The 115,343-nt window shown below is 44.6% G+C and carries 78 protein-coding genes, 1 pseudogene and 3 riboswitches (1 of these 82 running past the window's edge); of the genes and pseudogenes, 11 read left to right on the top strand and 68 right to left on the bottom strand.

The window, feature by feature from the left end:
- From ACSYSH_RS01460 to ACSYSH_RS01425, 8 genes are all read right to left on the bottom strand, one after another.
- Nucleotides 1-906, bottom strand: partial view of a DNA topoisomerase gene (locus ACSYSH_RS01460; protein WP_489816520.1) — the 5' end (the start) only. It extends 1,179 nt beyond the left edge of the window; only the first 906 of its 2,085 coding nucleotides appear in the window; its start codon is at nt 904-906; its stop codon lies beyond the left edge, outside the window.
- A 265-nt stretch (nt 907-1,171) separates the two neighbouring features.
- The gene (locus ACSYSH_RS01455; protein ID WP_491702551.1) at nt 1,172-1,672 is read right to left on the bottom strand and encodes an NUDIX hydrolase; all 501 of its coding nucleotides are present in this window, start codon (nt 1,670-1,672) and stop codon (nt 1,172-1,174) included.
- A gap of 345 nt (nt 1,673-2,017) precedes the next feature.
- A complete protein-coding gene (locus ACSYSH_RS01450) occupies nt 2,018-2,839 on the bottom strand; it encodes an oxidoreductase (protein ID WP_491702552.1) in 822 nt (273 codons plus the stop codon).
- A gap of 4 nt (nt 2,840-2,843) precedes the next feature.
- The gene (locus ACSYSH_RS01445) at nt 2,844-3,752 is read right to left on the bottom strand and encodes an alpha/beta hydrolase (RefSeq protein WP_491702553.1); all 909 of its coding nucleotides are present in this window, start codon (nt 3,750-3,752) and stop codon (nt 2,844-2,846) included.
- Between the two features lie 175 nt (nt 3,753-3,927).
- Nucleotides 3,928-4,743 (bottom strand): MetQ/NlpA family ABC transporter substrate-binding protein, encoded by an 816-nt coding sequence (locus tag ACSYSH_RS01440; protein WP_491702554.1) that lies wholly within the window; start codon nt 4,741-4,743, stop codon nt 3,928-3,930.
- Nucleotides 4,740-5,906, bottom strand: coding sequence for an amidohydrolase (locus tag ACSYSH_RS01435; protein ID WP_491702555.1), 1,167 nt, complete (start codon nt 5,904-5,906; stop codon nt 4,740-4,742). Before ACSYSH_RS01435 ends, ACSYSH_RS01440 begins: the two co-directional genes overlap by 4 nt.
- Nucleotides 5,907-6,495: 589 nt before the next feature.
- Nucleotides 6,496-7,008, bottom strand: coding sequence for a GNAT family N-acetyltransferase (locus ACSYSH_RS01430; RefSeq protein WP_491702556.1), 513 nt, complete (start codon nt 7,006-7,008; stop codon nt 6,496-6,498).
- A gap of 192 nt (nt 7,009-7,200) precedes the next feature.
- Complete coding sequence (locus ACSYSH_RS01425) at nt 7,201-9,228, bottom strand: glycosyltransferase family protein (protein ID WP_491702557.1); 2,028 nt, start codon at nt 9,226-9,228, stop codon at nt 7,201-7,203.
- Nucleotides 9,229-9,466: 238 nt separating this feature from the next.
- On the opposite strand from ACSYSH_RS01425, the gene ACSYSH_RS01420 reads away from it, so the two are divergent.
- Nucleotides 9,467-10,219 carry a DUF1003 domain-containing protein gene (locus ACSYSH_RS01420; RefSeq protein ID WP_489816512.1) on the top strand — a complete coding sequence of 251 codons (753 nt, stop codon included), beginning with the start codon at nt 9,467-9,469 and terminating at the stop codon, nt 10,217-10,219.
- Between the two features lie 559 nt (nt 10,220-10,778).
- Here ACSYSH_RS01420 and ACSYSH_RS01415 read toward each other — a convergent pair.
- Entirely contained in the window at nt 10,779-10,919 is a 141-nt protein-coding gene (locus ACSYSH_RS01415) for a hypothetical protein (protein ID WP_489816511.1), read from the bottom strand.
- 326 nt (nt 10,920-11,245) lie between these two features.
- Here ACSYSH_RS01415 and ACSYSH_RS01410 point away from each other — a divergent pair, with 326 nt between their 5' ends.
- Nucleotides 11,246-11,623: a hypothetical protein gene (locus tag ACSYSH_RS01410; protein WP_491702558.1), complete on the top strand. Its 378-nt coding sequence runs from the start codon at nt 11,246-11,248 to the stop codon at nt 11,621-11,623.
- A gap of 44 nt (nt 11,624-11,667) precedes the next feature.
- On the opposite strand, the gene ACSYSH_RS01405 is transcribed toward ACSYSH_RS01410, so the two are convergent.
- The 8 genes from ACSYSH_RS01405 to ACSYSH_RS01370 all read right to left on the bottom strand — a co-directional run bounded on the left by ACSYSH_RS01405 (nt 11,668) and on the right by ACSYSH_RS01370 (nt 18,760).
- Complete coding sequence (locus ACSYSH_RS01405) at nt 11,668-11,973, bottom strand: DUF2316 family protein (protein ID WP_491702559.1); 306 nt, start codon at nt 11,971-11,973, stop codon at nt 11,668-11,670.
- Between the two features lie 20 nt (nt 11,974-11,993).
- On the bottom strand, nt 11,994-13,553 hold the full coding sequence (locus ACSYSH_RS01400) for a DHA2 family efflux MFS transporter permease subunit (RefSeq protein WP_491702560.1): 1,560 nt from the start codon (nt 13,551-13,553) through the stop codon (nt 11,994-11,996).
- Complete coding sequence (locus ACSYSH_RS01395) at nt 13,550-14,092, bottom strand: PadR family transcriptional regulator (RefSeq protein WP_491702561.1); 543 nt, start codon at nt 14,090-14,092, stop codon at nt 13,550-13,552. Before ACSYSH_RS01395 ends, ACSYSH_RS01400 begins: the two co-directional genes overlap by 4 nt.
- 211 nt (nt 14,093-14,303) lie before the next feature.
- Entirely contained in the window at nt 14,304-16,250 is a 1,947-nt protein-coding gene (locus ACSYSH_RS01390; RefSeq protein WP_491702562.1) for a copper-translocating P-type ATPase, read from the bottom strand.
- 23 nt (nt 16,251-16,273) lie between these two features.
- On the bottom strand, nt 16,274-16,549 hold the full coding sequence (locus ACSYSH_RS01385) for a cupredoxin domain-containing protein (RefSeq protein WP_489816505.1): 276 nt from the start codon (nt 16,547-16,549) through the stop codon (nt 16,274-16,276).
- A 55-nt stretch (nt 16,550-16,604) separates the two neighbouring features.
- On the bottom strand, nt 16,605-16,976 hold the full coding sequence (locus tag ACSYSH_RS01380) for a cupredoxin domain-containing protein (RefSeq protein WP_489816504.1): 372 nt from the start codon (nt 16,974-16,976) through the stop codon (nt 16,605-16,607).
- Between the two features lie 58 nt (nt 16,977-17,034).
- Nucleotides 17,035-17,460 carry a CopY/TcrY family copper transport repressor gene (locus ACSYSH_RS01375; protein ID WP_489816544.1) on the bottom strand — a complete coding sequence of 142 codons (426 nt, stop codon included), beginning with the start codon at nt 17,458-17,460 and terminating at the stop codon, nt 17,035-17,037.
- Nucleotides 17,461-17,707: 247 nt separating this feature from the next.
- On the bottom strand, nt 17,708-18,760 hold the full coding sequence (locus ACSYSH_RS01370; RefSeq protein ID WP_489816503.1) for a 2,3-butanediol dehydrogenase: 1,053 nt from the start codon (nt 18,758-18,760) through the stop codon (nt 17,708-17,710).
- A 389-nt stretch (nt 18,761-19,149) separates the two neighbouring features.
- Here ACSYSH_RS01370 and ACSYSH_RS01365 point away from each other — a divergent pair, with 389 nt between their 5' ends.
- Nucleotides 19,150-19,617, top strand: coding sequence for a DUF2798 domain-containing protein (locus ACSYSH_RS01365; protein WP_489816502.1), 468 nt, complete (start codon nt 19,150-19,152; stop codon nt 19,615-19,617).
- Nucleotides 19,618-19,731: 114 nt separating this feature from the next.
- On the opposite strand, the gene ACSYSH_RS01360 is transcribed toward ACSYSH_RS01365, so the two are convergent.
- Nucleotides 19,732-21,117 carry an MDR family MFS transporter gene (locus tag ACSYSH_RS01360; RefSeq protein WP_491702563.1) on the bottom strand — a complete coding sequence of 462 codons (1,386 nt, stop codon included), beginning with the start codon at nt 21,115-21,117 and terminating at the stop codon, nt 19,732-19,734.
- 141 nt (nt 21,118-21,258) lie between these two features.
- Here ACSYSH_RS01360 and ACSYSH_RS01355 point away from each other — a divergent pair, with 141 nt between their 5' ends.
- Nucleotides 21,259-21,867, top strand: a complete 609-nt coding sequence (locus ACSYSH_RS01355) for a TetR/AcrR family transcriptional regulator (protein WP_489816500.1) — start codon at nt 21,259-21,261, stop codon at nt 21,865-21,867.
- A gap of 126 nt (nt 21,868-21,993) precedes the next feature.
- Here the strand turns inward: ACSYSH_RS01355 and alsS are convergent, their stop codons facing one another.
- The 7 genes from alsS to purB form a co-directional block, all read right to left on the bottom strand.
- On the bottom strand, nt 21,994-23,673 hold the full coding sequence (alsS, locus tag ACSYSH_RS01350; RefSeq protein WP_489816499.1) for an acetolactate synthase AlsS: 1,680 nt from the start codon (nt 23,671-23,673) through the stop codon (nt 21,994-21,996).
- 236 nt (nt 23,674-23,909) lie between these two features.
- On the bottom strand, nt 23,910-25,709 hold the full coding sequence (gene lepA / locus ACSYSH_RS01345) for a translation elongation factor 4 (RefSeq protein WP_491702564.1): 1,800 nt from the start codon (nt 25,707-25,709) through the stop codon (nt 23,910-23,912).
- A 554-nt stretch (nt 25,710-26,263) separates the two neighbouring features.
- Nucleotides 26,264-30,613, bottom strand: a complete 4,350-nt coding sequence (locus ACSYSH_RS01340) for a S8 family serine peptidase (protein ID WP_491702565.1) — start codon at nt 30,611-30,613, stop codon at nt 26,264-26,266.
- A 348-nt stretch (nt 30,614-30,961) separates the two neighbouring features.
- A complete protein-coding gene (locus tag ACSYSH_RS01335) occupies nt 30,962-36,526 on the bottom strand; it encodes a DUF1542 domain-containing protein (protein ID WP_491702566.1) in 5,565 nt (1,854 codons plus the stop codon).
- A 78-nt stretch (nt 36,527-36,604) separates the two neighbouring features.
- Nucleotides 36,605-45,937, bottom strand: coding sequence for a DUF1542 domain-containing protein (locus tag ACSYSH_RS01330; protein ID WP_491702567.1), 9,333 nt, complete (start codon nt 45,935-45,937; stop codon nt 36,605-36,607).
- Between the two features lie 278 nt (nt 45,938-46,215).
- Complete coding sequence (locus tag ACSYSH_RS01325) at nt 46,216-53,085, bottom strand: DUF1542 domain-containing protein (protein ID WP_491702568.1); 6,870 nt, start codon at nt 53,083-53,085, stop codon at nt 46,216-46,218.
- Between the two features lie 402 nt (nt 53,086-53,487).
- Nucleotides 53,488-54,786 carry an adenylosuccinate lyase gene (purB, locus tag ACSYSH_RS01320; RefSeq protein ID WP_489816494.1) on the bottom strand — a complete coding sequence of 433 codons (1,299 nt, stop codon included), beginning with the start codon at nt 54,784-54,786 and terminating at the stop codon, nt 53,488-53,490.
- A gap of 207 nt (nt 54,787-54,993) precedes the next feature.
- On the opposite strand from purB, the gene ACSYSH_RS01315 reads away from it, so the two are divergent.
- Together ACSYSH_RS01315 and ACSYSH_RS01310 are read left to right on the top strand one after the other, a co-directional pair.
- The gene (locus ACSYSH_RS01315; RefSeq protein ID WP_491702569.1) at nt 54,994-56,283 is read left to right on the top strand and encodes an adenylosuccinate synthase; all 1,290 of its coding nucleotides are present in this window, start codon (nt 54,994-54,996) and stop codon (nt 56,281-56,283) included.
- Between the two features lie 136 nt (nt 56,284-56,419).
- On the top strand, nt 56,420-57,376 hold the full coding sequence (locus tag ACSYSH_RS01310; protein ID WP_489816492.1) for a GMP reductase: 957 nt from the start codon (nt 56,420-56,422) through the stop codon (nt 57,374-57,376).
- A gap of 96 nt (nt 57,377-57,472) precedes the next feature.
- On the opposite strand, the gene ACSYSH_RS01305 is transcribed toward ACSYSH_RS01310, so the two are convergent.
- Complete coding sequence (locus ACSYSH_RS01305) at nt 57,473-58,321, bottom strand: alpha/beta hydrolase (protein WP_491702570.1); 849 nt, start codon at nt 58,319-58,321, stop codon at nt 57,473-57,475.
- A gap of 164 nt (nt 58,322-58,485) precedes the next feature.
- On the opposite strand from ACSYSH_RS01305, the gene ACSYSH_RS01300 reads away from it, so the two are divergent.
- On the top strand, nt 58,486-60,171 hold the full coding sequence (locus tag ACSYSH_RS01300; RefSeq protein WP_491702571.1) for a glycoside hydrolase family 13 protein: 1,686 nt from the start codon (nt 58,486-58,488) through the stop codon (nt 60,169-60,171).
- 139 nt (nt 60,172-60,310) lie between these two features.
- On the opposite strand, the gene ACSYSH_RS01295 is transcribed toward ACSYSH_RS01300, so the two are convergent.
- The 6 genes from ACSYSH_RS01295 to ACSYSH_RS01270 all read right to left on the bottom strand — a co-directional run bounded on the left by ACSYSH_RS01295 (nt 60,311) and on the right by ACSYSH_RS01270 (nt 65,270).
- Nucleotides 60,311-61,492, bottom strand: a complete 1,182-nt coding sequence (locus ACSYSH_RS01295; protein ID WP_491702572.1) for an iron-containing alcohol dehydrogenase — start codon at nt 61,490-61,492, stop codon at nt 60,311-60,313.
- Between the two features lie 247 nt (nt 61,493-61,739).
- Entirely contained in the window at nt 61,740-62,132 is a 393-nt protein-coding gene (locus ACSYSH_RS01290) for a tautomerase family protein (RefSeq protein ID WP_491702573.1), read from the bottom strand.
- Nucleotides 62,133-62,349: 217 nt separating this feature from the next.
- Entirely contained in the window at nt 62,350-63,144 is a 795-nt protein-coding gene (gene thiM, locus ACSYSH_RS01285) for a hydroxyethylthiazole kinase (protein WP_491702574.1), read from the bottom strand.
- Complete coding sequence (gene thiE, locus ACSYSH_RS01280) at nt 63,141-63,788, bottom strand: thiamine phosphate synthase (protein ID WP_489816486.1); 648 nt, start codon at nt 63,786-63,788, stop codon at nt 63,141-63,143. The genes thiM and thiE overlap by 4 nt, the downstream gene beginning before the upstream one ends.
- A complete protein-coding gene (gene thiD / locus ACSYSH_RS01275) occupies nt 63,778-64,617 on the bottom strand; it encodes a bifunctional hydroxymethylpyrimidine kinase/phosphomethylpyrimidine kinase (RefSeq protein ID WP_252774007.1) in 840 nt (279 codons plus the stop codon). Before thiD ends, thiE begins: the two co-directional genes overlap by 11 nt.
- Nucleotides 64,614-65,270, bottom strand: coding sequence for a TenA family protein (locus tag ACSYSH_RS01270; protein ID WP_489816485.1), 657 nt, complete (start codon nt 65,268-65,270; stop codon nt 64,614-64,616). Before ACSYSH_RS01270 ends, thiD begins: the two co-directional genes overlap by 4 nt.
- A gap of 140 nt (nt 65,271-65,410) precedes the next feature.
- A riboswitch (TPP riboswitch) is annotated at nt 65,411-65,499 on the bottom strand.
- Between the two features lie 131 nt (nt 65,500-65,630).
- Between ACSYSH_RS01270 and ACSYSH_RS01265 the strand changes: the two genes are divergently transcribed.
- Nucleotides 65,631-66,089 carry a MarR family winged helix-turn-helix transcriptional regulator gene (locus ACSYSH_RS01265; protein WP_489816484.1) on the top strand — a complete coding sequence of 153 codons (459 nt, stop codon included), beginning with the start codon at nt 65,631-65,633 and terminating at the stop codon, nt 66,087-66,089.
- Between the two features lie 182 nt (nt 66,090-66,271).
- Here ACSYSH_RS01265 and ACSYSH_RS01260 read toward each other — a convergent pair whose 3' ends face one another.
- The 4 genes from ACSYSH_RS01260 to ACSYSH_RS01245 form a co-directional block, all read right to left on the bottom strand.
- Nucleotides 66,272-67,852, bottom strand: coding sequence for a PH domain-containing protein (locus ACSYSH_RS01260; protein WP_491702575.1), 1,581 nt, complete (start codon nt 67,850-67,852; stop codon nt 66,272-66,274).
- Complete coding sequence (locus tag ACSYSH_RS01255) at nt 67,842-68,312, bottom strand: PH domain-containing protein (RefSeq protein ID WP_489816482.1); 471 nt, start codon at nt 68,310-68,312, stop codon at nt 67,842-67,844. Before ACSYSH_RS01255 ends, ACSYSH_RS01260 begins: the two co-directional genes overlap by 11 nt.
- 92 nt (nt 68,313-68,404) lie before the next feature.
- Entirely contained in the window at nt 68,405-69,166 is a 762-nt protein-coding gene (locus ACSYSH_RS01250) for a pyrroline-5-carboxylate reductase family protein (protein ID WP_491702576.1), read from the bottom strand.
- Between the two features lie 148 nt (nt 69,167-69,314).
- Entirely contained in the window at nt 69,315-70,649 is a 1,335-nt protein-coding gene (locus ACSYSH_RS01245) for an amino acid permease (RefSeq protein ID WP_489816480.1), read from the bottom strand.
- A 108-nt stretch (nt 70,650-70,757) separates the two neighbouring features.
- On the opposite strand from ACSYSH_RS01245, the gene ACSYSH_RS01240 reads away from it, so the two are divergent.
- Entirely contained in the window at nt 70,758-71,630 is an 873-nt protein-coding gene (locus ACSYSH_RS01240; RefSeq protein ID WP_252774014.1) for a LysR family transcriptional regulator, read from the top strand.
- 67 nt (nt 71,631-71,697) lie between these two features.
- Here ACSYSH_RS01240 and ACSYSH_RS01235 read toward each other — a convergent pair whose 3' ends face one another.
- The 25 genes from ACSYSH_RS01235 to ACSYSH_RS01115 form a co-directional block, all read right to left on the bottom strand.
- Nucleotides 71,698-72,366 (bottom strand): energy-coupling factor transporter transmembrane component T family protein, encoded by a 669-nt coding sequence (locus ACSYSH_RS01235; RefSeq protein WP_489816479.1) that lies wholly within the window; start codon nt 72,364-72,366, stop codon nt 71,698-71,700.
- Nucleotides 72,363-73,772 (bottom strand): ATP-binding cassette domain-containing protein, encoded by a 1,410-nt coding sequence (locus ACSYSH_RS01230; RefSeq protein ID WP_491702577.1) that lies wholly within the window; start codon nt 73,770-73,772, stop codon nt 72,363-72,365. The genes ACSYSH_RS01235 and ACSYSH_RS01230 overlap by 4 nt, the downstream gene beginning before the upstream one ends.
- Nucleotides 73,773-73,784: 12 nt before the next feature.
- Nucleotides 73,785-74,342: an ECF transporter S component gene (locus ACSYSH_RS01225; RefSeq protein WP_252774017.1), complete on the bottom strand. Its 558-nt coding sequence runs from the start codon at nt 74,340-74,342 to the stop codon at nt 73,785-73,787.
- An 82-nt stretch (nt 74,343-74,424) separates the two neighbouring features.
- Nucleotides 74,425-74,515: riboswitch (TPP riboswitch) on the bottom strand.
- 105 nt (nt 74,516-74,620) lie between these two features.
- Nucleotides 74,621-75,961, bottom strand: a complete 1,341-nt coding sequence (locus tag ACSYSH_RS01220; protein ID WP_489816477.1) for an FAD-dependent oxidoreductase — start codon at nt 75,959-75,961, stop codon at nt 74,621-74,623.
- A gap of 203 nt (nt 75,962-76,164) precedes the next feature.
- Nucleotides 76,165-76,542, bottom strand: coding sequence for a MerR family transcriptional regulator (locus ACSYSH_RS01215; RefSeq protein WP_252774019.1), 378 nt, complete (start codon nt 76,540-76,542; stop codon nt 76,165-76,167).
- Nucleotides 76,532-77,842 (bottom strand): MFS transporter, encoded by a 1,311-nt coding sequence (locus tag ACSYSH_RS01210; protein ID WP_489816476.1) that lies wholly within the window; start codon nt 77,840-77,842, stop codon nt 76,532-76,534. Before ACSYSH_RS01210 ends, ACSYSH_RS01215 begins: the two co-directional genes overlap by 11 nt.
- A 150-nt stretch (nt 77,843-77,992) precedes the next feature.
- Nucleotides 77,993-78,850: an alpha/beta hydrolase gene (locus ACSYSH_RS01205; RefSeq protein WP_489816475.1), complete on the bottom strand. Its 858-nt coding sequence runs from the start codon at nt 78,848-78,850 to the stop codon at nt 77,993-77,995.
- Between the two features lie 52 nt (nt 78,851-78,902).
- The gene (locus tag ACSYSH_RS01200; RefSeq protein ID WP_489816474.1) at nt 78,903-79,934 is read right to left on the bottom strand and encodes an alcohol dehydrogenase catalytic domain-containing protein; all 1,032 of its coding nucleotides are present in this window, start codon (nt 79,932-79,934) and stop codon (nt 78,903-78,905) included.
- Between the two features lie 348 nt (nt 79,935-80,282).
- Complete coding sequence (locus tag ACSYSH_RS01195; RefSeq protein ID WP_047974521.1) at nt 80,283-80,558, bottom strand: HU family DNA-binding protein; 276 nt, start codon at nt 80,556-80,558, stop codon at nt 80,283-80,285.
- 215 nt (nt 80,559-80,773) lie between these two features.
- Nucleotides 80,774-82,084, bottom strand: coding sequence for a ribosome biogenesis GTPase Der (der, locus tag ACSYSH_RS01190; protein ID WP_489816473.1), 1,311 nt, complete (start codon nt 82,082-82,084; stop codon nt 80,774-80,776).
- Between the two features lie 58 nt (nt 82,085-82,142).
- Entirely contained in the window at nt 82,143-83,333 is a 1,191-nt protein-coding gene (rpsA, locus tag ACSYSH_RS01185; RefSeq protein WP_047974523.1) for a 30S ribosomal protein S1, read from the bottom strand.
- A 191-nt stretch (nt 83,334-83,524) separates the two neighbouring features.
- Nucleotides 83,525-84,202 (bottom strand): (d)CMP kinase, encoded by a 678-nt coding sequence (gene cmk, locus ACSYSH_RS01180; protein ID WP_489816472.1) that lies wholly within the window; start codon nt 84,200-84,202, stop codon nt 83,525-83,527.
- 18 nt (nt 84,203-84,220) lie between these two features.
- Complete coding sequence (locus tag ACSYSH_RS01175; RefSeq protein WP_252774024.1) at nt 84,221-84,733, bottom strand: LysM peptidoglycan-binding domain-containing protein; 513 nt, start codon at nt 84,731-84,733, stop codon at nt 84,221-84,223.
- 74 nt (nt 84,734-84,807) lie between these two features.
- On the bottom strand, nt 84,808-85,389 hold the full coding sequence (locus ACSYSH_RS01170) for an ECF transporter S component (RefSeq protein ID WP_252774025.1): 582 nt from the start codon (nt 85,387-85,389) through the stop codon (nt 84,808-84,810).
- Between the two features lie 75 nt (nt 85,390-85,464).
- Nucleotides 85,465-85,601, bottom strand: a riboswitch (FMN riboswitch).
- 157 nt (nt 85,602-85,758) lie between these two features.
- Complete coding sequence (locus ACSYSH_RS01165) at nt 85,759-86,508, bottom strand: pseudouridine synthase (RefSeq protein ID WP_491702578.1); 750 nt, start codon at nt 86,506-86,508, stop codon at nt 85,759-85,761.
- Nucleotides 86,501-87,226, bottom strand: a complete 726-nt coding sequence (gene scpB / locus ACSYSH_RS01160; RefSeq protein WP_491702579.1) for an SMC-Scp complex subunit ScpB — start codon at nt 87,224-87,226, stop codon at nt 86,501-86,503. The genes ACSYSH_RS01165 and scpB overlap by 8 nt, the downstream gene beginning before the upstream one ends.
- Entirely contained in the window at nt 87,210-87,998 is a 789-nt protein-coding gene (locus ACSYSH_RS01155; protein WP_338029135.1) for a segregation and condensation protein A, read from the bottom strand. Before ACSYSH_RS01155 ends, scpB begins: the two co-directional genes overlap by 17 nt.
- The gene (locus ACSYSH_RS01150; protein ID WP_491702580.1) at nt 87,952-88,329 is read right to left on the bottom strand and encodes a riboflavin biosynthesis protein RibT; all 378 of its coding nucleotides are present in this window, start codon (nt 88,327-88,329) and stop codon (nt 87,952-87,954) included. Before ACSYSH_RS01150 ends, ACSYSH_RS01155 begins: the two co-directional genes overlap by 47 nt.
- A gap of 22 nt (nt 88,330-88,351) precedes the next feature.
- Nucleotides 88,352-89,239 carry a site-specific tyrosine recombinase XerD gene (gene xerD, locus ACSYSH_RS01145; RefSeq protein ID WP_489816468.1) on the bottom strand — a complete coding sequence of 296 codons (888 nt, stop codon included), beginning with the start codon at nt 89,237-89,239 and terminating at the stop codon, nt 88,352-88,354.
- A gap of 3 nt (nt 89,240-89,242) precedes the next feature.
- Nucleotides 89,243-90,127 (bottom strand): CvfB family protein, encoded by an 885-nt coding sequence (locus ACSYSH_RS01140; RefSeq protein ID WP_491702581.1) that lies wholly within the window; start codon nt 90,125-90,127, stop codon nt 89,243-89,245.
- Nucleotides 90,128-90,268: 141 nt separating this feature from the next.
- On the bottom strand, nt 90,269-90,715 hold the full coding sequence (locus tag ACSYSH_RS01135) for a GatB/YqeY domain-containing protein (RefSeq protein WP_489816466.1): 447 nt from the start codon (nt 90,713-90,715) through the stop codon (nt 90,269-90,271).
- Nucleotides 90,716-90,808: 93 nt separating this feature from the next.
- On the bottom strand, nt 90,809-90,997 hold the full coding sequence (gene rpsU / locus ACSYSH_RS01130; RefSeq protein ID WP_047974532.1) for a 30S ribosomal protein S21: 189 nt from the start codon (nt 90,995-90,997) through the stop codon (nt 90,809-90,811).
- A gap of 302 nt (nt 90,998-91,299) precedes the next feature.
- On the bottom strand, nt 91,300-92,514 hold the full coding sequence (locus ACSYSH_RS01125; protein ID WP_489816465.1) for an MFS transporter: 1,215 nt from the start codon (nt 92,512-92,514) through the stop codon (nt 91,300-91,302).
- Between the two features lie 164 nt (nt 92,515-92,678).
- Nucleotides 92,679-93,332: a YczE/YyaS/YitT family protein gene (locus ACSYSH_RS01120; protein ID WP_491702582.1), complete on the bottom strand. Its 654-nt coding sequence runs from the start codon at nt 93,330-93,332 to the stop codon at nt 92,679-92,681.
- Nucleotides 93,333-93,396: 64 nt separating this feature from the next.
- The gene (locus ACSYSH_RS01115; RefSeq protein ID WP_489816543.1) at nt 93,397-93,780 is read right to left on the bottom strand and encodes a MarR family winged helix-turn-helix transcriptional regulator; all 384 of its coding nucleotides are present in this window, start codon (nt 93,778-93,780) and stop codon (nt 93,397-93,399) included.
- A gap of 103 nt (nt 93,781-93,883) precedes the next feature.
- Between ACSYSH_RS01115 and ACSYSH_RS01110 the strand changes: the two genes are divergently transcribed.
- Nucleotides 93,884-94,324, top strand: a complete 441-nt coding sequence (locus ACSYSH_RS01110; protein WP_491702583.1) for a GNAT family N-acetyltransferase — start codon at nt 93,884-93,886, stop codon at nt 94,322-94,324.
- A gap of 143 nt (nt 94,325-94,467) precedes the next feature.
- Here ACSYSH_RS01110 and ACSYSH_RS01105 read toward each other — a convergent pair whose 3' ends face one another.
- The 4 genes from ACSYSH_RS01105 to ACSYSH_RS01090 form a co-directional block, all read right to left on the bottom strand.
- Nucleotides 94,468-95,334: a YitT family protein gene (locus ACSYSH_RS01105; protein ID WP_489816462.1), complete on the bottom strand. Its 867-nt coding sequence runs from the start codon at nt 95,332-95,334 to the stop codon at nt 94,468-94,470.
- Between the two features lie 233 nt (nt 95,335-95,567).
- Nucleotides 95,568-97,352: an aspartate--tRNA ligase gene (aspS, locus tag ACSYSH_RS01100; protein ID WP_491702584.1), complete on the bottom strand. Its 1,785-nt coding sequence runs from the start codon at nt 97,350-97,352 to the stop codon at nt 95,568-95,570.
- Between the two features lie 2 nt (nt 97,353-97,354).
- Nucleotides 97,355-98,659, bottom strand: a complete 1,305-nt coding sequence (gene hisS / locus ACSYSH_RS01095) for a histidine--tRNA ligase (protein WP_491702585.1) — start codon at nt 98,657-98,659, stop codon at nt 97,355-97,357.
- Nucleotides 98,660-99,011: 352 nt separating this feature from the next.
- On the bottom strand, nt 99,012-111,761 hold the full coding sequence (locus ACSYSH_RS01090) for a DUF1542 domain-containing protein (RefSeq protein WP_491702586.1): 12,750 nt from the start codon (nt 111,759-111,761) through the stop codon (nt 99,012-99,014).
- A gap of 303 nt (nt 111,762-112,064) precedes the next feature.
- Here ACSYSH_RS01090 and ACSYSH_RS01085 point away from each other — a divergent pair, with 303 nt between their 5' ends.
- On the top strand, nt 112,065-113,168 hold the full coding sequence (locus ACSYSH_RS01085; protein WP_489816459.1) for an SLC13 family permease: 1,104 nt from the start codon (nt 112,065-112,067) through the stop codon (nt 113,166-113,168).
- 132 nt (nt 113,169-113,300) lie between these two features.
- On the opposite strand, the gene ACSYSH_RS01080 is transcribed toward ACSYSH_RS01085, so the two are convergent.
- From ACSYSH_RS01080 to ACSYSH_RS01070, 3 genes and pseudogenes are all read right to left on the bottom strand, one after another.
- A complete protein-coding gene (locus ACSYSH_RS01080) occupies nt 113,301-113,879 on the bottom strand; it encodes a uracil-DNA glycosylase family protein (protein WP_489816458.1) in 579 nt (192 codons plus the stop codon).
- An 18-nt stretch (nt 113,880-113,897) separates the two neighbouring features.
- Nucleotides 113,898-114,866, bottom strand: a complete 969-nt coding sequence (locus tag ACSYSH_RS01075; protein ID WP_491702587.1) for an amidohydrolase family protein — start codon at nt 114,864-114,866, stop codon at nt 113,898-113,900.
- A 343-nt stretch (nt 114,867-115,209) separates the two neighbouring features.
- A pseudogene (locus tag ACSYSH_RS01070) lies at nt 115,210-115,320 on the bottom strand (DapH/DapD/GlmU-related protein); the annotation flags it as partial.
- Nucleotides 115,321-115,343: the final 23 nt, after the last annotated feature.

The raw sequence follows: 115,343 nt of genomic DNA, 5'->3' as shown, positions 1-115,343 counted from the left end.
GGAAAGTGATGATAAGTCTAGCAACTTTGGTGGCTTAGTACTTTTTTTAGTAACTGAATCTTGCTGGACCCGTCCTGATTTTTCAAAAGATTCCGCGGCTTGCAAGGCTTCACGACTTGGGTAGCGGAAGGCAACCACTTCTTGTTTTGGGTCAACCACTCTGGCATAGACATTCCCTTGGTCATCGCGGAAACGGTACTCAAAATATGGTATTTTTTGGTAGTTTTGAATGGCCTGGAGTTGTTGGTAAATTTTCAGTAACATCGCTGATTTTAACCGGCCTTGCCGTGAAACAAGTGAGTAGCCTTGCTTTTTAGTCAATGTTGTTGCTGCCCGGGTTAACTGCATCGAGGCAAAGTCCCATTTATTGCGAGTTAACCCCTTTTGATAGGCCCCGTGCCGGTCCTGACTGGCAATCATAGTTAATTCGTTGAGTGCTTTGATCAAACTTTTGGGACTTTCATCTGCAAAATTAGCTCGAAAAACTTGCCCCTGCCATTTAATCGCTTCAATGGCTTCCCAGGCGAGCAGGTCCCCCTCCCCCGATGGGTCAGTATCGGTCGCGATAATCAGTCCATCAACATTTTTAGCCTTCGTTTTAAGGTCATCAATCAAGCTCTTGGTACTTTCTGATTTCTTACTACGGGGGTTCCAGGAGCGAATGTAAGTCCGTCTCCAAGATAAATCCTGCAAATCCCATGGTAAATCAGCCAGTTTCCATGATTTATATTTGGCCTTTAAGTTAGCCGGGACCTGATCTTCTGGCTCCTTTAAAGTCATGACATGGCCGCGTAGATTTGTTAATTCATAGTCATAGTGAGCAACGTGTCCCTTTGCCCCGCCAAGGGCCTTTTCAAAATTGCGGCGCGCACTCGGCTTCTCGGTAATAATTAAATACTTGGTCAAGCGTCAACCTCCTTTGTATGACGTCTAACATTGTTAATCTTTACTGATGAGAAAAACGATGTAGTGAAGGCTACATCGTTTTTTAGTCAAAAGTCGCTCGATTAGTGACTATCAGCCACTGTTTTCCTAATGACCATTATAACATGAGTACTGTTTCTCAGCGGTTAGCGGTCCTGATTATTTCGTCTGATTGCTGGTTAATCACGACGTGATTAGAAATAATTAATCCTTTATAAAGTGAATGGGTCGAACGGCCAGCAACCGCCTAAAAAACAGGTTTAGTCAAGACTTTCCACTGTGAAAAACGGGAATCCGCAGTATCAAAATGTTTGTTATGCAACAGGTATTCCTTCGCTTTCAATACCAAGGGTGAACTATTTTGTTCTGTTAACAAATCAAGCGAGACAAACAAGGACCCAATGGAATCTTGACCGAAAAATTGTAGTGGACTTTTCGTTAACCCACCACTGACCCTTTCAACCTCATAAAAAACTGCAATATGCTGGTTCATATTGAAATCTAAATACCGCCATGGATAAATGAAACTAGTCGTTCCAATTTGTCTGGCGCTTTCGACCGTCAAATCAGTTTCCTCTTTTACCTCACGGACTAGCACATGGTCAAGTGGTTCACCTGCTTCAAGACTACCGCCTGGTAAATCATAGCGGTTCAGATAAGGACCCACATTCTTCTTAATAACAACTAAACCGCGGTGTTCTTGATACAGAATGCCATAGACGCCAAAGGCACGGTGATAATGTTCCATACTAATTGCTCCCTTTTTGCTTCATAAAAAAACGACAAAATTTTCAACCATGCATCCTCACGAAAGCTGACATGGATTAGAATTCTTGAGGGTTTTTAGCAAATGTCTAATGTATCCTTTTTTAACACCCTTTTTCGACCAACAATAAATACATCAAGCGATTGAACCAACATTTTTCTGACCACTACATACACGGCCAGCATCCCCTGCATGTGCATGAATCAAAATGTCCATATGTTAAACATACCCAATCGCAATGCATACAAGGGCTCGGCGTGTATGTCTACCGGGGCCTTGTAGTATATTGAAACTAATTTATAATTTGTTGATTAAATCAGCACTGATTTAATTCTTCACAATACGGCGCATCAATGCATCAAACCATCGAGCTGGTAAAATCGTGCGCAAGAAGACCAATGGTTTGGCCGCAAAACCAAGCAAATAACGAGCCCGTGGTTTCTTCTGGCTAATAATCTTTACTAAGGTTTTCGCAATCAGGATTGGCTGGGACGGTAATTGCCCCTGATACTGCTTTTTCATGCCGTTGGCTGTTTGGCGAGCTGCTGCTTCGTATGGACCACCGGCAGATGAAGAAGCAAGATGATTGGCGGCAACCAGTCCCCAATCTGTTTTAATCAGGCCAGGTTCAACCAAGACGACGTCGACCCCAAACGGCTTCAGCTCCATTCGCAATGAGTCGCTAAAGCCCTCTAAAGCAAACTTAGTGGCGTGGTACCAGGCACCAAAGTAGCTGGCCATTCGTCCGGCCATCGACGAGACATTAATAATTCGCCCGGATTGTTGTTTGCGCATAGTTGGCAAAACTAATTTGATTAGCTGGGCTAAACCAAATAAGTTAACATCAAACTGACGCCTGGCCTCTGTCAGGGCGACGTCTTCAACGGCACCATAAGAGCCGTACCCCGCATTGTTAACCAGTACGTCAATCCGTCCTTGGTCGGCCAAGATGGTCGCAACCGCTTGTCGACAGGATTCTTCGTTAGTTAAATCTAGTTTGATGGAATGCACCCCAACTTTTTCTAAGTCCGCGAGTTGACTGACTCGACGGCCAGCACCATAAACGATGTGTCCCTGTTCTGCTAATAATTGACTGGTTTGATAACCGATACCGCTAGTGGCACCGGTGACAAGAATGACTTTGGGCATTGATTTATCTTTCTTTGATTAGCTGGACCATTTGCCAAATGGCTTCTTTGCCTTCTGGAATCGGAATTTCGGGAAAGTCATGGTACATTTCTGGGTAAATAGCTGTATGCACATCCCACCCCTCTTCATCAGCCATTTCCTGAAACTTGACGGCATCCGGATGCAAGACATCATAAGTACCCGTAATCACGTTAATGGCTGGCATATTGGAAAAATCAGCATAAAGCGGACTAATCAACGGATCATCTAAAGCAAGGTCACCCTGGTAACCGGCAGCCATGATGTCTAAAACGGCTAGGTCTAACATGGGGTCAAAGCGTTGCACAGCCTTCATTTCATGGTTGGTATCACTAATATCAAACCACGGCGAAATCAAAATTAGCTGTTTTGGCAAGGCAAGTTGCGCATCGCGCAACTGTTGCAAAAGAGACAAAGCCAGACCAGCACCGGCCGAATCGCCCATCAAGACCACCTGCTTGGCATCAATCTGTTCCTTTTCCAACGTCTCAAGAAAGGCTTCTTTGGTCCATTGAATGGTTTCTTTGGCCTGGTGCTGAGGCGCCTTTGGATAAATTGGCATGATAATTTGGTACTGTGTTTTTTGAGCCAATTTTTTCAACAAACGATAATGCATGATTGAAGGCTGGTCCCAATAACCCCCACCGTGAAGGTAAAAAATAAGCTGTTGGTTGTTGACGTCCTTCGGGCTGATTTCCAAAACATCATTGCGACCATTATATTCTGCCGCTCCAAACAGTAACCGGTTCAAAAAAGCTAATCGATATGGTTTCTGGCTGGCAGTAACAGCGCGTCGATAGGTCTTCTCGTTTGTTAAATCAGGTAAGACATGCAGGCCGCGCAAAATGTACTTCATCAGACGTCCGGGGATGCTTACTTGTCTTTTTTTGGCCATTTAAATTTCTCCAGTCATACAAAACATTGTTATTTGATCAAGAACTTCAGCCGTACACTTAATCCTATTATAATGGCTAAACGCAGGAGGACTCAAATAAAAAGAAGTCAAAACTCGGGACGAGTTTGACTTCTATCAGACAGAATCGCTGATTTACGGCAATCACACCTAGTTATTATGGTATGACCCAATAGTTATCATCATTATGTTTCTTCAGATAATTAGTAAATTCTTTTGATTCGTAGGCCCTCTGGACAGCCTTTGCCCACTTAGTATTGGCATTCTTTTTTGTCGTTGTTGCTACCAAATAGTAGTCACTTTGGATCTTTTCGGCGACCAACATCTTCTTTGATGAAACCTTAGCATTGTAGGCCACAGAACCAGGAAGAATCACGTAACTAAAGTCTCCAGCTACTCGTGGAATTGTTGATGAATCAATTTCCTTAAAGTTCAAATGGTACTTATTTTCAACAATATCATTTTTAGTTGCCGTAATTGGATTGACACCGGAACGAAGCTTAATCCAGCCTGCCTTTTCCAGTAATTGGTAAGCTCGTGCCGTATTGGACGGATCATTTGGAACCGCGATCGTATCGCCTTCACTAACGGCCTTTAAGGAGTGCTTTTGTGCGGGGTAGAGTCCCATTGGAACTGTTGGGATCTTGGTTAATGCCGTCAACTGGCCATTCTTTTCTTTATTAAAATTATTCAAATAAGCAGTGTGTTGATCAACATTTAAATCAACTTGCCCCTCACTAAGGGCAATGTCGGCATTTAATAAGTTAGTAAATGACTTATTTTCGACCTGATAACCCTCTTTTTCCAAAATGGGTTTTACGCCCTTTAAAAAGAGCTCGCTGTAAGGACCCGGTGAACTGGCTAAGGTAATGGTTCCCTTTTTACTATTAGACTGCTGCGGATAAAAGGACCAAATTCCAGCAAGCACAACCAAAATAAGAATTAAACCGGTTAACCAATATTTTTTCTTCATATTTCTTCTCCCTTTTCAATAAAGTAGTCTTGTAACCGTAAAACAGACTGATAATACCAGGTGATGGCGGTCTCTAAACCGGCATCATCTAAGATTAAATCAGAATGGTGCAAGCCTGAGTTACCACCACTACCAATCTCTGCAAACACGCTGGCGACTTTACTCGTATAAAAAGCAAAGTCTTCACCGCCAGCTGATGGCGGAAAGTTCACTAAATTAGCATGATACTGAATATTTTCGGCCAAAATGTCTGTCAAAATTGGATCGTTTTCAAGCACTGGCGGACCAGGAATCCACTCAATGTCCGCTGAAACACCGTATGTTGCTGCTTGACCATTGATAATTTGGTAGAACTTCTCTTTGACCCGTTCACGATCATGGTCTCCAAAAGTACGAATTGTTCCTTCAAACCAGGTACTATCCGGAATGACATTCCATGTTTGCCCTCCTTTAATATGGGTAACCGATAAAACGCTTTGTCGGTAAGGGTCAAGAGAACGACTAACAATACTTTGTAAGGCCGTGATGGTACTAGCTAAGGCTAAAATAGGGTCAATATTTTCATGGGGTTTGGCAGCATGACCACCAACACCCGTTAATTTGACTGCGAATTGATCAACAGCCGCATTACGACCGCCATTAGCCACACTGATTTGACCAACGGGTAAATTCGGATGATTGTGGTAACCAACAATCACGTCCACGTCTGCCAAACCACCACTAGCAATCACCTGCTCTGCGCCAAGATGGGTTTCCTCTGCCGGTTGAAAAATTAGTCGAACTTTGACCGTTAATTTACCGGCCTTTTCTTTAATTCTTTCAGCGGCCCCCAGTAAAGAAGTCAGGTGAAAATCATGACCACAGGCATGCATGATATTGGCTTGCTCAGAAGCAAAGTCTAGATTTGTTTGTTCTTGAATCGGTAGGGCATCAATATCGGCCCGTAAAGCGACTGTGTGTGCAGCGCCTTCTGGACCAATTTCTGCAATCACACCGGTCTGTAAGGTCTTTGGCGTAATAATCGTATAACCCAAATCAGCTAGGTAAGCCTTAATTAATGCTGTTGCCTGATATTCTTGACTGGAAAGTTCTGGATGCTGATGAAAGTAGTGCCGAATGGCACTCAAATCAGTCATCGTTTCAGTTGCAGTGGTTAATTTCATTCATCAATGCTCCCTTCTTAAAACAAAGAAAAAAGGACTAGTATCCACCATTTCTGCTAGACACTAGTCCTCACGTAAAGAACTAAAGTTGTTACGATAACAATGCTGTCCAAATCAAATGATGGTTCTCAAATATAGAACATAACGTTCGACAATCAATGAGAACCAAACACAAGATTAAGTACCCATTTATTGTTTTGACATTCGAGAACAGCACATTTGCATCATCATTATCTTCCGCCCTTTTTCTAATATTGATTTAATAATAGCATTGAATTTTAATTTGTCAAATTTTTAGAACCATTTTAGTTTTATCAGTTTGAACAACCTGCTCGTACGATTAACCGTCTAACCAATCAAGCTAAGGAACGCACCGTAACATTTTATTTTTTGAAAATGATGGACTACCAACTGGCTGCTTCTTAGCTGACACAGCTATTTGATCAGCGCCAACTAGCTTTTGAAAATATTGAAGTGATTTCGACAATTAAACAGAAAACTGTATATATTGAAACTCATTTATCAATTTAAAATGATCTTATCCATCTTTTGAAGCATTAAAGCGTTGATTGTCAAAGAAAGATTAAAATTAAATGACTGTGGTTGTCTGTCCTAATATTTTCATCGAACTTAAATAATCAGCGACAAAACAATCCAAATTACTCGTCAACAAGTGAAAGTCTCTTCCCATATTATGAGCAATTTTTTTAGTGTCAATAAAGCCATTTTTCAAATAAAAATGATAGCGAGCTTCACGTTGCTGCTGATTATCAGCATCCTCAAGCGTACTTTCAGATTCAAGGATAACCCCCTGTGGATAGCATTCTTTTAAAGCTGATAGTGTTTTGCCACCAATTCCCTGACCTCGAATTGATTGATCAACAGCTAAATAAAGCACAAAAGCTTTATCCTTTAAATCAACCAAATAAGCGATTCCTACGTTTTGTTTGCCATCAGCAAGGACGATCATTTTGATTTGATCATGATCAACTGATTTTTGCTTGAGTTCTTGAAAAGGAATTTGTTCGCTTACAGGAAATGCCTCACGATAGATTGCTTGCCAGTAATCACGATTGGTCTGATTTAACGGGATAAATTGCATATTGCTTCCTTTACTTCTATTCTTTTGTAAGTTTACTTATAATGATAGAGTTGATTTTAAGACTTATATAAAATTAGAATAGCATGGTTCCCTGCCTGCGTCAAACCAATCAAAAAGCCACTCTCCTTAAAACTAAATTAAGGGAGTAGCTGAATGAAAATCTGCATATCACAGACGAATTGCAAAGCACAATTAACGTAACACTGGTTGATTATTCACATCAAGCAATTCAAATGGCTTTCGATCATAGATATCCATTTCGTATGGCAGATAATATCGTTGACCATCAATGGTCACGCTCGAACCGTGAAAGAGCTGCTTGTACAAGGTTGGTTGCCGATACAAAATCAGTGGCCGCTTAGCTTTGGCGTCATCCCGGTGAATAACAACCTCAACATTCCGGTTGGCCGCAAACCGTTTTTCCAAGGCATAGTGATCCTTTCTGGGTTTCAATTGCTGACCAGTACTAAGCGCAACCCTTTGACCAGGTTCGGGACGGATATTGACTTTTAAAACATTAACTGTTTCTGGCACTGGCAATGAAAAACGTAGTTCTGCTGGTGCCTTGACCGGTTGCAGGATTGCTAAGCGAATTGGATATTCCATGTTCCCGTAAGCAATCCCAGGAATACTTTTTGCTGAAGAAAGTGTCAATTCTAAGAAAAGGATGCTCGCAATAGGCAAAACTAGGAGTTTTATCCAATTAACGTTTACTTGTGACCGAACGATTTGCAATGCGGGCAAGCGCTGAACGCCCCCCACCATGCCAATCAGGGTTATTACGGGGTAGAGCATTGGTAAAAAATATCGTGGTTCAACTTCCCAAATAAAAGTATGAAAGATGGTCAAGCCAATGGCTGCCAGTCCAATTAGGTAAGTAAAAGCTCTTTGATTTGTTGTAATTGGTTGATCCCCATAGGGTTGCCAAACTTTAATTAAGAGCTGGCCCCCTACCAATAAGACGGTGGTCGTAGCAATGATGGCAAAAAAGGTCGTTAGCATCACCTGATGGTGAAGATAATATCCCGGCGCCTGCGCATAACCACTGGCATACCGACCAAAGCCAAAGAGTGGGGTTCCAAGCAAAGTCTGGGACTTATCAAAAGCTAATTTCAACCAACCGCCAAGGCCAAGCATTTGTAGGCGATCTTTGATAGAATCCGTCGTTAAATAGGTTTTCTTTTCGAGTTTGCGCTCAATATCAAGGCTTTCGTCATTGAAATCATAAGCGCCCTTGCCACTCGATCCAAACGGGTTTAATCCCATATTAATCCAATGGGTTGCCGGTAAGGCAATCTTTTTCTGTGCACTTTGACTGTAACCATTAGAGCTGGCAAGTGACTTTGTCGTTATTGTAGCCATGACGATTCCTAAAGCGAGGGAAACGGTAATCAGCACCACCCGCCATTTTTCGGGCATTTTCAAAAAGAAAGTCATGAAAATCAAAGCTAACACCGCTGGCAGTAAAATTATCATATTGGGCTTAATCGCATAGAGTAAGCCATACACGAGAATCAGGGCCAGATTAGCCCCCACTATTACCAAGCGTCGTTGACTCGTGAGGACAACAGCCACTACATAAAAGACGACCGTGGTACAAGAAATAGCCCAAGTATCCGTATAGGTCACCATATTCGGATAAAGATACATAACTGGGTAAAAAAGTAAAATAACCGCCGTCAAGGCAAGCGCCCTGATGTTCTTACTTAAGCGCCAGCTCGTCAGCAAGGTAAATATTGTCACCATTGCTAACAAGAAAAAGTTCATCAGCCGCAATGCCAGTTGAATAGAAAGACCAACCGACTGGGCGAAGGCCATTACTTTACTAATCAAAATAGTAAAGAAAACGAGGTTTGGATAAACATAAAAGTATTCCTGACTTCCGTCAAAATTGCTATGCCAATTCTGATTGCCATGTAAGAGTTCGGTCGCCTTAATTTGAACGTTCAATGGGTCCGAAACATCGTTAATTTGAAAACGAAGTGCAACATAAAGTAATAATAAGAGATTGAGGGCAGTACAAAGTACCGTAACGACCAGCAAAAATGCTGGCTTTTTGACAAAATCAAGATGCATAATCGCCGAATAACCGGCCATTAAGGCCGGCATCAACAATAAAATCGCAATTAGATTTTCAAGGTGCTGGTTCAATGCCTGATTTAACAATAACAATACGATAAAAGCAGAAAAAGCAATTTGAAAGCTGCGCTTAATAAACATCAATTTCCCTCAAATTCTCACCTCTTGAAAAAGCGGTGTTATTAACTAGATTATAGCATTTTTCTGTTAGCCAACTGCTTGTAGTCCGAAATTCTATTTTTTTAAATTTTCTTAAATCAGTTCCTGGTACCAACTGCTCAGCTGTTACTATGTTAAAATAATCTTAATAAGCAAGTATTAAACGGTACTGTTTTGACGCCGTTTAGTGACTTCATACATATTCTAGAGGGGATGAATCATGAAAAAGAATGAAAAAGTACAGGTAAACGATGCGCTTTGGTGCCTGGTCGACCACCGCGAATACGATATGATTGATGGTAACTTTATCCATGAACTGGACCCTTATATCGTGGCACTGATTCAAAAAGACTATCCAAAGGTTGCCAATAATAGCTTTATTTGCAGCGAACACCTCGTGCGCTACCGTCTCCAAAAAATGGATAAAATGATCAGTGACGACTCGCACAAAAATCGGCAAATCAATGAGCGGATGACACGGTTAATGTCCAAGGATAGTTATCGTGTAATTGATGTTGAAAAGCAATTGGAAACCACATTGACGTTTGGTCAAAAAGTCGCCGACGCCGTTGCTCGTTTTGGTGGTTCATGGCCCTTTGTCATTTCCTTTGTCGGTATCATCGTCGTCTGGATCTTGATTAACTCCACCCATCTGTTTGGTCTCCACTTTGATCCATTTCCATTCATTCTCTTGAACCTCTTTTTGAGTATTATCGCTGCCATCCAAGCGCCCCTAATCATGATGAGCCAAAATCGGTCCAGTAACTATGACCGCATGGAATCAAAAAACGATTATCACGTTAACTTGAAATCGGAAGAAGAAATCAGAATTCTTCACTCAAAGATTGACCACCTCATCCAGCAAGACCAACCGAATAATATGCAAATTCAAAAGATGCAGATGGAGATGCTAGCTTCGATTAATAACCAACTAACAGAGGTCCGTAAGCAACAAAAAGACCAAATATTATAAGTTCACTTATAAAAAAAGAGACTCACTTAATAATCATTAAGTGAGTTTCTTTTTAATTAATGAAAAATTGTTAAAGTGCTGAATCGCTTTTATTCAATCTTGTTCTGATTTAATATCAGACAAGCGCAAGTACCCGGTCATCCCAAAGCCCTCGCCAGAAGGTACGGCCACAAATTGCCCCCTCAGTACTGGCATGGCGACTCAGCGCCCGATAAACAATCAACCTCGAATCCTTACTGAATGCGAATTGGGTCCCCATATTTTGCTTTGAAGCGAGCGGATTTCTGCTTTGACTACATGACTCATTGGCGGCCCGGTTTAAGTAGCTCAAAAGACCACTGATCAGCAAAAATCAGGTTCAATTGTGCCGACGACTAATGATCGAATCGAACTTTTAATTCCAACCGCAACCATCCTTGTAACCCCAAAAATACCAAGGCTAGTTGCTTTTTTAAGTACTAAAAAACCCCCGAAAGTGTCGGGCTTTCGGGGCGCAGTCCCTAAGACTGCATGATTTTAACTTGTTGTAGGATAAATGTTTTGTGAATTCGCTTCCATCCTAACCCGGACTGACCGGGTTGGCCTCACGTTTCATCAAGAACGCTGCCTGCAAGGATTTGGCGTTTGCCAAGGAATTGTTTACGATGGCTGAGTTTTTGCTCAACATCATCTTTGTGTTCAGAGAAAACTTGTTCTTCATAGACAGTACCTCCAAGAACTTAATCCTTTTTTGGAAACGGCCGGCCATTTCCTTAATTGAATTATACAACGCTTTGAAAAAATATCAACATTAATTTTTAATTATTTTTTAAAGGTGTAATCATTCCCTCATCGTTTATTCATAAAATCAGCCATTGATTAATCTCTTTTCCTTCACCTATTTAAAATAAAAAAGCGTCAACCTCCACCATTTTGCTCTTATCCAACATTCTTACAATTCTTATTTGTTAACTTTGCATTTTGTTGAGCAATCATGTTAAAATCGTACCTGAATTCAAGAGAAGTAAAAATTAAGGAGAAGACTACTTGTTTAAACATCAACAGAAAAACCTGCTGTCCTTATTGGCATTAATCCCCCTGGCTTTGACGGCCTTATCCAGGCACCTCAATCCAATTGAATATAATTTGGCATTTAGTCTTTTTGTGGCAATCGTGGCCATTATTCTTTTACCACTACACACAAATAATCAAAGCGATAACTTAGTTCGTCCCCGCTATTTCAAACTGATGATCATCATCGGGACTGGGAGTTTTGCCTTTTCGGGTAATTTCCTTTACCAACAAGAAATCAATCGACAAATGGCAATACAAAACAGTGTTAGCATTTACCCAGTTTTCTTGGTATTAATTTTATTACCGGCAGTATTGGTGTACCTACTCGAATGGCACACCCAAAAAAATTAGCATAAAAGGCCAGCACTCACAATTTGAGTGCTGGCCTTTTTTACCTATTTCGTCGTGAGCACACCGCTTTGAATGCGACGTTGCTTTAAAAACCAGTAATCCTTAGGATTACCGACAAGTACCGTGAACGGCACTGGCTCTCGACCCGCTAAGCGAATTTCTTCTTCTAAAAAATGCTTTAAAATCCAAGGTTCTTCAATAGCGGCTGGTTTCAATGCCAAAACAGCTTGTAAATGCGCTGGCGTTGTCTGCAAAGCAGCCGCTACTCGTTCAACTGGCCAATTCAGAATCGCAAAATTTTTCTGCAGCTCTGTCCTGGTTGCTACTTGTTCAGCTACTGTTAATGACATTTAATTCCCTCCTGATTTGCCTAGTTTTCCCTTTTAACTGGATCTTGTAACAAGAAAAAGGCCAAAACACCACCAACAGCGGTAATCAAAAGTGAAGCAACCGTGACACCACGCATGCCAGCGAAGAAAGCATTGTCAGTTACCACCTTCAGGGCTGAATGGAATGGTAAATGCATCATTTTCGTACTGGTCACAAAAGCTTGGCTAGCAAATGGACCAGCATCGATTAATGCATGCTTAATGGCAACAAGCACTTCTGCAGGAACACCGGCAAAGTTCAGATGCTTGTTCAAATAATTGTCATACTGATTCGTTTGTGACAAACCAAGGATAACGACACCAAAGGAAACACCCAATTGACGAAAGACATTGATCAATCCAGAGGTCATCCCAATCTCTTCGGGTTTGGCACCAGCCAAGCCAGCCGTATTCAGTAAAGGATTAATCAAAGCATTTGAAATTCCCAATAAAACCATTGGTACCAATAAATCAGTATAAGCTAACTTGGTGGTCATAGCGTTTAAGAAAACTAAGAAAGACAAGGCAGACAACAGCAATGAGCCAGAAATCAACTTACGCGTTGAAAATTTACTGCTCAAATAACCTGTCACTGGTCCCAGTAAAAGCGCCCACATCGTTAATGGAATTTGACGAATACCCGTACTAAAGGCGGAATAACCCATATAGTTTTGCATCAAAGACGTCAAGAAAACGTTGTTTGAATAAATGGCAGATCCGAGTGCAAAGGCAACCAGTACCGCTCCGACAAAGTTCTTATTCTTAAAGAGCGCCAGATTCATCATTGGCTTGTCAATCTTCAACTCAACAAAGATAAAGATAGCCAACAAAATCACTGCAGCTAGCAGCCACAAGGCAATCCTAGGACTTGTCCAGGCTAGGTGTGGGTTATCTTCCTTTTGAATCAAACCAAAGACGGCTGAAAAGATAGCGACGGCTGAAAGAAGCATACCCGCAAAGTCAATCTTTTGTCCCTGACCATAACTTGGTGTTTCTGCTACCGTCAACCAAACTAAGATTGCTGCAAAAATCCCAATGGGCACGTTGACATAAAAGATGGCTGGCCAACCAAAGGCTTCAGACAAGATACCACCAATTAATGGACCTGAAACAGTTGAAAGCCCCATGACAGAACCCAAAATTCCCATGGCAAAGCCACGTTCCTTGCCCTCAAAAATAGAAGCAACCAATGCCATTGAGATGGTCATCAATCCTCCACCACCCAAGGCCTGCACAGCACGACCGATATCCAAAACTAACAAGTTAGGTGCTAATCCGTTGACTCCGGAAGCGACCACGAAGATGATCATACATGTCAAAAACATCTTCTTGCGACCGTACATATCAGCCAACTTTGACAAAACTAAAATCACGACAGCATATGAAATGGTGTAGGCACTAATAACCCATTGGACATTACTAAAAGTGGTCTGAAAGCTCTTTACCATAGTTGGCAGAGCAACATTGACAATATTCACGTCCAACAAGCCCATGAAGACACCCAAAGATAATGCTAAGAGTGCCAACCAGCGCTTAATCGAGCGCTTATTTGTATTATTCATGTTTCATTCTCCTTTAACTCTTGCAGAGCTTCATCAATCCAGGCCAGTTTGGTTAATGCCAAGTTATCCTTTAAGGTAATTGTTTTCAGCCCCCAGCGGTAAAAATCAGTCCGGTCGGGATGGTCATTCGTCTCTTCTCGGTAGTGGGTCGACAGTTCTTGATAAACATTGCGATCCGTTAAAATCGCATTACGATAATCAGTTAAAATTTTGTTTTGCTTATCTTTTGTCAAATATGAAAAGGACCGACACTTAAAATGATAAAAATTATCACGATTAGCATCCTGGGCAACCGGCTCGTTGATTAATTCGATTAGTCGTTCGTGACCTAAGTCAGTAATATGAAAAATTTTCGAATTACGGACCTTTCCGTCAACACTCTGGATAAAGCCGGCTTTTTCCATTCGACTTAAAACTGGGTATAAAACCCCATTTGATATCTTGCGTCTCGGTACCACCGTTGAGCCCAAAACGATGGCAAGCTTATAACCCGACATGTCTCGTGAGCTTAGCATTGATAAAATCAACAAATCGTACATCAACAGCCTCCTTTTGCTGAATGCTTTTCAACGAGTCGAAATGACAGGTCGTTTCGACTCGTCAACCAAAATTACTATACACTCATTTCAAAAAAAGGCAAGACTTTCAAAGCAACTTAGAAAAAGCAGAGCAAGCAAGAAAAAATAGTCAGAAAAAATAAAGATAAAATCGACAAAAAAGGATGACCATCTTAGTGATGCTCATCCTTTTTTATGCCAAATTTTTCTTAGCAGTTAAGGTTTTTAACCTCGTTTTGTTCAATAACAAAGAGCTGGTGACCACTGATAATGAGCTGAAGGCCATGGCGAACCCAGCTAATTCTGGACTCAGAATAAAGCCAATACCATAAAAGAGACCCGCTGCAACAGGAATACCCAAAACGTTATAGATAAATGCCCAAAATAAGTTCAACTTAATTCGATTAAAGATTTTGGTACTTAGCTCAATGGCTGTCGCCACATCCTGCAAATCATTCTTAACTAAGATAATGTCGGCAGATTCAATCGCAACATCCGTTCCGGATCCCATGGCAATTCCGACATTAGCAGTTGAAAGTGCCGGTGCATCGTTAATTCCGTCGCCAACGAAAGCGACAGCATCATCCTGCTGAAAAACTTGAACATGATCAGCCTTGTCATTTGGCATGACTTCTGCAATAACCTTGTCGATTCCAACCTGGTCGGCGATTGCCTCTGCTACCAACTGGTTATCGCCGGTCAGCATCACCGTCTTCAATCCCCGTGCCTTCAAGTCAGCAAGCGCCTTTTTCGAACTTGCCTTAGGGACGTCTTGAATAGCAATCAAACCAATCACATGATCGACTTCACCAACCAAGACCACGGTTTTAGCTTCAGACTGCAATTCTTCCATCTTCTTTTGTAAATCAGGATCAATTTGGTGCTCGGCCAACAAACGGCTATTCCCAACAAAGGCCATTTGACCATTCACTTCGCCCATAACACCCTGGCCTTCAATCGCAGCAAAATTCTTCGCACTCTTTTGGCTCTTCAAGCCTAATTTTTCAGCATAATTCAAAACGGCGCTGGCCAAAGGATGTTCAGAGTTTTTCTCCAATTGACTAGCTAAAGTCATCATCTTTTCTTCCGGACCAATCACATCGGTCACAACTGGTTGACCAACCGTAATCGTCCCAGTCTTATCAAAGATGACGGTTTTAACCTGGTTGACAGTTTCCAGCACTTCTCCGTTCTTAATTAAGATACCGTGCTTGGCACTCAAGCCAGTCCCGACCATCAGTGCGGTCGGTGTTGCCAGTCCGAGTGCACAGGGACATGCGATAACTAAAATGGAAATAGCGAATACCAATGCCGTTGACAAGGCGGAACCAAGGAAGACATACCAAATCAGAAAAGTCGCAATCGCCAAAATTAAGACAACCGGCACAAAGATACTTGAAACCCGGTCCGTCAGCTTTTGAATTGGTGCCCGACTGGTTTGGGCCTTCTTGACCATCTCCACGATTTGAGCAAGCATCGTTTCTTCACCAACCTTGTCAACTTTAAAGACAAAGGAACCACTGATATTGATGGTTGCACCAATGACGACATCACCGGCCTTTTTCCCGACCGGCAGACTTTCACCTGTCACCATCGATTCATCAACCGTTGACTGACCAGTGACGATCGTGCCATCCACGGCAATTTTTTGTCCAGGTAAGACCTTAACCAAATCACCGGTAACCACCTGATCTAATGGAATGGTCACTTCCTGTCCATCAACAATAACGATGGCCTCCTTGGCTTGCAGGTCTAACAACTTTTCAACGGCATTGGCAGCATTTTGACGCATCCGTTCCTCGAAAACTTGTCCCAACAAAATAAAGGTCACGACCAAGGCCGCCCCTTCAAAAAAGACTGGCTGTCCAACAAGCATTGCATCAATGCTATAAAGATAAGCCGTCATTGTTCCAATCGCAACAAGCGTATCCATGTTCGAATGGTGCTTTTTAAAGGATGACCAAGCTGACTTTAAAAATGGTACGGCGGACACTGCCATGACAATTGTTGTCAACCCAAATTCTGTGCCCGCGCCACCTGGTAAGTGAAAGTCAAAAGGCATCAAAACCATCTGAACGAGCATCGGCGCTGAGAAAAACAGGGCAAGCATAAAGCGCCTGCTGGTTGTCAATTTTTGCATCTGTTTTTTACCTCGTAAACTCTTTAAACCGATTGAACGATAACCTTTCCCTTGACCATGTTCATGCCACAAGCAAATTCAAATTCGCCAGCCTGGTCAGTCGGAATGGCAAAGCTGATCTCCTCATTTAATGGCAACTTGGATTGGAAGCCAAAATCATGTAACTGAACAGTGTCTAAACAACCGCTCTCACTAATCCGCTTAAAGGTTAATGTTGCTTGGTCACCCTTTTGAAAAGTCACCACCTTTGGTTGGTATTGTCCGTCAACTGTGACTGTTTGTTCTACTTTCTTTGCCATAACTGTCTCCTTCTTATACGTAAACTGATTAGTTTCATCTTGATATGAAACTCCCTTATTCAACGGTTACCTGACCATGGAACATATTCATCCCACAAGCCCATTGGTACTTTCCGGGTTGGTCGGGATTGATATTGATAGACACTTTTTGACCTTGTGGTAATTCCCGGTTAATGCCAAAATCAGCAAAAACCACGTGATCCAAACAACCAGAAGGATCAGTGCGAGTGAAATTCAAGGTCGCTGGTACTCCTTTTTGCAAGACGATGTGCTCAGGGGCATAGCCACCATTAACTTGAATATCAACGGTCTGCCCCTGTTCTCCAAGAATTGCTGATGCACTTTCAATTTTATGTTGACCAAAGAACCACCAAATAATAAAGGCCATCAAAGCTAAGCCCGTGGCCATCATCAAAATCTTATCCATAAAATACTCCTAACTTTGCTTTTGTAAATACCGTTCGTTAATTCGTCATGTTTTTGTTTTAACGATTAACCATTGCGCAAGAATCACCATCTTCATGAAGACAATGACAAGCAACCTGGTCTGGAGCACTCGGTTCGCGTTCATCAAGGATTGCTCGAATATTTTGAATGTCTGTTTTGCTCAACGGTTCTGCTTTCATAAGTGCCGTTAAGAGCGTCCCCTTATAGGCGTCACAAACGGAGTCAAAAAAACGGTTAGCGTGATCATCGATTGCCTCATATTCAGCCACAACCGGCACGTAGGTAAAGACCTTTGCTGATTTATCGACTGCAATCATGTCCTTATCCGTCAAACGTCGAATTAACGTTTTGACGGTCGAAGCCGACCAGTCATGTGATAACTGCGCTTCCTCCACAATTTCACGACTAGTTGCCCGCTTCTTCGTCCAAATAATCCGCATAACCACTTGTTCGGTATCAGTAATGTTAATGATTGTTTTCTCCTCCGTTCACCAAAACAAATCTGTTTACAAATGTAAACAAAATCAGTATAACTTCCTTGTTTACATTTGTAAACATAAAAATAAAAAAACATTCCCATAGCTGGCAATGTTTCTGATTAGTGATTTGTTATTTGCCTCTTCGGGCCTTATCTTTCCTGCATTACGTTCATTAAAAACTTACGTAGAACTAATAAAAAAAACTTTCAAAGTGAAAGTTTTTTCGCACTATTTATTTACTTTTAGTTAGGTTCACCAAGATTTTTTCTTCAGAAGAATCATTAATTAACGGCAATAATCCCTTCTTCAAAAAATCAGCTAAGCGAATTTCAGAAGTAATCACTGGTTCGACCTTGAGTCGGCCACTAGTAACTAAATCGATTGTTTGTTGGAAAGTTTGGCGTGAATAGGCAATGGTAGTCGTAATTCGCACACCGGCGTTCATAACTTTACGGATATCTAAACGAATTGGTTGCGAAAAAATCGAAACGACTACAACACAACCACGTGGTTTCGTCACAGAGATTGCTTGGTCAAAAGTTTCTTGAACTCCAGCCACCTCAAAGGATGAATCCGCTCCTTCCGGCAAAATCTGGGCAATTTTTTGTTCAACATCAACAACTTGACTGGCATTAACCGTATCAGTCGCCCCCATCTCTAGAGCCTTTTGCAGCCGGATTTCTGATAAATCAACAACAACGATTTGTGAAGCGCCCGCGGCACGTGCGACCTCCGCTAACAAGACACCAATTGGACCAGCACCAAAAATGACCACAGTCTGACCAAAAGTTAGATCCGCTTCCTTAACCGCCTGAACAGCAACAGACGCAGGTTCCATGACTGCGGCTGATTTTAACGAAAAAGTCTGGGGCAGATGGTAGAGATTTTGAACCGAAACGTTCGCATAGGGGGCTAGCCCACCATCCTTACTCAGTCCAATAAAGCTATAACCGTCATAAACATCAACATCATCAGGGGATTCTCGCTTGGTAATTGTCGGATTAACCACCACATAATCACCTACCTGAAAATCGTAGACATCAGGGCCAACAGCTTCAACGACTCCTGAAAATTCATGGCCAAGAACAATCGGTGCCGCTTCATTTGTCAACGGATCAGGAAAAGTCGTTGGAATTAAGACCGGTCCTTCTTGATACTCATGAAGATCACTACCACAAATCCCAGCATAAGCGACCTTAATCGTCACCTCATCGCGAGCCAGTGGTTTCAGATCCACTTCTTCAATTCTGATGTCTTTGACTCCGTGCCAAACAGCTGCCTTCATGTAAAACTCCCGTAAAAATCAACGAATTCACCGCAATATCATTGCAGTAACATTCCAATGTAATTACAGCATAGCAGGAAATCATCCATTTGTCATCACTTTGACGCTAACTGTCTTCTAAATAACAATTGAGCATACCGTATATCAAAAAAACTGACCAATGATCACAGCCTCAAACATCAGCCACTGACACTGAAAACAGTCAATGACTATCCATGGCTTTTTTCTAGTGCTGATGACCCATTTGAAAAAATAAGTAGTTAATTTAGATTACACATGGTGCCCATCTGACGTCTACATATTTTTCTAGTAATTCTCATTAAATCCTTACTTACGAGAAAAAATTTTATATGCTAAGTTGGAATTAATAAGAAAAGGAGCATTGATGAATGCCACATAATTTTAGAGAAGAACTAATTTTCATGTTAATGATGGCTGGCCTGATGGTTTTGGGTATGTCCATTTACAATATTTACCTCGCTGACGGGCTAACAGATGGTTTCTGGCACGAAGTCATCGTTGGTTACCCCCTTGCTTTAATCGTTGCCTTGGTTTTTGACGGTTTCCTCGTTGGTCCCTTGGCTAAGATGCTGGCTTTCAAGCACATATTTCCCCGCTTCAAAGCAACGGATGGTCTCCAGATTCCTCTAACCATCTCCATACTGATGGTTTTGGGCATGGTTACTTGCATGTCCTTCTTTGGTATCTTAATCAAAGGACACTCACTAGCAGCCTATCCAAAGGCTTGGCTTTTCAACCTGCTTTTGTCCTTACCAATGCAAATATTAGTTGTTGGGCCAATCGCCCGGGCGGTGTTAGCAAAGATTCAACGATCTGTAGGACCAGCTAAAAACTAAATCAGAAAATTTTTATTCAAACAAAAAAGTATCCACCACTGCCCCGCTGATTTAAAATTAGTGAGACAAACCGATGGATACTTTTTCTTTACAATTGACTTCGTTGTCAGTGCGTTAACTCTTTGGCTCAACTTGCTTTGGCAAAAAAACGGCCGGAATAAACATCACAACGGTAATAGCCATCGACCACCAAAAGGCATGTTGATAAGCAACAATGTTGGCACCAAAGGCCGGGTGGATCACAATGTAAGCGGCAACGACAGTGGCCACTAGTGCTGAACCGAAGGCGCCACCAACGTTTTGAAAAATTCGTGCGCCAATGTTGGCTTGCGGAATCAATTCCTTTTCCATCCCCAAGAGAATTGTGGTCATCAGTGGCATAATCACACCACCAACCCCAAGGCCACGAACAAAGAGCGTAACACTAACAATGCCCATGTTCGTGTTGCTATTAATCCAACCAAATGGAATCGTCCCAATTAAGGTCAATGAAAGGGCCAGCCAAACCACATAGCGAACTCCGATGTGCTCGAGTAATTTCAACAAGACCGGACGAATCAACAGCATCCCAATTCCCTGGGGCAGTAACCAAAGTCCGGTTGCTAAAACAGACAGCGACCGCCCTTGTTGGAAGTACAATGGTAAAATCAGCATTGGACCATTCGTTACCATCCCAGCTAAAACCAAGTTAATCGTTGTCGCTGAGTAAACTGGCGACTTAAACAAAGCAAGTGGCAAAACTGCTTGGTCTTTTTTGTACCTCGCCCAAATCCAATAGGCCACAAAGGCCAATAACCCAGCAGTCACATAGAGACGGGTGTCGGCATTGTTAAAGCTGGCCCAATCGCCAGCACGCGAAAGGCCATAAATAACAGTGGCCGAACCTAATCCTAGCAAAGCAATACCAAGAGCATCAATCCGTGCTGCTTTATTCAAGGCTGGAATATTTGGTACCTTCCAAATATTCATGCCTGTTGCAATAACCATAATTGGTACGTTGATCCAAAAAATCCATTGCCAATTGCCATATTCAACAACAAGTGCTCCAATAATTGGACCAAAAATGGGGCCAACCATAATTGGCAACATCACGACCATCATCAATTTTTGCAAATGTTCACGCGGTGCTAAATTGACCAGCATGGTTGTGACTAGGGGAATAATCAAACCAGCCGCAAAGCCCTGAATGACTCGGTACAAAATCAAGACATTAATGTCATGACTTAATGCTGCCCCCACCGAAGACAAGCCGAAGAATAGTTGCGCTGCCAAAAAAACAAATTTTCCATTAAAGCGCTGCGTTAACCAGCCCGAAAACGGCAAAGCAATACTGGTGGCCAAACCGTAGGCTGTAATAATCCATTGCACATTCCCTAGTGTAGTATGTAAATCACGACCGATATCGTTAACAGCGATATTGGTCATAGTTGTATCAAGCATCGGCGCCAAAAGGCCAAAAGCCAAAATCAGCGCAACATTGCGTATTTTTTTAATTTCCATTTTTCCACTCTGTTTAGTTTATTTGAAAAAAATAAGGAACGTTTTGTTCTCTATTTTAATTCGCTGATTAATATACTCGGCTATTAAACAAAAGTCAATAAGATACATAACGTTTCTTATTTTTTGTGTTAAACTATTTTTATGGAAAAAGAAACGCAAACCAGAAAACGTGGGTTAGCCCTCGAACAAACAATCTATGCGGTAGCATTACACCTTTTTGACCAACAAGGTATCGATGCAGTGACTTTTAAAAATGTTGCTCATTTTGCCCAAACATCCAGGAGTGTCTTGTATCGTCGGTGGGACTCACCATCGGCCCTCTTAGTGGATGCGGTCCACCACTGGGCACACGAAAATTCTGGGTTCCCAGAGGATTTAGATCCCCAATCCTTTCCCGATACTGGCAGCCTGCGTGGAGACCTCATTGAAAACGCCCGGCAAATTGAGGGACTGCATGAACGCATTAACCAATATTTGATTAAATTTACACTCTATCAAGCCATCAATGGTGAAACCATCAATGATGACCTCTTAAAAAAGGCCGAGGAAGGTGCCGTCGAGCTTGGAACTTTGTTAGCTACTCGGGCTATCAATCGCGGTGAATTAAAGACAGTTCCCACCAAAGAGGTCTTAATGCTCCTGGGTAATCTCCGCCGCTACTATTCGTTTATTGCCACCCAGCAAGCACCAAAACCAGAAGAATTAATCGACCAAATTGTCCTCCCAGCTTGGGTAGCTAACCAGCAATAAAATCAGCATTGGCCTACTAAAAAAGCCTTTCAGATAATTTTTCTGAAAGGCTTTTTTCATTAATGAAGTTGTGAGGGTGGCATTAGTTCAAATAAAAGGATCTTTTGGCCGATAACCAAACCAACATTACCCCTCCGATTCAATCAACTGAGATCCTAATTCAAAATTGTGTGAATAATCAACGGGTATGTCAACAACAACTGGCCCCTCTGTTGCAAAGGCTTCTGTCAAAACCGCATCAAGATCAACTGGTGTTTCAACACGCAGTCCCTTAGCACCAAAGGCCTCTGCGTATTTCACGATATCAATGTGACCAAAGTCAACACCGGCAGCTTGACCGTCATACTTCATTTCCTCTTGAAACTTAACCATATCATAATGGGCATTATCATTCCAGACGATATGCACCGTGTTCAAATGCAAACGGACGGCTGTCTCCAATTCCATTGCAGAAAAGAAGAATCCACCATCACCAGAAACAGAAACTGATTTGGCATTCGGACGAACCAGCGCAGCGGCCATTGCCCAAGGCAGGCCGACCCCAAGTGTCTGCATTCCATTAGACGTCAAGAAGTGACGAGCAACATACGACTTAAAGTGGCGGGCCATCCAAATATAGTGTGAGCCAATATCGGTCGAAACTGTCATGTCATCAGTCACGTGACTTTGCAAGGCCTTGATAACATTCAACGGGTGGTTCAAATTGGCTTGTGCTGGCGTGTATGACGGCTCATCAGAGGCCTTCAAATCAGCCTTTAACTCTTGCAATGGGCCCTGGCTTTCTACCGGCACCTGATAACCTGCAACCTTCTTTGTCAAAAGTGTCAATGATTGAGCTAAGTTACCAACCAATTGGCGCGTGGGGACAAAGTTATTGTCAATCTGAACTGGCGCAATATCCATGGCGACAATTTTCAAATCGTTTTCCTTATTCCAATTTCGTGGTTCATACTCGATGGCATCATAGCCAACCGTCACAACCAAGTCAGATTGTTTCAGCAACTTATCACCAGTTTGGTTACGGAAGAGGCCAACCCGACCGAAGTATGATTGAGCTTCCAAGTCACGCGAAATCACACCGGCTCCCTGGAAGGTTTCGACTACTGGCAAAGGCGTTTGTTTCAATAGCGTATGCAGGGCCGCCACCGTGTCATCATCAGAACCACGGGCACCGACAAGCAAAACGGGCAACTTGGCCGCCTTAATTTGTTCAGCCAACCAGTCTAAATCAGCTAAAGCAGCTGCCCCCTGACGAGGCTGGTTCACGACAGGCAATGCCGGGCTGTTCACTTCAACATCATCGACGTCCTGTGGCAAAGAAACAAAGGCTGCTCCCCGCTTGGTTCCATTAGCCGCCGCAAAGGCATTAGCAATAATTTCAGAAATATTGTTTGGGTCTTGAATCTCAGAACTAAACCGGGTCACGCTTTGAAACAAGGCTGCCGAATTCGTTGATTGGTGCGTCAACCGATACAAGTCACGACGAGGAACCTGACCACCGATGGCTAACACTGAATCACTTTCTGCATTAGCAGTCATCAAGCCTGTCACCAAGTTGCCAACCCCAGGACCAGAAGTAGCAATAACCACGCCTGTCTTACCAGTAATCCGTGAAAATGCCTGAGCCATAAAGGCGGCATTTTGTTCATGCCGGGTCACGATCAACTTTGGTACCCGTTGTCCCTTTTGTGGGTGCTCAAGTGTCTCGAACAAACGATCAATCTTCGCTCCTGGAATGCCAAAAACGAGATCAACCCCGTGATTCACTAAGGAATCTGTGACAATGTCCGCACCATGTTTTTTCATTTTAAATTTTCCTTCTTTTTTATTAATATTACAATTTTTAGTCTATGCTTCGAAACAATAAAAGTCAATTTAGTTCAAAAATTATCAAATTTTTATTTAAATATTAAAACCAAACAGTTATTTTGGCCATTTTTTTGCGAATATCTCGATTATTTTTGAATATAAATTCTAAATAAAAATCATAATTTAGTATTAAAAAAAGCCCCAAAGCAAGCTGCGCTGGGGCTAATTCTTAATTATTTTAATGAAAGTAAAGCATTAAAAACGTCTTGTGGTAATTCAATATCAGACTGAGCCGCCTGACGTTTGTTGGCACTTTGACGGCGAAGGAGCGCCTGTTTTTTCGAGATGCTCCGTGCTTGACCATTGACTGCAGCATTTTTACGCAATGGTGGTACATCAACACGGGCAATGACACGCCCTTCCACGACCGCTTGAACTGGCATTGGATAAAGACGTCTTGGAACCGTCCTCTTTAACTCATGGACTAATTGCTGCGTTTGCTCACTCACTCGTGAACGATGAGTGACAAAGGCCAGTGCATCGACCTGAGCATAGTTAACCTGCACGTCGACCTTGACCAAATCAGCTTCCTGATAGCCAATCGGTTCCGTACTAAATGAAGCATAACCGTGTGAAAGTGACTTTAATTGGTTGAAGAAATCGTAGGCGATTTCAGATAAAGGCATTTGATAGACCAGGCGGACGTAATCGCCCTGGTTCCCCATATCCATGAAGACACCTCGATAATCATCCGCTAGTTTCATCAGTTGATTAACCGAATCGCTTGGCGTCATGATAGTCGCCTTGACCACTGGTTCCTCAATGGCCAAAATTTGGTCAAAATCAGGAAACTTGGTTGGATTAGTCACCAGTACCGTCTGAATATCCTGACCTTTTTGTGCCACTTGTACCTGGTAAGAAACGTTTGGAGCTGTCACCACCACTTCAATGCCAAACTCAGTTTCCAAACGCTCTTTAATGATTTGCAAATGAAAGATACCTAGGAACCCCGCTCGAAAACCTGGCCCCAGCGCCTCGGACTGCTCAGCTGTTAAGACTAAAGAGGTATCATTCAAAGCTAATTTTTGCAATGCCTCATGCAAGACATTGTAGTCGTCGACTGGGTAAATCCCCGCATAAACCACTGGCTGACTTTGCTGGTACCCAGGCAACGCCGTTCTTGTTGGTTGAATTTGGCTCGTCAACGTATCGCCAACAGTCACCTGCTTGGGATCTTTAATCCCAGTCACGATATAACCGACTTCTCCAATGGTTAATTCGTTGACAGGCACTCGGTTTGGCTGATAAATACCAACTTCTTTGGCCAACAACTTTTGACTGTTAGCCATCAATTGCAGCGCGGCGCCCTTTTTCAGAGTTCCATCGATGATGCGAACTTGGGCAATGACCCCTTGAAAGGCATCATATTCCGAATCAAACACCAGGGCTTTGAGAGGGCTGCTTTCCTCACCGACCGGTGCCGGTAATTCATGAACAATTGCCTCCAAAAGGTCCGCTATTCCCAAACCCGTTTTGGCTGAAATATGGTAAATTTGACGATTGGCTAAGGTCTGATCCAGTTGTCTAATTTGTTCTTCGCCCTCGTCAACCTGAGCACTAGCGGCATCAATTTTATTTAAAACCGGCAAAATGGGCAGTCCCAATTCATGGGCCAACCGCCAGTTAGCAACAGTTTGTGCTTGAACGCCCTGAGTTGCATCAACTAAGAGGATAACCCCATCGGTTGCTGATAAACTTTTTTTGACTTCATAGTTAAAATCAACATGACCCGGTGTATCAATCAGATTTAATTGATAATCTCGGCCGTCATTGGCCCGATAAGTATTTTGCACCGTCCGTGACTTGACCGTCACGCCATGTGCTTGCTCGACACCCATGCTATCTAATAACTGGGGCGTCATTTCCCGGTCCGAAACCGTCTTGGTTTTCTCCATTAACCGATCCGATAGCGTTGACTTGCCATGGTCAATGTGGGAAATAATCGCAAAATTACGAATTAATTTAAGGTTCATTGTTCAGTTTCTCCATTCGAATGCTGTGCACGTTGAATGGGGCTGAAAAGACTTCAATCCCATTCCGTTATCAGAATGAGAAGCCAACAAGTTGAATTGTCATAATTCCTTTCTCCTTTCCTTTGGTCAATAAAGGGTAAAAACTGATCAGCGTGTTCACAATTCTGATCAACGACTGTATAAATTTCTTCCGCCATTTCAACCAGGACGAAAACCAAGGCCACACCAGGATGATTTTATAACTGAATTCTTGTCAGCGTTCATCCCGATTTATTCAGTTGAAATCACTATTCTTATTAGTATTTTAACATAGTCATTTCGCCTTTGTTCGGATTACCTAGAATTCTCCCAACCGCATTTTTTCCTAGTAGAATAAACTGTTCTTTTCCTGTAACTCGCCAAATTATTAAATTATTCATGAAAAAAAGGCAAATCAAAGCGATTTGCCTTCTTCCAAGATTAATTTTGCTTTTTGTTAAGCACACTTATAAGTTAACATTCCATTTAAATCAAATTATTATTGGATTTTTATCATTATCTCCTTTATTTTTTTATTAAAAAAACTTATTAATCAAAGCATGCCAACTATGAATTAGTGGTGACAGTAGGTGGGTTTTCCAACTCCACCAACATCCGACTGGCTGGAAATGGAACCAGTCCCTCCAGCTTCCATGTTGCCGTTGTTGACTATGTGCCTGGTCGTCATGCCGTGGTAATGGCCTGGAAACTTGGTTGCCTAGTCTTGGTCTGGATGGCCGATGATTAACAACCGCTTTTTGCCTATTAGGCGTCGGTGGGAATTCATTTACTATCACTGTAACCACTTTTGATTCATTCCCGTAGGCATCAATTGTTTTGAACTGAACCGCTTTATTTTCTCGGATTGACACATCACCCTGATATGTTTGCCATTGCTGACCCTGATTTAATGAATAGACAATCGTCAGATTGTTATCACTTGGACTATTGGCCGGCCGATTCGCTTTTGCTGTTAGCAGCATTGGGAACAGTTGATTAACGCTAAAACCAGCTTTTGCAATCGTGGGTGCTGGCAAAGTGCTTTGATAATAGCGGACATTCACCTTCTTTTCAGTCCGATTGCCCACGGCATCACGGATTACCAAAACCGCCCGGTTGTCACCTTCCGTCAAGTGGAAAGGCACCGAAAACTCGGTTATCCCACCAGTGGTCTTTTGGTTAAAAGTCAGACTAAAGTTTTTCTTAGCAATCATATCGCCATTAATCATCAGTTGGTAACCATCATAGTTGTCACCAGCTTGCCCTTTCAACTGGTAAGCCTTTTGGTTAGTTTTAACTTGATAAGTTCCATCATTTAGTCGTTCTAGCGTCCTTTCGTTCATCAGGTTTAGCTCCGGCAAACTAGTGTCAACGTAGAATCTCAAGCCACCATCAACCAAAGTTTGACCACCAACAATCAGCTGAATTGGCACCACGGTTTTGGCATTTGGCTTCGCCTCTACTACCGTTTGAAATGCTAGCGTTTGCGGATCGACTGCTACTGCAAGGCGCTTCCCTTGGCTTTCACCAATCAATAGCTGATCCACTGCTTGACGCAGATGCCCACTAATCGTGAGCTTTTGTGTTTGCTGGTTATAGTATCGTGTTTGAGCAGTCACTGTATTTACAAACAAATTAATAAAATGATCAAAGGTAATCATTGGCTGGTTAGCGTTAACTAGCAGCCAATCCTTATCCGGCTCACCCTGACCTATCCTGGTCCGCCCTTGGCTAACTGGACTCAGCGTATTCTTGATCATCCCCGGTTGACTCTGTTTAATGCCATTAACCGGAGAAGGGAGTGTTGATGCAGGCTGATCAGCCAAAAAATCAGCGTTAGGCCCTGAAAGCGTAAAAGATTGCTTCGTCAGATTGCCTGCGTTATCGAATGCTAAAATTTGAATTCGATTCTTTTGGTTAGTATGAAATGCCTGAAGCTGGTCCGGACTCATTGGCAACAATAATTGTTGATGGAGCTGGTGGTTTTCTTGCAATGGCTGGTCAACAATTGTCAAAAGCCCATTAACAACGAAACCAATTCGGCCAAAAGTATCAATACCACTCAAGTCGTCCGTCAATCCAGCGGCCAGACAAATTGATTTTTTTGATTGGGCGGCGGATGGATTCAACTGTTTTTTTACTTGGAAATGTGGATTGGTCACCACCGGGCCATGTCGATCAACTTTGATTGGAAAGATTAACCGCTGACGAGTAGGTCGTCCACCAGCTGAACCATTTAGTCGACCACTAGCCGCTTCAGCAGAAAGTTGGTAGTAATACTGACCATCTGCAACAGGCTCATTTCGGCCCGTTTTACCATTCCACCGATCACCACTCCAACCATGGCCACTAGCATCATACGTTGTAAATTGATCACGTCCACGTTGATAATAGGACTTCAGTACTTCGTCATCAACACTGACCCTTCGCAATGGTTGCTGGCCAGCCCACCGGTCTTCAGCCGGATTATGCTGATAGATTTCGGCCACCACGTGATGGGCGTTGCGCCAGAGGTTAAGGAGTGGTTGCGAATAGCCGTTCATCATCGCCAAATCTGGTGTAATCGCAATATTTTCCGGAATGATCTTTCCCGCCTTGTTCAGACCCAAAGGTACTCGTTCACTATCAACGAGGGCCGATTGGCCAAAGTAGGAATCAGGATTCCAGGCAGGCCGGTCAAAAATTTGCTGGTTTTGCCAATCGCCGTAGTAACCAAGATATGGCATGGCTAACTGTGCCCCTTCTTTCAGCTTATGACCAGCGGAATCAACCGGCTTAAATTGTAAATAGCCTTCAACAAAGCCCCCTTTAGCCTGGTCGGGCAAGGTCAAACCAAACAAAACGGCCACTCGCTGATGGGCAGGAACCCGAATAATTTTCTGTTCACTATTTGACACTTGCTTTGCCACACCAGTTCCAATCAGCGACAAATCAGCACCCAAAATTTGCTTATCCGTGGCCATCTTTCCTGGTACCGAACCATCGGTCCAAACACGGTGGTCCGTCTGGTAACGAAAATTTTGCTCATGGTCACTCTGATTTTCCAAAAAGACTTGCATCGTTTGCTTAGACTCCGAAAAAGCTCCCAAAGAAAGCGATGAAGTCCCTTTTGAGGTTGTTAGCTTAGTCCGACTGTCGATTGCATCATCAACCCGAGCTAATCCTGCCCCCTGAACGCGGGGCGAAATAATGGCTGACGTTTTTTCGTCGACTAATGGCCGTGCAGTGTTCATCAAAGCAGTCTTTATATGCTGGCTAATTTTGGGGGCTGGTACCCGTCCAGCCAACGATTGGGCGAACAAAGCAGCTGATCCGGCCATGACTGGCGTCGCCATCGAAGTCCCTGACATGTAATCATACCGGTTATCATTCAAACTCGATAATAACCGACCACCCGGAGCAGTAATGTCGGGCTTTAACTGTAAATCAGGCGTTGGCCCATAAGACGAAAAGGAAGACAGGTGGCTCAATTTAGCCGGGCCATCAGTCGGAATATCATAAGCCAGGTTATTCGACGAAGCCACGGTCAAAGCTGAATCGAGTACACCCGGTGAACTGAGCGTTCCAGTATCGTTTGTTTGGCGTGTATTAATGACATTCAAACCAGTATTAGAAGTCGACAGACCAGCGTTGCCCGCCGCAACGACCGGAATGCTCTCCTGCTGAGCAGCCAAATTAATGGCGCGCTGTTCCGGGCTGTCCTGGTCAACATTACCGCTAGCAGATCCCAAGGAAAGATTAATCACATCCGCCTTCAGAAAAACAGCATCCTCAATTGCTGCAATGATATCATCACTACTCGCACCACCACCAGTATTCGAGAAAACCTTCATGTTTAGCAGCTGTGCATTCGGTGCAGTCCCAATTGCATAATGATTTTGATCAAAATGAGCAAAATTAGGCAAGGCCGAATAGCCGGCCGCTAAACCGGCAACATGCATGCCATGCATCGAATTTTTATTTAAATCAAAGACCGTATTCACCGTTCCATCAGCATAGTTGTAAGAATAAGGAACCTTTGCCGATGAATAGCAACCATGACCAAGCCGCTCGATGGCCTGTTTCGCCTCTGTTTGACTAATTTTCTGCTTGGCTTCCTTGCCAAGAGACATTAACTCGTGCTTAGTATCAATGCCCGTGTCAACAATTGCAATGACCGTCTTGTCCCCTCTTAGATGATGGTGGTGCCAAGTTGTCGAAGCCTGCACAATTTGATCTGCGGCCAAATCTTGCGGTTGGTAAATGTTAGCCGGCGTCACGCGTTTGACCCCAGCAACAGCTTGAACATCCTTGACATCCTTAACCCGCGTTACAATCGACATCGTATTGGTCAAATAACCAAATTCGTGTTGGGCTTTTTTCTTAGCAATTTTTTCGACTGCATCCCGGGCCGATCGTTGTTCCGCTACTACTTGTTGACCAGCAGCCCGAACTTCCTTAATATTGTTCTCCCGCGCGTTTCGCCGCACGCGTCTTGCTACCGGGTCTTGTTGGCGTTGTAATCCAGCGACTAGGGTCTTTTCTTCTTGCAAAGCTGCTGGTGGCCGATCAAATTCAACCATTAAGGTTACTGGACTGTTAGCCAATGCCCGTTCTGATTTGGGCACTGGTAATCCTTTAGCCTTGAGCTGATCCTTCACTCGGTTTTTAAATTCCTGATCTGCTTGCTTTCGAAGACGCCGATGATCTGCGATCATTTGTTCTTCTTGATGATTTTGGACCGCTGATTGGGCCTGAGCCTTAACTGGGTCCTTGTTGGCTTGTTTCACAGCTTGCTTGGCAAACTGATTTTCCATTGCTGAGGCAAAAAGCCCACCTTCAAGCACAGTAGGTGCTAACAGAAATGCTAGCAATATCAATCCTAAGCGCTTTTGCCGATAGTACATAAGACAACCTTCCTCTCTACCTCTGTTGAGGTGTTGATTCCACTTGTCTCTTCCTATTTCTACCATCATTATAGGAAGAATCGATTGGCGATACAACTTTTTTCACCAACAGAGCCAAAAAGAGATTGGTTATGTCAAAAAATTTGGAACATTTACTCAGCCTTTCTTCAGAAAAGAAAACCCAATCAAGCCACCACATCCATGGGTCCCAGCAAAAAAAGTCACAAACTATGTCTGAATAGTTTGTGACTCTTATAAAAATACCAAAAATCAACCAAAAACGATCGTTCTCAAATCATTCAAAAATGATCGTCATCGTGATCAAAAAATGTACGTTTAATTTCTAAACTAATGATGATTATCTGCTTTGTTTTTACCTCCATTTACTTTTTGTCGTCCTAATTTCAATCCAAAACCAGTTAAACCGATTGAGAGACTCGCCAAAGTGACAGCCAAAAAAGTTAATGACTGGTGATCGGCGGTATCGATTGACCAAGTGGCCGGTAGGATCGTTTTGGCAGAAAACAAACGGTCTCCTAGCTGAATTCGGTCCTGCCCCTCTGGCAGAGGTAAAGACCGATTAGCAGTAGTCGCCACCTTGTTGGTTACCAAGGCTGATTCCAACTGGTTGTTGGTAGCAGATTGACTAGCCTGCAAGGTCAATTTGGTCAAATCAGACATCAAATTACGCAACAATTGGACTATTTGATCTAGCGTCTGGGCTTGACGAATTTGAGCGTTTGTCGTTGTCACTAACGATAACATCGTTTGTAACAAAACTGATTTTTGACCAGCAGATAAGGCTGAATAGCCGTTAATTGACTGGTCAGTTCCTTTCAATCCATCATAAACCTGAGCAAACCAATCTGCCTTTCCTTGGCCAAGTTGACTATTAGCGTGCTGGCCAAAGGCCAGCGCATTAAGATCATCTTGGACCAGCATTTCAGCAGCAACAACACTCTGAGCACCTTGCAATTCATTCAAGTACCAATCACGTTGGTCATTAACAGCTTCAATCATAGTTGCTTGTCCAGTTGGTGAAAGACTACGATCCTGCTTGATTTGATCAATCACTTGTGCCACTGCCGCTTCAATTTGATCAGTATAACCCTGTAGTCGCTCTCCAACCGACTGGCCACTATGGTGGACTTGGTTGATTGCTGCGACTGTTTCAGTGGTCATTTGTTCAACTTGGGTAGCTGTTTTCGCGGTGGCCAAATTTTGCTGACCAGTATTCCAACGGGCATTAACCTGATCTTCTTGCTCAGTTTTTTCCTGACCACTCAACGTTGGATCAGCATTAATGGCTTGGTTCGAATTTTTATAGGCCAGCAACAGTTGATAGTTAGCGCGATCGGTAGCCAAATTATATTCAACACTGGTCAAATCAGTGTTCAACTGTTGATTAGCCGCCAAGATTTGATCGGCATTAGTGGCGGCCATTCCAGCTGCCTGAGCAGCACTGACAGCCTGCTGTAACTGCTCGGTCAATTGTATCTCTTGATCAACCTTAATTTGACCCTTGGTTGCTGCAGCAGTGATAGCCAGTTGCACATTAGCACTATGATCCGTAATTTTTCCCATAAACTGATCACGTTGACCGCCGTTGCCCGTGATTGTTTGGCCAGGAACGTAAATCTTTTGATTAGTCATAGTGCCGGTATCAGCTACCTGCTTAGCAGCAGTAGCATCAGTGGCACTATTAATTTGGCTAATGATTTGTGCTTCGCCTCGATCAATGGATGCTTTTTGGCGGTCTTTTTCTGCCTGCGACAAGGTTGGATCAGCATCAATTTGGTTCTTAACAGCTTGGTCATCCTGCTGTAAATTCACAATCAAGGCTTGCTTTTGGTCGGTAAGATTCTGACCCACTTGGTGAGCAGCTTGAATGACCATAATGCCATCGTCGGCGCTTTGCTGGGCCTTGGCAATAGTGGTTGTAGCTGCTAAGTCAGCTGTCATCTGTTGCAACATCGCCAGCCGGTTAGCTTGCTGAGCAGCCTTTGCATCGGGCAACAGGGTCACATCCCCATCAATTGCTGCCTGAACTTGACTATTAACAGCTTCCAACCGGAATTGCCCTTCTCGCTGGGCCAAATTTAAATCAATCATGGCTAATTTTTGATTCAAATCAGCCACAGCCTGGTTAACCTCATCGGCCGACTGAGCGGATTGAATTGCAGCGTTAGCCATCTTTTGTGCAGCCGTAACCTGATCGGTCAAAGCCGACTGATCACTTGACTGGATTTGGTCACTATTTTTGTCAATCTTTTGCTGTTCAACACTGATTTTATCCTGAACTGTTGCGCTAGCCGCTGCCCTTTGGTCAGCGACTGCTAACCCAGCCACGTGGATAGCTTTGAAGGCCTGTTGACCATTCATTACCATTGTATCCCCAGATTGGACTGTTATCACGTCCTGTAAAGCCTTCAAATTATTCGCCAATGCTTGCTGCACACTTGCCACCTGACGATTACGGTCTGAACTAGTCAGTGTTTTATCGGCATTAATTTGATCTACAACCTGGCTAGCGGTCGTCGTCAGTGCCTGTTGCCAATCAGCTAAATGACTGGCAACAGTTGGGCCTGGCTGATGGCTATCTTGAATCTGTTGGTTTCCCTCTGCCAAAGCACTTGCAAACTTGGCTTGCGCTTGCTCGTCACCAAGGCCGACTGCCATAATCGCCGTCGTTGCTTGATTCAAACTCATCTGCACAGCTGCTAACTGGTCTTGTTCAGCACCAGTATCCAACGTTGGGTCATTTTCGATAGCTGTCTTCGTATCACTGGCATTTTGTTGCAGTTGGTGTATGACATTGTACTGAATATGTTGGTTACTAATTTTGATCAAATTTGTATGAAAATCAGCCAGCGCTTGATTGATTTCATCGGCTGATTGAGCAGTTTGAACAGCAGCAACAAAGACCTGTTTGTACTGGTCCATCAGATTATCAAGATAATTGCTTTCATCTGCAGTCAACGTATCATCGCTGCTAATCACATTATTAACCGTATTTAGGTCATTAGCCGCCGTATTGCGGACAGCTACCTGCTGGTTCAACAACGATGGTCCTGGCTGATAGACAGCATCAACCCTTTGCAAAGCTTGATTGGTCTTATCGACACCGTCCTGCACATTAATCGCAGTCCGAATAGCAGCTATTCCATCGATGAGTACTTGTTCAACCTCCTTTGTTTGCTGATCCTTAGCCGTCGCCGTTAAAGTATTGTCGGTACTAATGCGACTTTGCACCTTAGTTGCCTCACTGGTCAAGCGGTCGATATAGTTGGCAGTTCGTTGTTGGATTGTTGGTCCATCGTTTGGTATCAGTGCAATAGCAGCTGTTCCATGGTTTAAAGCACTGGCTAAATTAGCCAGATTTTGCGCTGACAGTAACGCTTGTTGGTACAGGTTAAACAATAACGTCACCTGGATACTTTGGGTATTCTTTTCAACATCCGACAATGTTTGATTATTCGTAATCACCTGCTTGGCCGCCAACTGAGCCTGGTCCAAGGCATGAAAATCAACAGCCTGTTGCCTCATCAATTGAATTTGATCTAAGCCCTCTTGGAGCGCCGTTTGGGCAGCCTGCAGATCATCAGCATTTTGAGCCTGATTAGCATTTTGAACGGCTACCTGTTGCAATGCAGTCACTTGTTTCTGCAAAGCAGCTCTCTCAGTACTGGTCAAAGACTTTTCTTGGTCAATATTTTCTCCAGCCTGATTAACTAAGTTAGTAATCAAGTCTAGGAGGTCTTGACGTTGTTGGTTGAGCGTTTTTTCAGCTGGTTGGTGTATTTGACCAATGGCCATAATGTTTTGACGAACACCATTAACACCATCAGCCGCTGTCGTTGCCTTGGCTAATTGATTCAAGGCTGCATCTTTGGTCTGAGCCAACTGCGTCAGTTGGTCATGCTTAGCTGCTCCCGTCAATGAACTGTCGCCATTAATTGCGTCTGTAGCCTGATTTGTGGCATTTATAATCGCTTCAGTCAATTGTGGCCGACGATTATCGATGCTTTGCCCCGGTACATGTTGGTCTGTGACCGTCTGTTCAAAGGTCGTTTCAGCTGATTGAGCAGCAGCAGGTGTCGCAGCTGCAGCAATCTGCTGAAGTGCGCTTCGTTGCTGAGTCAAGACATTATCCTGTTGGACTTGCTTTTCGCTGTCATCCAAAGTTGAATCTTGATTAATCGCCTCAATTACCTGCTGGGCGCTACGATTAACTTCATTCGTTGAGATATCCTGTTGCAAGTCCAACTGCACCCCAGCTAAATCTTGGCTGAGTTGAGGAAGGTTGGCATTAATCTGATCGGCCGTCTGAGCGCTAGCCAATGCTTGGCTTATCTTCTCTTGAACTTTAGTCAAAGCTGCCGTAAGGGCAGCAACTTGTTCGTCCGTCAATTGGCCTTGATCTTTTGCCGCGGCAATTGCATCTGTGACATGCTGAATGGCATCGCTCGCCTGACTTTCTGCTCCTTGGCGCTGCTGGTCAACTGATTTTGCAGCAGATTGATGAATCTGTGCGAGGGTTGTTAATCCAGCCGTCTGCAAGGCCGTCAACTGGTCAACCGTTGTTGCCGAATCAATCTGAGCAATAATTTCTGCTCGAGCATCATTGACCTGCTGGACCTGGTCGTCTTGACCATTTTGACCTTCCTTGGTCAAAGAAGGATCCTGGTTAATGGCTGCTACCTGCTGGCCTGCGGCTTGATTAATGGCAAAACGAGCTTGGGATTGCTGGATTTGTAAGGCTAAGTTTGCCAGGGTTAAAAGACCAGTCGCGTGCACAGATTGCAAATCATCAGCATCCATGGCTTGATCGATTTGACCTTGCAAATTGGTCTGCGCCTGCTGAATTGAATCCTGCAAAGCAGTCTCGTCAGTTGGTGCAACTTTTTCTGCCGCCAAACGGTCTGACAGTTGCTGAATTTGATTATTCAACCATGTTGCTTGACTTTGCTGCTGACTGACCACCGGTGTTCCAGCTATGTGGATGGCGCTTAGTGCCTGACTGGCTGATTCAATCTTCATGTTTAACTCGGTTGCCCGAGCGCTTTGATTCAACTGAGTATCACCCTGTTGCTTGGCTTGGTCCAAATTAGCCAGCTGCTGGGACTTTTGGCTACTCGTCAAGGTCTTATCCGCAACAATTGCATCTTTCACTTGACCGTAAAGCTGAGCCAAATTAGCGACTGCCGCGGCCTTTTGGTCCGCCAGCGAAACTGAATTTGGCACATGAATTTGATCTAAATCGTTCAAAGCTACACGTAACCGGTCAGCCATTGCTTGCGCAGTGGTTTCCCCGTTTAAATCAGTTTGCGCCTGTTGCAATGTTTGTTGATTAGTAAGCGTTTCTTGATTAATTTGTGCCTGACTTAATGAATCGTCTTGATTAATAGCTGTTTGAACACCTTGTGACTTTTGATTAACCAGCTGCAGCGCGGCTGTAATCTGAGTCGCCAATGGTTGATCAACACTGGCCCCTTGGCCATCATCCGATTGCCGGTCTTTTTGCAATTCTTGGTCACCGGCTGTCAGCAAGTCAGCAATCGTTTGACCTGTCGACCCTGAATCCGCCAGGGCATCGTTTAATTTATCAGTGTACTTATTCAGTGTGGCTGATAAAAGCGACTGCCGAGCTGCTTTACTACTATCTAAGATATTTGGATCAGCAATCACAGCTGCCGTTAACGAGTTTTGCATATCAGCCAATTTTTTCTGGGCATTTTGAACTTGGTCGGCTAAAGGAAGACCAGCAACGTGACTCGCATCGATTTCCTTTAACCCTTGCGTTTGAGCATCCAAAACATCCTGGGCATCAACAGTATTGGTTAACAAGTTGTTGGCAGCAGTCAGGGCCTGGTCAACGGCTGTCAACTGGTTATTGCGGTCTGCAGTGGTCAAAGTTTGATCAGCAACAATCGCTTGCCGAACTTGATCATGTTCTTCTTGGAACTTTTGCCGAGCCGTTGCCTGTTGGTTCTAGACACTTGGCTGCAAAACGTGCTGGTTTTGGATTGTGACAGTTTGCTGGGCCTGAGCATCTAAGACTGACTGAGCATCTGTCAAAGAATTAATCACTGCCTGAGCGTTTTTCAAGGCCGCCGCCACAGCCTGGCCCTGGCTCACCCGTTGTGCATTCGTCAAGTTTGGATCAGCTGAAATCGTTTGCAATAACTGGTTAGCCATGATGGCTAAACTATTATTGGCCTTTTCTTGCTGAGTGGCGATCGGCACACCAACTTGGTGAACACTATTGATTGCAGCAATAGTCTGATTCTTCAAATCTAGGATGGTTTGGGCATTTGAAGCATTTCCAAAGCCATCATCCAGTCCCGTCAAAGCAGCGGTCACTACCTGTTGCTGACGGCTTTTATCAGCTGTATTCAACGTTTGATCATTGTCAATCGCTTCTTGAGCAGCCACGACAGCACTTTGGATAGCAGTCTTGGCGTCAGCAACTTGATCCGCAAGGGCTTGACCCGGCTGGAATTGCTCGGTAATGCTTTGTAAGCCAGCATTTGTCGCCGTCAAAATAGCTTGCGCATCTGGTGCATTGACCAAATTGGTTTGGGCGGTATTTAAGGCTGCATCCGCTTGTTGCATTTGGCTATTAGCTGTCGCTGTCGTCAATGTCACTTCGGCAGCAATTTGACCTTTAGTTTGGGCAAGTTGAGCAGCTAACTGCTTATTGGCAGCAACTCGCTGGTCAGCTAAGGAGCTCATGAGCACATGCGTGCTGTCAAGGTCATTGTGGGCTTTAGCAAGCAAATCGGCCAGTGATTGTGCATCTGATGCCGCACTAATTTTGTCATCATAGCTAGCCAAAACCGCCGCTAAGTCAGTTTTTTGTTCAGCCTTCTGCGCATCGGTTAAGGTTTGATCATGATCGATGGCTAACCAAAGACCTGTTTGATTACTATTGGAACCAGCATACTCGTTTAAATCAGTCTTAGCACTGGTCTGCTGGTCTCCTAGTGGTATCCCAACCTGATGATCCGCAACAATTTGTGAGCTGAATTGGTTCTGCAAATTTTGAATGCTATCGGCATTCTGGACGGCTTGCAAAGCCTGCGTCGCATCGGCTAGATCATGATCAATCAGGCCGCGTTGACTTGTTCGTTCTGCTTCAAGCAAAGTATTATCACTTGAAATCTCTTGTTTGGTATTCTTAGCTGTTTGAGTTAATTCATCAATGGCCCGGTTTTTTTGTGTACTTAGCTCAGTTCCACTGGTATGAGCGGCATCAATTGCCTTCAACCCAACATTCAAACGGTCTTGGACTGTTTGAGCATCCATCAACAAGGGTAACCCAAAACTAGCAACTGCCTGATCATGAGCCTCCTGAGCTGCCGCTTGTTGGGCTGATTTTTGTGTCGTTAACAGGGTTGTATCCCCGTTAATGGCGCCATTAACAGTCGAGAGTTCCTGTTTTAGTTGCTCCTTAGCAGCAGTAATTTGGTCAGCAACGGGCGTTTCACTAACATGGGTTGCGGCCAAAGTCTGATTTGCCTGTGATAACGCCTGGGCAATCGCCTCAGCGGTCGGTGCATTCTGTGCCGATAGCGATGCCTGTGCTGAAAGAACTGCCTGGGCTAAGTCATTGGCCTGACGCTGTTTATCGGCATTGGTCAATGTTGGATCGATATTAATCAAAGCCTTAAAGCCTTGCGCCAAGTTTTGCAACTGGTTCAACGCGTTAGACCGTTGATTTTCAATCGCTGTGCCGGTCACGTAGGCCTGTCGCATCGCTAACTGGGCATTCGTGACTGCATCCGCCACTTGCTGAGCATTTGCGGCCTTGTTCAAGATTGCCTGACCATTTTGGTAAACAGTTGCCAAATCCTGCTCTTGTGTCTGTTTGCTAGCGTTGGTCAACGTATCATCGGTATTGATTGAGTTGGTCACCACCGTATTTAATGTTTGTAGTTGGTTTAAGGCATTTTGCACCTGGGTTGCCAAGTCAGTCCCAACTACGTGGCTATTCATTATCGCCGTCAAACCATCATTTTTCGCTGCATCAATCTGGTCGGCAGTTTGGATGTCACTACCTTTAATCTTGGCAATGGCAGCATCTCGCGCGGCTTGCAAAGCAGACATTTGGCTATTAATTGTGGCCGTATCCAAGGTTGGATCCCTTTGCACGGCCGTTTGAATCTGGTTGGCCTCATCACGAAGCTTTTCAATAGCCGCTTGCTTCTGCAAAGCAATGTCATCACCCGTCTTGTAGTCGGTATCAATACTATTGACACCGTTGAATTGGGCCGTATTAATATCATCAGCTGTTTTTACTTGGTTCACAGCTGCTACAGCTTGGTTATAATCATCATCAACTGCAGTCTTTTGAGTCGTCCGCTCTGTTTCATTGAGGGTCTCATCCTGGTCAATCAGGCCTTTAACCTTGGTGACTTCAGCCTGCAAAACACTAACAGCCGCCGCTTGTTGTTGACTAATTTCCTGACCACGTTGGTGGGCGGCCTGAACGTCTTGGATGGCCTGATTTTTATCAGCCTCGATTTGAGCGGCCTTGGTATCTGCACTGATTTTACTAATGGCCGCCTGAATAATTTGAGCCACAGCTTCCTTTTGACTCGCCTTTTCAGCTTGGGTCAGCGTTGCATCAGCGTTAATCGCTTGGTTGGTACTATCACTAGCCCCAGTTACAGCATTATTAGCTGAGGTTTGCTGATTGGTCACCGGCTGGCCGGTCTTGTGCAAAGCAGACAAAACATTTTGCACATTACTAATTGTGTTAGCAATCGTCTGTGCATCCGTTGCCGTTGTAATCTTTTGCAGTAACCCGTTGGCTGCAGTAGTAACGGCTTGACTCTGTGTTTGAACAGCAGAAACTGTCAATGTTTCATCGTTACTAATTTCGCTAATCACGGCTTTAGCTGCCTGATTAACGGCATTAGTGGCAACATTTTGTTGGTCAGACAATGGCGTTCCCGGGATATAAGCTGCCTGGATGGCTATTTTTCCAGCAGTTACAACATTTTGGATACTCTGTGCATTGGGCGTTTGATCAACTGCCAGAGCAGCAACCGCCTGGTCATAGGCATTGTTGACATTCGTCGTTTGAGTCTGGTTATCCGCCGTTAATAAGGTCTTATCATTGGATAAAGCCGTCAGCGTGGCAGTGTACTGCGCTTTGATGGCTGTCTGGGCATCCACTCGTTGACTATCGAGGTCCTTGCCGACAACATGTGAGTTGTTCAACTTCTGTGACCACGACATAAGGGTATCCGAAACTAATTGAGCTGAACCAGCATCATTAATTGCCTTCTGGCCCAAGTTATTGTTCGTATCTAAGACCGCAAGCTGGTTCGACTTAACGGCATCTGTCAGGGTCACATCCCCATCAATCGCCTTTTGAGTGGCTAGATAGGTCGCCTGTAATTGATTCAAAGCGGTTTGCTTTTGGTCGGCCAATGATTGGGCGGCTTGATGCGCATTTGCCACGTCACTGCTAGCCTGGGCTAGGCGATCAGCCAGTTGTTGCGCGTTCGTTTCCTGATTAAAATCAGCATTTGCTTGAGTCACCAACTTGGTCACAGTATCGCGCTGGGTCTGACGAGCAGCCTCGGTCAACGTCACATCATTGGTGATTGCCTGATTAGTTGACTTAGCCACCCCTGTTAAGTTTTGCGTGGCATTGGCGATTTGCGTTGGCAAATCCAGACCAGGCTGATGCAGACGGTCAAGGTTTTTTTCTGCTTGAGTTAGGGCATCTTGCAAGCCCTGGGCAGAAGTCGCAGCAGTGGCCAAATTTGACTGCATTTGGGTCAGAGCAGTGGTAACAGCCCCTGCTTGGGCTGTTTGTGCCGAAGCAAGGAGCGTTGGGTCACTATTAATTTGTTTTTGAAGTTGGCGGGCATAGTCACTCAAAGAATCCTGGGCTTGCACTAACTGATCGCTGAGACTACTTGCACTTTTGTGATCAGCGTTCAACTGGTCTTGATACTGGTTTTGCAGATCAGCCACTGCTTGAGCAGTTTGAGCAGCTTGGAGCTTATTTTGAGCCGTTGCTAAGTCGGATTGCACTTGGTTGCGCTGATCTTCTTCCTGGCTATCAGTCAAAGTCTTATCTAAACTAATCGCATTGGCAACTTGACTTGCTAATTTTGTCAAGGCAGCTGTAGCAGCCTGCGCCTGGCTTGCAACAGAAGCACCCACTTGGTGATCTGCTTGAATAGCGGCCAAACCGGCTGCCTGTTGATTAGCCACGTCTTGGGCAGTTTGTGCTTTAACAATCTGCGCAACATAGGTCTTTAATGATTGATCAACTGCATCTGTTTGCGCGGTTTTAGTAACTCTCGTTAAGGTTGGATCGGCTGTAATATCGGCCTGAACCTGTTGAGCTTGGCTAGTCAAAGCAACCTGAGCAGCATTTTGTTGCTGGTCAAGCGCTTGGCCGGGCACATAGTCGGTATTTAATTGATTTTTAGCCTGGTTAAACTGGTCTAAAATTTCCTGAGCCGTTGTCAATTTGGCTAAATTAGCCTGGGCCTTTTGATAATCACTTTGGACCTGGCTTGACTGATTGGCCTTGACAGCATTCAAAAGCGTCACGTCACTTTGAATATCATTTTGCAAGTTATCTTGAACAGTCTTTAAGTTATTTTGGGCTGCGGCAATTTGATTAGCAATCGAATCACCGGATTGATGACTAGCTTGCAAATTATTCGTCTGCTGATTTAACTGGTCAGCAATCGCTTGAGCACTCGTTGCTTGACGAATTTGCCCTTGTGCGCTCTCGTCAGCGCTTGCCAATGCTGATTTTTGCTGGCCCGCAGCCGCATCTGTTAGCGTCTTATCGCCCACAATCGTCGCCAAGACTTGGTCATTAATCGTCTGCAATTGACTCAAGGCGTTTGCCTGTTGCTGATCAAGGGCTAGACCAGGAGTGTGCACAGCCTGCATTTGGTCACTGGCTGCTGCTTGATCGCTTTGAATTGCCTGAGCATTGTCGGCGGCCAGAATCGTTTCTTTAGCTTGCACCAGGATTTGGTTGACCTGATTAATCTGGCTTTGCTGCTGACTGGTCAACAAAGTTGAATCTTTGCCAATCACTAAGACCGCCTGTTGGGCCTGATCTTGCAAAGCACCAATAGCAGCCTGCTGCTGATCGGCCACAGCCGCCCCAACACGATGAGTAGCGGCAATATTAGTCAAAGCACTCGCCAAATCATCAGCTAACGTCTGAGCATTCTTATCAGCATTCACCGTTTCTTGAGCAGACTGAAAAGCCTGATCAGCATTACTAATTTGCAAAGACTGAGTAGCAGTATTCAAAGTTTTATCGGCACGAATGGCCTGAACTGTATTAGTATGCTGATTTTGTATGTTATGAATGGCCGCCTGTAACTGGCTGGCAAAATCAGTTCCAGCAACATGGCTAGCAGTCATCTTGGCCGTGGCATCATTGAGCCCGTTCAAAATGCTCTGCGCATCTAGGGCCTGATTGGCCGCTAGGGCAGCCTGACCGGCTTGATATGCCTGATCTAAGTCTGTCTGTTCAGCCTGCTTTTGGCTGTCCAAGAGTGTCACATCTCCCTGAATAGCAGTTTGAATTTGCCCATTCGTGGCTTTTAGGGTAGCCAAAGCAGCCTGCCGCTGGCTTTCAATGTCTGCTTGTGGTTGGTGGGCAGCATTGATGAGAGACAAGGCATTAGCCTGGGCATCAGCAATCCCCTGGGCGTCAGTGGCCTGTTCAATTGCTGTTTGCCCATTTTTTTGCGCAGTCAAGGCGACTTGTTGCTGGTCTGATTTTTGGTTATTCAAAAGGGTCCCATCTTTACTGATGGCCGCGACCACGGTATTTTGAGCGGTGGTTAGGGTATCAGTGGCCGCTTGTTGCTGCTCAGCCAATGGTTGACCACCCACATATACTGGCGCCAGTGAACCAATACCGGTTGTCTTGGCATCAAGGATTCCCTGGGCATCTGAGGCCTGGTTCAGACTCGCTTGGGCCTGGGTGTAGGCAACCTCTAACTGGGACAATTCACTTTGTTTTTCGCTATTCAATAGGGTTTGATCGTTTTTAATCAAGCCCTGGACCCGAGCATTCTCCTGGTCAAGCGCCGCCTGAGCCAAATTTCTTTGCTGGTCAACAGCAGTCGCAATCACATGTGTTTGATCAATGTTTAGTAATCCGGTCGTTTTGGCGTCAAGAATTGCCTGAGCATTTCCACTAGCAGATAGTGCCTGACTAGCTTGTTGATAAGCAGCTGCCAAGCTGTTTGTCTGAGCAGATTTATCAGCGGTGGTCAAAGTCTGATCTGCTTTAATTGCCATGGCCACTTGATTATTTTCATTATCAAGGATGGTCTGCGCCGCCTGACGTTGATCTGTCAAACTCTGACCACCAACGTGGGCATTGGCAATGTTGGTATCCCCTGTCTTGTTTTGGTCCAGAATTTCCTGGGCCGTCTTGGCAGCAGTCAGAGCAATCAGCGCCTGGTTATAGGCATCCTGGGCCACCTGTTGCTGCTGTTGTTTAGCCGCTGTAGTTAATGTCTGATCTTGGTTAATCGCCTTATTTGTATTAGCTAGATTTTGATTCAAATCTGCCTTCGCCAGGTTTTGCCGATCCGCAATTGCCATTCCAGTATGAAAAATCGACTGGAGGTTGTTAGAACCAGTTTGACCAGCGGCAGTAGCAGTAGCGCTGGTTAACGCCTCCTGAACAATTTTTTGCGCATTTAAATAAGCCGTCGCTAAATCCCCTAGCTCTTGGTCTTTTTCGGCTTGAGAAAGCGTTGGTTCCGCTTGAATGTTACTTGCAGTCTGCTGGTTAGTCTCTTTTAAAGCTGACAAAGCGCCCTGCTGGGCAGCTTGAATCGTTGCCCCAGGCTCGTATTGAACAGCAACACTTTGTTCGAATTGGGCTTCGGTATCCCAAATTGTCTGGGCTGTTTGCTGCTGCGCAATATTGGTTTTCGCTTCTGTCACAAGCTGATCAACCAAACCCTTTTGGTAGGTTTGCTGTGTCGTCGTCAGGTCAGTATCCGCTTCAATCGTTTCTTTGGTAGTATCAGCTTTTTGCGCTAACTGATTCAAGGCATTGCGTTGTTGGATTGATAACGACAAACCAGGTGTATAAACCAAGTCAATGTTGTGAATTCCCTGAGCTAAGGCTTGTTTAACACCTTCGGCATTGGTCTGTTGGCCAATACTACTAGTCACATTGGCAACATATTGAGCGACGTTTTTCAGCTGCTGACTCCGCGATGCCTCCAAAATCGTTGCATCAGTCTGAATGTTAGCAGCAATCTTTTGTCCCTCGCTCTTAATTTGTTCTTGAGCTGCAGTAATCTGGTCAGAAAGGGCCATTCCAGATACATGGACCGCTTGCAACTGTGCCTGTTCTGTTGCCATCAAATCAAGCAAGTGTTGGGCATCAACTTGGTTATCAATGTCTTGGTTCATTTGCTGAGCCAAAGCGTTCAGACTACTAATTTGACGTTCATGGTCCGCTTGAACAAGTGTCGGATCAGCATTGATTACGGCAGTAACTTGCACGACCCACTGACTAATTTGCTTTTTAGCGTTGCTTTTTTGGTCTGGCAAAGTAACTTTTGCTGGTTGATAAGCGTTCGCAATCGCTGCTCGGTCTGCCTCATCATTTTTAGCTAGAATAATAGCATCGGCCGTCTGTGATTTCGTAATATTGCCCAAGATAATCCCGGCAGCAATATCGACATTTTGTTTTTCTTGAGCCTTTTCGCTATCATTCAAACTTGAATCTTGGTCAATGTTTTGCTTAGTTGCACTGACCAAAGCAGAAATTTCAGCATTGGCAGCACTTTGACGATTGGCAATTGATTCACCCGCTGCATGCAAAGAATTCCAGCCTGTGGAGGCTTGCACTTGAGCCGCAATCAAATCAGCAGTTTGCCAGGTATTACCCGTAACGGCCGCAGTGATCGCATCGAGAGCTGCCTGTTTGGCCTTGTTTACCTGGGTAACTTGATTCTCTTTTTGACCACTTTCAAGAGTGGGGTCTTGATTAATTTGATCAATGGTCGTTTGGGCATTACTATTAATCTGAGCAACTGCCGCTGCCTGTTGCTTAGCAATGGCGGTCCCTGTCGTCCAACCCTGGACGATTTTTGACTGAATACTTTCATCAGCAGCTAATTTATTAATACTATCAGCATCAGCAGCCGCATCAATTCGCGCAAATAAGGCGTCAACAGCAGTTGATACTGCTGAAGTTTCTTGCGTTTTTTCACTTTGCAGCAGTGTTGGGTCGTTCTTAATTTGATTGATCGTTGCACTGGCCTGGCTCTGAATGGTGTTTTTCACCGCTTGGCGTTGATCAGGCAGACTTTTACCAGGTTGATAGAAGGCATCAATGGCAGCAATACCGGCGTTTTTCGCTTTATTATAATCAGCGGTTGTCTGAGCAGTGCTAATATTTTGTTCCGCTGTTGCTACGGCAGATGTAATCCGAGCTTGCTGCAAGGCCTTTTCGCTAATCGTCAACGTTGGATCCTGGTCAATGAGGGCGTTCACTCGGTTCTGCTCAGCTGTAATCGGACCAAAACCACCTAAGGTTGTAATCGCATTCTTAATATCGGCAGCCCGTTGGTTATTAACTTGTTGTAACGATTGCAAAACAAAAAAGTTATTAAAGGTATATTTTGGAAAATCACTACCATAACTTGGTTCAAAAGAAACACTGATTGAATTTTTGCTACCCAAATCCTGAGTATTACTTGGAACTGGCATAACAATGAGATTACCATAAGTACCGGCATTTGGTGTGTACTGTACTTTAACAGGATTAACACCATTAAAAAAAGGATGAATAGAATTATTACGACCACTGATAGCCAGGGGGCGAACATAAAGTAAAGTTACGTTAGGAACAAGCGTGTAAGTTATCTGACCGTTAACCCGCCGAACATATACATTGCGAAGCTGTACGTCAACTGACTCATCAACACTTGCCGCATTTGCCGCTCGTCGTTGATAAGGTAAATCAGTCCACTTCCCAATGGTGCCATCTAAGTCACTATCAAAGGATTCCACTTGAGCCTGTGTCGGTGACACATAGGAAGGATCAGATGGGACTTGATAGTAAACATAGCCATTATTACGTGAATCGTTAACGGTGGTCCAGCCAGCTTGTGGGTAGGATTGTGGAGCTGCTTCAACCTGGGTTTCGTTCACATTTAAGATTGGCGCCGCAACGAAGCCCCCAATTCCGAGGGTAAAGGCCGCAATCGCCGCAAAAAGCCAGTTCTTTCCAGCTTTATACATTTTATAACGTTGGTTTGTAACAATATTTTTGTGGTAATTCAACATTTGCCACACCTCTTTTAATATTCGAAATATTTTATATACAAATCCATTGTAACCCGTTTATCTAGAAAAGAAAAGCAAACATGCTGGTTTATAAGCGTTTAACGATTGTTTAGTTTAAAAAGTGAAATAAAAAACTAAATCTGATTGGTCATAAATTGAAATAAAATGTTAATCCTAATTTGTCTAATTTTAAAATAAAAAAGTACAGCAACACATCATCCATGTGTTAACTGCACTTTTTTCATTCAGAGATTGAAAACAGTCCCTTTAGTATTTTTTTACTTCTCTTCCTTGCGACGCTTATTTGCCTGACCAAGGAAGAAACCAGTTACAGAAGCCAACAGCGCACTTGTAACAAGTGCTCCATCGCGATTTTCATCTTGTTCACTAGTTTGTGGCAAAACAGAAGTAGTCACTTGCTTTTCGGCATATTGTTCTTGTACCTTCTGCTGGTATGCAGCTTCGAGCTGAGCTGTACCATAATCTTGACCAACCATAATATCATCCGCATTCAAAGCACCATTAACTTGAGCCTTGGCTTTAGCAACAGCATCAGCAACAAGTTGGTAATCCAAATCCTTTTGCGCTTGAGTCAAGCGACTATCATTGGCAATCTGTGCCCGAATTTGGTCTGCCTTCTGGTCGATAGCTGAAAGTGCTGCAGCTTTTTGCTCAGCTAATGGCTTCCCCGGCTGATGAAGATTTTTGAGATTATCCACAGTTTGGTTAACTACATCCAATCGGTCCTGATACTTAGTTAATCCAGCAATCTTGGACTTTGTTTCAGCAACGAAATTATCAACTGCCTGCTTTTGCGCAGCCTTGTCAGCGGCCTTAAGCGTTACATCAGCATCAATTTCAGCCTTAATCTTCGCTGCCTGGTCATCAATTTGGGCGTTGAGATCATTTTCTTGTTGGGCAGGTGTCTTCGTTGAAGTCACATGTCCTTGATTAATTGCCTTAACAACAGTTGAACCGCTCGGAATTCCGTTAACCGTTGAAACATCTTGACCATTATCAACGTCAGTTACTGCTTGCTGCAAAGCAGCATCAACGGCATCTTTTTGAGCTTGCTTTTCAGCATTACTCAAGTTATCGTCGGCATCAATAGCTGACTTTGTTGCTGCTGCATTTTCTTGCAGTTTAGCTCGAGCATCAACCTTTGATTGATTTAAGTTGTCAAAGGCTGGTGCAACCGTTGGTACAAAGTCAACAACCCCTTGAGCGTTAGTCTGAGAATTCAACTTAGCAATCGCATCTTGTGCTTGTTGTTTCAAAACGGCAATCTGACGATCCTTAGCATCGGCATCTAACTTTGTATTGGCATTCACTTCATCGATGGCCTTTTGTTCAGCAGTGTTAATCGTGGCAACACCTGCTTGCTTGCGTTCTGCCAAAGGAGTTACACCTGAAAAATCAGTTGCTGTCTTGACGGCATTGTCAAAGGCAGCTGTCTCTGATGCTCCCTTGATTTCATCTGGTGTCACTGCCTGATCGATGGCATCACTAGCTGCTTGATGAGCCTTAGCCAGATCATTGATTCGATCCTGTTTTTCAGAATCCGTCAAATCACTATTATTTTGGATTGTAGCCTTCGCATCATTGTATGCCTGATCTTCTGCCTGATGAGCATCCGTTTTGGCATTATTCAACGAATTAAATACTGGTAGATTAGCAGCCTTGGCCACATCTACGTCCGTAGCCGTTTTCGCAGCAGCAATCTGCTCCTGTGCCGTGTTCAATGCTTGATCAATAGCCTGCTTTTGAGCTTGTTTTTGAGCGTCACTCAAAGCTTGATTAGAATCAACCGCGGCCTTAGCCCGGTCTGCCTCATCTTGAAGTGCTTTCTGTGCATCACTCTTACGATCTGCTAAGGTTTGCACACCTGCATCAGATATTGCATTGTTCAATGCCTCAGGGAAAGTAGAAGAATTATGTGCTGCATCGACACCAGACAAATCAGTAGCTGCATTAACTCCATCGTGAGCGTCTTGAAGCGCCTTATTAACTGCTGCTACTCGTGCTGCCTTTTCATCATCTGTAAATGCTGAATTAGAATTAATCGTCTCTATGGCCTTCTGAGCTTGAGCATCTAAATCAGCCAAGGCGTCCGTTTTATTCTTGTTCAAGTTCTCAACGTTATTCACTTCGTTAGAAAGAGTCTTATTTAAGTCATCAGCACTTGTCTGAGCATTCAAATTAGCTGTGCCATCAGACAAAGCCTTATCCAATGCCTGCTTTTGAGCATCCGCGTCAGGACCTGTTAATGCCTCTTTCGCTTGGTTAACCGCTTCAGTCAGCTTTTCAATGGCAGCCTTTGCTTGATCAGCCAATGATGGCACCTGACCTGCTTGCTTAGCAATGTCTGCTAACTTATTGGCATAATCACTACCACTGGCTACTGCTTGGGCAGCAGTCGTTGGATCCGTTGCCTGGTTAATAGCATCCTGTGCCGCATTCTTTGCCTGATCAATTTGCTGATTGAAAGCATCCTTTTGCGCTTGCGTCAAAGCTGAATTGTTATCAATTGCATGGTGAGCATCTGTTGCTTGCTGTGCTGCACTAGCATCATCAGCCGTCTTATCCAGGTTCGTTAAGGCTGTTTCTCCAGCACTTTGTGCTTGATTGATGCCATCAGCTGTGTTCGCCTTTGCAATCGCATCCTTTGCCTGACCTGCAACCGTATCCAAAGCCGCTTTTTGAGCTGTCTTATCGGCATCACTCAAATTCTTATCGGCATCAACCTTAGCCTTAGCTGCCGTGTTGGCATCATCAATGGCCTTGGCAGCTGTTGCTTGTTGGTCTGCAACAGATGGCACCTGACCTGCTTGCTTAGCAATGTCTGCTAACTTATTGGCATAATCACTACCACTGGCTACTGCTTGAGCAGCAGTCGTTGGATCCGTTGCCTGGTTAATCGCATCCTGTGCCGCATTCTTTGCCTGATCAATTTGCTGATTGAAAGCATCCTTTTGCGCTTGCGTCAAAGCTGAATTGTTATCAATTGCATGGTGAGCATCTGTTGCTTGCTGTGCTGCACTAGCATCATCAGCCGTCTTATCCAGGTTCGTTAAGGCTGTTTCTCCAGCACTTTGCGCCTGATCGATGCCATCAGCTGTGTTCGCCTTTGCAATCGCATCCTTTGCCTGACCTGCAACCGTATCCAAAGCCGCTTTTTGAGCTGTCTTATCGGCATCACTCAAATTCTTATCGGCATCAACCTTAGCCTTAGCTGCCGTGTTGGCATCATCAATGGCCTTGGCAGCTGTTGCTTGTTGGTCTGCAACAGATGGCACCTGACCTGCTTGCTTAGCAATGTCTGCTAACTTATTGGCATAATCACTACCACTGGCTACTGCTTGGGCAGCAGTCGTTGGATCCGTTGCCTGGTTAATAGCATCCTGTGCCGCATTCTTTGCCTGATCAATTTGCTGATTGAAAGCATCCTTTTGCGCTTGCGTCAAAGCTGAATTGTTATCAATTGCATGGTGAGCATCTGTTGCTTGCTGTGCTGCACTAGCATCATCAGCCGTCTTATCCAGGTTCGTTAAGGCTGTTTCTCCAGCACTTTGCGCCTGATCGATGCCATCAGCTGTGTTCGCCTTTGCAATCGCATCCTTTGCCTGACCTGCAACCGTATCCAAAGCCGCTTTTTGAGCTGTCTTATCGGCATCACTCAAATTCTTATCGGCATCAACCTTAGCCTTAGCTGCCGTGTTGGCATCATCAATGGCCTTGGCAGCTGTTGCTTGTTGGTCTGCAACAGATGGCACCTGACCTGCTTGCTTAGCAATGTCTGCTAACTTATTGGCATAATCACTACCACTGGCTACTGCTTGGGCAGCAGTCGTTGGATCCGTTGCCTGGTTAATAGCATCCTGTGTCGCATTCTTTGCCTGATCAATTTGTTGATTGAAAGCATCCTTTTGCGCTTGCGTCAAAGCTGAATTGTTATCAATTGCATGGTGAGCATCTGTTGCTTGCTGTGCTGCACTAGCATCATCAGCCGTCTTATCCAGGTTCGTTAAGGCTGTTTCTCCAGCACTTTGCGCCTGATCGATGCCATCAGCTGTGTTCGCCTTTGCAATCGCATCCTTTGCCTGACCTGCAACCGTATCCAAAGCCGCTTTTTGAGCTGTCTTATCGGCATCACTCAAATTCTTATCGGCATCAACCTTAGCCTTAGCTGCCGTGTTGGCATCATCAATGGCTTTGGCAGAATCTGATTTTTGGTCATCCAATGATTTCACACCAGAGAAATCCGTTGCTTTGGCAATATCACCAGAGAAATCCGTTGAATTTTGGGCAGCTGTTACGTCATCAGCAGTCGTTGCAGTATCCACTGCGTTGGATGCTGTATTGTAGGCGTTTTGTACTTGTTGGATTCGATTAGTCTTGTCGGCATCCGTCAAAGCATTGTTATTCTTAATCGTATCAATAGCAGACTGTGCTTGCTTAGCCAACGCTTGACGAGCGGCTGTCTTCTCACCAGACAAGTTTGAAATAGCCGTTACAGCGGCATCCTTTGCCTTCGTTACATCATCTGCATTGGTTGCGTTTGAAATGTCGTTCTTGGCATTTGCCACAGCCTGATCGATTGCTGTCTTTTGAGCGGTTTTTTGCTCCGGGGTCAAGTTACCATCTTGATCGATTGCATTTTCTGATGCGGTCTTGGCTGCATCCAAAGCATCCTTTGCAGCCTGCCCCACACTATCAAGGGCAGCTTTAGCGGCATCCTTTTGACCATCCAATGAAGTTACACCGGAGAAGTCCGTTGCAGCCTTAATGGCAGTATCAAAATCTGACCCACTCGCCGGCACTCCTGAAATTACACTAGCATCGGTTGCTGAATCGATAGTATTCTCCGCAGTCGTCTTCGCTGCTTCAATTTGAGCAATACGGTCTTTCTTTTGATCAGCGGTCAAATCATTATTATTGTTAATCTCTGTTTCCGCATTTTGAACTGCTGTGTTGACAGCAGTACGAGCCGCCAACTTTTCAGAATTCAAGTTATTAACAATATTTTGCCCATCTGACAATGCTTGATTCACAGCATCAGCATCCGTTGCTGAATTAATCTTTTTGATGGCAGCGTCAGCTGCATCTTGAATAGCTTGCTTTTGAGCAGCCTTTTGAGCGTCAGTTAAATAATTGTTGTTGTTAATATCATTATTTGCTTGACTTACTTGTGCATCCAAATTTGTTTTAGCTTGGGAAGCTGCATTAGTCAAGGCATCCTCAGCATCTTTTTGCCGATCGGGCAATGGTTTCCCAGCGACATAACTACCGGCAATTATTCCTTGCGCCTTCGATACAGTATCAGCAATCACTTGAGCCGAACCATTGGCAATGGCAGTTTTAGCATCTGTTACAGCCTTGTCAACATTAGCAGCTTGGGTTGCCTTTTCGGTTGTGCTCAAGTTTGTATCAGCAGCAATTTTTGCCTTAGTGTCAGTGGCCGCCTGGTCAATGGCAGCATTAGCATTTTGGCGCTGAGTGTCAAGAGGTGTTACCCCATTGTCTGAGGTTGCTTGTGAAATAGCTGTATCTAGGTCGGTACTGCCGGCTAGACTATTAACAGTCGTAGCATCTGTAGCCTGATCAATTTGGTCAGTAACCTTCTTTAAGGCATCATTGACTTGAGCAATCCGTGTAGCCTTGTCAGCATCAGTCAAATTTTGATCATTGTTAATCGTCGCAATCGCACTATTAGCCTTGCTTGTTAACGTACTGTAGGCCGAAGGCTTCGCTGCGTCTAAATCAGTCAGGTTCTTAATGCCAGCAGTTTGAGCCGTATTAATGTCATCAGCACTGGTTTTAGTTCCAATATTATTCTTAGCATTATTGGCAACAGTCTGCAAAGCGGCCTTTTGAGCGGCCTTTTGCGTATCACTCAATGCCGAATTAGCATCAACTGCTGCTTGTGACTTCGCCAACTGTGTGTCAATTGCATCTTGTGCATTCTTGATTTGCGTTGCTAAAGCAGTTCCTGGTTGGTGAGCCGTTGCAATTGCGTTATCCTGTGATGTGTCCGCAATCACGTTAGCAACATCATCGGAATCCTGGGCGCTTTGCAACTTATTTGAAATTACTGTAACTGCATCATTAACTTGCTTGGATTGGGCATCCTTTTGAGATTGAGTCAGCGTTGGATCGTTAGCGATGTCTTGCAAAATCTGGCCAACATTGTGCGCATCTTTATATTGTTGCAAGGCTGTAGAGCGCTGCTTATCAATCGGAACACTGTTAGCCGCACTCTTAGCCGCCACATCTTTATCAATGGCCTGCAGCTTATTAACGAAATCGTCGTCAATGGTAACGTTATTAATAGCTGTTTGCTCAGCACTTTTCTGTTTGTCTGACAATGCTGATTTATTAACAGCATTCGTGGAGTTTTGCTTCATTTGAGTAATTAACGTGTTGTTAAATTTTTCACCAAAATCAGCATATCCCAAGGTACGAACAACAGAGAAGATAGCGTGATAACCAGTAGTCCCAGTGTCAGATGAAAACATCGCTGTGATTTGGTCATCTGGTTCAACCTTAACAGGATCAATTTGTACCGTTAAAACTGATGTTCCACCAACGTTTCCACCAGCATTAAAATTGTTACTATAAACCCCGTTTTGTGCTGTCAAGGTCGTATTTGATCCATTGGCGGCCAACAAATTGGGGTTACCAGTTTTTGCTGCCAAAGAATCTGAAAAACCCATATCAAAATAGGAAGTACGACCAGCACCACTAGTTGTTAACATCGGAACGTTCAAAGTAGCCGTCAAAGTATATTTACCAGTTGACTGATTATAACTTAAACCAGAAAACTGAAAGTTTGATTCCTTTGCCAATCGTGGAATTTCGGCAGAAGCGTAGCCCCACGTCATCTGGGTACTCTTTGGTACAGACGACTGACTAGGCGTTTCGGTATAACGTTTATAATATTCAGTATTTTGACCAAACCAATAGTTTGTCGACGTATCAGCAGCATGTGCTGTCATTTCTTGTCCAAAGTCAAACACTGTGTTATTTGATACAACCTGGGTCATCCCAATGAGAGCAAAGGTTGCCAATCCTGCTACCAACCATTGTTTGCCAGCTTTATACATTTTAAAATGCGTTTCTTTTTGAAATTTATTTATTCTAGTATTCAATGTGATATCTCCAAAAATATTAATATCTTAATACAAGAATAATTATATCTTAAATTTCAAATAATTACAATAAAATTACAATGTTTTTTAGAATGACTTTGGCAACTTTTATTCCTAAATCGTTAGCCATCAACCGAATGCTTTAGCTCGATAAAAGCATAAATATCAACTCCTACAAACGCAAATTGCTAAAATTGTGCTGAAATGGCATCTATTTTTCTAAACATTGTTCGTAACATCATTCTAAATAATAAATTTAATTCTTTTTACAAAACTGAAAAAAAGATTTCTTAGCACTCAAAACAATCGAATCCTTATAAACTAAAAAAGTAAAACCCCACAGCTAAAAAGCTGCAGCATTTTACTTACTGTATATTATGGACCTATTTAGAATATAAATGGTTAGTCAGTCAAACCAAGGCGCTTAAAAATGGTGGCAACTTGGCTCAAGTGATAATGATAGTCAAAGGCGTCATCAATTTCTGCTTGTGACAAGTGGGCAGTAATTGTTGGATCCCCTTCAACCAACTCCTTAAATGATCGGCCTTCATCCCATGACCGTGCTGTCAACGGTTGAACCAAATCATAGGCAGTTTCCCGGGCCATCCCCGTCTCAATCAACTTCAACAAGACACGTTGACTATAGATCAAACCGTATGTCAAATCCATGTTGGCCTTCATTCGTTCTGGGAAGACAGTCAAGGTATCGATAATCTTCATAAAACGGTTCAACATATAATCCAACAAGGATGTGCTGTCTGGTAAAATCATCCGTTCGGCTGAAGAGTGTGAAATATCCCGTTCATGCCATAAAGGAATGTTTTCGTAGGCAGTCAACATTTGGCCCCGAACGACACGTGCCAAACCACAAATGTTCTCCGAACCAATTGGATTACGTTTATGTGGCATTGCTGATGAGCCCTTTTGACCCTTGGCAAACTTTTCTTCAACTTCATGAATTTCGGAGCGTTGTAATGACCGAATTTCGACGGCAAACCCTTCCATGCTAGAAGCAATCAAGGCCAATGTCGCCATGTAGTCGGCATGCAAATCCCGTGGCAAAACTTGTGATGAAATTTCTTGTGCATGCAAGCCTAAACGTTCGCAGACATACTGTTCAATTTCAGGTGGAATGTTAGCAAAAGTTCCCACAGCACCAGAAATTTTACCAGCTTCGACGCCTCGGGCTGCCGTCTTAAACCGAACCAAATTTCGCTCCATTTCAGAATAGAAACGAGCAATCTTCAAACCAAAGGTGGTTGGCTCAGCTTGGACCCCATGTGTCCGACCAATCATGACCGTATCCCGATATTCAATTGCCTTTTTTTTCAAAACTGCAATGAAATTTTCCAGGTCTTGCTCTAAGATGGCGTTAGCCTGCTTCAGACGGACACCATAAGCAGTGTCAACAACGTCCGTACTCGTGATACCGAAGTGAACCCACTTCTTTTCAGCTCCCAAAGATTCTGAAACTGTTCGAGTAAAAGCAACAATGTCGTGGTGGGTGACCGCCTCAATTTCTTCAATGCGGGCAACATCAAAGGTGGCATTTTGACGAATCTTTTCAACATCTTCGGCTGGAATTTCACCCAACTTTGACCAGGCTTCATCAATGGCAATTTCAACATCCAACCAAGTTTGGTACTGATTTTGTAAGGACCAAATCTCACGCATGGCTGGTCGACTATAACGGTCTAACATTTTGACTCTCCTTTTTTATCAAACGTGCACATGTATTATACAAAAATTTAGGGATAAATACGAACTATTTATTAAATAAATCATTTTTATGCAGAATCCGAACATTAAAACCGAAATATTCCCCGATTTACCCTTGATTTTATGAACATTTCCCCGTATACTAGCCTGTGGTCGAAAGAGGCCAATAAATGATAAAAGAGGTAAACCATGTCTTCAATCGTGATTGCCGGCGCCCAATGGGGTGACGAAGGAAAAGGTAAAATTACAGACTTTCTCAGTCAGAAAGCCGACTTCGTTGTCCGCTACGCGGGTGGCGACAACGCTGGCCATACATTGGTCATCGATGGTAAAAAACTCCACGTACAATTGATTCCCTCAGGCATTTTCTTGCCCCAGGTTACCAATGTGATTGGTACCGGTGTTGTGGTCAACCCAGCAACACTATTTAATGAAATTAACTATTTAAAGGAAAACGGGGTGACCGTGCATAACTTGAAGGTCTCTTCAAGAGCACAAGTTATCATGCCTTATCATCCCCTTTTTGATCAATTACAAGAAGGTTTAAAAGCAGAAAAAATTGGCACGACCCACAAGGGAATCGGGCCTGCCTACCAGGATAAGTTGGATCGAATCGGCATCCGCATTGCTGATTTGCTCGAACCAAAGGTTTTAGAAAAACGCTTAAACCAAGCACTCAAGGTCAAGAACCTGTTCTTGACCAAAGTTTATGACCGTGACCCCCTTGATTTTGATGAAATTTTCAACCAATACAAGGAATATGGTGAAAAGTTACGTCCCTTTGTCGCCGATACTTCCTATTTAATTAACGAGGCTTTGGACCAAAACAAACGCGTTCTGTTTGAGGGCGCCCAAGGAATCATGTTAGATATCGACCATGGAACCTATCCATTCGTAACCTCTTCCAATCCAATCGCCGGTGGTGCTGCCGTTGGAGCTGGAATTGGTCCAAACAGAATTGACCAAGTTGTTGGGGTGGCCAAGGTTTATTGCTCCCGTGTCGGTGAAGGTCCCTTCCCAACTGAATTATTTGATGCAGTTGGCAATACCATCCGCGATGTTGCCCACGAATACGGCGTTGTCACGGGACGACCTCGTCGAATCGGTTGGTTGGACACAGTGGCATTGCGGCATGCTAAGCGGGTTTCCGGCTTAACTCAGCTTTCTTTGAACTGCTTGGATGTCCTTTCTGGCTTTGAAACCGTCAAGGTCGCCACGCACTATCGGTTAGATGGACAAATCATCGACCATTATCCTGCTTCCGAAGCAGATTTAGAGCGCTGTGAACCAGTTTATGAAGAATTACCTGGTTGGTCAGAAGACATTACCAAGGCTCGGTCGCTTGAAGACTTACCTGAAAACGCTCGCAACTACTTGAAACGGGTTTGTCAAATTGTCGAACTGCCCTTGGCAACCTTTGCCGTCGGGCCAGACCGTGATGCCACAAACGTCTTAACTGATTTGTGGGAAAACAACTAAGAACTACTTGGCGGCAGTGTCCTGCCAGTCTGACTGGTACGGTCGGGCTGCTAGCCATGCCGCCTTTTTCTTTGCTGAACTAGTTTTAATCTGGCCTTGCTAGACTAAATCATCCAGCAGAAACGGAGAATAAACGATGAAAACATTTGATTACGACGCCATTCGTCTTTTACCTAAAAAATCAGTCTTGCAATCTCGTCGCCAAGCTGATACTTCTGTGACCTTAGGAAGCCACACCTTCAAGTTGCCTGTTATGCCAGCCAACATGGCCACGGTTATTGATGAAAACTTGGCCGAATGGCTAGCTGCTAACGGCTACTTTTATGTAATGCACCGCTTCCAACCCGAAACTCGCTTTGACTTCGTTCAAAATATCCAATCGAAAGGATTGATTGCATCAATCAGTCTGGGGATTACGGATGGCGAATACGCCTTAATTGATCAATTCAAGGAAGCACACATAACACCGGACTACATCACAATCGATGTCGCTCACGGCCATTCCGACTATGTGATTAAGATGGTGACCTACATTAAGGAAAACTTGCCAGAGGCCTTCTTAATAGTTGGTAACTTGGGAACGCCAGAAGCCATCGTTGAGATTGAAGCTGCCGGTGCCGATGCTACTAAGGTGGGAATTGGCCCAGGTAAGGCCTGCATCACCAAGGACAAGACTGGCTTTGGAACCAATGGTTGGCAGTTAGCCGCTATCGCCCAATGCGCCCAGGTGGCCACTAAACCAATCATCGCCGATGGCGGTATCCGCCACAATGGTGACATTGCCAAGTCAATTCGCTTTGGCGCAACAATGGTCATGGTCGGCTCGATGTTTGCCGGTCACGACGAAACACCTGGTGACTTGATTGAACAAGACGGCCAGACTTATAAAGCCTATTTCGGTTCGGCTTCTGCTTATCAAAAGGGGCACTCCCACAACGTAGAAGGTCGCAAGTTGTTGGTCCCTTACAAGGGTCCAATCCAAAACACTTTGACTGAAATGGAAGAAGACATTCAATCTGCCATTTCTTATGCTGGTGGACATGACTTAAATAGTCTCAAGACGGTTGACTATGTTGTCTTAACTGACTATTAATCTTCCCCATTTCACTGGTGCCAATCGTGCTTTCGATTAAGTGATGAAATTAAAAAATGATTGTAGCCATTCGGCTACAATCATTTTTTGTTTATTTTAGTTCTGCAAGAACTTTAAGATCTCTTGATCAACGGTCTGATTTTCATGTAGCTTTGAATGTTGACCAGCAGCCCCTTCGATCAGCGTTTCCTGGTAGCTACTTGGCTGGCGAACAAAGTACTTCAAAGCTTTGGACGAATTGTTATAAACAGTCGTATCAGAGGCCAAACTACCGGTCGAGTTACCATAGATATTTAAGACCTTGGTTGAGTGATTTTGATAGTATGCCGTCAGACCCGCTAAACGATTGAAAATTTCCGTTTTCGTTTGCGGCTCCCCATCGGCACTTAATGGTGCATTTGACTGTGGGTTAGCCAAAATTAGCCCATTATAGGTCCCGGCAATTGAGATTTGGCGGACCACTTTCGGTAAGTCATGGCCATTATCAGCAGCGTTCATCAAGTAAAAGGCGATGGCCATATTCCCCATCGAATGGCCAATCAGGTTCACCGAACGAATGCCCTGTTGACTCAGGTTCGTCATAATGGTCAAAACCCACTTGGCGGTTTGATTAAAATCTTGGTTTTTATTGTCATCAAATTGAACCAAGATAATCGGATTTTTGTCACCGGGTGCAATCGTCTTATCCATGGTAACCGTGCCGTCTTTAGCAACCGTCACATTAATCCGGCGATTAGAGTAATCATGGTTAACCAAGTACTGACTCATTGACTTCTCAGCATTGCGACTGGATCCATAGCCGTGAAAGAAGACCGTGGCCTCCTTTGGCCGCTTGCCATTTTGCTCGGACAAAGTTGGGTTCATTTGAGTCCCAACCAAATAAAAAACAGCCCCAGCGACCATTAAAACAAACAGAATTCCCCAAAACAACTTCTTTTTAAACACTAAAACTCCTTACTAATTTACCCAATGACGTTTTTAAAAATTATACCGCGTTAACCAGTGAAAGGTAAGCTTTTTTCGACCAGTCCTTTATTTCACAACTAATTTTCTTTATAATGACGAGGTAGATTTAATTTTCAACCGAAAAACAAATTGGAGGTTTTTAAATGACAACAAATGCAATTAAATGGTGGCAAAAGGCCGTCGTTTATCAAATTTATCCTCGTTCCTTTCAGGATTCAAATGCCGATGGTATTGGTGATTTACAAGGGATTACAGACCGGTTGAGTTACGTTTCAAAATTAGGAGCCGATGTGATTTGGCTTAACCCAGTCTACCAGTCACCAAATAAGGATAATGGCTATGATATTTCGGATTATCAAGCCATCAATCCCGAATTTGGGACCATGGAGGACTTTGATAACCTCTTGGCTGCTGCACACGCCCGCAACATTAAAATTGTAATGGACTTAGTGGTTAACCATTCATCCGACCAGCACCAATGGTTTATTGAAAGTCGCTCAAGCCAGAACAATCAAAAGCGCGACTTTTACATTTGGCGCGACCCCGTTGACGACCACGAACCAAATAACTGGTCCTCATTCTTCTCTGGATCAGCTTGGAAGTTTGATGAAAAAAGCGGGCAGTACTACCTGCACCTCTTCGATGCGGGACAACCTGATTTAAACTGGAAAAATCCAGACCTGCGCGACCAAGTGTATCAAATGATGAACTGGTGGGTCGACAAAGGGATTGATGGTTTCCGAATGGACGTCATTTCAATGATTTCGAAACCTGATGGCTTGCCAAATGCGCCACTACCTGCTGGCAATACCTACGCCAACCCTGTTTCATTGACCACTAACGGTCCCCATGTCCATGAGTACTTACGCGAAATGCGGCAAAAAGTATTGAATAACGGCGATTTGATGACTGTCGGTGAGACTTCTGGCGTTGACATTACCCATGCCCGCAAATATGCCAACATGGACGGCAGCGAACTCAATATGGTCTTCCAATTTGAGCACATGGGTCTAGACGATAACCCTAATCCAGCCTTAGGTCGGTGGAATAATCAACCGGTCTCATTGCTCAAACTCAAGGAAAATTTGAGCAAGTGGCAAACGGAACTGGAAGGAAATAGTTGGAATTCCCTTTATTGGAATAACCACGACCAGCCAAGAATTGTCAGTCGCTTTGGTAACGATTCGGCCAAATACCGAGAAGTCTCAGCTAAAATGCTGGCCACTCTCTTGCACTTCATGCAAGGAACGCCGTATGTTTACCAGGGTGAAGAATTGGGGATGACTAATGCCTACAACCTCGGTTGGGATGACTTCGATGATGTTGAAATCATCAACGGCCGTCAGTTTATTGTCGATAAGGAAAAATTAGTTGATAATGAGACGATGCTCGATTACGTCCATTATAAAGGCCGTGATAATGCCCGGACGCCGATGCAATGGACTGCAGGACCAAATGCCGGTTTCACGGATGGTACCCCCTGGCTTAAGTTAAATGACAACTTCACAACCATTAATGCCACTGCTGCTTTGGCCGACGAAAATTCCGTCTTTTACCACTATCAAAAGCTAATTAAACTCCGTCACGAGCTCGATTTGATAACCACGGGTCATTACGAATTGATTGACCCGGCCGATGACCAAGTCTATACGTACAAGCGAATCGGTGACGACCAAGAATTATTGATTATTAACAACTTCACCAACCAAAACTTAGAACGCGATTACCCTGTTCCTGCCGATGCACAATTACTCATCAGCAATTACCAAGATGACTTAGGTCTGAAATTACGGCCATACGAAGCAAAGGCTTATTTGTATCAACGCTAAGGACTGATTGGTTTTAACCGAAGAACACTGTCGCCAAATTAAACCAAAAAAGAACCAAAGAACGACGATTTGTCAGTCTTTGGTTCTTTTACTTTAGTAGCGATTCACTCACTGACTAAATAAAGCCTGCCACAGCCAATTAGTTGACTGATTTCATTGCTGCTTCCAATAGGTTGCGGACATCTGCTACTGTCATCTTCACAAAGGCGTTTTGGTCCAAATGATTAACTTGAACAGCACTCTTAGCCATGGCCTCAAAGTCCTGATCCGTTTCGATACCTACACCGGGCAATGTCGTGGGCACATCAAGACTCGCAATCCATTTCCGCGTCATTTCAATGGTTTGGGTGGCAACCGTATCATCATCCCCCGTCAAACCCCAAACATTTCGTCCCAGCGAAACAAAATAAGGCTTTGTTTCTTCTGAATAGATAAAGTCGAACCAGTGTGGAGTCAAAATACCTAGACCAACACCGTGCGTAATGTCATAATAGGCTGATAATTCGTGTTCAATTGGGTGCACTGACCATGAATTAACATTCCCCGTCCGTGGCAAACCGTTCAAAGCCATCGTTGACGCCCACATCAAATTAGCTCGCGCATCGTAATTATCAGGTTCACGCAAGGCAACCGGCGCCCACTTAATCACAGTGCGCATAATTCCTTCAATCAAGCCATTACGAACATCATTTTCATAGCCCTTTTGATCGAAATATTGTTCAGTCAAGTGACTAAAAATATCAATTGATCCGGCAGCCGTTTGCCACTTTGAAACCGAGAAGGTCAAACTGGGGTCCAGGAACGAAACCGCTGGCGTATTGGGACCACCGGTTCCTAACTTTTGTTTCGTTGCCGGATTGGAAATCACGGAACCAGTGTTCATTTCAGTTCCAGTAGCTGCCAACGTTAAAATATCGATAACAGGCAATTGGTCAATAGCAAAACGCTTTTTGGCATCTAAGACCAAATCCCAAGGATCACCTGCATAATACTTAGCAGAAGCGATAACCTTCGAAGCATCGATGACAGAACCACCACCAACGGCTAAGATGACATCAATATCGTGATCCTTGACTAATTTTTGCCCCTCTCGGACTGAACTAACCTTTGGATTAGGCTCAATTCCAGACAATTCTGTCACATCCAAACCTGCAAGCGCTTTGATCACGCGTTCGTACAGACCTGATTTTTTAATTGAACCACCACCGTAGGTTAAGAGCACCTTTTGACCAAATTGGGCAACAGCAGCCTGCAATTCGGTATCCAAGCGATCTTTTCCGAAACGAATGTCGGTCGTGTTCTTAAATGTAAAATTTTCCATTTTTGACAGAACTCCTTTTTAAACATACAAGCAGACCATTTGTTATTTTAAACGGTCTGTTTGTTCCACTTAAACCTCTTGAAAGGTTTGTGCATACATTTTAGAGGAACAAAGTCTATCTGTCAATTTTCTATAGACCAGTTGGATTCATCACGGTGTCTTCAGGCAATTACCGCCCAGAGCCGTTCACAGTAACCGTTTTCAAACAAAAAGCTCGCTAACACTAAGTGCTAGCGAGCTTTTGTAATTAAAGGTCCCCATTCAAGAAATGATTCTTTCCCTCACCAAATGACCAATCTTCAGCATGGTTACTAATAAAGGAGATAATGACATCTTCCTGACGAACGCCGGCCTTATCAGCCAAGACCGCCACCAATGACTTCGTGAATTCTTTCTTGGCCTTCACTGGACGTGGCGTTGACAACACCGTAAAGAACAAAACCTTTTCTGAACGTTCATAGCCAAGACCAACATCTTGAAAATTAATTTCATAGTCTTCGTGTTGTGTCACGATTTGGAACCGGTCACGGTCTGGTAATGACAACGTTTCCTTGGCAACGTCAAAAGACAGTTGCATAATCTCCTTAATTTCTGCGGGTTCGTACTGACCCTTAATCAAGTCAATTTTCATTAATGGCATGCGCATTTCTCCTCATGTGGCTTTGCTAATAGACTAATCCTAGCATAAAAGCCTAATCGGCACAATCACGATTGTCATGACCAGTAATCAAGTATCCTGCGACGCTGACGGGCAGGCCTGCTTTGCTTGTGCTCAGCCATTCATCAACTGCCACACCACGCCGAGAGATTCCTCGGGCAGGCTGATTGGCTCACCAAACCAATAGCCACAGCCAAAATCAGGGTTTGACTTGGTGGAGGCGAATTTGCCCTTGCAGTTTTTCATCCGTTAAGTTGCCCAATTGATCCAACATCTTGTTCAAGAAATCAGCGGGGCCGGCAACTCCTTCTGCCAACGCCAATTCACCAGCAACGGGCAGCGCCGCCGTCGCATAGGCTAAATCAGCCAACGCCATGCTTTGACTAGCAAAGGCGCCCAGCAAACCATCGAGCGCGTCCCCCATGCCAACATTGGTTGCCAATTGGCTTGCCGAGTTATCAATCTGGTAAACGGTCTGGCCGTCTGAAACTAAGTCATGAACCCCAGTTGCGACCACAACAGCATCCAGTTTTTGGGCCGCCTTCAAGACAATTTCAATTGGGTCAGCCGTACCTTGGCCGGCATCAATGCCATGACTTTCCCATTTCACTTCAGCCAAGGTTGCGACCTCACCAAGATTACCACGTACGATGCTCACCTTGACTGTTTTCAAAAGTTCCTTGGCACGCTTGGATCGTAGTGGCGTCGCACCAACGGCAACGGGATCAAAAACAACAGGGAGGCCTAACGCGTTCGCTGTCTGCCCGCTATTAATCATCACTTTTTGTGAATTGGCGGAAGTTGAACCCAAATTCAAGGTCACGGCATTGGCAATTTTTGTCAAATCAGCAGCATCCAGCGGATCTTCCAGCATAATTGGTGAAGCCCCAATATAGGCAATGGCATTGGCCACCAATTGGGGGGTAACGCTATTGGCCACGTTCAAGACGATGGGTTGGTTTGTGCGAACAGCAGTTAAAATTGTTTGGCTCATTTTGTCACTCCTCGTAATTTTTGAACACTGCGTTGAATATCATCACTAGCAGTAATGGCCGAAATCACGGCAACACCGGCAATCGGCAACTCCGCCAATTCCTGACAGTTGTCTTCTTGGATACCACCAATGGCCACAACCGGTAACGAACTTTTTGACGCAACCGAAAAGACACCTTTTGGACCAATGGCCTCCTTCACTTCTTCCTTACTTGTCGTTGCAAAGGCGGGGCCAACACCCAAGTAATCAACGACTGCCAAATCAGCTTCACTGGCAGCCAGCTCTTTTAAGTCATGGACGGATAACCCAAGTAGTAAACCAGGAGCTACCTGATGAATTTCTTGCACTGGGGTATCGCCCTGACCAACATGAAGACCATCCGCCTGGATGGCCAGTGCCAATGGCAGGTCGTCATCGACATACAAAGGCACATTGGCTGCTTTCGTAATAGTTCTGATTTTCTGTCCCAATGCCACTTTTTCGGCTTGGTTCAACTTCGAGTGGTCCTTTTCTCGGTACTGAACAGAAGTGACGCCGGCGTCACAGGCCGCTTGAACCACGCGAATCACTTCGTTGGGATCATCGTTGACGTTTTGGCTACCAACAACAAGATAAACCATTAATGACGTCGGATCAAAATTCATAATCTTTTCCTCCTTCATCTGCTGGATCCGACCACTGGCCATGGTTCAAAGGACCATGGCCGTGACCAATAACTAACGGCTGACCAATAATGGCGTTCATATAGCGGTGGCCCTTTTCGATGGCCTTACGCAAAGAATCACCTTGAGCCAAAAAGGACGTAATTGCAGCTGAGAGGGTATCCCCTGTCCCGTGTTTGCTTGACGTTTCAACCTTTTGTCCTTCTAGCCAAAAACCGACTTCGTTTTCCAATAAAACATAATCATAAATGACGGCACCTTCACCGTGGCCACCCTTAACGATAACATTTGGAACGCCCAATGCTTGTATCTTTTGACCAGCCGTGACCATGTCATCACGAGTACTGATTTTCATATCGGCTAAGAGTTCGGCTTCGGGGAGATTTGGTGTCAACAGCGTAGCTAATGGCAGCAAGTGGTTTTTCAAGGCCGCGATCCCAGCTGAGTCGAGCAAGCTGGCCCCACCTTTGGCAACCATCACCGGATCAACCACCAAATTCTTCTGTTGGTAGTGACGGATGTTTTTAGCCACCTGCAGAACGCGAGCTTCATCAAAGAGCGCTCCTGTTTTCGCTGCGCGGACGTCAAAGTCAGCCATCACCGAGGCAAATTGCTGGTCAATTACGGCCAAATCAGTTGGATAAGCCCCCTGGACCCCCAGTGTATTTTGAGCTGTTAACCCGGCCACCACTACCGCGGAATAAGTCTTGCAAGCCTGCATGGTCTTGATATCGGCCTGCATGCCGGCACCACCCCCAGAATCGGACCCAGCAATGGTCAATCCTGTCGGATATTGGTTTGCATCAATCATCTTGTTGCCTCCATTCCCTGTAAGAAGAATTGATTTTCATACTTTGTTGATTGGATAAAAGCAGCCAAAGCCTCCTCTTGAACTTCGGGACTGACATGTTCGGCCGTCTGATTGACCAGTGACAAGATTGGTCGCGTCAAACCCTTATCAAGCCCACGGTAATAGCCAACCCATGGTATAAATGGGTTATCTGGCTTGATTAGCCCATCACGAATCAACAAATCAGCCAAATAAGCATAGTCATAGGGGCAGGCAGCTAGGGCAACCAAGCCAATAAATGGATCCTTTTCAACTGCTTTAGCCATATGGTTAACATATTGGTCCGTAACCGTTGAATTTGGGTACTTGCCTGCTTGGATACTCTTGTCGTCGGTTTGAGCCAAGTCCAACAAAATCTTATGGGCAGCACCTTCACGATCATCATCAGCCACTTCAGCATCAATTGTTTGACCGGTTAGTGTCTGGCAAACCTGTTCATACAGTGGCAAATAGTGACCCAGGTAACGGTAATCTTGTTGCACGTAGTAGAGCAGTGCCTCAGAATTAACTTCACCAGCAATCATTGCTTGGATAAAGGGATTGGCATAAAAATTAGCCTTGTGTTCTTCCATCACTTGCATCAAGCGGTTAGAAAACGGCAGCGTCTTCGTCATTTTTTCTCCTCAATCATCACTTTATTTTGGCAGACGGTGGTGTCGGTCGTTGCCATTTAGACAAAATAAAAAGCCCCCAGCCTGAGCTGAGGACTTATTCCTACTAACGATGACCAAAAAAGGCAACATCATGAGGATTTAAATCCGTTTTCGAAGTTTCCTGCGACCGTGCTAGCGGCATCAGGTTCAATGGGTATAATCTCAGCTCAGGGCACCCCAACTTTATTTATCACAAAAGCAGTATAGCACGGAAATTAAAATCCGTGTGAAAAAGTTGATTGTGAACACTTGCCACCTGCTGTAAAATCAGTTATATTATAAGTATACTTATATATTAATGCTAACAATAAGGAGGTTCCCATGAGCCCTGTCAAAACTACTGCACTTTCTCGCTACATGGATTCAACCAATCAGAAATTCTTCAACTTATATACTGACTGGTTCCGGCAAATGAAATACCGTCTACGAGAACTTGACTTGACCCACCCCCAATTTCAAATTCTCGCTACTGTCCATGGTCTCAGTATCCAACATACCGAAGTTACTCAAATCATGGTGGCCAAGGCAGCAGACGTCGATGCCATGACCGCTTCAGCCATCATTACTAAGCTCAGCCGTGAAGATCTTTTAGACCGCTATCCTGGTAAAAAAAATCCACGTTCAAAAGCCCTATCATTAACCCAGGCTGGTGAAAAAAAATTACAACAGGCCTTAGACATCGTCAATCAATTTGACCAAGACTTCTGGAGTCAATTTGACACCTCTTTGCCAGCAAGTGTTGATCAAGCGCAAGCGGTAGTCAAAACACATCACTACTAAAATTAGCAAAGTACACCCGCACCAATTGAAAAGAGCCGAAAATACAGGATTGTATTCTCGACTCTTTTTCTTTTGACCAAAAATCAGCACAATTTTATCATTTAATCGTGTTTCAAGCACCTACAAGCAAACCTGACAATTGAGCAACTTTTTATTCACTAATTTTGGCAACTAAGACACTGTTAGCTAAGCGATTGGTACCAATCAAAAATGGACTGCACCTCTTTCATTGGCAAGTAGCGGGCAGTCAAGACCTTTGTATTGGCATCAGTGCGAACTACCACGGCAAGGTGGGCTCGTCGGTTTTGCTGAGCTAGCCACCAACTTTGCTTAATCGACAACGACTGAATCTTATCCCAGGCGATATAGGTCGTGATTGTTTCGTAATTCTTCGCCGTTTTTAAAACAAGGACCTGCCGGTTAACCACTTGGGCGGTTGTCGCCTGCCCCTTATACCAGCCGGTACCAACTACGAAAGCCAACACAATCAAGACCAGCAAGACAACTACTGGCCAGCGTCTAAAAGCATAGATCAGGACGGTGGCGATCGGCAACGTCCAAAAAAGGCCGTTACGAATCATTGTCAAAATTTGGTAGGTTGAGCTATCAGTCTTTTTGATTGGTCGACTGGGAAAATCAGGCAGCCACCGCGACAAATATTGGTCAACAGCCCCTGATTTCACCATCGGAATCAAGGTTGGCACGTTTTTCGATACCTTGTCTTCACCATTTTCGTCAGTAATTATCCGTGTCTTGACGGTTACCAAGCCCAACAACTGCCTGAAAACATTTTGGCGGACTTCAACCGTTTGCATCCGGTTAATTGACAAATGCATCGTTTGTCGTTCAAAAAGTCCCCGAGCAATCGTCAACTGACCTGCGTCATGGTGCACTTCAAAGCCAAAGTACAAGATCACCGTTCGCAGAACATTAAAAGCAACCACGATGAAAACAAACACCACCACCAGCAAAGCAATCACCAAAGCGCCCAGTCCCAAAACGTGATTGGTCAACTCCTGCTCAATCCAATGACTGACTATCCCTTGCTGGTCTAAGTGAATGAAGCCACCCAGAAATATAAAGAATTGAAAGATGACTTCCGGCGTCGTCACCGCATAGACAATCAAAGAAAAAATGGAAGCCCGAAAGGAATCGGTAGCCAGTCTGTTAGAACCATTTGGTCGCAGAATGTCCTTTCCACCAGCGGTTTTTTGATTATGCTCAGAAGCAAATGCTTGCCCTTGGCGGTCTGAATCGGTCACTTGCTCAACTTGCTCCTGTGTCGCTGGTCCTTCCTTTTGTGCCTGAATTTTGGCGCCTTCAATCAAAATAGCCAGTTTAGCCGTTTCATCCTGGCGCTTTTGTTCAAGAACCAGTGCCACCCAGGTTGGGACAACCAAGAGAGAAATCTGATTGTTCTTGGCCCCCTTCCCCCCGGAATCAACGGCAATGTCCTCCAAATGAAATGGTTGGAGGAAAAACCATTGCTTTCGATGGATATTTTGAATTTTATGGTAAGGCAAGTGGCGAACTTGCCGTTCCAATATGCCCGACCGATAAATCAGCTCACTTTCCGTGAGTTCATAGGTCTTCATCCAGAAGCTTAAAAGCGACCAAAGCAACAGAGCCAAGAAAAGCAAGACCCATTCCCACCAAGTAAAGTGGAAAAAGAATAAAACAGCCAACCCTAAAGCCACCACGCTTTTTAGTTGTTCGTAAAAATCGAAAATAAAAGCAAGGGGATGTAAGTGCTTAGCCTTCATGACGAGCCTCCCTAGCCAGCGTCATGACCTTGTCCTTAAATTGTTCAGCTTCGTCCTCCGTTAAAGCCTCAATTTCATGACCAGACCCACCCGTTAAAATGTGCACCTGTTGTAGTTTAAACAACCGCAAAATTGGGCCTTGGTCCAAATCGACGTTTTGCACCCGTGCAATTGGAATGGCAGTATGCGTTCGGAAAAAGAAGCCTTTTTGAATTTCAACATCCGTTTCGTTGACCATAAAGTGGTAAAAAGCATAGCGATAACGGACCAATAAAAGGCCAAGGAGAAACCAGAGCACAATGACCAAAAAGAGCCCCCAGATTGCCCACAAAGGTAAATAAAACTTCAAAAAATGTTGTACTGCCCAGTTCCCAGCGAAGTAAACGGCTAAAATAACAATTGCCCCAATGACTTCCATGATGTACCAGACTTTTTTAATTGTTGCTGGTAGTGCTTGCATCTTTCTCTCCCTCAATCATAAAAAATGGGGCTAAGAAGTAGTTTTACTTCTTGGTCCCAAGTTATCGTTGACTCATTAAAAAATCTGAGCTTTTAATCACCGGCAGCTGCCAAAATGGCAGCATGGACCGCTCCACGGAAACCGTGCTGATCTAAGGCTAAGACGCCCTGAATCGTTGTCCCACCAGGCGATGTAATCTGTCCCTTCAAGTCACCGGCAGACAAATCGGATTGTTGCGCCAATTGCGCCGTTCCAGCCACTACTGAAGCAACCAACTTTCCCGCTTGCTTTCGGTCCATCCCCTTGGCCACTGCAGCATCTTCCATGGCATCCATCAAGACATCAATAAAGGCTGGTGAGCAACCACCGATCGTTCCGGCAATGGCTAATTGGTCTTCCTTAACAACTAAGACATCCCCCAGTGACCCCAAAAGATCATGAACCACCTGAGCATTTTGCTCCGTAATCGATTCGTTAGCGGCCAAAGCAATCGTGCCAGCCTGAACTGCAACTGGAATATTTGGAATAAAGGTCGTCACCGGATTCTTTGGTGCTGCCAGCCGTAAATCAGTATTTTGCACGCTGGCAGCAGCAGAAAGGACAATCACCTTTTCAGAAAGACCGGTGGCAACGATTTTTGCCAACACTGTTGTTACAAGCTTAGCCGGTACTGTTAACATCAACACATCAAAGTCTTCCTTGACCAGGTCTTCATAACTGGTCACTGCTGAAATTTGCAAGACTTCTGCCTTTTTGGCATTTGATGAGTACCCCAAAACCGTGTGTCCACCTAATTTTAGTCCTTGAACAAGGGCTGTTCCCATGTGCCCAAGGCCGACAACTGCAATTTTCATACATCCTACTCCTTTAATCACGCTTGTTCCCATTTTATCACAGTTCTAAGCTTGTCTTTTGATAAATCAGTCAGTTCTAAGCCAATCAAAAAAGACCCCATCCCTGTTCATAAAAGGATGAGGCAGCTGCTGCTTTGGTTGGTTCAGCTTAATTTTTCTTCAACTTAAAAAAGGCAATAACGGTTAAGAGCACCATCCACAGTGCGGCTAACAAAGTCGTAACCGTCGTCGCCGGTGTGACCAAGAGGATAACAAAGATTAAGGCTAAAAAGGCAATTGTCAAGTAATTACTAAAGGGTGCCAGTGGTAATTGAAAGCCATGGCTCTTCTGCCCCTTAGTCACCTTGCGAAAGCGCAAGTGTGTGACCATCAAGGCCATATAAATCAGTAAAAAGGCGGCTGAAGCCATTGATGAAATGAGGGTAAAGGCCTCGGTTGGGAACAGGTAATTGACCACCACGGCCAGACCGACAATCAACGTTGACAGATTAATGGCGGATTGGGGGATGGCATTCTTATTTAACTTCTTAAAGCGTGATTTTTCGCCAACCAACGAATACAACATTCGTCCGGTTGTGAAGAAGGCCGAGTTAATAGCAGAAGCCGCTGCCGTCAAAACAACGAAGTTAATCACGGCCGCTGCCGATTGAATCCCAATACCAGAAAAGACCTGGACGAATGGTGATTCACCAGCCTGGTAGTTGGTCCAAGGTTGAATAATCATGATGGCTGATAAGGCCCCGATATAAAAAATCAGAATTCGAATCACAATCGAATTAACAGCTCGCGGAATCGTTTCCAGCGGATCTTTCGTTTCGGCGGCAGTAATCCCGACAAATTCAACTCCCAAAAAGGCGAAGAAGGCCATCTGGAAAGTCGATAATAGGCCCTGACCATGGTTGGCAACCAAGCCATGCGACCACAATGTCGAAAACTGAGTCACGCCCATGGACGTTTTCACATGGCCCAAAGCCAAAATCAGTCCGGTGATAATCATGGCGACAATGGCGACAATCTTAATCATGGCAAACCAGAATTCGGTTTCCCCAAATATCTTAACCGCAATCGTATTGACGAAGTACAAGACAATTAGAAAGGCCAATTCCCATGGCCAAACCGGCCAGTCCGGAAACCAATAATGCATGTAGGTCCCAATCGCTGTCAACTCAGTCATGGCAATCACAACCCAGCCAATCCAATAAGTCCAGCCTAACACGAAGCCGGTCCGCTTACCCAAGTACTGGGTCATAAAGTCAATAAACACTGGTTTTGAATCATCTGATACTAACAATTCACCCAAGGCACGCATCATCGCGAAGACAAACATTCCTGTAATAATATAGACCAGCAAAATCGCTGGCCCGGCCTGATGAATTGAAGAACCAGCTCCCAAAAAAAGTCCGGTTCCAATCGTCCCACCCAGGGCAATCATCGCCACGTGGCGATGAGACAGTGTGCGGGCAAAACCCGTTTGATTATTCATGAACAATACTCCTTTGCAATCTTACCTTAATAGTCTATACTTGGTGCTATAACAAGTAAAACTAAACTTTTTCAATTTAAAATTAAAAACATTCATCAGGAAAATATCATGAAAACTTTTACTTACCAAATTTTTGCCACAGTCGCTGAACGCGGTTCCTTTCGAAAGGCTGCCGACGAGTTAAGCATTACGCCTTCAGCTGTTTCTCACGCCATTTCGCACCTCGAAGCACAACTAGGAATCCCCCTCCTAATTCGCAACCGATCGGAGATGCAAGTCACCCGCAACGGCCAAATCCTCTTACCAATGGTCGAACGCCTGCTCAATGAGGAACGGCAACTTCTTTCAGCCGCTGCAAAGATTCAAGGACTGCAGGGTGGACAAATCAGAATTGGCGCCATTTCATCAGTTTGCATTGCCTGGCTCCCAACCATCATCCGGCGCTTTTCTAAAAAGTACCCACAAGTTGAGATCACGCTGATTCAAGGCTCCTTCGCCGAAATCGAACAGGCCTTATCACTAGGAAAGATTGATCTTGGCTTCTCGGCCCTGCCAACGATTAGTCGGCTGGATGCCCTGCCCCTGATCAATGATGAAATCAAGTGCATTACCCCGGCTGATTTCACACCCAAAAATGGCGTTTCGATTAGCCAGGATGACTTAGAAGACCGGCACTTTATCTTGCAACGGTCCGATTATGATTCCGATACTAAGGCGGCCCTCGATGAACTTCAGGTTAAGCCTCAGGCCATCAACTATTCGATTGATGACCAGTCGATTTTGGCCATGGTTGAGGCCGGTTTGGGTTGGGGAATCCTACCTGACTTGGCCCTGTCAAGGCTCTCAGGCGAAATCGAAGCTTATCCCTTTAAAAAACCTTATTACCGTCACCTTGGCCTAGTAATTAATCCCTCCTCGACGAAGGACCCCTTTGTGAAAGCCATGCAAAAAGAAATCCTGTCTTACTTAAAAAGAGGCTAAAAAAAACGGCAAATTCGTTTTCTTGACGAATTTGCCGTTTTTATATGTCAGCTGATTACTGCTTTGCTCAGTAGTGAGAAAAAAACAAGATTCCCTGCAATGCAAACAAAATCAAAACGATTAACCCCCAGCCTGATTTAGCCATCGGATAATCCCGGTAGGCTGAACGCTTGGCCCCCTCTTGAAAACCATGTGAGGTCATGGCCATGGCCAGGTTCTTCGACCACTTAATGGCATGAACCAAAGCCTTAAAATACAGCGTTGGCTGCCACCACCGTAATACTTCACCACGCATCATCCCCGCCGCTTGAATCGAAGAAAAGGCCTGCTTAAAGCGGGGCATAAAGTTAAGTGCCCCCAAAATGCCGTAGGTAAAGGTCGCAGACATCTTCAGGTTCTGGCGTAAAGAAGCTAATAAGACGTAGGGGGTCATACCCATCGTTAACCAGGCCCCAATAAAGATAAAGACGAGGACTCGGCTGCCCATCACTAAACCAAAATGGAGGTTTTGCGCTGCTGTTCCTTGACCATAAAGATAAAAGGACCAAAAGGAACCCAAAACTGGAATGATGGCAATCGCCACATAGAGCCCGATTTTCTTTAAGGGCTGGCGCCGAATTAATAATAGCAAAAAGGCAACTGAAAAGAGAACAACGTTTAGGGTCACTGATTGGGTCAAAGAGATTTCCAAAGAAATCGCCAAAGCCAAAATCAGCCGTTGTGTGGCGTTCATCATACGAGCACCTCCTCTTGATAGGCCATGGCCGTTTGCTCATAGCGCAAGTGACGATCAACAATGTTGACCAGGTCTCTTGTTTGGTGAGAAACAACTAAAATGGTCAGTTCAAGCCCCTGTTGACAAGTCTGAATCAGATTTAAAACAACTGCCACCGACTGCTCATCCAAGCCTGCTAGTGGTTCATCTAACAGCAGTACTGGTGGGGCCATAATTAGCATCAACAGCAGCTGAAGTTTCTTCTGCTGGCCACCCGAAAGCGTGTAGACCGACCGGTCACTCAAGCCTGTTAAGTTTAGGTCGGACAGCCACTGTTCCAAGACCTCCTTCTTCCAGAAATCAGCATGGTGGCTTTTCTCCATCACCTGGTCAAGCTCTTCTTGAACCGTGATGTTTAAGAACTGGTCAGAGGCTGACTGAAATAACAAACCGACCTGGCCAAAGTAAAAACGCGGTTTCCACTCGCGGACTTCTTGCTCCTGGTAGGTCAAAGAACCCTCATAACGGTGTAGTCGAGCCAGCGTCTTCAAAACAGAAGACTTCCCGACTCCATTTGGACCGGTCACCAAGGTGATACCCTGTTCAAAGATTTGCAGGATATCCTGGTCTAAGACCAGCCGTTCACCGTTTTGTATTCGTAGATTATCAAAGCGATAAGCAGCCTTTTCGACCTGGTCACTTTCTACAACCGGTTTTAAAACCACCGTTTGCTTTTGGTAATCATATTGGTGCCAGTCATTTGCAGGCACCAACACCAAAGACTTCTCTTTGAGCTGATAAAACTGGCTGATTTTATCGAAGTAACCAGCTGGATCATGGTCGGAAACGACAACGCCATAGCCCTCTTGGCTAAGCTGTTTTAGTAAAACCTGGAGATCTTCTCGTGACTGACTATCAACAGCAGCAAAGGGTTCATCGAGCAACAGGTAGTCGGCCCCCAGGGCCAACACTTCTGCCAAGGCAACCTTTTGCATTTCCCCACCAGATAGGGTCACAAAGGATCGATCGATAAAATCAGTCAGACCAACCTTTTCCAATGCCCAAGTCGTCTTTTGGTCAATTTCTTCCTTGTCCAATTCGAGATTCTCCAGTGCAAAAATAAATTCCTCCCGCACCGTTGGCATGGCAAACTGGTCATCAGGGTTTTGAAAAAGCAAAGCCACCCGCTTGGCTCTTTCATTTGCTTTCAGTGTGGTCATCACCCTTTGATCAATTTCGATTTCGCCAGTAACTTGGCCACCATATTGTGGGTAAAGACCCGCCAAGGCCTTTAACAGGGTGGATTTTCCCGATCCGGAAGGCCCCATTAAGAGGGTCAGGGTCTTTTTTTCAAGAGATAAATTTAGATTATCAATGATGACTTGGTCACGATAAGCCAACGTGAGGTTTCTGGCAGTTATTGCCATTTTTTGTCCTCCTTATTCGTGGGACAACAACTTTGATCGATCTAACAACTTGGCAATCAAGTGTACCAAGACACCTGAGAAAAAGAAAATTGATAGGTAACGAACAATGAACAAAGCAACTAACAAACCTAGCTTGTAGTGAATATAACCTGATTTAAAGAGGTCCCAAGCAAAGGTCACGACTGTTCCAGTCAAGGTTGACAACCAAAGACCAGCAAACCAGTTCTTATAACCAGTCAAAGCAAAACCAAGTTCAGAACCAATTCCTTGAATAAAGCCAGACAAAAGCGTACCGACACCGTAAGAACCACCCAAGAACATCTCACCGGCTGCTCCAAGCATTTCGCCAATAAAGCCGGCACCGACCTTCTTTAAGATGTACGAAGCCAATGGTCCGGCCATCATCCATACACCAAGGGTGATTTCATTCGTAAAGGCTTGCAACCCAATCACGGCCAAGCCACTGTTAACAATCTGGTAAACCGGATCCATAATCCAATAAATGACCGAAAAAATAATCCCGATCAAGGCCAGCAAAATCACGTTTTGTAGCGTCCACTTTTGTTTCATTATTCTCTCCTTTACGTCCGGGCGAACAAAAAGGCATCAAAAAACACCCGCCTGGGCAGAGTCCAACACGGGTGGTCTTAAAAAAAACTTGTGTGGATCTTCCTTCGTCGGTCTTAGCCTAACAGGTTCAATGGGTTTAATTCTCAACCAAAATGGTACCCCAGATCGCTATATTCAAATTTACTACTTCACTAGCTTACACTGTCTTGAATTTTTATGCAAGTGTTTTCAAAGAAAAGCACCCAGACTCAGCCTAGGTGCTTAATCAAGCTAATTTTTTACTTGTTTGCCTTCAAAACGGCAGCCATGGCAACTGATGAAACATAGTTGACTGGTTGACCGAAGTTTGGTTGGAAGAAGAAGTCAGTCATTGACAATTGATCAATTGTCATGCCGTTTTCAATCGCCAATGAAACCACGTTGGCAGCTTGTGAAATGTCATGTTTTGACAAGAAAGCAGCACCAACAATCCGACGAGTCCCCTTTTCCCAAGTCAATGAGGCCTTAACTGGCGTCGTTGACAACATGAAATCAGGACGGTAATCTTCTGAAATTGTCACAGAATCCGCTTCAACACCCTTCCGAGCTGCTGATTGAACAGTCAAACCGGTTGCAGCGTAAGCTAACTCGTACAATTCAACGGCTGATGTTGCTTGTGTGCCTTGATAAGCCAACGTTGGTTCGACAATGTTCTTACCAACCAAAATTCCTTGACGAACAGCATTAGTTGCCAATGGAATGTAATCATCCTTTTGGGTGGGGTTGTAGAAGACAGTGGCTGAATCACCGGCAGCAAAGACATCCTTCACAGAAGTTTCCATGAACTTGTTTACCTTGATAGCGCCGTTTGGCAACATGTCTACTTGGTCACGGAACAGAGCAGTATTTGGCAAGAAACCAATCCCCAAGATGGCAATATCAGCTTCATAAGTGCCCTTGTCAGTTGTCACCTTGATACCATCAGCTGTGTCTTCAAATCCTGAAACCATTTGACCAAGGGCTAACTTAACACCATGGTCTTCATAGGCCTTTTGGAAAACAGATGAAAATTCAGGGGCCGTATTGTTGGCCAATACCCGGTCCAAACCGTCAATCAAAGTCACTTCCTTATCATTGACTGACAATTGTTCTGCCAACTCAGCACCGATATAACCAGCACCAATAACGATAATCCGCTTAACCTTTTCAGTTACTTCCTTCAAGGCATTGGCATTGTCCCAAGTCTTTGAGTCAAAGACCTTGTCAGAATCGATACCAGGGATGCGAGGCTTAATTGCGCGTGAACCAGTGGTAATCACAATCTTATCGAAAGTTTCTTCTGACTGAGCACCAGAAACCAAGTCTTTGATGTTCAAAGTCTTTGCTTTTAAGTCAGCAGCTTCAACAAGCGTTTGCATATGCATTGAAATACCCTGCTTAGCCATTGAATCTGGTGTTTCATAAAACATCTTGTCAGTTGATGAAACATTGTCGCCAATCCAAAGAGCGATTCCACATGACAAAAAAGAAACTGTTTGATTCTTTTCAAACACGTGAATCTCAGCGTCTGGGTGGTCTGCCTTAATCTGCTTAGCGGCAAACACGCCGGCGTGCGTTGAACCAATAACTGCAACTTTCATTAAAGTGCCTCCTAATATATAGCTATGTGAAAATTGTAATTAAATTTTACCAATAAAACAACGCTCTGTCAATCATCTATCCAATAGTTTTCAAGAAAGTATCAAATAAAACAAAGAGACAAATAGAGTCGTTCTAATCGATTAAAAATTCAGTTTGGCTCAACAAATTAGACATTTCCCAATCGTAAAACGATTTCAGTGCCTTACTCTAAACGATTTTCCGCTTGGCGCATGTGGCTTTCGTAATGATCAATTTTATATAGTAAATGATCATGAGCAGCCTGGATTTCATTAATGCGGTCCTGCATCTCTTCTGCCTGTTCTAGCAATAGTGCTTTACGCGTCGGAATTGTTTGGTCATCATCCTCCAGAACCATACCAATATATTCACGCAATCGTTCAATGGAAACACCAGCGTGGCGCATCGTTTTAGCAAATTTCAATTGATTAATGTTACGCTCGGTGAAATCACGCAACTGATTTTCCTTGCGCGGGACTGGCATAATGACCCCAATTCGTTCGTAATAGCGAATCGTATCATTTGATAATCCAGTCACCTTCGCAGCTTCTTTAATATTCATTTTGTACCTTTCGCACAACAAAAGCGGCCACAACTACAAAAGCAATTCCCGTAAAGAAAGCCATTGTCGCAACTTGACCATGGTAGCTCCCCGCCGTCGCCACAATCAAAGAAAGGCCGATTGGGCCACCAATTTGGTGAGCAGTGTTCGTCAACCCTGAGGCAATACCAGCCAGTTCGTCAGGTGCTTGATGCAGGCCGGCCGATGTCACTGGCGCAAGGACCAAGCCCTGCCCAATACCAATCACCACCATTGGCAAGGCAAAAGCCAACCAATAGCCCAAAGAAACCGCTGACAAGGCTGTAAACAGCAGACCGAGGAACAGTAATCCCTCGCCGACTAGTAGGATTAACTGATTGCCAAAACGATCAGTCAGCTTCCCCAAGGACAACGATACCACAAACTGAACGAATGTTAAGGGGAGAAAGGCCAGCCCGGATTGTAATGCCGTAAAATGATAACTGGTTTGCCAAACCTGGGGCAAAAAGAACCAGTATGGCAGCATGGCCATCATAAAGAGCATGCGTGCCAAGTAGGCCCCCGCACGAATTCGATTGTGAAATAGTGTTAAAGGCATCATTGGTTGCTTTTGCCGACTTTCAAAGCCAATCAAGCAAGCTAAAACAATGATGCCCAATAAAATCATTAGCCACTGGTTACTCGTTAAACCATCAATCAAGGCCGCTAATCCGCTGACGGACAGAATTGCACCAATATAGTCAATTTTTATCTTTAATCCCGCCTTATTCGGGACAAAGCGTACCGTTAACCCAAACAATAATAAAGTCAACGGCACGTTAATCAAAAAACCGGCTTCCCAAGAAAATAAAGTGGTGAGGCCACCGCCAATTAAAAGTCCAAGACTGGCACCAATCCCAGCTGTAACACCATAGTAAGCAATCGCTCGTTCACGCATTTGTCCTTGGTAATTATCCATCATCAAAGCCAAGGTGGTCGGCGCAATAATCGAAGAGCCCAGTCCCTGGACGGCCCGTAGTCCAATCACGAAGGCGGCATTATCCGACAAGCCAATCAGCAACGAACTCAATCCAAAAATGGTGATACCAATTAAAAAAATCCGTTTACGTCCAAGCAAATCCGAGAGCCGGCTCGACAATAGTAAAAAGCCACCGAAAGTCAGTGTATAGGCATTGGAAACCCACGATAAAGCATTAGGTGAAAGGTCTAGGCTTTGACCAATCTCAGTTGCACTGGTAAAAACAATGGAATTATCCATCAAAATTAAAAAGTAAGCGAGTAAGGTGATCGGCAAGACCATCCCAAATCGTTGTTTTGTCATTCTTATCTCCTTCAGTTAGGTTTCTTTCAAAACCAAGCATTGTGTGTTGTGATCAATAACCATTAAACACCTTGGAGTGAACTTCAAGTCAAGAAAAAAACAAGCAAAAAACAGCCTTTTGCCAAGACTGTTTTTAAGATTGACTATTGGTTATGCCATCAAGAACTGCTTGAGGACCTTGTTAACATCCTGATTTTCATGCAGCTTTGAATGTTGCGCATCCTTACCAGTAAATAACTTTTCCTGATAGGTGCTTGGTTGACGGACAAAGTATTTCAATGACTTCGACGCATTGTTAGTGACGGTTGCGTCCGATTCCTTTTTGCCCATGCTATTACCGTAAATATTCAGCACTTTGGTCTGATTATTCTCGTAATATTGCTCCAAACCAGCTAAGGCCGCCTTTTTAAAATCAGTCTCAGAGTGACTGCTAGGATCTGCTAAATTCAAATTCGACTTTGGTATTGGACTATCCTGCAAGAAGTTAAAGGGACCAGCAATTGCAATTTGGCGCTTCACAACCGGTAACTGTTCACTTTGTTGCACGTGATTTTTCAAATAAAAGGCAATGGCGAGGTTTCCCATCGAATGCCCAATCAAATTAACCGATTGAATCCCTTGATTATGCAAGTCCGCCATAATCTTCGTGACCCACTGATTAGTCTTGTCAAAGTTAGTATTCCGGTTGTCGTTAAACTGCACCAGAATTAATGGATTTTGGTCGCCCTTCTTCACGGTACCACTAAAGCTGACCTGACCGTTTTTGCTAACTGTCGCATTAATCTTCCGATTCGAATACTTTTGCTGAATTAAGTACCGACTCATCGTTTGTTCGGCATTTCGAGAAGAGCCATAGCCATGAAAGAAGACGGTTGCTTCGGTTGGCTTTGTATTAGAAGAACGCATGGTTGGCCGAGTCAGCCAAACAGTCAGTCCGACTGCCAGCACGGCCAGTATGGCGGTTGCTACGCCTGCAATCGCTATCATTTTTTTATTCTTTTTCATCATACTCCTTTATAACCAATGAATTGGCTAAGGTTTTATGCAGATAATTAAAAACCTAAAAAACAAGAAGAGACTTAATCGCCTCGCGCTGATCCATCGCCTCATAGGCCTGCTGAATATCCTTCAGAGCAAATTCCTTGGTAAAGACCTGGCCCGGATTAATTTCTTGATCAAGAACCGCCTGCAATAACAACTCGCGGTCATACGTGGTCACCGCAGCGATACCTCCACGCAAACCAATATTTTTCCAGAACAAATTGTTGGTGTTCATCATTGGGTCTTGAGGAATCCCTACACGACCAACAACGGCCCCTGGACGGCCAAGTTGAACAGCCGTTGCCACAGCCTGCTTTGAACCAACGCATTCAAGAATAGCATCCGCACCGGCGCCCGTGAGTGCCATCACCTGGTCAATGCCAGCCTGGTCACGCTCGGCCACAATATCGGTAGCACCAAAGGCTTTGCCCAGTTCTTGCCGGTCTTGATGACGCGACATCAAAATGATTCGCTTGGCACCGCGGAGCTTGGCTGCAATCACTCCAGAAAGACCCACAGCCCCATCGCCCATAACAACAACTGTGTCACCTTCTTTGACTTCGGCGGTAGCGGCTGCATGATAACCGGTCGCCATCACATCCGACAAGGTCATCAAAGATTTCAATTGATCAGCACTGTAGTCTGTCGGTTGGCCTGGAACCTTAACCAGTGCCCAATCAGCATTTTTAAAGCCGATATATTCAGCCTGATAACCGGTTGAGCCCCCCTTATCAGGATCGAGGCAGTCACCATCAAAACCTGCTAAACAAGCTTGGCAGTGGCCACAACCATGAGTAAAGGGTGCAATAACGAAATCGCCTGGTTGCACGTTAGTAACTGCGCTACCAACCTCTTCAACAATGCCGATGGCTTCATGACCGACTTGAGTACCACTGGTACGCTTTGAAATTCCTCGGTAGAACCAAAGATCAGAACCACAAACCGATGCCCGAACCGTCTTGATCACAGCATCCCGCGGTCCCTGAATTGTTGGCTTATCAACCTCTTGCATCTCAATTTGCCCTGGTTTTACAAAAATAGCTGCTTTCATCGTCTTAATACTCCTTTTTACTAATTATGAACTTGTCTGTTTTAAAAGTAAAATCAGACATGGTATGGATAAATTTGTTGTATCACAGTCATAGTTGCCTGTCATCATTGTTTATCATCCTCAATGAATTTATCCGTCACTGATAAGACTATCTTATGACATGGAGTTCACTCTAAGTCAAGACTGACTTTGTTTTATCGCTATAAAAGTAAAATTGTTCATCATCGATAGCAACCGATTCAAATTTTGATTTTTTTAATTAAATAAGCTGTCTTCCTGTCAGACTCCACCATCAAGTGCAAACAAAAAAGCACACTCAGTTGAGTGTGCTTAAGATAAAAGATTCGCTTACTTAACGGCGTCCTTCAATGCCTTACCAGGCTTGAACGCAGGAACCTTTGATGCAGGAATTTGGATTTCTTCCTTAGTTTGTGGGTTGCGACCCTTACGAGCTGCGCGTTCACGAACTTCAAAGTTACCAAAACCAATCAATTGAACCTTTTCGCCCTTCTTCAAAGCGTCTTCAATTGATGACAAAACAGCGGCAACTGCCTTGTCTGCGTCCTTCTTTGTTAAACCAGTCTTCATTGCGACTGAATCGATTAATTCTTGCTTGTTTGCCATTCCTTTTCTCCTCGCGAAATAATTAATTTAGAATAACTGCCAGTGTAACAACCATTAGCAGTTTGGGAACGCTACCGTGGCAACATCCATAAAGATAGGATAGCACATGTAAATTAAAATGTGTAGGCATAAAGCCCAATTTCATGCCATAATTGCGGTTTTCCGCACATTTACAAGTGAATTTCAGGGCTATTGAAACATTCGACGATAAAACGTCACTTCCGCTGTCGAATAATTAGCTTAATCGGCGTTCCAGAGAAGTCAAAAGCTGCGCGAATTTGGTTTTCTAGGAAACGCTGGTATGAAAAATGCATCAGTTCAACGTCGTTGACAAAGACGACAATCGTTGGTGGTTCGATGGCCACTTGAGTAGCATAATAAACACGCAAGCGACGACCATTATCAGATGGTGCCGGATTAGTTGCCAAAGCATCCATCAAAACATCATTCAATGTTGATGATGAAACACGCTTTTGGTGATTGTCATTCACGGCCAAAATCAAATCGGGTAAACGATCTAAGCGCTGTCCAGTCTTTGCTGAGACAAAAACAATTGGCGCATAGTCCAAGAACTTAAACTCATCGCGAATCAAGTTTTCAAAATCCGTCATGGTATGCGTATCTTTTTCGATGGCATCCCACTTGTTAACCACAATTACCAAAGCTTTCCCAGCCTCATGGGCATAGCCGGCAACGTGCTTATCTTGCTCACGGATACCAGTTTTAGCATCCAAGACCATCAAGACCACTTGCGATTCATCAATGGCCTTCATTGCCCGCATCACCGAGTAACGTTCCGTATTTTCGTAAACCTTGCCACGCTTGCGAATTCCAGCCGTATCGACCATCACAAACTCATCACCATCAGGGGTAATAAAACGTGTATCAATGGCATCACGGGTCGTTCCTTCGATGTTGGAGACAATCATGCGATCTTCGCCCAAGATGGCGTTCACGATTGATGATTTTCCAACATTTGGTCGACCAATAATTGAGAACCGGACAGCATCATCATCTTGTTCGGCCGCCTCGTCTGGGAAATGCTTAACGATTTCATCTAAAACGTCACCCAAACCAATGCCGTGTGAGCCAGAAACGGGATAAGGGTCACCCATTCCTAATGAATAGAAGTCATAAATATCTGACCGCATTTCAGGATTATCAACCTTGTTAACCGCCAAAACAACCGGCTTATCGGCACCATAAAGCAAATTAGCCACGGCCTGGTCATCGGCTGTGAGACCTTCTCGGCCAGAAACAACCATCAAAATCACATCGGCTTCATCAATAGCTAATTCAACCTGGGCGCGAATTTCCGTCAAAAATGGCGCATTTCCCATTTCCAACCCACCGGTATCAATCAGCCTAAAATCAAAGTTAAGCCACTCCGCCCGTGCATACAATCGGTCGCGAGTAACGCCTGGCATATCCTCTACAATGGCGATTCGATCGCCCACAATGCGGTTAAATAGCGTGGATTTGCCAACATTTGGACGACCCACTACAGCTACAATCGGTGCTGCCATATTCCCGCTCCTTTCCAATAAAAAAAGACTGGATAACCAGCCTTTTTATTTTTAAATCTTACAACTTGTCGCCAAAGATGTCGCCTAAAGTAGCGGCACCTTCATCGTCTTGTTGGAAGGCTGCCATGTCAGCTCGTGAAGCGCCACGGTTGTCATCGCGGTCTTCACGTTGGTTGGCTGGCTTTTCTTCCAAAGCCTTCATTGACAATGAAATACGTTCTTCGGCTGGCTTAACATCCAACACTTGAACCTTCACCTTGTCACCTGACTTCAAAACGTCGGCTGGGTTTTCAACACGCTTGTGTGAAATTTGTGAAACGTGAACCAATCCTTCGATACCAGGGAAGATTTCAACGAATGCGCCAAAGTCCTTCACACGTTTAACTGTTCCTTCAAGAACAGTACCGGCTGGGGCTTTTTCTGCAACTTCATCCCAAGGACCTGGCTGGGTTGCCTTGATTGAAAGTGAGATACGTCCACGATCAGTATCCAAGGCCAAAATCTTAACATTAACCTTTTCACCCTTTGACAAAACGTCTGATGGGTTCTTAACACGGTCATGTGAAATTTCAGAAACGTGAACCAATCCGTCCACGCCGCCTAAGTCAACGAAAGCACCGAAGTCAGTCAAACGAGCAACAGTTCCTTCAACAACTTCGCCAACAGTCAAACGACTGAATGCTTCAGCCAACTTTTCGGCACGTTCTTGGGCTGCAACAGCCTTACGTGACAAAATCAAACGAGCCTTGGCTGGGTCGATTTCGATTACTTCCGCCTTGATGTCTTGTCCCTTGAATTGGTTCAAGTCTGAAACAAAACGTTCTGCAACCATTGATGCAGGTACGAAACCACGGATACCAGCAACATCAACAATCAAACCACCACGAACGGCATTGATAACCTTAGCATCAACAACATCACCTTCGTTAAATGACAATGATTCCCAAGCCTTGCGGGCTTCCAAACGCTTCTTTGACAACAAGTAGGCAACGCCTTCCTTGTCACTGGTTACGTTCGAAACAACAACAGTTTCGATAGTATCACCGACCTTCAAATCGTCGGCCAAGTTGACGCTACGATCGTCAGAGTACTCACGCGCTGGCACAACTCCTTCTTCTCCGGTGTGAAGACCGATAACTGCTTGGTTATCGTTATCGATTGCTAGCACTTCGCCAGTTACGACGTCCCCTACCTTAATTTGGTCAGCACTTTCCAGAGCTGCTAATAATTCGCTGTTAGTATCACTCATGACGTCAAACGTCCTCCTACAATTTGCACTTATAAGGGTATTCTATCAGAGAGTAGCCGATTTTCCTAGTCCAATTTTAAAAAAATTAGGACTAGACCAAACACTCCGTCAAAAAATGTTTCGCATAAACACGAACTGCTTTCCCTATTACTTTCTATTTTAACAGATTTTTCTAAAATAAAAAGACCACCTTACTGGTGATCTTTGATAATTTGCTTGATAGTGGCAACGACTTGGTCAATGCTTTGACCGGTAGTGTCGACCGTTAAGGCATCTTCAGCCTTTGTTAGTGGTGAAATGGCGCGATGAGAATCTTTATAATCCCGCTCTTCAATTTCTTTTTTTAGGATTTCCAAGTCAGGATTCATGCCTTTGGCCTGATTTTCCCTAAAACGACGCTCAGCACGTTCATCAACTGAGGCAATTAAGAAAATTTTCACCTGAGCATCTGGCAAGACTGTTGTGCCAATGTCACGGCCATCCATGATAACCGGTTGCTTAGCTGTCAAGGCGCGTTGGCGATCAACCAAATCAGCTCGAACCGCTTGATAGGAAGAAACCAAGGAAACATTGTTCGTAATCTCAGTTGAACGAATTTCTTCAGTCACTTCCTGTCCGTTCAACAAAACGTGTTGCACTGGTTCACCTGGTAAAAAGGCAATCTCAAGCTTCGGTAACAAGGCAACAATCCCCGCCTCATCTTCATATGCAAGTCCCGCCTGTTTAGCCGCCAAAGTAATGGCCCGATACATCGCGCCGGTATCGACGTAAACATACTTTAAATCAGTCGCTAAAATCTTAGCAATCGTGGACTTTCCAGCCGATGCAGGACCGTCAATTGCAACTTGAAAATGAGCAGGTTGAGTCATAGGGATTAAAATTTCCTCTTACTTAATTTTCAAAGCTTGCCCTGCAAACCTTGAATAGTTTTGTGCAGTAACACCAGGATTCAAAGCATAAATCTGGTCAGTTGTTGTCCCGTGAGTCACCGCAAAGTTATAAAGCGTTTGGTTAGCATTCAACGTAGCCGTGTTTGCAGTGGCGGCCGAAGCGGCTGCTTGGTCGTCACTCGCCTGGTTGGCCTGACTTTGACTTGATTGCGCAGCCGAATCAGCTTGGCTAGACGAAGTAGCAGATTGACTAGTTGAAGACTGGGCACTGCTTGTTGCATCAGATGACTGAGAACTAGCAGAAGACGTCGTCTTTACCGTTTTTGGTGAGTTTTTCATCAATCCATAAACTGGTGCTGAGGCTAATAAGACTAGCGACAGCAAAACCAAAAGCACGACGAGACCGCCATGACTTTTTGGTCGTGGTTCTTTTTTAGGCTGCTCCTGATTTTCATGCTGACGATTAAAACGTTGCCGGCGTGATAATGTTGGTGCTGTTTGGTCATTCATTTTCAAGACCTCCTATCAGTTCGTTCTTAAATCAAGTCTAACACGGAAGGGTACTTGAAAATGATAACCTTTTCTTAAGAACGAAAGCTTTTCTTAAAGGGCGCCAAGATTGCTACAACCATCACAGAAACAATAAACCAAATTAAACCTTCCAAAAGATTGAATGGGACAACCATCCCCCACAAATAGACTTTAATACCAATAAACTTAGCAATATCAAAGTTTGCAAAGCGGGCGTAAAGTGGAATCGCCCAAACAATGTTGGCTAAGTAAGCCACCACGGTCATCGTGAAAGCGGCTACAACAGCGCTAACAGACTGCCATAACCACTTGGGCAAGCGAACTTCAACCTTCACCATCGCTGCCACAACCAGCAAGAATGTCAAAGCAATCACAAGGTTAACTGGCATTCCAATATAGGTATTTGCCCCTTCATTAAACAAAATCAGCTTCAGCAAAGTCCGGATCACCAACACCCAAACAGCCGAACCAAGACCTAACCAGGAAAAGGCTAGAAAAGCTGGCACAATTGAAAAATCAATTTTCAAAAAAGATGCACTGGGAATGATCGCAATTTGCGGAAAAATCGTCAATGCAAAGGAAATTGCACTGAAAACAGCGACCAGGGTGAGTTTTTTAGTAGTGTTTCTTGTCATTTTTCTACTCCTCTGGGCCCAAAAAAGGCCCTACTTCACCCGGGGTAAAATAAAGGCCAGCAAAAAAGACTGTACTTTAAACTTCTTTATACCCGACTGTACGGTCGGCCCTGGATTCAAACCAGATCAGCTACCAAGTGGTAGGTCGCGGGCTCATCAGCTGTCGCTGCTTCACCGCCGGTTGGGACTTTCACCCGACCCCGAAGTTTTAGATTATATTTGAAACAAGTAGTAGTATAGCACAGCTCAAAAAGCTTGCCAAGAAAAAAAGACATTTTTGCCATCAGCAAAAACAATACGGACGACAACCTGAAAAAGCGAAATTTTTTTCAGAGGTTGCGACGCAACTGCTTTTTTAACACACTTTTATTACTTACGGCGCAAGAATCGATAATCGCCAGCTTTTAGACGCTTGACTTCATCATGCTTTAAGTCCCGAAATTCACCTGGTTGCAGGCCAACTAAGTCCAAGAAAGCGTAGCGATCACGGCGTAGTTTTTCAACTGGCAGACCAACAGCTGCCAACATATCCTTGACCTGGTGATTGCGGCCTTCATGAATCGTAATTGTAACAAAGGAAACCTTCTTATCCTTATCGGCCTTTTCAATGGCAAGCTTCGCTGGGGCCGTCTTCTTACCCTTCAAAACAATCCCCCGCTTTAACGGTGCCAATTGTTCCATCGTTGCCAGTCCCTTAACCTTGGCCGTATAGACCTTATCAACGCGGCCTTTGGGATGCATCAACTGGTTGGCCAGATCGCCATCATTGGTGAGCAAGAGCGCACCAGTGGTATCATAATCCAACCGGCCAACCGGATAAACCCGCGCCGTCACATCATCTAAAATATCTAAGACCGTTTGCCGACCCTTATCGTCATGACTAGTGGTCACAACACCACGGGGCTTATTCAGCAAATAATAAACATGCTTTTCCTGACCATCAATTGGTACCCCATCGACCTTAACTTCGTCTTGGCGAGATACTTTGGTCCCCAATTGGCTCACAATTTGGCCATTGACCTCAACTCGGCCTTCTAAAATCATGGTTTCGGCTGCCCGTCGGGAGGCAACTCCGGCCTGGGCAATCACCTTTTGTAGTCGTTGGCTTTCTTCAGGCATTATCGCCCTCCTTTTTTGCGGCAACTGGCTGTTCATCAGCCGGTGTACCCGTTGTCGTGTCGTGTTGTGCTTGTGTGGCCGTTGCGCCTTCTGTCATCAGCTCTAAATGCCCAGCATCATCTGGGCTTGCAAAAATAGTATCCCCCTGATCATCAATTTGATCAAAGAGCGCTACCTCAGCCTGTCCTTCTTCATCAAGGGTCACATCATTAATATCTGGTAATTCTGGCAAATCAGCCAACGATTTCAAACCAAAGTAATCCAAAAAATCAGCAGTCGTGCCATACAAAATCGGTCGACCAATTTCTTCTTTCCGGCCAACTGATTCAATCAACTGATGGAGCAAGAGCTTTTGAATTGTTCCAGCCGAGCGGACACCCCGGATTTGATCGATTTCAACACGAGTGATTGGCTGCTGGTAAGCAACAATTACTAAAGTTTCCAGTTGTGCCTGAGTCAACTTAGTGCTAACCGGCAAGTCGAAATAGGCCGAAACTAATTTACCAAATTCAGGTCGGGTAACCATCACATACCGTCCATCAGAGGTTCTTAGCATCAATGGTGAATTAATTTGAATCAGATGCGTTGCCAGTTCATCAAGTAAAGCAGGCAACGCCCCCTTATCAAAGCCCGTTACCTTAGCCAATTCTGGAATTGACAAGCCATCCTCACCCGCAACAAAAAATAACGCTTCAATTTGACTAATCTTCTGATCCATGGTCCACCGCTTTAATTAAAATTTCATCTGTTAAGGCTGCCTGCCAAAGCGTCACTTCGCCAGCCTTAGTGATTTCAAGCAATCCCAAAAAGGTCATCACTAACCGGTCAGGGGCAAAAACATCTTCAAAAAGGGCTGTAAAAGGCAAAGATTCTTCTGTTGGTAGGGCTTGTAATTTTTGGCGAATGGAAACAATCCCATCCCCAATCGTATACGAATCTGATTCCACTTGGCGCACCTTTGGGGCCAAGTCGCGTTGCCGAGCAATCACGCTATCAAAAGCCAACTGCAAATCAATCATTGTCAGACCGGGAGCAAGCGTTACCGGCTGCTCCACTTTCGCCTGTTGATCTTCAATTGCCGGACGAACAAAGGAATGCATGTCAGTTTCTTGCCGTTGATCAAAGAAGCCGGTTGCCTGTTGAAAACGTTGGTAAACCAACAGGCGAGCAATCAGCTCTTCTTTTGGATCAAGTTCTTCAAAGTTATCTTCCACATCATCTTCAATCGGTGGTTTTGGTAACAAATCAATCGACTTAAGATGAATTAACTTGGCAGCCATCACTAAGTACTCAGCCGCCACATCCAACTGCATCGCCTGTTGCTCATGGATGAAACTCAAATATTGTTTCGTCACTTCAGCAATCGGCAATTGAAAAATGTCCATCTCGTGCTTTCTAATCAAATGCAAAAGCAAATCGAGCGGGCCCTCGAAGTCAGTAATCTTAATTGTGAGACTTGGGTTTTGAATAATGCTTTCTCCACTTATCAATATAAGTTTGTGTACTTAAGGTGCCCATCACAGTATGGTCAGGATTTAGTTCCTGTAAGTCTGCTAACATTTGCGCATGAGTGGCTTTCTTTGGGGCCCCCGGTGTCAAAATTAGGTGACGAACAACTAAGACATTGTTCTTGTAACGTTCAATACCAAGCAAACCGTTGATTGAGTCCTGCTGATCTGGCTGCCAAAAAAAGAGCTCCATCTTCGGTTGCTGGTATAGGTTCAAAACCAGCTTCATATGTTCTAAGTTCTTATATTCTGGCAAAAGAGAAAAGAGGCCCATGACCGTCTTTTCATCGTCTGGTCTTGTTGAAATTAACATGGTTGACTCCTTTTCTAAGTGCTCAGGCACGCGGATGAAATTGGTCATAAACCTGACTCAACCGCTTTTTTGAAATATGGGTATAGATTTGCGTGGTAGAAATATCGGCGTGCCCCAACAGCTCTTGGACAATTCGTAGGTCGGCGCCATTCTCCAGAATGTGGGTAGCAAAAGAATGGCGCAACGTATGCGGCGAAACATCCTTTTTAATCCCAGCCCGATTCACTAATTTTTTAATTAACTGCCAAACACCCTGTCGAGATAAGGGCCGACCATGGTCATTAACAAAGAGTGTCACTGTCCGCTGGCCTTTAACTAAGGCCGGACGAGCACTTTGTAAATACTGGTTAATCCAGTCAACCGCAACTTCGCCAATCGGTACAATCCGTTCCTTATCACCTTTCCCAAGAGTTTGAATCAACCCTAAGTCCAAATGGAGGTCTTCCAGTTTGAGATTGATCAATTCCGAAACACGCAAACCCGTAGCATACAAAACTTCAAGCAATGCTCGTGTTCTCAAACCCAAAGGGGTTAAAACATCCGGTGTCTCTAACAACAAATCAACCTCTTCTACCGACAAAACGGCTGGCAAGTGTTCTGCTTTCTTGGGGGGCTTAATATTTAACATTGGGTCATGCTCAATCAAGCCCTCAGTTTTCAAGTAAGCAAAGCATTTACGCAGCGAAGTAACCATTCGCGCCACCGTGGTATTCGCCCGCTTTTCCAACCGCAACTGATTTAAAAACGCCAGGACGACTTGGTGATCAACCTGGCGCCAAGTTTTCTGATTTTTCTTTAAAAAAACACAAAAATTGGTTAAATCCTGACGATAAGCGGTAATCGTGTTTTTTGAAAGCCCACGATCGACTTGAACGTAATTCAAATAGTCTTCCATCACGTCCGGTAACATTAGCTAATCCTTCTGGCCGGCCTCAGTCAACTGAATGCCGCCGTCAACCTGGCTAATCAGCCGTTCCTTGTACAAGCGACCCAAAGCTCGTTTGAACTGTGATTTTGAAAAACCAAATTGAGCTTTGATTGCCGTTGGATCGGACTTATCGTTAAATGGCAAGAAGTGGTCGGCCTTGCGTTGCAGCTGGATTAGCAAGAATGCAGCATCCTCATCCATCAACTTATAGGCCAGCGGCTTCAACGATAAGTTGACAATTCCTCGATCATTAACACCCAAGACACGGGCTGTCACAACCTCACCCAGGCGTGGTTCTTGTTCCCGCTGTGAGGGATGAATGAAACCAAGTTGGTAATCATCAGTCAATACTAAAGTACCAACCAACTTGTTGCGGTAAACCGTGGCTTTCACCTGGTCGCCCTTTTTAATGCCAGCACCAAGTTTTGCTTGGCGAGAAACCGCTTGAATAATATCTTGTTGGGCTAATTTCCCCCACAACCGGCCCTTGTTATCTTCCTTAATGGCCAATAAAAGTCGGTCACCTGTCTTAGGCCAAAGATCTTTAATTGTTGGCAAATCATCTAAAGAGACTACCAAATCTTTGTTGGGCAAACCAATGTTCACGAAAACCCCTAAATCATGGCGGGCATTAACAACTGTTCCCCATGCGTACTGGTCCTTTTGAACAGTAGGGATTGTCTTGGTAATCTGGAGACGGTGGCCTTCATTTTGGTAGGCAAAGCCGGTTACAAAACCGCCAACCTTCAAAGGCTTTTCCAGCTCACTCTTATCAATTTCATAGGTTACTCCATCGACTTGAGCAAAAAAGTATTGACTGTTTTCATCGGTCACTGATGCCTTAATGACTTGTCCTAAAGTTGTATCCATTCTTTATCCTTTTCATGCAAATAACCAGAAAAACTGGCTAAGAGTAGTAACTTTTATGTATGCAACCCGCTTAGTCACTTTAATCACTCATCATTCACGGTGTTGCTTTGTCCTTAACATTAGTAGTTTTAAAAACCAGTTTTACTTTGCCAAAGCAGTCTTTACCTGGTCAGCAACAAACTTGCCGTCTGCTCGCCCCTTAGTTTGACTTGAAACAATTCCCATGACCTTCCCCATATCGGCCGGACCAGTCGCCCCCGTCTTTTGGATGGCTTCTTGAACGATTTGCTTAATTTCGTCTTCTGACAATTGTGCTGGCAAATATTTGGCCAAAACAACCAATTCACCTTGGGTAGCCTCAGCTAAGTCAGCACGGTTACCAGCCTTAAATTCGGCAATTGAGTCTTTTCTTTGCTTCACTTCACGTGCTAAGACGGCCAATTCTTCTTCTTCTGTCAAGTCATGACCCAAATTAATCTGTTCGTTCATCACGGCTGACTTAATTTGGCGAACAACGGCAAGGGTTTGCTTGTCCTTAGCCTTCATTGCTTCTTTCATATCCGCTTGAACCTGTTCTAATAAGCTCATCAATCTTCTCCTTAGTGTGAGATTACTACTTATCTAATAGTCTACCACGAGACCAAATAAAAAACGCCACCAAAGCGACGTTTTTTGGCCGAATTAACGGTTCTTCTTCTTCTTGTTGCGCTTACGTGCAGCTTCAGACTTCAACTTACGTTCAACTGAAGGCTTTACATAGAATTCGCGCTTGCGGTATTCTTGGAGAGTACCGTCTTTTGAAACACCACGCTTGAAGCGGCGCAATGCGTCATCCAAAGATTCGTTCTTACGTACAATAACCTTTGCCATGTCGATCCCCCTCCTTCCTCGCATTTTATTTCGTATGTTAAACGATATGCATTAAAGACTTATATATTATCTCAATTCTAAGAAAGAAAGTCAACTAATTTTTATAATAAAAAAGTAGGATTGTCGCTGCGGTAAAAAAGACCCCAGCAGCCACCAGGTGTTAGCTGTAATCTGATTACCAAAACAGTTGTTACTTTTAAAGATAACCGTTAACAGGTCTTTCGAACAATCCGTTTTCCGTGGCCGACAGAGCTGACTTTGACAACACTTAACCGCATTTTCGAGCACCTTTTCCCAAGGACTTAGCTGCCAGCACCTAAGCCCTTCTTTCGTTGCCACCACATCAACAAAGCAGTTACAAGCAGCAAAATAAAAATCGACTCGCCATACAGACGAATACCCCCATCTAGAGCTGATTTTGACCCAATGCCATTCAAGGCAGACACGATGGCTGGCGCCAAAGCAGTCCCGGCATTACAACCAACCAGTAAGATTGAATTGGCCAAGCCCATCATCTCTGATGGAACTCGATTAGCAATGGTATCAAATAGATATGTCCCTGCCATTGGATACGCCAATCCAACCACAATCACAGACAAGGTTAATGTTGGTAAGCTATGGGCGGCATTAAAAAAGATAGCACCCACAGCCATAAAGAAAAGTCCGACCAAAAAAATATAACGACGCAAAAAGTGAAAAAAACGACCAAAAAGAAAGCCCATCACCATCGACGTCAGTGTATAAACCGTAATGATTAGTGAAGCCGTCATGCTGCCACCTAGGTGGTGAGCCAAAACAAAGTAGGGTGTATAAACATTAACGATTGAGACCCCAATCATTAATAAACCACAATAGAGAGCAGAACCAGTAATTACCAGCAGGTATTTCAAATGTTTTGGCTGACTAAACTGGACAGAATCACCTTTAGCTGACTGCGGCTGTGATCGATACTCAGGCACCATTCGAATAAAGCCCCAACCGACAATGAATAGCAAGGCATAAGCCAAAAAAGAAGCCCGCCAGGAAACGGCTAGTAAAGCACCCACGCTCAAATTGACCAAAGAGAGGCCAATCGGTTCAAAGGCAGACCGATTGCCCAGCATCTGAGCCTGGTCAGCACCTTCATAAACAAAATCCACCAGTGTAATGGCCAACGAATTAACCAGGCCAATCCCAACTCCAAACAGCAACCGAGTTAAAAAAATCAACCAAAAATTTGTTAAAACGCTGGGCAAGATCCCAGTAATTGCCATCAACATGATACCCGTACTAATCACTTTTTTAATACCAAAGCGGTTAGCTAACTGGCCAGAAAACACCAACACCAAAAGCGCTGGCACCTGGGGAATGGTCGCCAATAAATTAATTAAGGTGGCAGGATAAGCGGGAAAGGCTTTTTGTAAGGCCGGCAAAGCCGGCGTAATCGCGCTACCTGTTGTAATACTAAGTGAGACTGCTAAAATCCAAAACCGGTGACTTCGGGTATTTGGGTCCCAGCGACTTTGCGTGTTTGCCATTGATTCTCTTCTTTCTATTTTATCTTCCTGATCTCCTTATATACCTTCTTTCATTGTACCGCTTTTCATCAAGAGTGACACAGCGTTCAGCAACATTAAAAAAGGGACTGATTACTGTCTCTGAACAGTCTAATTTATAACACAAAATAACCGTGGAAACCTGCTTATAATGGCGCATTTAACCGCAAAAAAGGAAAAGCCCGTTTGTTAAAATAAGCAATTAGTGGTCCATTACAAGCCAGAGAAAAGAGTGTTCCAGCTTGCACACCAACAACAGTGTGCAAATGAAACGCCGTTGCCCCAATCAAAATCACTGGTGGCACAAAGGCCACCAGCTGCGTCCAGGCAAAATGATGATGAAAAAAACGCCTTGTCAGTAACGTCGTGAATGAATCAGTCGGGTACATCCATAAATTTGCCCGTTGATAAAAAGAAGTTCCCAAGCAAACAACGATAATACCCACAATGGCCAAAAGAATGCGTAACCATAAATTTGTTGGTACCATCAAATTTTTTGACAACATCTTAACAAAAAAATAGATCAACTGGCTAAAAAGCAAAACAAACAGCAGCTCACCACTAACCGTCAGCCAAGACCAATGTTCTGATAAAAGCAGGTTAATGCCAATCACGATTAAACCAATTGTCGTCAAGATCAGCGAAATCCCCGCCCCGCTCCACTGCGCCAACCCTAATGCCGCTGCAGTCCACAAGCCATTGCCGGCAGTTGAAATAATTGATAGTGCGTTGCCAAAGGCCACCAGTACCAAGCCTAATAAAAAGAACATTAACCGCGTTCGAATATGATTATTTTCCAAAAAAAATCTCCCTTTTATTCTTACAGTTGCATTTGCAACTGTATCTGTTAAAATAAAGCACAGCTTAACTGTGCAAAATTTTGTTGAGTATTTTGTTCAAATTTGTTAATTCAGATGCAGACAAAGTTGCCAGCCGCTTCTTGATATATTGTCGCTCTAGTTGGGCTAGGACCTCGTAACGGTCACGTGCCTTTTGCGTTGGATAAAGTTGCTTATAATTTTTATTTTGAACAGCCGTGACCTTATCGATATAGCCCTGGTTATCCAATTTTTTCAAGGACCGACTAAGCGTCGTTTTATCAACCTGGATTAATTCTGCCAAATCAGACTGAGTCAGGCCTTCATGTTCCACAATGCGAATCAAATATAAAAACAGATTATTTTCTAATTGATACTGACTAGCAGCCTGGTTCATCTCTTTGGTTGCCCGTCGCGCAATCGATCCCATTTGACGAAACACTTCTAACTCAATCACAGATAAGCCTCCTTTTACACGCAGCAGTTGCATATGCAACATTATTATACAGGAAAACAGAAAGAAGATGAAACCAATGTGGCAAAAAAAGACAATAGACAACCTCACTGCCAATGAATTCTATCAGATACTCAAACTGCGTATCGATACCTTCGTTGTCGAGCAAAACCGCATCTACCATGAACTAGACGATAACGATACAAAAGCCATTCATATTTTTTACCAAGAAGACGAAAAAAGTCCCGTCCTCGCCTATGCCCGTGTTTTTCAAAATGGCAAAGACATTACCTTTGGCCGTGTCGTAACGAGTCCAGAGGCCCGTGGTACTGGCCTTGGTAACCAGTTAATGACTCAAATTTTGGCTGTTTGCCAGGAAAATTGGCCGACGCAAGCCATTGAAATTGAATCACAAGAACAGGTTGTTGGTTTTTATGAGAAATTTGGCTTTACGCCGATCGGCCAACCCTTTACTTTTGAGGGGACGCCTCACGTCACGATGCGTCATGAAGTAAAGTAAAAAATTTGCTTTCAGAAAACGATTTTGACTTCACAGTTTTTTTGGAGCTAATTTTAAATCTAGGCTTTTTCCGGGGCTGATTTATTGACCAAAAAAAGCGTCTCGATTGAGAACAATCGAGACGCTTTTGCTTTGTTTAACTTTTAAGGTTCCGGTTCGTAGAAGCGACCACCCGTATGCTCAACCTTTGACTCTGAGTAAAAGGCATTTGGATCAACTTCCTTGATGGCGTACCGCAATTCCGGTAATTCATGTTGCGTTACCACTGTTAGCAGAATTGATCGGTCACGGCCGGTATAACCGCCGTGAGCTGAATCAATGATTGTTACCCCACGACGCATCTTGTTTTGAATTGTGTCCGTCATTTCTTCTGGCTTATTCGTCACAATCATTTCTTGAATTTGTTGCTGGTGAGTATAGAAAAGATCGATAAAGTGGGCCGAAACAACCACACCGATAATGGAATAAAGGGCGTATTGCCAACCATAGGTCAAGCCAGCACCAACCATAATCAAGGCATTGAAGGCTAGGTTAACTGAACCAACCTTCATTCGGAATTGATGTTTCAATTCCATTCCAATGATATCCAGCCCACCGGTACCAACACCACACCGCAAGGCGGTTCCAACGGCCATTCCATTGATACCACCACCAAAGATGGCATTAATCAAAGGATCAGGCGTCAACACTGTTTTTGTCGCAAACAATGGCACAAAGGCTGCCGAGAGTAACACAGCCATCGCCGTAAAGACGGCGAAGCGTTTCGACAAGGTAAACCAAGCCAAAAGCAAAAGTGGCATGTTCACCAAGGCAATCGCCCAGGCAACATTAATTTTTCCGCCGGTTAACGTGTCAACTAATTGGGCTAACCCGGTAAAGCCAGACGAATAGACATGTCCAGGCAGCCAAAAATAGTTCAGCGCCAGCGACAGCATAATTGCGTAAAAGAATGCTCCAACAACTTGATGGAGGTAGTAGTGATCGAGATTTTTTCCTATTTTCCGTATCATTGTTTTTTGCTAGGTTAACTAAGGACGGTCCGACCAATCCTTAATCCCTAACCCTTTTGACCAACTTAAAAGCCTGGTCCTTAGCCTAACGACGCAAATCCGCCGTTCGATACATATATTTTAACAAGATTAGAAAATATTTGAAGAGCAATTTTATAAAAAATAGATAATTTTAATTAAAAAAACAGTAAAAAACGGTATCAAATCAAGTTTGATACCGTTTTGTTAAGTTTTTACTTATTTTCAGCAGCAGTCGGTACTTCCAAACCGAGTTCAAGCAATTGCGCACCAGCAACTGGTGTTGGTGCTTTTGTCATTGGCTCCGTTGCCTTTGAGTTCTTCGGGAAGGCAATTACTTCACGGATGTTATCTTGGCCAGCCAAGAGCATTGCCAAGCGGTCCAAACCAAGAGCAATCCCCCCCATTGGTGGGAACCCGTATTCCATTCCTTCAAGCAAGAAGCCAAAGGCTTGATTGGCTGATTCCTTGGTAAAACCAAGCGCCTTGAGCATCTTTTCTTGAATATCCGTTCGGTGAATACGAATTGAGCCAGAACCCAATTCGTAACCGTTCAAGACCAAGTCATAGGACTGGGCGTGGGCTTTGTGTGGGTCTTCGCCCTCATCTAAGTAATGCAAGTCTTCTTCGTTTGGCATCGTAAATGGATGGTGAGCAGCAATCCAACGGTCAAAGTCTTCTGAATATTCAAACAAAGGCCAGTCCACAATCCAGGCAAAACGCCAAGGATTTTCTTGGTCAACCAAGGCCAAATCAGTTGCTGTTTGGCGACGCAAGTAATCCAATGACGCAGCCACAACATCAGCACGACCAGCACCGAAGAGCAAAAGGTCTCCTGATTTGGCACCACTAGCCCCCACAATGGCTTCACCAGCTTCATCTGCAAAGAACTTAGCAATTGGGCCATTCAAGCCATCATCAGTCACCTTCATCCAGGCCAAGCCCTTTGCACCGAAACGTTCAATATACTGACCCAACTTATCGAGGTCCTTACGAGAATAGTGATCTGCCCCACCAGGAACAGCAATGGCTTTGACGACGCCACCGCCCTTGACAGCATTCGCAAAGACACCAAAATCAGAATCCTTGACCGTTTCTGACAAGTCTTTTATTTCATAGGCAATTCGTAAGTCCGGCTTGTCAGTACCAAAACGGTCCATTGATTCCTGCCATGTCAAACGCGTAATGTCCTCAACCTTTAAGTCGAAGTTTACCACGTCCTTCATGATCTGCTGAACCCAACGACCAACCAGTTCTTGAATTTCGGCAGCTGACATAAAGGAAGTTTCCATATCCAACTGCGTAAATTCAGGTTGTCGATCGCCACGTAAGTCTTCGTCTCGGAAACAACGGGCAATTTGGAAATAGCGATCGAAGCCGGCCCCCATCAAAAGTTGCTTAAATAGCTGAGGTGACTGTGGTAAGGCATAGAATGAACCAGGATAAATCCGCGAAGGAACCAAGTAATCACGAGCGCCTTCGGGCGTTGACTTAGCCAAATATGGCGTTTCAATATTAATAAAGTCGTTTTGGTCCATAAAATGGGTGGCAGAAGCCATGATTTTTGACCGAACACGCAAGTTTTTTTGCATTTCTGGACGGCGTAAGTCCAAGTAGCGGTACTGGAGTTTCAACTCTTCTCCAGCGTTCACGCCATCCTCAATATCAAAGACCGGCGTCTTGGCTTCTGCCAAAATTTCGGCCTTGGTTACCTTAACTTCAATGCCACCAGACTTAATCTTCTTATTTTCCTGACCTTCCGCACGGGCAACAACTTCACCCTCAATAGCCAAAACATATTCGTTTCGGACACCTTGAGCGACATCAAGGGCTGCCTGGTTAGCAGCAGAAAAAGTTAACTGAACAATCCCCTCACGGTCACGCAAGTCAATAAAGACTAGGTCACCAAAGTTACGACGCTTTTGTACCCAACCGGCCAACATCACCGTTTGGCCAATATATTGCTCATCAACTAAACCAGCATAAGTCGTTCGTTTCATTTTTATTCCTCCTCTGCTCCCAATGCCTTCATAATCCCTGCCAAGTCGTCTTGAACCTTCGCCAAGTCCAAATCAGCTTCATGCCCGGTAGCCATATCCTTAATCTGAACCTGATTTGTTTTCACTTCTTCTTCACCCAAGGTAATCACAAAGCGAGCATCGCGACGGTTGGCCGTCTTAAACTGTGCCTTCACTGACCGGCTGGTAAAGTCCAAATCAGCAGAGTAGCCCAAATCACGTAAGGCTGTTGCTAATTCAAGGGTCTTTGCTTGCGTATCCTCGCCAATGTGGACAAGGTAGAAATCAAGGGCAGCCGATTTCATCTCTGCCTGTCCCTGAGCCTGCAAGAGTGAGATCAATCTTTCGACACCTAATCCAAAACCAATCCCTGGTGTTTCTGGCCCACCAAATTCTTCAACCAAACCAGAGTAGCGCCCACCACCAGCAATGGTAGCAGCCCCCTTTAAGTTTGGATCTGTCGTCATGACCTCAAAAATCGTGTCATTATAATAATCCAGGCCGCGAACCATGGTTTGGTCAATTTCATAATCAATGCCCAAATCATCCAAGTAGCCCTTAACCGCCGCAAAATGGGCTTGTGATTCTTCTGAGAGGTAATCAAAAATTGTAGGCGCAGCCGCCACAATCTTTTGATCATTTTCATCTTTAGAATCTAAAATTCGCAAGGGGTTCTTTTCCAATCGAGTCTGTGAATCCTTTGATAGCTCAGCAACGTGGGGTTGCAAATAAGCGACTAATGCCTCCCGGTAAGCCTGGCGAGAACCCTGATCGCCCAAAGTATTCAAGGCGACCTTCAATTCCTTCAACCCTAACGAAACCAAAAACTTAACCACCATCGTAATCACTTCAGCATCTAAGCTCGGATCCTTTGACCCAAACGCCTCAACTCCGATTTGGTGGAATTGACGGAAGCGACCAGCTTGTGGACGTTCATAACGGAACATTGGACCCATGTAAAAAATTTTGTATGGGCTTTCGTGTTCTGGTCCAAAAAGCTTATTTTCAACATAAGCACGAACCACACCGGCCGTTCCTTCAGGGCGTAAGGCCATGTGTCGGTCACCTTTGTCGTTAAAGTCATACATTTCCTTGGTCACAACATCTGAAGTGTCCCCGGCCGAACGAGCGTAAACGTCAAAGGCTTCAAACATCGGTGTTCTGATTTCCCCGTAACCATACCGGGCGAAAATCTTCCGCGCTTGTTGCTCAATTCGCTGCCATTCGCGCACATTTTCTTCAAATAAATCTGCGGTCCCTTTAGGACGTTGAAAATTAGCTTTTCCCATTTCATCTATTCGACGCCCAGTGCGTCGCCTCCATTATGATTAAAAATAGTTAAAACGATTAGTAAAAAAACGCCCCTAACAGCCTTGCCAAATTGGCAAAGTTGTTAAGGGCGCTTTCGAGCACGGTACCACCTTAATTTCGTGTATTAACACGCTTTAATCCATAACGCGGATAGACGGCTGGGTTAACAGCAACCTTCCAGGTGTCTTCTAATGAAACTATTGTCTAACTTCCACCAACCGTCAGATCGCTTCCTGTCCAAGTTTCATCTTTTCCTGCTCATCGGCTAATCTATTTCTAAGTTTAGCAGTTTTTTAACAACTGTCAATACTTGAAACAAGCTGATTCGCCTTATTTTTCATCATCACGTTGTCGACGTCGTTTACCACTCAAGAAGGTCAGCAAACCAAGTGCAACCAATGGTAATAAGGCCATATTGGCTTCATGCTTCTGCAAACGCCCTGTCATTGGCAAGGCAGGTGCTTGATTTGGAGCAGATTGTGGTGCTGGGAGCGTTTCTGCTGTCTTAACAACTGGTTTCTGCCGGTCACTTTCAGCTTGGACATTAGCCACCACGCCATCAATCTCTTCCTCATTTGTTTGAAAAGCAACCTTCACTTCGTTTTCGGCTGCTGCCAGCGCAATTGCCTGCTTACCCTGTGTAATAATTTCATCAATTTCACGATCAGCCTGAGCAATTTCATCCGGCGTTAAGTTTGGTAATTTGTCAATCTTGTCCTTGGCTGCTTGACCATAACCAGCTAACTGGTTATCAGCATCAGCCTTGGTGTTAACAAAAATTGAGTTTGCAACATCCTTTTGAATTGTTGCTAAGCCGTCATCCAATTCCTGCTGAATGGCTTGCGTTGTCGTTGCTTGATCAATCTGAGCCTTGGCAGCCGCAGCATCCTGGTCGACCTTGGCCTTATCGGCACCCTTTTGGGCAGCCACCAGGGCAGTCAGGCCATCAATCGTGGCCTTGGCCTGGCCACTGGCATTGTCGATGGCCGTCTTGGCTTGGGTACGAGCGCTTGCTACCGTTTGTCCACTTATATTGGCAGCAGCGGCGGCAACCTGATCGACTGCTGCTTGACTATTGTTCAAGGCAGTTGTTACCCCGTTGGTATCCGTTGCAGCAGCAATTTGTCCCAGACCGGCCTTCACAGCGGCAGCAATCTCGGCGTCCGCCTGGTTGATTTGATCAGGAGTCAAATCTGGCAGTGCAGCAATCTTATCTTTGGCAGCTTGACCATACTGAGTCAAAGCAGCGGCGGCAGCTTCCTTTTGTGACTGCAACTGAGCGGCAGCGGTGTCGACGTTCAATCTGTCTGTCCCAGCATTTTGAGCTTTCGTAATCTCAGCTGCGTTCGTTGCCTGGACAATTGCTGCCTTGGCAGCAGCTGCATCCTGATCAATTTGAGTCTCACGAGCTGCCTTGTCAGACAATGGTGTCAAACCATCAATGGCAGCTTTGGCCTTAGCAGCGACAGCGTCAATGACACTGTCGGCAGCATTCTTTTCCTTGGTCACGGTCTGCTGGCTTTGACTTTGGGAAGCTAAACTGATATTATCAATGGCTTTTTCACCATCAGCCAATGCGGTTTGAACACTAGCCAAGTTTTGCGCCTGGTTAATATTATCCGTCCAAGTTTGAACCTTTTCATCAATATCAGCATTGGCCTGATTGATTTGGTCCGTGGTCAAATCAGGAAGTGAGGTAATCGTCTGCTTTGCTTGGTTTGCATAGGCCAAGAGTCGAGCCGCTGCATCTCGTTGGGCGTTTTCAACCTGTGAATACAAAACATCCTGGTTGATGTTGTTAATACCAGTTTGCTTTGCCTGCGTAATGGCAGCGGTATCCGTTGCAGCATCAATACTTTGAGCAGCTATCTGCGCATCTTGATCCACTTGGTTTTCCTTCGCCTGCTTTTCTGATTCAGACAAAGGCGTCAAATCCTCAATCGATGCCTTCGCCTTAGCCGCAGCAGCCGTAATAGCGTTTTTGGCATCCTGCTTAGCATCAGAAACCACCTGGTTACTCTGACCTTGAGCCGTCGTTGAAACACCATCAATGGTTTGTTCGGCATTGGTCAAAGCTGATTTTACATCATCAATCGTCTGCGCAGCAGTCAGCGCTTTGTCACCAGCAGCAACAGCCGCTTCAATTTTTGCTTTTGCATCCGTCAAATCAGCTGCTGGTAAATCAGGTAACGAAGTGATGGCAGCCTCCGCATTATCGGCGTATGCCCGTAAACGAGCTGTCGCATCTTCTTGTGCACTCTCAACTTGAGCAGCACTCACGTCATTATTGATAGCGCTTAAACCACTACTTTGATCAGCGGCAACCTGTTCGGTCGTCGTGTCTTGCGCAATCTTTAGCTTTGCGGCAGCAGCATCTTGATCAACCTGATTTTCACGATCCGCTTTATCGGACAAGGGATTCAAGCCATCAATAGTAGCCTTGGCTTTGGCAGCAGCAGCATCAATCGCTGAGTTAGCCGCATCTTTAGCAGTTTTCACGATAGCATCGCTACTACTTTGTGACTTTGCTTGCACGGCATCAACCGCCGCTTCGCCATTTTTCAAGACAGCCGCCACGCCATTGACATCGGTGGCACCAGCAATGTTAGTCTGACCAGCCTGAACAACACTGTCAATTTGAGCATTGGCTTGATTGATTTGGTCTGTTGTCAAATCAGGCATCGAAGCAATCTTGCCTTTGGCACTTTGACCATACTGAGTCAATTCGGCATTCGCCTGTTCTTGAGCTGATTTCAATTGAGCATTTCCGGTGTCGGTATCCAACGTATCGGTTCCAGCCTTTTGAGCCTTGGCAATATCAGTTTCATTCGTTGCGTTATTAATCGCCTTCTTAGCGGCAGCGGCATCCTGATCGATTTGAGCTTCACGAGCTGCCTTGTCAGACAACGGGCTCAAAGCAGCAATGGCCTCCTTGGCCTTAACGGCAGCGGCATCAATTACACTGTTAGCAGCGGCCTTTTCATTGCTAACTGTCGTATTACTGTTTATCTGAGCATTGGTCTGAACGGCATCAACTGCAGCTTTGCCATTCTTCAAAGCTGCCGCCACGCCATTGGCATCTGTCGCACCAGCAATGTTACCCTGACCAGTATTAACAGCAGCATCAATCTGCGCATTGGCTTGACTGATTTGGTCTGTTGTCAAATCAGGCATCAAAGCAATCTTGTCCTTGGCACTTTGACCATACTGCGTTAATGCAGCATTAGCAGCTTCCTTTGCTGATTGCAACTGGCCAGCAGCCGTCACCTTATTAATAGCATCCTGACCGCTATCTTGCGCAGCATTAATACCGGTTTGATTCTGAGCATCAGCAATGGCCGTCTTAGCCGCTTGAGCAGCAGCATCAATCTGTGACTCAGGGGTCGCCTTGTCCGCTAATGGATTCATACCCTCAAGAGTAGCCTTGGCAGCCTTCACAGCGGCATCAATGGCATTATCAGCCATCATTCGCTCATTCGCAACAGTTGCGTCACTAATATTCTGAGCATCTTGCTGAATGTTTTCAAGATTTTTCTCGCCTGCCGCAAAAGCAGTCGCAACCCCGGCAGCATCAGCGGAAGCATCAATTTGTCCTTGAGCAGCCTGCACAGCAGCATCAATCTGGTCATTAAAGGTATTGATTTGATCAGTGGTCAAATCAGGCATCACCTTGATTTTATCCTTAGCTTCTTGGCCATCAGCTGCCAAAGTATTTTTATCGGTTTCCTTCGTTGATTGCAATTGAGCAGCAACAGTGTCATTTGTAATCACAGCTGTACCGGTCGTTTGAGCAGCCATAATAGAAACTTTGTTCTTGGCCTGGTCAATTTCATCCTTGGCATTTTGCGCATCCGTTGCGACCTGAGCCTCACGATTTTGCTTATCAGATAATGGTGTCATTGCATCAATCTGATCCGTTGCTTGCTTCGCAGCAGCATCGATAGTAGCCTTAGCATCTGACTTTTCCTTAGCAACGGTTGCAGCACTCTCGGCTTGGGCTACATCTTCAGCATCCTTGATGCCGGCTTGACCACTTGTCAAAGCTGTTGCAACGCCATTAGCATCTGTTGCAGCCTGGATTTGCTCTTGGCCAGCGTTGAATGCGGCATCAATAGCAGCGTTAGCAGCCGCGATTTGGTCAGTAGTCAAATCAGGTAGAGCCTTAATCTGATTTTTAGCATCCTGATCGGCCTGAGTCAGTGTTGCAATCGCCGCTTCTTTGGTTGACTGCAATTGCGCAGCAGTCGTTTGATTGGCAATCGCAGTCGTACCGCTATTTTGTGCAGACGTAATGTCGTTTTTGTTACCAGCCTTAGCAATCGCTTCCTTGGCAACCTGAGCTGCGGCCGCAACCGCTTTTTCAGGAGTCATCTTATCTGCCAACGGGTTCATGCCCTCAATGGTAGCATTAGCGTTCTTAACAGCGGCATCGATGGCAGCATCGGCATTCTTTTGCTCCTGTTGAACCGTCGTGTCACTGTTTGTCTGAGAACTTGCTTGGACGGCATCCACAGCCTGTTCACCATTAGCTAAAGCAGTCGCAACCCCGGCAGCATCAGCGGAAGCATCAATTTGTCCCTGACCAGCCTGCACAGCAGCAGCAATATCTTGGTTAGCTTGATCAATCTGGTCCTGGGTCAAATCAGGCATCTTCGCGATGGCGTCTTTGGCTATTTGACCATAAGTTGCCAAGGCGGCGTCAGCGGCCTCCTTTTTCGACTTTAATTGGGCGTCGGTGGCAGCTTGGGTAATCGCAGAAGTACCAACGTTCTGTGCCGTTTTAATATCCGTTTCATTAGTTGCCTGCAAAATCGCTTTCTTAGCATTATCGGCAGCCGTATCAACTTGAGCAAGACGCATCGCCTCATCCGACAATGGATTCAAACCATTGATGGTATCCTTTGCTTGCTTGACAGCGGCATCAATTGCGGCATCGGCAGCGTCACGTTCTTGCTGAACCGCTGCATTACTCTGCTCTTGTGCTGTGTCTTGCGCCTGATCAACAGCGGCCTTACCATCAGTTAGAGCCTTGGCCACGCCATTCGTATCCGTTGAAGCGTTAATATTCGTTTGTCCTGAAGAAACAGCAGCATCAACAGCATCATCAGCCTGCTGGCGTTGGACATCCGTCAAATCGGGCATCGCCTTAATCGCATTCTTGGCACTTTGACCATAGTTGGCCAAATCAGCATTTGCCTTTTCCTTAGCAGATTGTAACTGGGCAGCCGTTGTATCGTTTGTGATGGCTGTTGTGCCAGCATTTTGAGCCGTGGTTACATCAGCCATCGTCGTTGCCTTGGCAACTGCATTCTTGGCATTTTGAGCGTCCGTATCAATCTGATTTTCACGACTTTGTTGATCAGATAATGGCGTCAACCCATCTAATGTTGCCTTGGCAGCCTTGACCGCAGCTTCGATGACAGCATCGGCGTCACTTTGTGCTTGCTGAACCGCCGCTTGATTATTGTTTTGCGCGGTCGCTTGGATGCCATCAATAACCTTTTCGGCAGCCGCCAAAGCAGGGGCAACATCGGCCTGACTAGTTGTCGCATCGATTGCTGACTGGCCTTGATTAACCGCATTTGTAATATCGGTATTTGCTTGCTGACGTTGGGCATCTGTTAAATCAGGCAGTGCCATAATTTTGGCATAAGCGTTTTGACCATAGGTAGTCAAATCGGCATCCGCTTTTTCCTGCGCTGATTTTAACTGAGCAGCGGTCACATGATTGGTAATAGCTGTTGTTCCAGCGCTCTGCGCAGCAAGAAAGCCTTGATTGTTTTTCGCAGCATCAAGAGCAGCTTCAGCATCCTTGACATCTTGATCAATTTGATTAAGACGTGCTGTCATATCACTGAGTGGGTTCAATCCATTAATTGTTTGTGAAGCAGTTGCCGCAGCTTGATTGATCGCAGCTTCTGCAGCAGAACGTTCTTGGTCAACAATCTTTTGACTATTTGCCTGAGCAGTCAAACTAACGATGTTAATCGCTGATTCACCACTGTAAAGCGCACTCTGCATATCGGCAAGGTTCCTTGTATTGACAATATTTCCTGACCAAACCTTCACCAGGTCGTCAATACCGTTGTCGGCACTCGTATAACTATCACTTGGTAAATCAGGCAGACTGCTGATTGTTGACTTTGTTTGATCGGCATAGGCCTGAAGACGCTTCTTAGCTTCAGTCTGTAAACTGACAATTTCGGCTGAGAGCACATCCTGATTGATTGCCTGAACACCCGTTTGCTGTGCTTGGTTAATGGAACTCAAACTCGTAGCCACGTTGATACTAGTCTTTGCATTACCAGCATCGGCTTCCAACTGCTTTTCTTGAGCAGCTTGATCATCTGTCGACAGCGACAAATGATTCAACTTTTCTTGAGCAGCTGCGAGGGTCGCATCAATTGCAGCAGTAGCATCTGATTGTGCCTGATTCAACGCTTGCTGGCTTTGATTTTGAGCGGTTGTTGCAGCTGCATCAATAGCCTGTTCGGCAGCAATCAAAGCACTTGCCATTGCCGCATGTTCTGAAGCACCCAAAATATTGTTATTACCATTATTAACAGCATTCTCAATTGCCGTCTTAGCAGTCGTCACGTTATCAGCTGACAGACCAGGCATCAAAGCAACGGCCGTTTCAGCATTTGTCGCATAGTTCTGCAAACGGCTAATCGCATCTTCTTGACTACTCTTTTGCTGGGCGTTGGCCGCATCAGCATTCAGCGCTGCCATTGCTTTTCCTTGTGCTGCCGTCACGTCAGCAGTAGCACTCGTGCTTTCCAAAGCAGTTTTGGCACTGGTAACATCCGTATCCACTTGATCTAACCGTGTTTGCCGGTCACTCAACAGAGTCAAATTATTAATAGTAGCCTTTACTGCTGTTGCAACTGCATCAATTGTAGCATCAGCAGCTGTCCGGGCGGAAATCAAAGCCGCATTACTCTGGTTAATCGCAATCACGCCCGCACGGTTAATTGCAAACTCGGCTGCAACCAAAGATCGCGTTACCCCCGCCAAGTCCGTAGCCGCATTAATATTTGTTGTCCCACTGGTTACGGCATTCGTAATCGAAGTATTCGCTTGACTGGCTTGCGCATCTGTTAAGTTAGGCAACTTCGTTAAGGCGGTCCGACCATTTTGGGCGTAAGCGTTCAACTGGTTAATGCTGTCTTCTTTAGCATTTTGCAAAGCAGCAGTGGCCTGCTGATTGCTAATCGTAGTCAGACCATTATTCTGATCAACCGTCACCGCAGCAATTGTTGTTTCATTTTGAATACTATTTTTAGCAGCGGTTACAGCTGCATCAACATTATCCTTAAAGGTTGTCTTTTCATTAGTGTCCAAGACCGGTAACTGATCAATGGCAGTCTTGGCAGCTGCAGCTGCCTGATCAAGCGCAGTGCCAGCAGCAGTCTTGGCATTTACCAGTGCATTGTCGCTTTGTGACTGTGTTGTTGTTATCACCTTGTTCAGGCTACTCTCAGCCGTTTGAAAGTTCGTCAAAACATCAGCCTGGTTCTGACTACCATTAATGGCCGCCTGACCGTTTGAAACAGTCGAATCAATATCACGATTGGCTTGGTTAATTTGGTCTTCGGTCAAATTAGGCAAGGCCAAAATCTTATTTTTGGCAGTCTGACCATCCTTGAGTAACTGAGCGTTGTCTGCTTCCTTCATGTTTTGCAAACTAGCAGCGGTTTGAATGCCAGTAATCGTGTTACTGATGGCATTTGTTTGATCATTTGTCACTGCAGCAGTTGTGGTTTCTTGGTTAATCAGATTAGTAGCAGCCGTCACGGCGGCGTCAACTTGATTTTGAAATGTCTGAGTTTCATCAGACTGTAACGGCTGCAAACCACCAATGATGGTCTTGGCTGTCGCACCAGCCTGCGTAACCGCTGCGATAGCTGCTTCTTTAGCACTTGCTAAGGTTGCTGCAGCTTGATCAGCACTAATCTTTTGCAAACCAGCCGCCTGATCGTTGGCAATGTCAGCTGAGTTTTGATCGGCCGCAATCTTGACCTTCGCCGCATCCCCATCGCTCTTAATTGCCGCAAGCCGATCAGCTTGGTCCTGCAATGGGCTCAACTGTTGCACGGCTGCTTGGGCATTTTCAACAGCCTGATCAATCGCTCCATCAGCATCACTCTTTGCTTTGGCAACAATCGTAGCACTTTGGGCTTGAGCAGCAGCCTTAATTTTATCAATGCTGTCCTTAGCAGCTTGGAAGTTTGTAGTAACGGTGGTTGTATCTTGACCACCATTAATTGAAGACTGACCAGCCGTGATAGCAGCATCAATCTGGCCATCATAGTCACTGATTTGCTCAGGAGTCAAATCAGGCATAATCGTCTTGTCCGCAATGGCATTCTTGGCATTTTGACCGTATTGGTCCAACTGATGGTTGTCAGCTTCCTTGCTGTTTTGCAAATTAGCAGCATCCTGGATACTACTAATTTGACTACTGAAATCTGTTTGGTCCCCATTGACAGCATTGACAGTCGTTTCCTGATTAATTTGACTTGTCGCAGTTGCCAAAACAACGTCAGCTTGGTCCTGATACGCTTGAATTTCCTTAGAATCCAATGGTGTTAAATGACCAATGGCCGTTTTCGTATCCTGGTTAACCTGTGTTACTGCGGCAATGGCACCTTCTTTGGCACTCTGCAAAACTGCAGCGTTTTTATCATTTGTAATTGCCTGCAAACCGGTCGTTTGATCGCTTGAAATAGCTGCAGTATTTTGGTCGGCAGCAATCTTAGCTTTCGCAGCATCGCCGTCTTTTTGAATTTGAGAAAGACGATTGGCTTGGTCACTAAGTGGGTTCAACTGTTGCACAACTGTCTTTGCAGCCGCAACAGCCTGATCAATCGCATCACCGGCAGTACTCTTAGCATTCTTCACAGTGGTGTCGCTGTTGGTCTGAGCAGTTGCAGTGATGCTATCAATAACTTCCTCAGCTTTTTGCAAAGCCGCTGTGGCATCCGTCACCTGCTGGGCACTGGTGATGTTGTCCTGACCAGTTTGCAAGGCATTTTTAATCCCCGTCGTTGCTTGGCTAATTTGTGCCTCATTTAAATCAGGCAAAGCCGCAATTCGGTTCTGCGCTGCTACTGCATAGTCTGTCAAAACGGTTTGATCACCATCCCGAGTAATTACTAGCACACCGTTTTGCTCTTCAGACTGCGCCAAACTTGGTGTGGTCGTAGTATTGACCTTGGTCTTGGCATTATCACGATCAGCATTGACCTGGTCAATCGCCTGTTGTTGGTTAGCGCCCAAATTCTTTAGGGCACTAATAATATTGGTTTGCTGCAAGGCAGCATCATCCAAGACAGCCTCACTAGCAATCTGAGCTTCCTTGGTTTGACCGGCAGACTGAACAGTCGTGATGTCATTCGTATTAGTTGCTGATTGGACAGACTGCTTAGCCGCTGCTTGCGCATTGGTCACTTTAGTAATAGCGGCTTGCTTAGCAGTGGTGTCAATGTTGGATAGTGCATTAACCTTGTTTGTTGCAATCAACGCATCATTGTCCAAGGTTGAATTGGCCACCGTTTGGCTAACGGCAACTTGACCATTAATTTGCGCTTCGGCTACTTGCTCTGTATTGGCTGAATTATTAATGTTGGTTGTTGCCGCTGCAACTTGTTGGTCAATGACCTGATCAGCAGCCTGCTTAGCATCGGCCGATAACGGTGCCAAGGCAGCAATCTTAGCCTTGGCATCCGTTGCAAACTGGCCCAAGGCGCTAATGGTATTGGACTTAGCGGTGTTCATCGCTGTTTCACTCTGGCCCTGGTAACCGTTCTTGAGGTTATCAACGTCATTTTCACCAGCCTTCAAAGCTGCCAAAACATCATCAATTAGGCTCTTCGTCCCAATGTTGTTTTGACCATTGGTAACGGCGCGATTAATATCTTGAGCCGCTTGGGCTAACTGATCTGCTGAAAGTCCTGGCATTTGGCTAATCTGCTTTAAGGCGCTTTGACCATAGTCGTTCAATTCAGCTTCTGATCCATCCTGCGTCAAGGTCACATTCGCCGCATTAATCTTGGTCTGTAAGTCAGCTGCACTAGTGGCATTTGATAAATCAGCCTGGGCATTGTTTCGGTGAGTTTCAATCTGTTGCAAGGCGGTTTTCTGGTCAGCGGAAGATATGTTGTTCATGCCTGCCACTTGACTAGCTTGAGTATTCGCATCGCTATCAATGACTGCCGCAGCAGCATCCCGTTGAATGCTCAAGACACCAGAATTTTGGGCATCCTCAACAACATCCTTGGACTTGGCAGTCTGAATGGTAGTAATAGCCGTCGCTTGTTCAGCCTTAACCTTGTTAACCGCCGCCGCCTTGTCAGTATCAGACATGTTTGGTAGGTCATTAATCTTCTGAATGGCTGTATCAGCAGCACCGTTAATCGCCACTTCAGCAGCATTCCGTGAGCCATCCAATGACTTATATACATAGACAACCGTATCGGTGCCGTTGGCCAAAGTCAAGCTGGCACCAGGAGCGACTTTTTGACCGTTTACTAAGACATAACTAATTTCATAATTATCAACAGCCGGTTCAATCGGAATCGTGACTGTTTGACCCGTGATACCAGTCATCGTGATTGGTGAGGCCGGTGACAAAGTCTGACCACCATCAGTTTGATAAGTTGGTGTAACGGTTTGACTATTTCCCTCAACGTATAACTGAACCGTTGGATTGCTTGTCCCAACAGTTGTCGTTGTTGGTTGAGTCGCAGTTGTTGAAAGGTGGTATCCATCTGGAACACCATTTTTGGTGTAATAAGAATCGGTCCAATCGATGATATTGCCATAGTTTGATGAAACCGGAGCGGTGGTTCCAGCATTTTGGGCCGACATAATCTTACCAGTATTCTGATCTACGTACTCATACGAGGTTGTCTCTGGTTGACCATAAACATAAACTTTATAAACAAAGTTCGTTCCTAAAACGGGAACAATGGCAACATTTGCCTGACCAGTATCACTATCACCGTTATCACTTGTGGTTGATGAATCACCGCCAGATTGAGCATCCGTCTTGGCACCGGCGTAGACTTGGTTGCCCAAAGCCCACATATAATTGGCAGGCATATCAACTTGAGAAACTTCTTTTGTTTTCAAAGACAAAAACTGACCAATATAAGCATCACTTGGCATGCTAATCAGTTTTTTATCACCAACATTATTACCATTCTGATCGACATATTGTACGTAAATATTACCAGGAGCAATTGAATTGGTTTGAATTTCACGTGATTGGTTGGAAATAATATTGGTTGGAGTGGTACTACCATCGGAATTAACGAGATAAGCATTGGCCGCATTTTTGATGATTAGTTGAGAAAACTGGCCATTGATATCACCATTTGGTGTCGCAGTCGCTGTATCGTAACCGGTCCAAGATGACAAATTCGAATTATTAATCGTAAACGCAGTCGATGCCAATCCAAAGTTATAAATCACACCATAGCCGTTATTAGCCGGTGTTCCGTTCGTATTCAGCATTGCTAGGTGCAACTTTTTTGGTGAAATAAATTGAATAGACGAAGTACCACCTAACGCAACGACCACATCAGGGTAGTATTGATTAATGTCCACCTGGGCGCCAGCATTAAAAATCATCTTAGTATTATTGACTAAGTAAATAGAATATGCTTGCGTCGTTTTTGGAATAATCAAATCAAAGTTTTGCCCAAAGGTAAAAACGGCGTTTTGAACGCCGCCATTATCAGGCATATAGATAAAACGTTGGAAACCATTTTGCGACCAGGTAACATTGTCACCAACCGTCATCCCATTTAAGTATTGGTAAATGGTTGAATAGTTAGCAGATTGACTGACATCATAAAGCGAGGCCGAAAATGATGAACCATCACCCATTGTGATATTGTTTCCATAACCGGCATAGCCTGGGTAGGCAATCACACCCATATAAAAAATCGAGTTTTTATAATCGTTGGCCGTTCGCTGTACCTTGACCGAGGCACCGTTAGCAAAGTTAATACTCGTCACAGCCCGAGTCAATTCATTGGTAATGTTAAACGTGTTTGTCCCAGAAAAGGTAATTTTTCCACCATAGCCCAAATAGGCTAAACGAATGGCATTCGTATTAGCAGCGTCGTTGCTGAGGCTGACGTTATCGACAACCATTGACGTGTATTCGCCCACACCAATCCGAACCAATGATTCATCTTGATTATCGTTATCCCCCCAGTTATAACCTTGTTGGAAGTTGGCGTTAGTTAAGGTAATGTTGTTAGCACTATAACTATCATACATCCGGAAATTGTTTTGTCCCAAATCAATTGTGTGGCCGTTTCCGTTGATAACGACACTACTACTAGCTGGGCGCCAACCAAGACTGCCAGTTGCGCCTGGTGTAATATCTTGAGTAATATTGATATAGGTCGTACTGCCATCTTGCCAAGCGGCATTCAATTGGTCAAATGTTGCTACATCAACCTTCTTTTGCTGATAATTTTGTGGGTTAGTGATTTGATCCGGCACGGCTACGGTCACAGAAGTTGGGGTTTGGACCGTTTGACCGCTATTAACCGTATTATTAAAATCAGTGCGACCACTGTCGGCATTTGGTGTTACCGTTGAGGTATTACCGGTCGACAAATTGGCACCCAATTGTTCAGAATTAGCGGCAGAGTCAGCCCCTCCTAATCTCATTTCAAGCGTTTGACTGTCGGCGCTATCACTGCCAGTACTTGATTCATTGGCCGACTGACTTTCACTTTGACTAACTGAAGTCGACTGGCTAGTACTTTGGCTGACTGAAGTTGATTGACTAGCGCTAATCGACTGGCTAGTACTTTGACTGGCTGAAACCGACTGGCTAGCAGAACTTGACTGATTTACTGTTTGACTCGTGGTATTATTAATCGGCGCCTGACTTGTAGGAGTCGAGTCGGCATGCACACTTGCCCCATCAACCGCAGTCAACAGACCAAAACTAGCGACCGCAATTGATGCAAAAAGCCAGTATTTACCAGCCTTGTACATCTTGTAATGCTCCTTTGTATTAACGCTTATTTTACGATTTGTTAACATAATCATTATCCGCTTTCTACTTTTATTTCAGCGCAACACATTCAAGAAATAAATGTAACTTTAATCATCTAATTCTAACTCTTTTAGAATGACTTGTAAACAATTAAGAATTGTTCTTTTTTAATCAAAAACTACTATTTAGCGGTAATACGGCCTGGTCAAGCCTCTTCCTTATAGTCGAATAGCTCAAAATCAACATGGAATATTCCAAACATCTTGATGTAACATTTACTCTAAATTAGCACCTTAGTTTACTCTTATCTTTAAACAAAACCAATTACCCACTTAAAAAGGAAAATCAAAACTGCCATGGCAACCATCTTCAAAAAATTAACCCACGATTACCTCCTTATCCTAACGACAATAATTGTCTGTTTCCTCGCAATCAGTCGCCAACTTGCTTGGCAGAGCCTTAACTGGAAAACCCTCTTTAATCTGGCAGCCTTACTCATTCTAGTCAGTACCTGGTCACAGTTAGGTCTCTTAGACTATTTTGCCAAAGCCATTCTGGCACGAGCGAAAACCAATCAGCAAGCCCTCCTCTTTCTACTATTGACCGCCTTCTTCAGTTCGATGCTCGTCACCAATGACGTCACCATTTTGACCCTTGTCCCCCTTTTCTTTGTGATGGTGCCTCAGATTGACCTTCCAATTGCACGCACAATCACTTTCATCACAATTTACGCCAACCTTGGTTCAGCTGCATCTCCTTTTGGTAATCCCCAAAATCTTTACCTGCTTTCCTATTACCATTGGCCGCTCAACCACTTCCTACCAACTGCTGCTCTTCTATTAATCGGTTTGGTAACTTTGCCACTGGGCCTCATTGGTCTAAACCCCAAACCATTACCCCGACAAAAACAAGTAGTCCTTCCTATTAAAAAAGGAACCTTGACCTTCTTAGCCCTTGGCTCCCTGGCTGTCTTATCTAGTCTGTTAGCTTTGATTCCCGCCGTTTTTGGCCTAATCGTGGCCCTGATTTTAGCTGGCACAATTGACCACCTGGCGCTTACCAAAGTTGATTACGGGGTCGTGTTGCTAATTGCCAACTTTTTTCTAATTGTCGGCACCCTCATTGACCTCCCCCAACTCGTCATCTTCTTAAAGTGGGCCGGACAATCATTTTGGCAGACGTTCATCACGAGTGCTTTAGTCAGCCAAGGTCTCTCCAACGTCCCAACAGCAGCACTACTTGCCCCTTTTACTTCCTTTCAAGTAGCACTCTTTCTGGGTGTTTCAGTGGGTGGTTTTGGTACTTTAGTCGCCTCATTAGCGAATTTGTTAGCCTATCGACAGGTCCGAAAGCGGCTCACACGCCAAGACACTCGTCATTTTCTCACCATCTTTACCGGTTGGAACCTGCTTTTCTTACTTGGTAGCATCACCCTTGTTTGGATTTTTAGGCAAATCTAAAAGGCTAGGAACATACGCTTTCAAACCGAAAACGTATGAACCTAACCTTTTTTTGTTATGAGACGATTAAAAAATCAGTTCGCGTCCGAAGACGCAAGCAACTAAGTAATCCTTCCCATAAATTGAATGCACTCATTCCTCAATCGAAAGCAGCTGCGCGACTCGTTGCCGCAAGTTCGGCACAACCTTAATCTCAAACCAGGGATTATTTTTCAGCCAGATGTTATTCCGTGGTGATGGATGAACAATTGGCAAATACTTGGGCCAGAACCGATCAAAATCCTTGACTGTGGCTGTTAAGGTTGCTGATTTTGGTAAGTCTAAGTAATACTTTTGAGCATAGGCCCCAACTAAAATTGTCAACTGGATATCAGGCAGGGCAGCCAGCAGGCGTGGGTGCCACTTTTCCGCAATCCCCTGCCGTGGTGGTTGGTCGCCCGCTTTAGCCTTGCCCGGATAATAGAAGTCCATTGGAATCACCGCAATTTTTCCCGAAGTATAAAAAGTTTGTTTGGAGACACCAAGCCAATCCCGCAACCGGTCACCGGAGGCATCATTCCACATCACTCCGGTTTTTTGGACTTTCAGCCCCGGCGCTTGGCCAATAATTAAAATTTTCGCCGTGGCCGGCGCACTGTAAATCGGCTCCCAGCCAGCCTTGGTATAGGATGCATTAGCAGGATCCGCCTTAATTTCATCAAAAATAGTCATCACTGGGCCTCCTCTAAATTACTTTTGTTGGTCCGCAGCTTGGTGAGCCGCTCTGACCGCGCTTTCCTTAAAATAGATGCGGTTAGCTGTCCCATAATAGACATCGTTCAACTCATCCTCAGTGAACAGTCCACTCTCTGCCAACCAAGTTGCTAAATGGCCATATGAATTAAAGGTGGCAGACCATGGTGAGTCGGTCCCCCAAATAAGGCGCTTGCTCCCTAAAACTTCTTTGGCCAGTGCCACTGCTCGCTGACTTTTTTCATATGGCAACGCCGTTTCGTCTAGGATATCCTGAATGGCTGACAAGTCCATTGCAATATTTGGCTGTGGTACGAAGAGTCGCAACGTATTTTCCAAAAAATTCAACTGATCGTCATTTGGAAAGGATAGGTGGCAAACAACAAAGTCCAACTGTGGGTACCGGGAAGACAAGATTGCAATCGCTTCTGGCTGGTGACTAATCTGATCAGCACTGCCGTAATCGACTGTCACAGTAAAGCCAGGATAATTGGCCAAGTAATGAAAAATTTGCCCCAGTCTTATATCCGTATCCAAACGGAACGGTGTTGTTTGGTGGTAGCCATGAAGGCCGCCACCCTGGCTAATTTCTAATTTAATAGCTCGAAAACCGAGGTCCTCAACATGCCGTCGAACAATGGCTAGAGCATTTTGAACAAACGGATCAACGGCAAAGGCACCAATAAAACGCTCCGGGTAACGCTTTACTGTCTGGTAGGTGTAATAATTTTGGTAGCCGTTTAAGCTCCCCTGCAGCAAAACCGCCTTTTCGATACCGTGATCATCCATAACTTTTAAAAAAGAATCAGCAGTCAAATTAGTGTCACCCCAACCATCAGGAATCAACTTAATCTTGGTCCCATCATCCCAGATAGCTTCACCATTTCCCAAGGCATTTAGCCGTCCTCTCCCATTAAAACCAGCAATTTCTTGAACTAAGTGCACGTGTCCATCTATTTTCTTCATCGTGATTATTCCTTCCCTGCAATTTACATTAAAGCCAGTATAACGCAATTTACCAGCAAACAAATCAGAGCAAACGGTTTTGCCAGCAAACAAGGAGAACTATTATCGATCAGCAATGCAGAGAATAATAATGGTCAAAAATATTAGCGTGCTTGCTTTTAAAAACACACCATCCATCAACAATCAGCATTAGCCAGATAACCATGACGAAATAAGCCACCAGTGGTTTTATTCATTAAGATAAGACAAAGAAAACAAAAAAGGACCAACACAGCCATTGTTAGTCCTTTCAATATTGGATGGGCAGCTGTTCAAAACTACGTTTCTCCTGATAGATAACATCAGGCTGGACATCCTGATTGACGACCGTCCCAGCAGCAATAATTGCCCCTGAACCGATTATCACACCCTTTAAAATAGTCACGTTTGATCCAATCCAAACGCCATCACCAATCATCACCGGTGCTGTCTTAAAAA

It is taken from the genome of Fructobacillus sp. ESL1117, assembly GCF_058508565.1.
Note: the sequence above shows the minus strand (reverse complement) of the source record. Positions and strands in the feature narration are given on the sequence as shown.

What these genes read in the sequence shown, in the direction of transcription:
- ACSYSH_RS01455 (WP_491702551.1), bottom strand. Translation starts at nt 1,672, where the DNA reads ATGGAACATTATCACCGTGCCTTTGGCGTCTATGGCATTCTGTATCAA.
- ACSYSH_RS01450 (WP_491702552.1), bottom strand. Translation starts at nt 2,839, where the DNA reads ATGCCCAAAGTCATTCTTGTCACCGGTGCCACTAGCGGTATCGGTTAT.
- ACSYSH_RS01445 (WP_491702553.1), bottom strand. Translation starts at nt 3,752, where the DNA reads ATGGCCAAAAAAAGACAAGTAAGCATCCCCGGACGTCTGATGAAGTAC.
- ACSYSH_RS01440 (WP_491702554.1), bottom strand. Translation starts at nt 4,743, where the DNA reads ATGAAGAAAAAATATTGGTTAACCGGTTTAATTCTTATTTTGGTTGTG.
- ACSYSH_RS01435 (WP_491702555.1), bottom strand. Translation starts at nt 5,906, where the DNA reads ATGAAATTAACCACTGCAACTGAAACGATGACTGATTTGAGTGCCATT.
- ACSYSH_RS01430 (WP_491702556.1), bottom strand. Translation starts at nt 7,008, where the DNA reads ATGCAATTTATCCCGTTAAATCAGACCAATCGTGATTACTGGCAAGCA.
- ACSYSH_RS01425 (WP_491702557.1), bottom strand. Translation starts at nt 9,228, where the DNA reads ATGTTTATTAAGCGCAGCTTTCAAATTGCTTTTTCTGCTTTTATCGTA.
- ACSYSH_RS01420 (WP_489816512.1), top strand. Translation starts at nt 9,467, where the DNA reads ATGAAAAAGAATGAAAAAGTACAGGTAAACGATGCGCTTTGGTGCCTG.
- ACSYSH_RS01415 (WP_489816511.1), bottom strand. Translation starts at nt 10,919, where the DNA reads ATGAAGAACAAGTTTTCTCTGAACACAAAGATGATGTTGAGCAAAAAC.
- ACSYSH_RS01405 (WP_491702559.1), bottom strand. Translation starts at nt 11,973, where the DNA reads ATGTCATTAACAGTAGCTGAACAAGTAGCAACCAGGACAGAGCTGCAG.
- ACSYSH_RS01400 (WP_491702560.1), bottom strand. Translation starts at nt 13,553, where the DNA reads ATGAATAATACAAATAAGCGCTCGATTAAGCGCTGGTTGGCACTCTTA.
- ACSYSH_RS01395 (WP_491702561.1), bottom strand. Translation starts at nt 14,092, where the DNA reads ATGTACGATTTGTTGATTTTATCAATGCTAAGCTCACGAGACATGTCG.
- ACSYSH_RS01390 (WP_491702562.1), bottom strand. Translation starts at nt 16,250, where the DNA reads ATGCAAAAATTGACAACCAGCAGGCGCTTTATGCTTGCCCTGTTTTTC.
- ACSYSH_RS01385 (WP_489816505.1), bottom strand. Translation starts at nt 16,549, where the DNA reads ATGGCAAAGAAAGTAGAACAAACAGTCACAGTTGACGGACAATACCAA.
- ACSYSH_RS01380 (WP_489816504.1), bottom strand. Translation starts at nt 16,976, where the DNA reads ATGGATAAGATTTTGATGATGGCCACGGGCTTAGCTTTGATGGCCTTT.
- ACSYSH_RS01370 (WP_489816503.1), bottom strand. Translation starts at nt 18,760, where the DNA reads ATGAAGGCAGCTGTTTGGCACGGAGTCAAAGACATCAGAATTGAAGAA.
- ACSYSH_RS01365 (WP_489816502.1), top strand. Translation starts at nt 19,150, where the DNA reads ATGCCACATAATTTTAGAGAAGAACTAATTTTCATGTTAATGATGGCT.
- ACSYSH_RS01360 (WP_491702563.1), bottom strand. Translation starts at nt 21,117, where the DNA reads ATGGAAATTAAAAAAATACGCAATGTTGCGCTGATTTTGGCTTTTGGC.
- ACSYSH_RS01355 (WP_489816500.1), top strand. Translation starts at nt 21,259, where the DNA reads ATGGAAAAAGAAACGCAAACCAGAAAACGTGGGTTAGCCCTCGAACAA.
- alsS (WP_489816499.1), bottom strand. Translation starts at nt 23,673, where the DNA reads ATGAAAAAACATGGTGCGGACATTGTCACAGATTCCTTAGTGAATCAC.
- lepA (WP_491702564.1), bottom strand. Translation starts at nt 25,709, where the DNA reads ATGAACCTTAAATTAATTCGTAATTTTGCGATTATTTCCCACATTGAC.
- ACSYSH_RS01340 (WP_491702565.1), bottom strand. Translation starts at nt 30,613, where the DNA reads ATGTACTATCGGCAAAAGCGCTTAGGATTGATATTGCTAGCATTTCTG.
- ACSYSH_RS01330 (WP_491702567.1), bottom strand. Translation starts at nt 45,937, where the DNA reads ATGTTGAATTACCACAAAAATATTGTTACAAACCAACGTTATAAAATG.
- purB (WP_489816494.1), bottom strand. Translation starts at nt 54,786, where the DNA reads ATGTTAGACCGTTATAGTCGACCAGCCATGCGTGAGATTTGGTCCTTA.
- ACSYSH_RS01315 (WP_491702569.1), top strand. Translation starts at nt 54,994, where the DNA reads ATGTCTTCAATCGTGATTGCCGGCGCCCAATGGGGTGACGAAGGAAAA.
- ACSYSH_RS01310 (WP_489816492.1), top strand. Translation starts at nt 56,420, where the DNA reads ATGAAAACATTTGATTACGACGCCATTCGTCTTTTACCTAAAAAATCA.
- ACSYSH_RS01300 (WP_491702571.1), top strand. Translation starts at nt 58,486, where the DNA reads ATGACAACAAATGCAATTAAATGGTGGCAAAAGGCCGTCGTTTATCAA.
- ACSYSH_RS01295 (WP_491702572.1), bottom strand. Translation starts at nt 61,492, where the DNA reads ATGGAAAATTTTACATTTAAGAACACGACCGACATTCGTTTCGGAAAA.
- ACSYSH_RS01290 (WP_491702573.1), bottom strand. Translation starts at nt 62,132, where the DNA reads ATGCCATTAATGAAAATTGACTTGATTAAGGGTCAGTACGAACCCGCA.
- thiM (WP_491702574.1), bottom strand. Translation starts at nt 63,144, where the DNA reads ATGAGCCAAACAATTTTAACTGCTGTTCGCACAAACCAACCCATCGTC.
- thiE (WP_489816486.1), bottom strand. Translation starts at nt 63,788, where the DNA reads ATGAATTTTGATCCGACGTCATTAATGGTTTATCTTGTTGTTGGTAGC.
- thiD (WP_252774007.1), bottom strand. Translation starts at nt 64,617, where the DNA reads ATGATTGATGCAAACCAATATCCGACAGGATTGACCATTGCTGGGTCC.
- ACSYSH_RS01270 (WP_489816485.1), bottom strand. Translation starts at nt 65,270, where the DNA reads ATGACGAAGACGCTGCCGTTTTCTAACCGCTTGATGCAAGTGATGGAA.
- ACSYSH_RS01265 (WP_489816484.1), top strand. Translation starts at nt 65,631, where the DNA reads ATGAGCCCTGTCAAAACTACTGCACTTTCTCGCTACATGGATTCAACC.
- ACSYSH_RS01260 (WP_491702575.1), bottom strand. Translation starts at nt 67,852, where the DNA reads ATGAAGGCTAAGCACTTACATCCCCTTGCTTTTATTTTCGATTTTTAC.
- ACSYSH_RS01255 (WP_489816482.1), bottom strand. Translation starts at nt 68,312, where the DNA reads ATGCAAGCACTACCAGCAACAATTAAAAAAGTCTGGTACATCATGGAA.
- ACSYSH_RS01250 (WP_491702576.1), bottom strand. Translation starts at nt 69,166, where the DNA reads ATGAAAATTGCAGTTGTCGGCCTTGGGCACATGGGAACAGCCCTTGTT.
- ACSYSH_RS01245 (WP_489816480.1), bottom strand. Translation starts at nt 70,649, where the DNA reads ATGAATAATCAAACGGGTTTTGCCCGCACACTGTCTCATCGCCACGTG.
- ACSYSH_RS01240 (WP_252774014.1), top strand. Translation starts at nt 70,758, where the DNA reads ATGAAAACTTTTACTTACCAAATTTTTGCCACAGTCGCTGAACGCGGT.
- ACSYSH_RS01235 (WP_489816479.1), bottom strand. Translation starts at nt 72,366, where the DNA reads ATGATGAACGCCACACAACGGCTGATTTTGGCTTTGGCGATTTCTTTG.
- ACSYSH_RS01230 (WP_491702577.1), bottom strand. Translation starts at nt 73,772, where the DNA reads ATGGCAATAACTGCCAGAAACCTCACGTTGGCTTATCGTGACCAAGTC.
- ACSYSH_RS01225 (WP_252774017.1), bottom strand. Translation starts at nt 74,342, where the DNA reads ATGAAACAAAAGTGGACGCTACAAAACGTGATTTTGCTGGCCTTGATC.
- ACSYSH_RS01220 (WP_489816477.1), bottom strand. Translation starts at nt 75,961, where the DNA reads ATGAAAGTTGCAGTTATTGGTTCAACGCACGCCGGCGTGTTTGCCGCT.
- ACSYSH_RS01215 (WP_252774019.1), bottom strand. Translation starts at nt 76,542, where the DNA reads ATGAATATTAAAGAAGCTGCGAAGGTGACTGGATTATCAAATGATACG.
- ACSYSH_RS01210 (WP_489816476.1), bottom strand. Translation starts at nt 77,842, where the DNA reads ATGACAAAACAACGATTTGGGATGGTCTTGCCGATCACCTTACTCGCT.
- ACSYSH_RS01205 (WP_489816475.1), bottom strand. Translation starts at nt 78,850, where the DNA reads ATGATGAAAAAGAATAAAAAAATGATAGCGATTGCAGGCGTAGCAACC.
- ACSYSH_RS01200 (WP_489816474.1), bottom strand. Translation starts at nt 79,934, where the DNA reads ATGAAAGCAGCTATTTTTGTAAAACCAGGGCAAATTGAGATGCAAGAG.
- ACSYSH_RS01195 (WP_047974521.1), bottom strand. Translation starts at nt 80,558, where the DNA reads ATGGCAAACAAGCAAGAATTAATCGATTCAGTCGCAATGAAGACTGGT.
- der (WP_489816473.1), bottom strand. Translation starts at nt 82,084, where the DNA reads ATGGCAGCACCGATTGTAGCTGTAGTGGGTCGTCCAAATGTTGGCAAA.
- rpsA (WP_047974523.1), bottom strand. Translation starts at nt 83,333, where the DNA reads ATGAGTGATACTAACAGCGAATTATTAGCAGCTCTGGAAAGTGCTGAC.
- cmk (WP_489816472.1), bottom strand. Translation starts at nt 84,202, where the DNA reads ATGACTCAACCTGCTCATTTTCAAGTTGCAATTGACGGTCCTGCATCG.
- ACSYSH_RS01175 (WP_252774024.1), bottom strand. Translation starts at nt 84,733, where the DNA reads ATGAATGACCAAACAGCACCAACATTATCACGCCGGCAACGTTTTAAT.
- ACSYSH_RS01170 (WP_252774025.1), bottom strand. Translation starts at nt 85,389, where the DNA reads ATGACAAGAAACACTACTAAAAAACTCACCCTGGTCGCTGTTTTCAGT.
- ACSYSH_RS01165 (WP_491702578.1), bottom strand. Translation starts at nt 86,508, where the DNA reads ATGCCTGAAGAAAGCCAACGACTACAAAAGGTGATTGCCCAGGCCGGA.
- scpB (WP_491702579.1), bottom strand. Translation starts at nt 87,226, where the DNA reads ATGGATCAGAAGATTAGTCAAATTGAAGCGTTATTTTTTGTTGCGGGT.
- ACSYSH_RS01150 (WP_491702580.1), bottom strand. Translation starts at nt 88,329, where the DNA reads ATGTTAATTTCAACAAGACCAGACGATGAAAAGACGGTCATGGGCCTC.
- xerD (WP_489816468.1), bottom strand. Translation starts at nt 89,239, where the DNA reads ATGTTACCGGACGTGATGGAAGACTATTTGAATTACGTTCAAGTCGAT.
- ACSYSH_RS01140 (WP_491702581.1), bottom strand. Translation starts at nt 90,127, where the DNA reads ATGGATACAACTTTAGGACAAGTCATTAAGGCATCAGTGACCGATGAA.
- ACSYSH_RS01135 (WP_489816466.1), bottom strand. Translation starts at nt 90,715, where the DNA reads ATGAGCTTATTAGAACAGGTTCAAGCGGATATGAAAGAAGCAATGAAG.
- rpsU (WP_047974532.1), bottom strand. Translation starts at nt 90,997, where the DNA reads ATGGCAAAGGTTATTGTACGTAAGAACGAATCTTTGGATGACGCATTG.
- ACSYSH_RS01125 (WP_489816465.1), bottom strand. Translation starts at nt 92,514, where the DNA reads ATGGCAAACACGCAAAGTCGCTGGGACCCAAATACCCGAAGTCACCGG.
- ACSYSH_RS01115 (WP_489816543.1), bottom strand. Translation starts at nt 93,780, where the DNA reads ATGGGATCGATTGCGCGACGGGCAACCAAAGAGATGAACCAGGCTGCT.
- ACSYSH_RS01110 (WP_491702583.1), top strand. Translation starts at nt 93,884, where the DNA reads ATGTGGCAAAAAAAGACAATAGACAACCTCACTGCCAATGAATTCTAT.
- ACSYSH_RS01105 (WP_489816462.1), bottom strand. Translation starts at nt 95,334, where the DNA reads ATGATACGGAAAATAGGAAAAAATCTCGATCACTACTACCTCCATCAA.
- aspS (WP_491702584.1), bottom strand. Translation starts at nt 97,352, where the DNA reads ATGAAACGAACGACTTATGCTGGTTTAGTTGATGAGCAATATATTGGC.
- hisS (WP_491702585.1), bottom strand. Translation starts at nt 98,659, where the DNA reads ATGGGAAAAGCTAATTTTCAACGTCCTAAAGGGACCGCAGATTTATTT.
- ACSYSH_RS01090 (WP_491702586.1), bottom strand. Translation starts at nt 111,761, where the DNA reads ATGATTATGTTAACAAATCGTAAAATAAGCGTTAATACAAAGGAGCAT.
- ACSYSH_RS01085 (WP_489816459.1), top strand. Translation starts at nt 112,065, where the DNA reads ATGGCAACCATCTTCAAAAAATTAACCCACGATTACCTCCTTATCCTA.
- ACSYSH_RS01080 (WP_489816458.1), bottom strand. Translation starts at nt 113,879, where the DNA reads ATGACTATTTTTGATGAAATTAAGGCGGATCCTGCTAATGCATCCTAT.
- ACSYSH_RS01075 (WP_491702587.1), bottom strand. Translation starts at nt 114,866, where the DNA reads ATGAAGAAAATAGATGGACACGTGCACTTAGTTCAAGAAATTGCTGGT.